Raw genomic sequence first — 113,605 nt, forward strand, 5'->3', positions numbered from 1 at the left:
CTTTACGAACCGCTTTGTCTCGTCGACGGTCGCCCAGTCAACGCATGTTCTGAATAGTCAACGCATGTTCTCAGCGAATGGTGGAGTGTTCATGATTTCCGCGCCCGCGCGGCGGGGAGCCGTCCTGGCGACGGCCTTCGCCTTCCTGGTCACGATGATGGGGACCACCCTTCCCACCCCGCTGTACTCGCTCTATTCGCAGCGGCTCGACTTCACCGAGTTCACGGTGACGATCCTGTTCGCCGTCTACGCCTTCGGCGTGATGTTCGCGCTCATCGTCTTCGGACGGCTGTCCGATCAGATCGGCCGCCGCCCGATCCTGCTGACCGCCCTGGTCCTCGCCGTGATCAGTGCGGTCATGTTCTTGCTGCCGCTGTCGCTTCCGCTGCTGATCGCGGCCCGGATCGTGTCGGGACTGAGTGCCGGACTGATGAGCGGCACCGGCACGGCCGCGGTGATCGATCTGGTCGGTCCCGCAGACAAAGCGCGCGCAGGAATGCTCGCGATCGCCGTCAACACCGGCGGCCTCGGTGTCGGCACCCTCTTCGCCGGGGTCGTCGCCGATCTCTCGTCGGCTCCGCTGACGCTGCCGTACGCGGTGCACCTGGGGCTGTCGGTACTGGCGTTCGTCACACTCCGTGCGTTCACGCCGGCCCCGGCCGACCCCGCGCCGCTGCGACTGCAGGCGCCGCGACTGACCGTTCCCGCACCGATCCGCGGAGCGTTCGTCCGGGGCGTCCTCGCCGCGGGCGCGGGGTTCGCCGTGTGCGGTGTCCTCACCGCGGTGTCGGCCCTGTTCCTGGTGCGCTACCTCGGCATCGGTTCGCACACTGTGGCGGGTCTGGTGGTCTTCCTCGCATTCGCGTTCATGGTCGTCGGTCAGTTCGTCGCGCGCCGGATCTCGTCGCGCGCAGCCATGCAGGCCGGATGCGGCGGACTGGTGGTCGCGGCCGCCGTTCTCGCGGTGGCGCTCTCCGCCGAATCGCTCGCCGCGCTGCTGATCGCGCCGATCGTCCTCGGCGTATCCGCCGGTCTGTGCGTCAACGCCGGGCTCGCGGCGACCGTGGAGCGCGTCGATCCCGCCCAGCGCGGTGCGGTGTCCTCGGCCTTCTTCGCGGGCCTGTACCTCATGCTCGCCGTGCCGGCCATCGGTGTCGGCGCACTGTCGCTCGCCATCGGAATGCGGGAATCGGGCCTGGTGTTCGCGGGACTCGTCGCGCTCCTGGCCGCGGCGGTGGGAGTCGCGGACATCGCCGCGCGGGGCTCCGCCGCACGGGCGACCCCGCTGCCGTGATCCGCCCGCTGATGCTGCTGAGGTCTATGTGGTGCATGTGGTGAGACTTTAGGATCGAGTCATGGCCGACCTCCTCGATCGCTTCGCAGCGCACCTGCGATACGAGTCCGGGCGCAGTGAGCACACCGTTCGTGCCTATCTCGCCGACATCCGCGGCCTCACGGCGTTCGCCGGTGCGCGCGGAGTTCGGCTCACCGACGTCGATCTCGACCTGCTCCGCGCCTGGCTGGCGGAGATCTCGCGCCGCGGCGCCGCGCGGACCACCGTCGCGCGCCGGGTGTCGTCGGTCAAGACGTTCTGCGAATGGGCCACGCGCGAAGGCGAGATGTCCGTCGACCCCGCGGTGCGCCTCCAGGCGCCCAAGGCGCGCCGGGTGCTGCCGGCGGTGCTTGCTCCCGAGGAAGCCGCGGACGCGATCGAGGCGACGGTGCGACGGGTCGACTCCGCCGCGCCGGACGGACCCTCGTCCGACGACCCGGTATCGCTGCGCGACCGTGCGGTTCTCGAACTGCTCTACGGCTGCGGCATCCGTGTCGGAGAACTGTGCGGGCTCGACGTCGGCGATGTCGACGACGATCGCCGCGCGATCCGGGTGATCGGCAAGGGCGACAAGCAGCGGGTGGTGCCGTACGGTGCGCCTGCCGCATCGGCGCTGGACGCCTGGCGCCGCCGTGGGCGCCCGGCGCTCGCGACCGCCGCCTCGGGGGAGGCCCTGTTCGTCGGCGTCAGGGGAGGACGGCTCGATCAGCGGATGGCGCGCACGGTGGTGCATCGGGCCACCGAGGCTGCGGGACGGTCGGTGGGCCCGCACGCACTGCGTCACAGTGCGGCCACCCACCTGCTGGAGGGAGGCGCCGATCTGCGGGTGGTGCAGGAACTGCTGGGGCACTCGTCGTTGTCGACCACGCAGCTGTACACGCACGTCAGCGTGGAACGACTGCGCGCGGTCCACAAACAGGCGCACCCGCGGTCGTGAATGAGACCGGCCGCATCACCGACCCGGCAGCGTCAGCGGGGTGGTTTGAGCCGCACGGTCGACAACCCGAGCAGGCTCAGCGGGTTGAGGTAGCGGACGCTCCGCCCGCTGCCGCGACGAGCGCCCCAATGAAGGCAGGCCGTCGCGGAGCACCCCTCGTGACCGGTTTGCAGCACACCGACCAGCTGACCGGTTCGGATGTGCTCGCCGCGACGCACGCGGGGCACCACCGGCTCATACATGGTGCTGATCCCGTCGGGGTGCAGCACCGTGACGGTGGAACGGCCGGCGACGGGTCCGGCGAAGGTGACCGTTCCGGCGCGGGCCGCGACCACCGCGGACTCGGCGGGTGCTCCCAGGTCGACGCCGCGGTGCCCGGCGAGCCAGCGCTCAGCCGGCGGATCGAATCCGCGGACCACGGGCGGGCGCGGGGCCAGCGGCCAGTGATACGCACGCTGCGCGGACGCCGCGCCGGGGCCGGCAGGCAGCGCGCTCGCGCACACCAGCGCGATGGCGGTGGCGCGACGCCGGGTATTGAGACTCCCCATAGGACCTCCTCATAGGACTTAGACGCACGGCGCGGCGGTTCGGCTCCATCGGCGTGTCGCGCGGCCGTCGTCGCCCGAGACGCTGATTTGGCTGGTGATCGCGCATCGGAGTAGTCTGGCGACGCACCCAGGCATGTCTTGGGTGACTTCGCGCGCCCGCGAGAAGCTACATCGGAACACGCGGTCCCGGATACCTCCGGGTGTGTTCGCCGATGGCGGGCGCCAGGACCGGAGCTCGACCCGAGCGCCGGTGACAACTGCGAGAGAGGACATATTCATGGCTGTCGTGACCATGAAGCAGCTGCTTGACAGCGGCGCACACTTCGGGCATCAGACCCGCCGTTGGAACCCGAAGATGAAGCGTTTCATCTTCACCGACCGCAACGGCATCTACATCATCGACCTGCAGCAGACGCTGTCGTACATCGACCGCGCCTACGAGTTCGTCAAGGAGACCGTCGCCCACGGCGGCACCATCCTGTTCGTCGGCACCAAGAAGCAGGCTCAGGAGTCGGTCGCCGCCGAGGCCACCCGCGTCGGCATGCCGTACGTGAACCAGCGTTGGCTCGGTGGCATGCTCACCAACTTCAACACCGTGCACAAGCGTCTCCAGCGGATGAAGGAGCTGGAGACCATGGAGCAGACCGGTGGCTTCGAGGGTCGCACCAAGAAGGAAATCCTCATGCTCACGCGTGAGAAGAACAAGCTGGAGCGCACGCTCGGCGGTATCCGCGACATGGCCAAGGTTCCCTCGGCCGTGTGGATCGTCGACACCAACAAGGAGCACATCGCCGTCGGTGAGGCTCGCAAGCTGAACATCCCGGTCATCGCGATCCTGGACACCAACTGCGATCCGGACGTCGTCGACTACCCGATCCCGGCGAACGACGATGCGATCCGCAGCGCCGCTCTGCTGACCCGCGTGATCGCCTCGGCCGTCGCCGAGGGCGTTCAGGCGCGTGCCGGCCAGACCGCGGGCGACGCCAAGCCGGAGGCCGGCGAGGGCGAGCCGCTGGCGGAGTGGGAGCAGGAACTCCTGGCTGAGGCGACCGCTCCGGCGGCCGCACCGGCCACCGATGGCGCCACCGAGGCTCCGGCCGCAGAATAAGAACTGCCGAGAAGCAGGAAACGGGCCCCGAGCACGATGAGCCGGGCCCCTTCTCCGGCGGGGTGATCACCCCGCCGGAGAATCTTGTCTCTCGATCACAAATCGACAAAGGAGGGTCGCCACCTATGGCGAACTACACCGCGGCGGACGTCAAGCGTCTGCGCGAAATGACCGGTTCGGGCATGCTCGACTGCAAGAACGCCCTCGCGAACAACGACGGCGACTTCGACAAGGCAGTCGAAGAGCTGCGCATCAAGGGTGCCAAGGACGTCGGCAAGCGTGCCGAGCGCTCCACCGCCGAGGGTCTGGTCGCCGCCCGTGACGGCGTCATGATCGAGCTCAACAGCGAGACCGACTTCGTCGCCAAGAACGACGAGTTCCAGAAGCTCGCCGACGACATCCTGGGTGCGGCCATCGAGCTGCGCAGCAACGACGTCGACGCTCTGCTCGCCGCGAAGCTCGGCGACGGCACCGTCGCCGACGCCGTCGAGGCGCTCTCGGCCAAGATCGGCGAGAAGCTGGTCCTGCGCCGCGTCGCGTCGTACGACGGCCCGGTGGCCGTCTACCTGCACAAGCGTGCCTCGGACCTGCCGCCCGCCGTCGGCGTCCTGGTCTCCTACACTGGCGAGGGCGACACCGCCGCGGAGGCCGCTCGCGGCGCCGCCATGCAGGTCGCCGCGCTGCGCGCCAAGTACGCCAGCCGCGAGGAGGTCCCCGCGGACGTCGTCGAGAACGAGCGTCGTATCGCCGAGGAGACCGCCAAGGCCGAGGGCAAGCCCGAGCAGGCGCTCCCGAAGATCGTCGAGGGCCGCGTCAACGGCTTCTACAAGGACGTCGTCCTGGTCGACCAGCCGTCGGTCACCGACTCGAAGAAGACCGTGAAGGCGATCCTGGACGAGGCCGGCGCCACCGTCGTCGCGTTCACCCGCTTCGAGGTCGGCCAGTCCTAGTCCGCTAGGCCGCATGCGTCTCCGGCCCCGGAATCGACCCGCGAGGGCGACTCCGGGGCCGGAGTGCGTATGCGGGACGATCGACGCCCTAAGATGGAGAGAGTTTGTGCCGACACTCGAGCGAAGGAAGAGATGAGCGAATCGCAGTCGACCGCCGAAGAGGGCAGAGCAGGTTTCTCCCGGGTGCTTCTGAAGCTCGGCGGTGAGATGTTCGGTGGCGGTTCCGTGGGGCTCGACCCGGACGTCGTGGGCACCGTGGCCGACCAGATCGCCGAGGTGGTCTCCTCGGGCGTCCAGATCGGCATCGTGATCGGCGGCGGTAACTTCTTCCGCGGCGCCGAACTGCAGCAGCGCGGTCTGGACCGTTCGCGCTCGGACTACATGGGGATGCTCGGCACCGTCATGAACTGCCTTGCGTTGCAGGACTTCTTGGAGAAGCGGGGGATCACCACCCGCGTGCAGACCGCCATCACCATGGGTCAGGTCGCCGAGCCGTACCTGCCGCTGCGCGCCGTACGTCACCTCGAGAAGGGCCGCGTGGTGATCTTCGGTGCGGGTATGGGCATGCCCTACTTCTCCACCGACACCACCGCTGCGCAGCGCGCGCTCGAGATCAAGGCCGAGGCGGTGCTGATGGCCAAGGCCGTCGACGGCGTGTACTCCGACGACCCGCGCAGCAACCCGGACGCGGAACTGTATCGCGAGATCAGCCACCGCGAGGCGATCGAGAAGCAGCTCAAGGTCGCCGACGCGACCGCGTTCAGCCTGTGCATGGACAACAACATGCCGATCCTGGTGTTCAATCTCCTCGAGCGCGGCAACATCGCCCGCGCGGTCGCGGGTGAACCGATCGGCACGCTGGTGCGCACCCCGCAGGCCTCCTGACCACTGCCGATCCCAGACTTCCACCGCGACGAAAAGAAGGAACGAGACTCATCATGATCGACGAAGCGCTGCTCGACGCCGAGGAGAAGATGGAGAAGGCCGTCGCCCACCTGCGCGACGACATGGCCTCCATCCGCACCGGGCGTGCCAACCCGGCGATGTTCAACAAAGTCGTCATCGACTATTACGGCGCTCCCACTCCGATCACCCAGGTGGCGGGCATCAACACCCCGGAGCCGCGGCTCGTCGTCATCAAGCCGTACGAGCAGTCGACGATGAACGACATCGAGACCGCCATCCGGAACTCCGACCTGGGCGTCAACCCGACCAACGACGGCACGGTGATCCGCGTCGCGATCCCGCAGCTCACCGAGGAGCGCCGCAAGCAGCTCGGCAAGCAGGCGCGCGGCAAGGGCGAGGACGCCAAGGTCGCGATCCGCAACGTGCGACGCAAGGCCGTCGACGAGCTCAAGCGGATCCAGAAGGACGGCGACGCGGGCGAGGACGAGGTGACGCGCGCCGAGAAGGAACTCGACAAGACCACGCACACCTACACCGATGCGGTCGACGAGCTCGTGAAGAACAAAGAAGCTGAGCTGCTCGAGGTATGACGAGTACACCGGAGCAGGCTGAGAAACCCTCCGGGGGGAGTTCCCGGGCCGGCCGGAACCTCCCGGCAGCCATCGGCGTCGGCTGCATCCTGGGCGGTCTGCTCATCGCCGTGCTGCTGCTGGCCCCGGACGGCTGGTACGGCGTCGTCGCTGTCGCACTGGCGATCGCGACCTGGGAGGTCGTCAAGCGGCTGCGGGACGGCGGTTTCGCGGTCCCGGTGATCCCGCTGCTGGCCGGTGGACAGGCGATGATCTGGCTGTCGTGGCCGTTCGGACTGGCCGGGACCTTCGTCGCGATGGCGGCGACGATCCTGGTGATGATGGTCTGGAAGCTGTTCGCACAGGGTCTGTCGAACGCTCCGGTGAACTACATGCGCGATCTGTCGGTCGCGATCCTGGTGCTGGCGTGGCTGCCGATGCTCGCGACCTTCGGCACCTACCTGGTACGCCAGGAGGACGGTGCGCTCCGCGTCTTCACCCTGATGATCGTGGTGGTCTGCTCCGACGTCGGCGGTTATGTGGCGGGCGTGCTGTTCGGCAAGCATCCGATGGCGCCCGCGATCAGTCCCAAGAAGTCGTGGGAGGGACTGGCCGGATCGGTTGTCGTCGGCACCCTCGGCGCACTCGCCTGCGTCGTGTGGATCCTCGACACCTCGCACTGGTGGATCGGTTTCGTGCTCGGTCCGCTGCTGGTGGTGGTCGCCACCACCGGCGACCTCGTCGAGTCCCAGATCAAGCGCGACCTCGGCATCAAAGACATGGGCACGCTGCTGCCCGGTCACGGCGGCATCATGGACCGTCTGGACTCGCTGCTGCCCTCGGCGTTCATCACCTGGGCAGTGCTGGCCTGGCTGCTGTGAGGAGCGGGGCGGCGAGCGCTACCCGTGCTTGCGCGCCTTCTTCAGCGCCCGGTTGAGCTGGAAGATCCTCGCGCCGCCGAGCAGTGCGGTGATCAGGGCGCCCGCGATGGCGGCGATCAGCAGGCTCACGCCGAGTGGCAGGTCGGCCTTGAAGAAGATCAGGTCGATCTCCACCGAGTCGGGGTTCATGACGATGAACACGATCAACAGGATCGTGACCAGCACCCCGAGCACCCATCCGACGTACGTCGCCTGAGTACGTGTGCCGGATGCGGCGGAGGCCGCAGCGGCCACCCGTCGGCGTTCGGCTTTCACCGGATCGACGGTGCCGTACTGCTGCGACCCCTCGACCGGAGCGACCTCGTGTGGCTCCGCGCCGCCGGACGTCTCGTCGAATCGGTCCCCGTGCTTCGGATCAGGTGTGGTCATGCCTCTATCGTCGCATGAGACAATGGTCGGTGTGAGCTCTCTGCCCCTCGTTTTCGACGCACCCAAGCGCGGCCTGCCGCCGAAGCATTTCGCCGACCTCGACGAGCAGGGCCGCATCGAGGCGGCCGCCGAGCTCGGGCTGCCCAAGTTCCGGGCGAATCAGCTGGCCAAACACTATTACGGCCGGCTCACCGCCGACGTTCAGGAGATGACCGACCTGCCCGCGGGCGCACGCGAGGATGTCGCGCGCACGCTCTTCCCGACGCTCATGACACCCGTCCGGCACATCTCCTGCGACGACGACAGCACACGCAAGACGCTGTGGCGCCTGCACGACGGCACGCTGCTGGAATCGGTCCTGATGCGCTATCCCGAGCGGAATACTCTGTGCATCTCCTCACAGGCCGGGTGCGGTATGGCGTGCCCGTTCTGCGCGACCGGTCAGGGCGGACTCGACCGGAACCTGTCGACCGCCGAGATCGTCGACCAGGTCCGGGCCGCCGCCCGAGCACTGCGCGACGGTGAGGTCGGAGAGCCGGGCCGGCTGTCGAACATCGTCTTCATGGGCATGGGGGAGCCGCTCGCGAACTACCGGCGCGTGGTGGACGCGGTCCGCAAGATCACGTCCCCGGCGCCCGACGGCTTCGGCATCTCGGCGCGGTCGGTGACCGTGTCGACGGTGGGTCTCGCGCCGGCGATCCGCCGCCTGGCCGACGAGGGGCTGTCGGTGACCCTCGCGGTGTCGCTGCACACCCCCGACGACGAACTGCGCGACACCCTGGTGCCGGTCAACAACCGGTGGTCGGTCGCCGAGGTGCTCGAGGCCGCGCGCTACTACGCGGACACGACCGGCCGGCGCGTGTCGATCGAGTACGCGCTCATCCGGGATGTGAACGATCAGCCGTGGCGCGCCGACCTGCTGGGACGCAAGCTCCGGTCCGCGCTCGGTTCGCTCGTCCATGTGAATCTCATTCCGCTGAATCCGACGCCCGGATCCGAGTGGGACGCCAGCCCCAAACCGGTGGAGGCCGAGTTCGTCCGCCGGGTGCGCGAACACGGGGTGTCGTGCACGGTCCGCGACACCCGCGGGCAGGAGATCGCCGCGGCGTGCGGTCAGCTCGCCGCCGAAGAGAAGTAGGCGCGTCATACACGGACAGAGACGAGAAAGACCCGGACGACGTGGCGTCCGGGTCTTTCAGGTATTCCGGTGACTGTGCCTGCGCAGCCGGGTCAGCGCTTCCAGACGCCCTTGCGCGGAATCATCTCGTAGACGGTGTAACCGATCAGTGCCACGGCGATGACGATGAGGAAGATGTCCTCGATGTGGCCGACGTGATTACCCTTGAGCATGCCGAGCAGGATGATCGCGGTGACGAAGGAAGCGATCGCGATCGAGCGGCGGGCCACACCGTGCCAGCCGAAACGAGCCGACGGGGCGTCGGCGGGCTCGTGAACCCATCCGGTATCGATGGTTTCGACCTCAGTGCTTGCCACGTTCACTCCTTATGACGACCGGTAGTAGTCCGGCCTACAGCATAACCCGACCCGCGTGCGCGACAATGTCGGGTGTGACGACGCGTGTTTTGATTCTCGGATCCACGGGATCCATTGGCACCCAGGCCCTCGAAGTGGTCGCCGAGCACCCGGACCGGTTCCAGGTGGTCGGCCTCGGGGCCGGCGGGGGGAGCCTCGAACTGCTCCAGCGGCAGGTCGCCGAAACGGGGCTGGCGCCGCAGCGGGTGGCCGTCGCCGACGCCGACGCCGCCGTCGTGCTCGGCGACCGGCTGGGCGGCCCGGTGCTCGGCGGACCCGACGCCATGGTCCGGCTGATCGAGTCGGTGGAGGCCGACGTGATCCTCAACGGAGTGGTCGGAGCGATCGGTCTGCGCCCGAGCCTGGCCGCCCTGGAGTCGGGGGCGCGGCTCGCACTGGCGAACAAGGAGTCGCTGGTGGCCGGCGGCGCCCTGGTGCTCGACGCCGCGGCGCCGGGTCAGATCGTGCCGGTCGACTCCGAGCACTCGGCGATCGCGCAGTGCCTGCGCGGCGGCACCGCGGACGAGGTGGAGCGACTCGTCCTGACGGCGTCCGGGGGGCCGTTCCGCGGGTGGACCGCCGAGCAGGTGCGCGGTGTGACGCCCGAGCAGGCGGGCAGGCATCCCACCTGGTCGATGGGTCCGATGATCACCCTCAACTCGGCGACGCTGGTCAACAAGGCCCTCGAAGTCATCGAGGCGCACCTGCTGTTCGGCGTCGACTACGACCGCATCGACGTCACCGTTCACCCGCAGTCGATCGTGCACTCGATGGTGACCTTCGTCGACGGAGCCACCATCGCGAAGGCGTCGCCGCCGTCGATGAAGCTGCCGATCGCACTGGCCCTCGGCTGGCCCCACCGCGTCCCCGGCTCGTCGTCGGCGTGCGACTGGACCACCGCGTCCACGTGGACCTTCGAGCCGGTGGACGACGAGGTGTTCCCGGCGATCCGTCTCGCACGCAGCGCCGGAAAGGCAGGCGGCAGCCTCACGGCGGTGTACAACGCCGCCAACGAGGTGGCGGCGGAGGGATTCTTCGCCGGCGCCATCGACTTCCCGCGGATCGTCGGCGTCATCGCGGACGTGCTGGCCGACGCCGATCAGTGGTCATCGCGGCCGGGTACCCTGGACGAGGTGCTGGCCGCCGACCAGTGGGCGCGGCGGCGTGCCGCGGAGCACGTCACGGCGCGCTCGTAGTCGGGAAGAACACACTCGGCACGGACGCGGCCGGCACGAACACAGTCAAGCGGGGCCCGGTGCTCCCACGGGTCTGAGGGAGACGATCAGTGAGTCTGGTGCTCGGCGTCGCGCTCTTCGCGCTGGCACTGCTGATCTCGATCGCCTGGCACGAGCTCGGTCACATGTGGGCCGCGCAGGCGACGGGAATGAAGGTGCGCCGCTATTTCGTCGGCTTCGGTCCCACGGTGTGGTCAACCCGGCGCGGGGAGACCGAGTACGGCGTGAAAGCGGTGCCCCTCGGCGGCTTCTGCGACATCGCGGGCATGACGCCCCACGAGGATCTGACCGACGAGGAACGCGAACGCGCGATGTACGCGCAGCCGACCTGGAAACGGCTCGTGGTTCTCGCCGCCGGACCCGTCCAGAACTTCATCCTCGGCTTCGCGCTCGTCGTGGTGCTGGGTCTGGGGTGGGGCCTGCCGATCATCGGCGATCAACCGGTGTACGTGAAGTCGCTGGAGTGCGTGGCCACCACCACCGATGCGCAGGGAGTGCCCGTGGCGTGCACGGGAACGGCCCCGGCTGCGGCAGCCGGACTGCAGGTCGGCGATCAGGTGCTCGCGGTGGACGGCCACACCGTCACCGACCGGTCCGACATGATCCAACGCGTCCAGCAGTCCGCCGGCACCGTCGCCCTCACGGTGGAGCGCGACGGCCACCGGATGGATCTGACGGTGCCGGTGACCCCGGTCCAGCGGATGGTGGAAGGCGACGGCGGCGCGCTGCGCCCCGCACAGGTCGGAGCCATCGGCGTGGGCCTGGACACCGCCTACGTCGAGCACTACGGCGCGGGCAGCATCTGGGGCGGCGCGCTGCGTTTCACCGGCGACATCTTCAGCGAGACCTTCAAGGCGCTGATCTCGCTGCCGTCCAAGGTCACCGGCCTGTGGCACGCGGTCACCGGCGGCGAGCGCGCCGTCGACAGTCCGGTCAGCGTGGTCGGCGCATCGGTCCTCGGCGGACAGGCCGTGGAGCACGGTTACTGGGACATGTTCTTCGGGCTGCTGCTCAGCGTGAACTTCTTCCTGGGCGCCTTCAACCTGATCCCGTTGCTCCCGCTGGACGGCGGACACATGGCGATCGCCCTCTACGAGAAGATCCGCAACACCGTGCGCCGCCGCTTCGGCAAGATCGCGGCGGGTCCGGTCGACTACTACCGGCTGCTGCCGATCACCTACGCGGTGGTGGCCGTGATGGGCGGGTTCATGATCCTCACCGTGACAGCCGACATCGTCAACCCGATCAAGGTGTTCTGACGCCGTCACCGCCAGGCGCCCCGAGCGCGTCCGGGCCGGGGCGCCCGCCGTCACGCCGAGGGACGGATGGTGAAGGCGGTGTCGCCGTCGGTGAACACCAGGCCGGTGTCGGCGGAGGTGCCGGACTTCGCCAGACGGCCGCCGGACAGGCGGCGGTAGGCGCTCACGTGCGAGGTGAGCCCGGTCAGCGAGGCGACGTCGATGACGTAGAGCCACTTCTGGTCCTGGCTGAGGACCACTCGGGCCGGCGGGCTGGTGAGCCCGGTCGGCGTCGACGCGACCGTGTTGAGCGTCCCGTTCCGGCCGATCCGGAACGAGGCCACATTCATGCCCATCGTCATCGGCGCGTAGGCGTACCTGCTGTCGGAGGTCACCGCCATGCCGTGCGGCACGAGCCCGACGAACGGGGCGCCGATGGGCGTCAGCGTGCCGTTCCGGTTGATGCGCCAGCCGTTGATGTTGTGCGACTGCTCGTTGCCGATGTACAGGTATTTGCCGTCGGGCGTGACCTGGCCGAGTGCGGGCATCAGCCCCGCGGCCTGAGTGGTCCCGATGTGGGTGAGCTTGCCCGAGTCGCTGAACGAGTACGCGTCCATGGTGCAGGCCACGAAGCTCGGCACGTAGACGTGCTTGCCGTCCGGTGTGAAGAGCGGATGGCCCAGGGCGCTGACGGGGTTCGGCTGATCGGTCCGGCTGACGGGCGTCAACCCGCCGGTGCTCGAGACCCGGTAGGTCACCAGGGTGGTGCGCACCGAGCCAACGGTCGCGACCAGGTAGCGGCCGTCGGGACTGAAGCCGAGGCCGGTGACGGGACCGCCGGCGTCGGTGATGCCGCCGCCCGCCAACGGGACCAGCCGGCCTGCGGAGGTGAGGTGCCACGCCTGGATGTTCGACGAGGCCACCCCGGCGCTGTAGACCCACTTCCCGTTGGGATGCGGCCGGAGGGAGAGGGAGAACGAGGTCTTCGTCGGAGCGGTGCTCACCTTCGTCAGCCGCGGCCCCTGGGCCTTCAGGACGGTGACGCCGGGCGTGCCGCTCGCGCCGACGACCAGATACTCCGGACTGCCCGACGACGCGGGATCGGCACCCGCTGCCGGCGTCGTCGCCGACTGGGCGGTCATCGCCAGTGCGAGGGCGCCGGCGACGAGCGCCGCCTGTCGGCCGGCGTTCTTCGCGGAGGTGCGGTGCGGGGGCGTCGGGATGGTGATTCTCGGGGTGGTGGTCGTCATGGGCGGTTCCGTTCGGCAGAGGTGGCGGACAGGGACGGGTGATTCGGACGTGCGGACAGGGGCGCAGACAGTGATCTGCAGCACTGATGCTGCCGTGTCCGCAGGCCGCTGAACTGTCCAAATCCCTGGACATCGGCCCGGTCGACGCGGTGCGCACGGTGGCGCCGGGGTCGGTAGACTCGAGGGGTGACCGCGCCGGCGCGCCCGCCGATCACGGTGTCGCCGATCACGGTGCCAAGGAGAGGAAACATGACTCAATCGATCGGTCTCGGGATTCCCGCCGGACCGCCGCCGGTGCTCGCTCCCAGACGCAAGACGCGGCAGATCCACGTCGGCGACGTCGGCGTCGGCAGCGACTTCCCGATCTCCGTGCAGTCCATGTGCACCACCAAGACACACGATGTGAACGCCACGCTGCAGCAGATCGCGCAGCTCACCGCCTCCGGATGCGACATGGTCCGGGTGGCGTGCCCCCGCCAGGAGGACGCGGACGCGTTGCCGGTGATCGCGCGCAAGTCGCAGATCCCGGTGATCGCCGACATCCATTTCCAGCCGAAGTACATCTTCGCCGCGATCGACGCCGGCTGCGCCGCCGTGCGCGTCAATCCGGGGAACATCAAGGAGTTCGACGGCCGCGTCAAGGAGGTCGCCAAGGCGGCAGGCGACGCGGGCATCCCGATCCGGATCGGCGTCAACGCCGGATCCCTCGACAAGCGACTGCTGGAGAAGTACGGGAAGGCGACGCCGGAGGCTCTGGTGGAGTCGGCCCTGTGGGAGGCGAGCCTGTTCGAGGAGCACGGTTTCGGCGACATCAAGATCTCTGTGAAGCACAACGACCCGGTGGTGATGGTCGAGGCCTACCGTCAGCTGGCCGCGCAGTGCGACTACCCGCTGCACCTCGGCGTCACCGAGGCCGGACCGGCGTTCCAGGGCACCATCAAGTCGGCCGTGGCCTTCGGTGCGCTGCTGAGCGAGGGCATCGGCGACACGATCCGCGTCTCACTGTCGGCGCCTCCGGCCGAGGAGATCAAGGTCGGCGACGCGATCCTGCAGTCGCTGAACCTGCGCCCGCGGAAGCTGGAGATCGTCTCGTGCCCGTCGTGTGGCCGCGCGCAGGTCGACGTCTACAAACTGGCCGACGAGGTCAGCGCCGGACTGGAGGGCATGGAGATCCCGCTCCGCGTGGCCGTGATGGGCTGCGTGGTGAACGGGCCGGGCGAGGCCCGCGAAGCCGACCTCGGCGTCGCGTCGGGTAACGGCAAGGGCCAGATCTTCGTCAAGGGCGAGGTCATCAAGACCGTTCCCGAGGCACAGATCGTCGAGACTCTGATCACCGAAGCGCTGCGTATCGCCGAGGAGTCGGGGGAGACTGGAAGCGGCGCCCCGGTCGTGACCGTGACGTAGCGATCCGCTGTCACGTCGGGATGCTGCTGAACTGAAGTGAGCAGGGAGGTGGGCCGTGCTGGGGATCCTCGGTGACCGGCCGCTCGGCGCCAAAGACGCCGACGCGGTGGCCCGCGCACTCGACCTCGACCCGGTGGCGTCGTGCATGGTCGCGGCACGGGTGGAGGCGTACGGGCTCTCGCCCCGCTTCCTCGGAGGCGAGATGTGGACCGCCTCGCAGCCGAGCGAGTCACTCGCCTTCTCGGGTGCGAATCTGATGCCGCTGATCGGCGGCGCGACCGATCTCGACGTCTTCGCCGACCGCGCACTGGCGTCGCCGCGTCTGTGCTCGTCGGTGGTGGGATCGGCCGACCTGGTCCTCGGACTGTGGGACCGCGTCGCGCCGGCATGGGGTCCCCCGCGGGAGATCCGCGACGACCAGCCGTTGCTCGCGCTCACGGGCTACCCCGAGATCGCGCCCGATCCGCAGGTCCGCCTGGTGACGATGGCCGATCTGGACGCCTACTTCCCGGCGGCAGTCGAGATGTTCATCGGCGAGGTCGGCGTCGATCCGCGGGCCGGGGACGAGGGCAGGTCGTACCGGAGGCGGCTCGCGGCCCTGATCTCGGCGCGGCGCGTATTCGCCCGATTCGACGGAGACCGCGTGGTGTTCAAGGCCGAGATCGGTTCCATGTCCCGCAAGGTGGGCCAGATCCAGGGCGTCTGGGTGGATCCTGACTGGCGCGGCAGGGGATACGGCGTGGTGGGCACCGCGGCGGTGGCCGCGGCGATCGCCCGCCAGGGCCGGATCGCGAGCCTGTATGTGAACAGCTTCAACGCCGCCGCCCGGCACACCTACGAACGGGTCGGATTCCAGCAGGTCGGCACCTTCGCGACCGTCCTGGTCGACTGACGGCCACCGCCCGCTCGTCCTCTATGATCGGGCCGATGCCCAGTACACTCCGAGCGCGCGTGCGTCGCCCTCATCGCAGCCGGTCGACGGTGCCGTGCCTCGTCGTGGTGCTGGCGCTGCTGGCGACTCTGACGGCGTGTACGACGCAGGACGACGGTCCCCGGTCGGCTGTTCAGACCTTCCTCGACCGGTTCGCCGACCGCGACTTCTCCGGCGCGGGGGCGGTCACCACCGATCCGGACCGGGCTCGCGATCAGCTCGCGCAGACGTGGACCGGACTGGCGGCGGACTCGATGTCGGCGACCGCCGGGCGGGTGCGGATCGATCAGGACGTCGCGGACGTGCCCGTCACCTACACCTGGACCCTGGCCGGCGGCAGATCGTGGGAGTACTCGGCGAACATCGCGCTCGGCCGCGGCGACACCGGCTGGTCGGTGCGGTGGAAGTCGTCGGCGATCCATCCCAAGCTCGGCGCCGACCAGCGGCTGGCGATGTCGCAGACCAGTCCGCCGCGGGCGGCGGTCAACGAGTCCGACGGTTCGGAGGTGATGGTCGACGGCACCGTGGTCGGGGTGTCGTTCGACGCCGCGAAGGCCGCGGCCGGGGGAGGCGTCAGCGATTCGGCGCACCGTCTGGTGGACGTCCTGGGTCCCCTGATCCCCGGACTCGACCCGCAGGCGATCGCCGAGAAGTCGACGGCGCGGAGCGATCCGCTGCCGATCGGCCGGATCCAGACCGCGGACTTCGACCGGCTGCGCGACCGGCTGGCCGTGCCGGGAATCGTGACCGAGGACCAGGCCGTTCTGGTTCCGCGGGACCCCGGATTCGCACCGTCGGTGCTCGCGAAGGTCAAGGACGAGGTCTCCGGCGGCCTCACCGGGTCCAGCGGGTGGCGGGTCTCGGTGCTCAACCCCAACGGACTGGTCGCCGACGTGGTCGCCGACGAGTCGGGCACGCCCGCGCCCGCGGTCCTGCTGACCCTGTCGCGGTCGGTGCAGGACGCGGCGCAGCGCGCGGTGAACGCCGTCCAGGGGAAGCAGGCGATGCTCGTGGCGTTGCAGGCGTCGACCGGCAAGATCCTCGCGATCGCCCAGAACCGCGATGCCGATCGTGACGGCCTCATCGCCACCTCCGGTCTGTACCCGCCGGGTTCGACCTTCAAGATGGTCACCTCCGCGGCGGCCTTCCACGACAAGATGACCGATCCCGACGCGATCGTGCCGTGTCCCGGCGAGATCCACATCGGTGAGCGTTCCATCCCGAACTACGACGGCTTCTCGCTCGGGGCGGTGCCGCTGCGCTCCGCCTTCGCCCACTCCTGCAACACCACCTTCGCCGACCTGGCCAGCCGGATGGGGCCCACCGATCTCACCCACGCGGCCGCCGCGATGGGGCTGGGAGAGGTGTACCGGGTGCCCGGTCTGGACGTGAAGTCCGGCTCGGTGCCCGTCGAACCCGGGCTGGTGGCCCGCAGCGAAGACGGTTTCGGACAGGGCCGGGTGCTGGCGAGCCCGCTCGGCATGGCGCTCGTGGCCGCGGCCGCGGCCACCGGCAGGGCTCAGGTCCCGCAGCTCATCGACGGACGCGAGACGACGGTGACCGGCCCGCAGGCCGCGCTGTCGGACGAGGTGTACCAGCGGCTGCGGCCGATGATGCGCGCGGTGGTCACCGAGGGAACGGCGACCTCGATCGCCGGATCGGGCGAGGTGTACGGCAAGACGGGCGAGGCGGAGGTCGCGGGCGGATCGCACGCGTGGTTCGCGGGCTATCGCGGCGACATCGCGTTCGCGACTCTCATCGTGCTCGGCGGCGACTCCACCAATTCGGTGAATGTGACGCGCGACTTCCTCGACGCGATCCCCGCGGGCTACCGGCCGTAGCCTGCGGTTCACCGCGCGGGTGTGATGATCCGTTCGCCGGTGTCGGGGTGGTCCCAGATCAGGACCGGATGATCGTAGGTCTCCGACAGCAGGTCGGCGGTCATCACCTCGTCGACGGCGCCGGTCGCGAGCAGCCGTCCGGCCTTCATCACGGCGACGCGGTCGGCGTAGGCGGCCGCGAGCGTCAGATCGTGCACCACGAGGATCACCGTGGCGCCCGCCGCCGCACGGCGCGACAGGATCGTCAGGACCTGTTCGGTGTGCCCGATGTCGAGTGCGGCGGTGGGCTCGTCGAGCAGCAGGACCGGTGTGTCCTGCGCCAGCGCACGGGCCAGCGAGACTCGTGCCTGCTGCCCGCCGGAGAGCTGCGGGAACGGCCGATTCAGTAGATCTTCCAGCCCGCATTCGGCGATCGCGGCGTCGATCAGTTCCTCCGACTGCACCGCCTGCGGGGTGCGGGTCCACGGGAATCGGCCCATCTCGACCACTTCGCGCACCGTGAACGGTGTGTCGGCCCGGTTCTGCTGCGTCACGAGCGCGCGGGCGCGGGCGAGAGTGAGCGAGTCGGCCCGGTGGACGTCGATGTCGCCGATGCGCACGGTCCCGGACTCCGGTGCGCGGACTCCGGAGACCGCGGACAGCAGGGTCGACTTCCCGCATCCGTTCGGGCCCACGAGGGCCAGGATCTCGCCGGGGTGCGCGGCCAGGTCGACGCCGTGGACGATCTCCCGGCGGCCGATCCGGACGGTGACGCCCTCGGCGACGACTCCGCCGTGCACGGCGGTCTGCCCGGTCACCATCGTGCCGCCGCATTCCGCTGGCGCAGCAGGAGGAAGAACACCGGGCCGCCGATCAGCGAGGTGAGCATGCCGAGCGGCAGTTCGCCGCCGGTGAGTGTGCGCGCGGCGAGGTCGGCGGCGGCGATCACCAGTGCGCCGCCCAGGGCGCTCGCCGGAAGCAGCAGGGCGTGCCGCGGGCCCACCAGTAGGCGCATCACGTGCGGGACGATCAGGCCGACGAACATGATGATTCCGGTGAACGCGACGCCCGCCGCGGTGAGCATCGCGACCAGGACGATCACCTGGCGTCGCACGGCCTCCACGTTGACGCCGAGGGCGGCGGCCTGCACTTCGCCGAGGGCGAGCAGGTCGAGCTTCTTGACCAGCACCATTCCGCCCGCGAGGCCGGCGAGGGCGAGCGGTGCGACGATCTTCACCTGAGTCCACGAGACGTTGCCCGCCAGCGAACCGAGCTGCCAGAAGACGATCTGCTCGCGGGCTGCGGTGGAGGCGACGTAGGTCAGATAGGCGATGATCCCGAGCGCGAAGGCATTGACGGCGATACCCGTCAGGACCAGCATGATCGTCGACGACGCACCGTCACGGATGCTCAAGACGTAGACGCCGGCCGTGGTGAGGAGCCCGAAGAGCGCGGCGGCGCCGGCGACGGCCCAGCCGTTGGTTCCGGTGCCGCCGATCACGATCATCAGGCAGGCGCCGACCGCGGCTCCGGACGAGACGCCGATGATGCCCGGCTCGGCGAGGGGATTGGCGAGCACTCCCTGCAGCAGGCAGCCCGCCGTGCCGAGAGCGAGCCCGACCAGCAGCCCGAGCAGGATCCGCGGGAACCGCGAGACCCACAGCGCGTTCTCGCCCTGTGGATGCGTGGGCAGGGGACCGATGTCGAGGTGCCAGTGGTGCGCGATGGAGCCGAGCACCTCCAGAGGCGGAATGTGTACCTGTCCGGTGCCCGCGGAGACGACGACCACCACGCCGAGCAGGACGAGCGTCGCCGCCATCACCCACAGTGCGCGGCCGCGGAAGACCGACAGCGCGGCCGTCAGTCGATACCGCAACCCGGGAGCGCTGTCGGACCGCGGGTCCCGTGGTGCAGTGTTCCCGTGTCCGGCGTCAGTGTGCCGCGGCTCGGCGCGGTCGGCGAGATCAGACATAGATCGCCTTCGCCAGCGCGCTGAGGACCAGACCGGTGTCGGGACCGAACATGAGGATCTGCGTCTCGTCCATCTCGACGATGCGCCGGTTGCGCCCGGCGGAGGTGTCGGCCACGGCCGGCAGCTGAAGGACCTTGTCGAGGCCGCCGACCGAGTCGGCGCCCTGGGTCATCACGAGCAGTACGTCGGGATCGGCCCGGATCATCGATTCGGCGCTGACTTGCGTGAACGGCGCGGTCAGGCCTGCCTTGGTGCCGGCGTCGCGACCGCCGAGCGCTTCGATGAGATCGTCCGCACCGGAACCCGGACCCGCGAGCAGGATCAGATGTTCGCCGCGGATGTACAGAAAGCCGATGGTCGGATCGCCGGTCGGGCGAGGGAGGAGGGCGCGGGCGTCGGCGATCTGCTTCTCGGTGCGCGCCACCAGTTTCTCGCCCTGCGCGGGTACGCCGAGCGCGGCGGCCACATCGCGGATGAGCGCGGGGCTGCCGGCCACCGACCGCTGGCCGGTGAAGACCGACACCGGGATGCCCGCGGCACGGATCTGGTCGACCGCACCCGCGGGTGTGGCGTCGTCGGTGACCAGGACGATGGACGGATTCTGCGCGAGGACGCGTTCGGGGTTGATCGCGTGGCCGGTCTCGGTCACGTACGGCAGCCGCGAGGCCGACGGAAAGGTGGTGGAACGGTCGCGGCCCACGACGTGCGTGCCCAGGCCGAGCGAGAAGACGATGTCGCCCAGCGTGCCGTTCCGATCGAGCGCGATGATCCGGTCGGCGCGGGGGCCCGGCACCACGGCGGAGTCGACCGGGACGACGTCGGCGTCCGGGAGCGCCGCGGTGGCGGGGCCGGAGCGCAGTGTCGCGCTGGTCGCGGTGGCGGTCGCGCCGGTGTCGATGGGCTCGGTGGTGCATCCGGATACGAACAGTCCGACGACCAGCAGCAGGGCCCAGACAGGGGCGATCGACATCGCGGACCGGGTAGGAGCCGTCACCTGAATCCGCCTTGTCATGCTCACAGTTCTGTTAGGCACACCTTACTGGTTGGTACCTCCTCGACGCACATCGGTGCGATTCCGGCCGAGCGGTGTCCGCGGCGGAGGCGTCCGTAGAATTTCCGTCATGACAGTTCGCGCACCACTGGTTCCCGGCGTCGTGGCTCCGACGCTGCCCGTCCCCGACTCGATCGAACGTCCCGAGTACGCGTGGAAGGACTCGGTGAACGAGGGCCACGAACCGTGGGTGCAGACCCCGGAGACGATCGAGAAGATGCGCGTGGCGGGCAGGATCGCGGCCAACGCCCTGGCCGAGGCGGGTCGGGCCGTCGCTCCGGGAGTCACGACAGCCGAACTCGACCGGATCGCCCACGAGTACATGATCGATCACGGCGCCTACCCGTCGACGCTGGGCTACAAGGGATTCCCGAAGTCCTGCTGCACCTCGCTGAACGAGGTGATCTGTCACGGCATCCCCGATTCGACGGTGATCGAGGACGGCGACATCGTCAACATCGATGTGACGGCCTACATCGACGGTGTGCACGGCGACACGAATGCGACGTTCCTCGCCGGCGACGTCTCACCGGAGGCGCGGGATCTGGTGGAGCGGACCAGGATCGCGACCGAGCGCGCGATCAAGGCCGTCAAACCCGGTCGCGCGCTCAACGTGGTGGGCCGGGTGATCGAGGCGTACGCGAACCGCTTCGGGTACTCGGTGGTGCGCGACTTCACCGGCCACGGGATCGGTGAGACCTTTCACAACGGTCTGGTGGTGCTGCACTACGACCAGCCGAGCGTCGACACCGTCCTGGAACCGGGGATGGTCTTCACCATCGAGCCGATGATCAATCTGGGCGGCCTCGACTGGGAGATGTGGGACGACGGCTGGACCGTGGTGACCGCCGACCGCAGGTGGACCGCGCAGTTCGAGCACACCCTCGTCGTCACCGACACCGGTGCCGAGATCCTGACGCTGCCCGACGAGAGCTGACTTCGGGGGTGAGCGGCGCACTTCTGGTCGGTGGCACGAGCAGCGACGCGGGCAAGAGCCTGATCGTCGCCGGACTGTGCCGGGCGCTGGCGCGTGACGGGATCACGGTGGCGCCGTTCAAAGCGCAGAACATGTCGAACAATTCCGCCGTCACCCTCGACGGCGGTGAGATCGGCCGGGCGCAGGCGCTTCAGGCGCAGGCCTGCGGGCTGGAACCGGACACGCGATTCAACCCGGTGCTGCTGAAGCCCGGCGGTGACCGGCGCTCGCACGTGGTGGTGCGCGGACGCACGGTCGGCGAGGTCGGGGCCGCCGACTATCAGCTCTGGCGTACCCGGCTGGCGGGTGTGGTCGCCGACGAACTCGCGTCGTTGCGACGGGACTTCGACGTGGTGATCTGCGAGGGCGCGGGCTCGGTCGCGGAGATCAACCTCCGCGCCACCGACATCGCGAACATGGGATTGGCCCGGGCGGCGAACATGCCGGTGGTGCTGGTCACCGACATCGACCGCGGCGGATCGCTGGCCCATCTGTTCGGCACCACGGCGGTCCTCGACGCGGACGACCAGGCGCTCGTCGCCGGATACATCGTGAACAAGTTCCGCGGCGATCCGGCGATCCTCGCTCCCGGACTGGAGATGGTGCGCGAGCGCACCGGGCGACCGACCTTCGGCGTGATCCCGTTCGCCGACGGTCTCCGGCTCGATGCCGAGGATTCGCTGGCCGCATCGGTCGGCGCCCGCGTGGGCGGACCTCGCGGCGTGGGCGGCGCCGGACGGGAGCGGATGTCGGTGGCCGCGATCCGGTTGCCCCGCATCTCCAACAGCACCGATGTCCTGGCTCTGGCGTGCGAACCCGACGTCGACGTGACGTGGGTCGACGACCCGTCGGCGGTCCGGGCCGCGGATCTGGCGGTGCTGCCCGGAACCCGCGCGACCCTCAGCGACCTCGCGTGGCTGCGGACCACCGGTCTGGCCGATGCGCTGATCGAACGTGCGCAGCGCGGCCGGCCGGTGCTCGGGGTCTGCGGCGGCTTCCAGATGCTGTGCCGGAGCATCGTCGACACGGTGGAGTCCGTCGGCACAGCGACGTCGGGTGTCGCCCGGCCCGTCGAGGGGCTGGGGCTGCTCGACGTCGACATCGAGTTCGCCGAAGACAAGACCCTGCGGACCTTCGACGGTCACGCGGCCGGTGAGCCGGTGCGCGGATACGAGATCCATCACGGGGTCGTGGTGCGCAGCGAGGAGCAGCCCTGGCTCGACTCCGCGGCGACCGGCCCCGAGGGCGCCCGCAGGGGAGCGGTCTACGGCACCCACTGCCACGGCGCGCTGGAGAGCGACGGCTTCCGCCGCGTCTTCCTGGCCGAGATCGCGCGGCGGGCGGGCCGGACGGGCTTCACCGCCGATCCGCGGCTGTGCGTCGCGCAGGTGCGCCGGTCGCAACTGGATCTGATGGCCGATCTGGTGTGCGAGCACCTCGACATGCCGAGTATCCACGGGTTGATCGAGGGCGGCCCGCCCGCGGTGCCCACCGTCCTATCCTGGCTTGGTGAACACCGCGCACCTGACCGTAGAGCATGACGGACTGACCTTCGACGTCGAGGAGAGCGGGCCCGCTCGAGGACCGTGGGTGGTGCTCCTGCACGGGTTCCCGGTGAACTCGCGGTGCTACGACGACGTGGTTCCGCGCGTGCACGAGGCCGGGCTCCGCACCCTGCGCATCGATCAGCGGGGCTACAGTCCCGGCGCCCGGCCCGAGGAGGTCGACGCCTACCGTCTCGACACGCTCGTCGGCGACGTCATCGGGATCCTCAACCACCTCAACATCTCGTACTCGATGGTCGTCGGCCACGATTGGGGCGGGATCGTCGCCTGGCATCTGGCGGCCAAGCATCCCGACCGCTTCACCGGCCTGGTGGCCGTCAGCACCGGACACCCGTCCGCGATGCGCGATGCACTCGCGGCGGGCGGCGATCAGCGTGAGCGGTCGGCCTACATCAAGGATTTCATCGCCGACGGCGCGGAGGAGAGGCTGAGCGCCCGAGACGGCGTCCTGCTCCGGCGTGCCGGCGTGACCGGCGAGGAACTCGCGCCGATCCTCGAGCCGGGTGCGCTGACCGGTCCGCTGAACTGGTATCGCGCCAATTTCACCGGCGACGTCGCGGCCACCCTGGCCTGCCCGCCGGTCGAGATCCCGACCACCATGGTGTGGAGCGACGGCGACGCGGCTCTGGGACGCGAACAGGCCGAGTTCAGCGGCCGATACGTCTACTCCGACTTCCGCTTCTCCGAACTCCACGGCGTCGACCACTGGATTCCCGAGAATGCGGCGGCCGCTCTGGCGAGCGAGATCTCCCTGCGGTCCTCGCGCTTCTGAGAACCCGCTCGGGCCGCCGCCGCCCTCACTCCAGGTCCAGGCCGAGGAGTGCGTTCTCGAGCACCTCCGGCATGGCGGGATGGATCCAGTACTGGCCGCGGGCCATGTCCGGCACCCGGAGACCGAAGCTCATCGCCTGGATGACGGGCTGGATCACGGTGGACGCCTGCGGACCCATCAGATGCGCGCCGAGCAGTTCACCGCTGCGACGATCGGCGATGAGCTTGCAGAATCCGGTCGTGTCCTCCATCGCCCAGCCGTAGGCGACGTCGCCGTACTCCTGCACCTTGACGGCGATGTCGCGCCCGGTCTCGCGGGCCTGCGCCTCGGTGAGTCCGACGGTGGCGATCTGCGGATGGGTGAAGACCGCGGCCGGCACGTACCGGTGGTCGAACGAGGCCAGCTCGTCGGCGTGCCAGCCGAGCAGCAGATTCTCCTGGACCACACGCTGTTCGTGGTTGGCGACGTGCTTGAGCTGGAACGGTGAACTGACATCGCCGAGCGCCCACACCTCGGGAGCCGGTGTGCGGCCGTGTGCGTCCACCGGCACGCGGCCGTCGGCGAGCAGCTCCACACCGATCGTGTCGAGGCCGAGGCGGTCGCCGTTGGGTGTCCGGCCGGTCGCGACGAGCAGGGCGTCGGCATCGACGTGCCGGCCGTCGGTGAACGAGAGCCGGACGCCGTCGTCGCCGAGGTCGATCGCACCCGCGAGCGTGCTGTCGAGCCGGACGTCCCACTGCCGGCGGGCCACCGCGGTGAATCGCTCGCTGACGTCGTCGTCGAGCCGGCGCAGCAGCCGTCCGCTGCGGGCGACGACGGTGACGTCCACGCCGAGAGCGGAGAAGACGTGGGCGAACTCGGCGGCGATGTATCCGCTGCCGAGGATCGCCATCCGCTTCGGCAGGGCGGGCAGGCGCATCACGTCGCTGTTGGTGTAGTGATGAACGCCCGAATCGGCGATCACCTCAGGAATCTCCGACCGCGAGCCCGCGGCGACGACGACCTTGCGGGCCAGCACCAGGTCGCCGTCGTCGGTCACCAGGCGGTATCGGGCCGACTCGTCGTCGCGGCCGTCGAAGCGGACGTGGCTGGAGTAGACGGTGACGTTGTCGCAACGCTCCACCCGGTACTCCTTGCCGCCGGCCGAGATCGGGTCGATGCGGCCGAAGACCCGGTCGACGATGGCGGGCCAGTCGACCGATTCGACGCTCGCCTCGACGCCGTACCGGGCCGCCGACCGGACGGTGTCGGCCACGTCCGCGGCGTAGACGAACATCTTCGTCGGAATGCACCCGACGTTGAGGCAGGTGCCGCCGTAGACGCCCTCCTCGAAGATCGCGATGCTCATCGCGTCGAAGCGTTCGTCCGGGATGGAGTTGCCGCTTCCCGAACCGATGATCGCCAGATCGACCTGCTGAGCGCTCATCGCCGCGCCCCCTCGCCGAAGATCGTGTGCAGCCAGTTCTGCACTTCGTCGTAGGCGATGCGCCGGGGCGTCTCCAGAGAAAGGAAGACGTCGTGGCGGGCGTCGGGGACGGCCACCGCCCACACGCGACGGCCGATCACGCCGGACCACTGCGCGATCTGCTTCACGTCGAGCACGCAGTCAGCGGTGTCGACCGCAGGCTCGTAGGCCCCGGTGAAGCGGGTCTTGTCCGATCGCAGGACCAGGGCGGGCACGCCGATGTCGAGCCCCCGGTGCAGGCGATGCTGTCCCGCGCGGACGGCGGCCAGCCAGCCGAAGGTCACCGGGAAACCGCCGAGCGGCTTGCGCCGCAGATCGTAGGTCCACTCGCCGTGGGCGTCGGCGGACAGGCTCTCGCCGTACGCTGCCGAGAGTTTCTGCGGCAGCACGGCTTTGGCCCGAACTCGGCCGACTCCGCGGATCAGCAGATTGACGGCGTCGGTGCGCAGCAGGGGATCGCCCTGCAAGTCCAGCCAGGGGCTGTTGAGGACCAGCCCCTTGATGCGGCGGTGCCGGTCCGGATCGGTGCGCCGGAGTCGGTCGAGCCAGAGCGGCGTGATCAGTCCTCCGGTGGAGTGGGCGACCACGATCACCCGAGCCGGCTCGTCGCCGGACCCGGATTCCTCGGTCACGACATCGAGTGCCGCGTTCAGCTCCTGGTCGTAGAACTCGAGGTCGGTGGTGAAGTGCGGTTGCTGCCCGTCCAGGAGCGACCGCCCGCACTTGCGCAGATCGAGCGCGTAGAAACCGTAGCCCCGATCGTGGAAGAACTCGGCCAGCTCCTCCTGGAAGAAGTAGTCGGTGAAGCCGTGGACGTACAGGACCGTCCCGGCGGTGGCCGGTTCCGCTCCGGCCTGGCGGATCAGGGTGGCCTCCACGGCGCCCTCGCCGTCCGGGTCGTCGCCGAGGGGGATGGTCAGCACTTCGTATCGGTCGAGGAGTTCGTCGGGACGCCATTGCCGGCTTTTCACGCTGCTCACGCCGACCAGCTTAGGCCGCACCCGTCGGTGCGCGGATCGGGCGTCGGCGTGGCACCCGGTGTCGCACACCCCACACTTGCGCGCACCGATGCTGCCTCAGACAACGCGATGGTGAACAATGATCCGCGATACAGGTCGTGAATGCCCTATGGGTGGAGGAGTTCAGCAGCGTGGCCAAGGTGATTAAGACAGACGTGGCGCTCGTCGGTGCCGGAATCATGAGCGCCACGCTCGGCGCGCTGCTGCGCCGACTGGAGCCCAGCTGGTCGATCAGCCTGTTCGAGCGCCTGGAGGCGGCCGCCGCCGAGAGCAGCGACCCGTGGAACAACGCCGGCACCGGCCACTCGGCGCTCTGCGAGCTCAACTACACGCCGGCCGACGCCAACGGCGACATCGACATCACCAAGGCGCTGAACATCAACGAGCAGTTCCAGGTCTCGCGGCAGTTCTGGGCCTACGGTGTCGACAACGGCCTGCTCGGTGCGCCCGACGAGTTCATCAACCCGATCCCGCACGTGAGCTTCTGCCACGGCGCCGACGGCGTCGAGTACCTGCGCAAGCGCCATGCGGCGCTCTCGAGCCACACCCTCTTCGAGGGCATGGAGTTCATCGACGACGACGCCGAGTTCGCGGCGCGGCTGCCGCTGATGGGCGCCGGCCGCGACTACTCCGATCCGGTGGCCCTGAACTGGTACACCCAGGGAACCGACGTCGATTTCGGCGCGCTCACCCAGCAGCTGCTGAACTTCGTCGGCCGTGACGCCGACCTCTACTTCGGGCACGAGGTCCGCAACCTCACCAAGCAGTCGGACGGCAGCTGGGTGATGAAGATCCGCAACAACCGCACCGGCGAGAAGGTTCGCGTCGAAGCGAAGTTCGTCTTCGTCGGCGCAGGCGGCGGCGCACTGCACCTGCTGCAGAAGTCGGGCATCTCCGAGGCCAAGGGCTTCGGCGGCTTCCCGGTCAGCGGCGAGTTCTTCCGCTGCACCAACCCCGACGTGATCGCACAGCATTCGGCGAAGGTGTACGGCCAGGCCGCGGTGGGCGCCCCGCCGATGTCGGTGCCGCACCTGGACACGCGCGTCATCAATCACGACAAGGGCCTGCTCTTCGGCCCGTACGCGGGCTGGTCGCCGAAGTTCCTCAAGACCGGCGGCGTCATGGACCTGCCGAAGTCGGTGAAGCCGGGCAACCTGCTGCCGATGATGTCGATCGCCCCGCAGGAGTTCGGTCTGCTCAAGTACCTGATCTCCGAGCTCGCCGCGAGCCCCGCCGACCGCGTCAAGACGCTGCAGGACTTCGCGCCGCGCGCCGTCGGCGAGGACTGGGAGCTGATCACCGCCGGTCAGCGCGTCCAGGTGATCCGCAAGACCGGTGTCGGCGGCAGCCTCGAGTTCGGCACCGCGGTGGTCGCGGAGGGCGACGGCACGCTCGCCGGTCTCCTCGGAGCGTCGCCGGGCGCCTCGACCGCGGTTCCCGCGATGATCTCGGTGCTTCAGCAGTGCTTCAGCGGTCGTTTCGAGGGCTGGAAGAGCACCCTGACCGAGATGATCCCGTCGTTCGGCCAGAAGCTCGACGAGAACCCCGCCCTGTACCGCGAGTTGTGGGACTGGACCAACCGCAGCCTCCGGCTCACCGCGCGGCCCGACGCCTGATTCGATGAGTGACGCCGGCGTTCGCTTCCCGTTCAGCGCGGTGGTCGGACAGGATCGCCTCAAGCTCGCACTGATCCTGTCCGCCGTCTCGCCGGGGATCGGCGGTGTCCTGATCCGCGGTGAGAAAGGGACCGCGAAGTCGACCATCGTCCGCGGGCTCGCCCCGCTGCTCGGCGAGGATTCGCGCGTGGTCGACCTGCCGATCGGCGCCACCGAGGACCGGGTGATCGGGTCGCTCGACCTGACTCGGGTGCTGCGCGACGGTGAAGCCCGGTTCACGCCGGGTCTGCTGGCGCAGGCCGACGGCGGCGTCCTGTACATCGACGAGGTCAACCTCCTGTCGGACCATCTCGTCGACGTCCTGCTCGATGCGGCCGCGAGCGGCCGAGTCACCGTTGAGCGTGACGGCGTCTCGCACACCCAGGCGGCGGCATTCGTGCTGGTCGGGACGATGAACCCGGAAGAGGGCGAACTGCGTCCGCAGTTGCTCGACCGGTTCGGGCTGGTGGTCGACGTCGCCGGTGCCCGTGACGTCGACGAGCGCGTCGAGATCGTCACCTCACGGCTGGCCTTCGACGCCGATCCGCAGGGCTATGCGGAGCGGTTCGCCGACGCCGAGGCCGATCTCGCGCAACGGATCGCCGCGGCCCGCGACCGCGTCGCGACCGTCCGGATCCCGCAGCGGGAGCTCCGCCGGATCGCCGGCGTCTGCTCTCACCTCGACGTCGACGGTCTGCGCGCCGACATCGTCGTGGCCCGGACCGCCGCCGCACACGCCGCATGGCGCGGCGCCGACGAGATCGACGCCGACGACGTGCGGGTGGCCGTGGAGCTGGCACTGCCGCATCGACGGCGCCGCAATCCCTTCGACGAGTCGAGCATGACCGACCAGCAGCTCGACGACGCCCTGGACGCCGGTGAGCAGGCCGCGGGCCCGCGGGACGAGTCCGAGTCCGGGCCGCAGCGGCCGGACGGACCCGACGACAGCGGCCCGAACTCAGACGGCCCGAACTCAGACGGCCCAGAGTCAGACGGCCCAGACGCGGGTGGCCCGGAACCGGACGACGATCCGGACGGACCCGACACGGATCCTCCCGACACCGATCCGCCCGGCGGTTCAGGGGCGCCGACCGGCCCGGACTTCGGTTCCGCACCCGGTGGTGCCCGCATCCGCACCTTCCGCGCCGAGGGCGTCGGGGACGGTGATGTGGGCCGCCGTTCGCGGGCCCGGACCAGCCGCGGCATGACCACCCGGGCCGTCGACTTCGGTCCGCGGACCGGGGTGCACCTGTTCGGCACCGTGCTCGCCGCCGCCCACCGCAGCAGCGGCGACGGGCTCCCCGCGCTCATCGCCGACGATCTCCGCGGAGCCGAGCGCATCGGCACCGAAGCCAATCTCGTGGTCTTCGTCGTCGACCTCTCCGGATCGATGACCGCCCGCGCCCGGCTCACCGCGGTGCGCAACGCCTGCGTCGACCTCCTGCGCGACTCGTACACCCGGCGTGATCGGGTGGCGGTGGTCGTGGCCTGCGGAAGGGATGCCTACGTCGCGGTTCCGCCGACCCGGTCGGTGGACCTGGCGGTGGCGCGCCTGGCACAGGTGCGCACCGGCGGACGCACGCCGCTGGCCGAGGGACTGCACCGGGCGCTCGAGGTGATCGAGCGGGCCCGCCGCACCGACCCGGAGCGCAGGCCCCTGCTGGTGGCGCTCACCGACGGCCGAGCCACGGCCGGGGCCGACGCGCCGCGCCGCGCCGACGCCGCCGCGGACGAGGTCGCGCGCAGGGGAGTCTGCACCGTTGTGGTGGACTGTGAGCAGGGCCTGGTCCGTCTCGGTCTGGCCGCCGACCTGGCGCGCCGGCTGGGCGCGCAGTACGCGACGATGGATTCGCTGACCTCGTCCGGACTGGCCGAGCACGTCCGCGGCGTCGCGTGACGCCGGTGGCTGAACTGGAGGATGCACTGTGCCCAAGGGCGTACCCGAGACCGTTCCCGACGACGGACTGACCACCCGGCAGCGACGCCGGCTGCCGGTGCTCGCCGTACACACCGGGGCAGGCAAGGGGAAGTCGACAGCCGCGTTCGGCATGGCGATGCGCGCCTGGAACGCCGGTCTGGACGTCGCCGTCTTCCAGTTCGTCAAGAGCGCGAAGTGGAAGGTCGGTGAGGAGAACTCCATGCTCGCCCTCGGCGGCCTGAATCGGGACACCGGCGCCGGCGGCCCTGTGCAGTGGCACAAGATGGGGCAGGGATGGTCGTGGATTCAGCGCGGTGACGACGCCGTCGAGGACCACGCCGAATCGGCGCGGGCCGGATGGGCGGAGATCACGCGGCGCCTCGCCGCGCAGGAGCACGACTTCTACGTCCTCGACGAGTTCACCTACCCGCTGCACTGGGGCTGGATCGACACCGACGAAGTGGTCGAGACCCTCCGCAACCGCCCCGGGACGCAGCACGTCGTCATCACCGGACGGTATGCGCCCCAGGCGCTGATCGAGGCCGCCGATCTGGTCACCGAGATGACGAAGATCAAGCATCCGATGGATGCGGGCCGCAAAGGCCAGAAGGGCATCGAGTGGTAGTCCCGGCGGTCGTGATCGCCGCGCCGGCGTCCGGCAGCGGAAAGACGACGATCACCACCGGCCTGATCGGCGCGCTCGTCGCCGCCGGGCACCGGGTCGCGCCCTTCAAGGTGGGCCCGGACTACATCGATCCCGGATACCACGCCGTCGCGGCGGGCCGGGTCGGCCGGAACCTCGACCCCAACCTGGTCGGCGCCGACGTCATCGCACCACTGCTGGCCGCGGGCTCCGCCGACGCCGACATCGCCGTGGTGGAGGGCGTGATGGGCCTGTTCGACGGCCGCATCACCGACGATCCCGATCCGCTCGGCGTCGGCTCCACCGCGCACGTCGCCACCCTCATCGGCGCACCGGTGATCCTGGTGGTCGACGCCGGCGGGCACAGCCAGTCGCTCGCCGCACTGCTCCACGGCTTCCTCGGGTACGACGCCCGGGTCCGCGTGGCGGGCGTGATCCTCAACCGCGTCGGCTCACCGCGGCACGAACAGGTCCTCCGACAGGCCTGCGACCGCGTCGGACTGCCGGTGCTAGGCGCGGTGCGGCGCGACGCCGACCTGACCGTGCCGTCGCGGCACCTAGGACTCATCCCGGCCGCCGAGCGCCGGCGGGACGCGCTGGACTCGGTGGCCGCGATAGTCGCCAAGGTGGGGGCGGCGCTCGACCTTCCGGCGATCGTCCAGATCGCACGCCGGGCCCGACCGCCCGCGGCGATCGCCTGGTCGGCGGCCGACGCGATCGCCGCCGCGGACCCGAGCGCGGTGACGGGCCCACACCGGCGGCCGGTGGTGGCCGTCGCGGAGGGCGCCGCCTTCACCTTCGGGTACGCCGAGCACGCCGAACTCCTGCGCGCGGCGGGAGCCGAGGTGGCCGGCTTCGACCCGCTGCACGACCCGCTTCCGGAGCACGCCGCGGCGGTGGTGATCGGCGGCGGCTTCCCCGAGGCCCACGCGGACGAGCTCGCCGCCAACCACTCCCTCCGTGCCGGACTGCGCGATCACGTGGCCGCGGGCCGGCCGGTGCAGGCCGAGTGCGCGGGCCTGCTGTACCTGCTGTCCGCGCTCGACGGCGTCCCGATGGTCGGCGCACTGCCGGGCACCGGGGCCTTCGGGCCGCGGCTCACGCTCGGCTACCGCGACGCCGTCGCCGTGGCCGATTCGGTTCTCTATCGCACCGGTGAACGGGTGACCGGCCACGAATTCCACCGCAGCAGCGTCGATCTCGCCACTGACGTGGTGCCCGCCTGGGGGTGGCCCGGTGGCGACGGACCAGCGACCGACGGCGTGATCCACCGCGGGGTGCACGCGTCGTATCTGCACGTTCACCCGGTGGGACAGCCGGCCGCCGTGGCACGATTCGTGTCGGCGGCCGCAGCCGCCGACATTCCGAGCCCTTCGCCGGAGGAGGCGGTCCGATGACTCGCAGGCGCGATCTGGCGGAGGTCCACGCGGCACTCGACGCGCTCGCCCACGCCAGCGTCGAGGACCCGACCGCGCTCCGCGACCTGCTCGAAGCGGTCCTGCTGGTGGGTCGCGGTCTCGAACTCGACCAGGCGCTGCAGCGGATCGTCGAGGTGGCGGCCGACGTCCTCGACGCCCGGTACTGTGCGCTCGGGGTCCGCGGGCCCGAGCTCGGTCTCCAGGCGTTCGTGTACACGGGCATCGAACCGGAGGTCCGCGCTCGGATGGGGCCGCTGCCGGTGGGCCGCGGCGTCCTCGGCGAACTGCTGCACCGCCCCGAGGTGCTGCGCATACCGAAGCTGTCCGATCATCCGGCCTCGGTGGGTTTCCCGCCCAACCATCCGCCGATGGACACCTTCCTGGGCGCGCCGATCATCGTCCGCGACGAGTTGTTCGGCAGCATCTACCTGACTGAGAAGCAGGGTGCCCCCGAGTTCACGCCGCTCGATGAGAAGATCGTCGCGGTCCTCGCGGTGGCCGCGGGCATCGCCGTCGACAACGCGCGCGCCTTCGAGCGGGCCCAGGCCCGGCTGCGCTGGATGCAGGTGATCGCCGACCGCGGATCCGAACCGCTGGCGGGCACGGCGCTCGAAGACACCCTCGACGGACTGTGCCGCGACGTCTCCGCGCTCACCGGGGCGGTGGACGTGTTCATCGTGACCGGCAGCGTCCTCACCGGACACACCGGTACCGCGCCCTGCACCGAGGACCTGTTCGAGGTCGTCGACCCGGACAACGAGCGCGCCGACGGCAAGCTCCTGGTCCGCGAGGTGCGAACACACACGGTGCCGTGGCTGCGGCACGGAGCGCGGTGGGTCTCGATGCAGCCCCTGCAGCCGACCAACGGCCGGAGCGCGATCGTCCTCACCCACCCCGAGCGACGAGTCTGGACCGGGGAGGAGGTCGCGGGCCTGCAGGGTGTCGCGCGCGTGGCCTCGCTGGCCCTGGCCTACGCCGACCAGCAGGAACTGGCGCGCGATCTGCAGTTGCTCGAAGACCGCCACCGGATCGCCCGCGACCTGCACGATCTGGTGATTCAGCGGCTCTTCGCGATCGGGATGTCGCTGCAGGCCGGGTCCGCCTCGGCCGACGACGCCCGGATGGAGCAGGTCATCACCGACCTCGACGCCACCATCGCGCAGATCCGCACCTCGATCTTCGATCTGCAGGGCCTTCCCGGTCACGGCGAGGCGGCGACGCTGCGCAGGCGCGCGCTCGACGTGGTCGCCGAGTTGGCGACCCATGCGCCGATCGTGCCGAGCGTCGCGTTCATGGGGCCGGTCGACACGCTCGTCCCCGACGCCCTGGCGCCGCACATCGAGGCAGTGCTGCGGGAGGGCATCTCCAACGCGCTCCGGCATTCGGGCGCCGAGCACATCCGGGTGCGCATCGCGGCCGACGACGTCGTGACCGTCGAGATCTCCGACGACGGATGCGGTATTCCGCCGACCGCCCGGCAGTCGGGACTGGCGAACCTGACCCGCCGCGCCGACGACTGCGACGGCAGCTTCACGATCACCTCGAGCGCGGCGTCGGGCACCACGTTGACGTGGACCGCGCCGTTGCGCTGACGCCGACGACTACCGTTCGCGTTCGCGCAGTTCGGTGGCCAGCACCGCCACCTGAGTGCGGCGCTGCATGTCGAGCTTCGAGAGGATGCGCGAGACGTAGTTCTTGATCGTCTTCTCCGCCAAGAACATCCGGTCGGCGATCTGCCGGTTGGTCATGCCCTGGCCGATCAGGGTGAAGACCTCGCGCTCCTGGCCGGTGAGCCGGGCCAGGGGATCGGACGGTTCGCCGTCGCGCAGTCGGGCCAGCAGCGCGGCGGTGCTGCGGTCGTCGAGCAGCGATCCGCCGGCGCCGACCGTCCGCACAGCGGCGATCAGATTGTGGCCGAGGATCTGCTTGAGTACGAAGCCGGAGGCCCCGGCCAGGACGGCGGCGAGCAGGGCGTCGTCGTCGGCGTAGCTCGTCAGCATCAGGCAGTGCACCGACGGCTGCGCGCTCCGCACGCTTCGGCACAGTTCCACGCCGTTGCCGTCGGGCAGCCGCACGTCGAGCACCGCGACGTCGGGTTTCGTCGCAGCGATACCGACTCCGGCTTCGGCGACGGTGGCCGCCTCGCCGACGACCTCGAGATCGTCGGCGGTGCTGAGCAGATCGCGAAGGCCACGGCGGACGAGCTCGTGGTCGTCGACGAGGAACACGCGGTACTTACGAGGCGACTCGACCATGCCTCAACGCTACAACAGGGCGGCGCGCGACTCGGGGCCTAATCGCCACGGGACCTTCGCCCCCTGAAATCGCTGGTCGTGAGCGAGATCGTAGGAATATGACCAGTTTGATCGGCAAGCCCATGAGCGGCTCGGACCTGCTTCGCGAACTCCTGCCCGTCTGCGAGACGGAGGTGGAGCGCCACATGAAGATGACGAGGGACTGGAACCCGCACGACTACGTGCCGTGGGACGACGGCCGGAACTTCGCGGCGCTCGGCGGCGTCGACTGGGATCCGGAGCAGTCGCAGCTGTCGGAGACCGCCAAGGCGGCGATGATCACGAACCTGCTGACCGAGGACAATCTGCCGTCGTACCACCGGGTGATCGCCGAGAACTTCAGCCTCGACGACGCCTGGGGCTTCTGGGTGGGGCGCTGGACGGCCGAGGAGATGCGGCACTCGATCGTGATGCGCGACTACCTCGTCGTGACGCGGGGCGTCGATCCGGTGGAACTCGAGCAGACCCGGATGACGCACATGATCGGCGGGTTCAACCCGCTGCCGGACGACGACGGACAGCGCGACCACAGCTACGACATGCTCTTCGCGGTGGCCTACGTCTCGTTCCAGGAGCTCGCGACGCGCGTCAGCCACCGCAACACCGGCAAGGCCTGCGGCGACCCGATCGCCGACCGGATGCTCCAGCGAGTCGCTGCCGACGAGAACCTGCACATGCTCTTCTACCGGAACGTCGTCGCCGGGGCGCTCGATCTGGTGCCCGACGAGGCGATGGTGGCGATCTACACGATCGTCTCGAACTTCCAGATGCCCGGTGCGACGATGCCGAACTTCCGCAGGAACGCGGTCCTGATCGCCAAGGGCGGCATCTACGACCTGCCGCAGCACATGGCCGATGTCGTGATGCCCGTGCTGCGCAAGTGGCGGATCTTCGATCGCGACGACTTCGGCCCGGTCGGCCAGATGTACCGCGACAAGCTCGCCGCCTTCCTCGCCGAGATGGACATCAAGGTCGCCAAGTTCGAGGACGCCCGCGAGCGCGCGATCGAGCGGGAGCGCAGGCGCGGACTGCACGTCTAGCCGCCGGTGCGGTCCCGGTAGGCTGATCGCTCATGCAAGCGCATTACCTCGCGGGGCTGGATCTGCACGGACGCAAGGTCGTCGTCATCGGCGGCGGGAGCGTCGCGCAACGGCGCCTGCCGAACCTGATCGCCGCCGGCACCGACGTCCACGTCGTCGCGCTCGACCCCACGCCGGCCGTCGAGTCGGAGGTCGCGATCACCGTGCATCGGCGTGCGTACGCCGACGGCGACCTGGAGGGAGCCTGGTATGCGATGGCCTGCACCGACGATCCCGACGTCAACGCGGCGGTGGTGGCGGAGGCCGAGCGCAGGCGAGTGTTCTGCGTGCGCGCCGACGACGCCCGCCGCGGAACCGCCGTCACCCCGGCGTCCGGAGTCCACCGCGATCTGCAGTTCGGGGTGCTGGCGGCCGGCGACCATCGTCGCTCCGCGGCCGTGCGCGCCGCGATCACCGAGGCTCTCGCGGACGGCACCTCGCTGCGCATCGACGACGACCGCAGGCACGCCGCGGGCGTGGCCCTGGTGGGCGGAGGTCCCGGCGACGCCGATCTCATCACGGTGCGCGGCCGCAAACTGCTCGCCGAGGCGGACGTGGTGGTGGCCGACCGGCTCGCGCCCATCGCACTCCTCGACGAGCTCGGTCCGCAGGTGGAGATCATCGACGCGGCCAAGGTGCCCTACGGCCGCGCGATGCGTCAGGAACAGATCAACGATCTCCTCGTCGACCGCGCGCGGGCGGGCAAGTTCGTGGTCCGCCTCAAAGGCGGCGACCCATACGTCTACGGCCGCGGATTCGAAGAACTCCAGGCCTGCGTGGCGGCGGGTGTGCCGGTCACCGTGGTCCCCGGCATCAGCAGCCCGATCGCGGCTCCCGGCCTGGCCGGAATCCCGGTGACTCACCGCGGCGTGACGCACGAGGTGGTCATCGTGTCGGGCCACGTGGCTCCGGGGCACCCCGACTCGCTCACCGATTGGGCGGCGCTCGCGCGGCTGCGGGGCACCATCGTGCTGATGATGGCGGTCAAGCGCATCGACGAGTTCGCGACGGCCCTGCTCGAGGGCGGGCGACCGGCCGACACCCCGGTGGCGTTCATCGAGAACGCCTCGCGGCCGGATCAGCGTCTCCTGCGCACCGACCTCGCGCACGCCGCGCAGACCGCTGTCGACGAGAAGCTGATCGCCCCGGCGATCGCGGTGATCGGTCCGGTCGCCGGTTTCACCGACGCCGACCGGGCTCTGCGGTTCTGAGCGGGTGGTCGAGATGAACGCACGCACAGCCGCAGGACTCTCCGGTCTGATCCTGCTCGTCGCGGCCGTCGCCTCCTGGTTCGTGCCCCCGTCGGTCACGGCGATTCTCGTCGCGCTGGCCGTCGTCGTCATGTCGGCCTGGCAGATCCATCGCCGCCGCGCGGGCATCGCGCCCACACCGCCGAGCACCATGACCACCTTCGTCATCCCGCTCACGTTCGGAGCGCTGGCGGTCGTCGCGCTCAACGGCTGGATCTACCGGATCTCGGCGGAGGCAGGCGATTCCGGCGAGCTGCAGACGATCGGCCTGGTCACCGGCGTCATCGGCATGGCCGCCGCGTACGGGTACGGCCGCCTCCGGGCACAGAAGGCACAGCTCGACGAGGTGGTCGAGGTGAATCCGGCCGACGACACTCCGGAGACCGACGACGACCAGTGGTTCTTCCCTCAGGCCAAGTGACCGGCTCTCGCGCCGTGCGAGTCGCGGTGCGGACCGCCGATCAGGGTTCGGATCAGCCGGTGACGACCGTGATCTGCGACTCAGAGGTGATCTCGACGCGCTGGCCGGCGTCGGACAGGACGGCGGCGAGCGCGTTCACATCCCGGGCGTTCCGCCGGGTCCGGACCAGTTCGCGCGCCACCAGTCCCTTGAAGTGCTTGTTGAAATGGCTCACGACCTTCCGCGAGCCGTCCGCGGCCTCGGTCACCACGGTCGCGGTCACCGCACCGTCGACGGGACCGAGTTTCTGGTAGACGCCCGAGCGCAGATCGACGACGAAGTCGTCGATGCGGTCGAGAGCGGGGGACAGCACCGGCTTCCACAGTGCGCCGAGGGTGCCGAAACCGGGCAGCCGGGACCCGCCGGAGAGCCGGTAGGCCGGGATGCGGTCGTCGGCCCGGACCACGCCGAACAGCGCCGAGCCGATCATCAGTCGGTCGCCGGCCTTGGTCTTGGCCGCGCGGGTCATGCCCGGATAGTCGAGGGCGTCGTACAGGACGCCGGTGTACCGGGTGATCGCGGTGCGCGTCGGCGACTCCCAGAGATCGGCGTTGCGCTCGATCTCGGCGACGGCCGTCGCACCCAGACCCAGCGCTGTGCGGGATGCGTCGAGATCGGCGGAGAGGTCGACGATCGCCTCGGCGAGCTTGCGTCGGACCGGATTGAGCTCCGGCAGAACCAGCGAGTCGAGATCGAGCGGAGCGGCCTCGCCGCCGTCCGACTTGGTCTCCGAGGGAGGCAGGATGACGAGCACGCGACCACCCTAACGAACACGCCGGTGATCCCATTAAGCTGGTACATCGTGATCACACGGATGTCGAACCTGTTCCTCCGCACCCTCCGCGACGACCCGGCCGATGCCGAGGTGCCGAGCCACAAGCTGCTCGTGCGCGCGGGCTACATCCGGCGTGCCGCCCCCGGCGTCTACGAGTGGCTGCCCTTGGGGCTCAAGGTGTTCCGCGCGGTCGAGAACCTCGTTCGCGAGGAGATGGACGCGATGGGCGCGCAGGAGATCCTGTTGCCCGCGCTGCTGCCGCGCGACCCGTACGAGACCACCGGGCGCTGGACCGAGTACGGGCCGGCGTTGTTCCGCGTCAAGGACCGCAAGGGCGCGGACATGATGCTCGGGCCCACGCACGAGGAGATCTTCACGCAGCTGGTCAAGGGCGAGTACAGCTCGTACAAGGATCTGCCGGTCACCCTGTACCAGATCCAGACCAAGTACCGCGATGAGGAGCGCCCGCGGGCCGGGCTGTTGCGTGGCCGCGAGTTCGTGATGAAGGACTCGTACTCGTTCGACCTCGACGAGCGGGGTCTGCAGGCCTCGTACGACGCTCATCGTGCCGCGTACCAGCGCATCTTCGACCGTCTCGGCATCAAGTACGTCATCGTCGCGGCGACCTCCGGCGCCATGGGCGGCAGCGCCTCGGAGGAGTTCCTGGCCGAATGCGAGGTCGGCGAGGACACCTTCGTCCGCAGCACCGAGTCGGGCTACGCGGCCAACGTCGAGGCCGTGGTGACCCCGGTTCCCGAGGCGATCCCGCTCGACGGGCTCCCCGAGGCGGTGGTCCACGACACCGGCGACACCCCGACCATCGAGACCCTGGTCGACTGGGCCAATCGCGAGCTCGACGGTGAGTACACCGCCGCCGACACCCTCAAGAACGTGATGGTCAAGATCCGCAGGCCGGGAGGTGAGTGGGAGATCACCGCGGTGGCGGTGCCGGGTGATCGGGAGGTCGACTTCAAGAGGCTGGAGGCCTCGGTGGAGCCGGCGGAGGTGGAACTGCTCACCGACGCGGACTTCGCGGCCAATCCGCAGCTCGTCAAGGGGTACATCGGACCGAAGGCCGTCCAGGCGGCGGGCTTGGCGTACCTGGTCGACCCGCGTGTGGTCAGCGGCACCGCGTGGATCACCGGGGCCGACGCGCCCGGTAAGCACTACGTCGATCTGGTGTGCGGCCGCGACTTCACTCCCGACGGCGTCATCGAGGCCGCCGAGGTGCGCGCCGGTGATCCGTCCCCGGACGGCAGAGGTGTGCTCGAGGCCGCCAAGGGCATCGAGATCGGTCACATCTTCCAGCTCGGCCGCAAGTACACCGACGCCTTCGAGTTCGACGTGCTCGGCGAGAACGGCAAGCCGGTGCGCCCCACGATGGGCTCGTACGGTCTCGGCGTCTCGCGGATGGTCGCGGTGCTCGCCGAGCAGTGGCACGACGAGAAGGGCCTGCGCTGGCCGCGCGAGGTGGCGCCGTTCGACGTCCACCTGGTGATCGCGAACAAGGACGAGGCCGCGGTGGCCGGTGCGCAACAGTTGGCCGCCGATCTCGACGCCGCCGGACTGTCCGTGCTCTTCGACGACCGCAAGGCTTCGCCCGGCGTCAAGTTCAAGGACGCCGAGCTGCTCGGTATGCCGGTCGTGGTGGTCGTCGGCCGCGGCTGGGCCGACGGCACCGTCGAGATCCGCGACCGGCTCACCGGAGAGACCTCCGCGGCGCCGGTCGACGGAGCCGTCGACGCGGTGGTCACGGCCGCGCGCGGCTGACCGCCGGCTAGAACGGCGCGCGGTCGAGGCAGACGCAGAACGGATGCCCGGCGGGGTCGAAGAGAACTCGGCACAGGTCCGGCGCGGCCTGCTGTGGCGACAGCCGTGCGCCGAGGCGGACCGCCTCGGCCGCACCCTCGTCGAGATCGGCGACCACCAGGTCGAGATGGATCTGCTTCGGCACCGCACCGCCGGGCCATTCCGGAGGCCGGTGGTCGGGCACCCGAAGCGCGGTGATCACGATGGAGCCGGCCCGCACACAGGCATATCTCGTGGACGTGTGCGTCACGGTCCCGTCGAGCATCGCCGACCAGAAGCGGGCGAGCTCGACGGGATCGTCGCAGTCGAGGGTGATCGAACCGATGCGCGCTGTCGCCATGGTGACGACCCTAGGCGGGTGACGCGGGCCAGGCGCCCTCTCCGGTCCTACTGACCGGGAAAGGCCACCGTCAGCGGTTTCTCGCCCGCGATCGAGCGCCAGTACGAGGATCGCAGGGCGCAGTCGGTGAGCCCGTCGACGGCGGTCCGGCGCACCGCCTGCGAATCGGCCTGCTCCAACAGCGCCCGGTAGGCCTTCGCGCAGTCGTTCTCGGCGGCCAGCGCGGCCTTCGCGGCGGTGGCCTGGTCCGTCACGTCGACGGGCAGCAGGTATCCGGCCGCCGGGGTGCGCTCGGGCTGCCCGGCGGCGAGCAGTGCCTCGTTCAGCTGGTCGCGTCGCACCCGGTGCGCGGCGATGTACTCCGCGACGGTGTCGCGCACCTCTCCGGTGGTGAAGGCGGTGAGCACGCCGTAGGTGAAGACGGCGGTGTTCTCCGCGTCCGCGGCGGTGTCGAGAGCGGCGTTCTGGCTCATGCGAGTTGCACTTTCGCGAGGGTCTGGCAGGAGGCGCTGATCGAGCCGAGGAGCCCGGCGCTGAAGCCGGACAGACCCACGCACGCATCCGCTGCGCTGGTGGCCGACCGTTCGATCGAGACGCCGAGGGCCGCCACTGACGCCGTGGGCGCGGCCGGTGGCGAGTCGATCCGGTCGGCAGTCGAGGAGTGCAGCCGGCTGATCTCGTCGCGCAGCGCCTTCAGGTGCGCGCCGCGCTGATCGGCGACGGTCCGCAGGGCCTCGGTGTACGCGGTGTTCCGCGGCGCGAGCGCGGTGGCCGCCCGCTGCTGCCGCAGCGCCGCCTGGGCGTGCGGGAGCAGCGTCTCGGCGTCGAGCTGTCGCTGCGTCGGCCCGGTATCGCATGCGGTCAGCGACCATCCCGCGACTGCGGCGGCACCGGCGAGGACGCCGCCGCGGAGCACACTGCGGCGCGGCACCCCCGTGGCGGGGCGACCGGCTTTCGGAGGCTCGGGGGCGGGGGGATCCTGGATCGGCACTCGTGTCACGGTGGACGATTCTGCCAGTCGGACGAGTCGACTACACTCGAAGCCCGGCCCGGCGGCCGACGGGAACCGCGGCAGCGGTTCCCGATACCGAAACCCAGGAGGACGCGCACGATGACTGCGGAGGCTCTGACCGGCGGCATCAGCGACCTGGTGGCTTCGACCCTCGATCGGCTCGGATTCGATCTGGAGGAGGTCGCGGTGCTGACCCCGCCGGGACGCCGCGAGATCCGGATCGTCGTCGATCGTGACGGCGGAGTGTCGCTCGACGCGGTCGCCGAGCTCAGCCGGAGCCTGGAGGCGGTGTTCGACGAGTCCGACCTGCTCGGCGAGTCCCCGTACGACCTCGAAGTCACGACGCCGGGGATCGGCCGGCCGCTGACGCTGCCGCGCCACTGGCGCCGCAATCAGGGACGCAAGGTCCGCGTCGAGTACACCGACGAGGGTGTGGACCGCACCGTCGAAGCCCGGGTGGGCCCCAGCGACGAGGGCCGCGTCACCCTGGTGACAGTCGACAAGAGCCGGATCCGCTCCTTCGAGGTCGAGCTGGCCGATATCGCGCGCGCGGTGGTCGAGGTCGACTTCGGCAGGCCCGGCGAAGCGGCCCTGCGTGCCTGCGGCCTGGACGACGACGAGATCGCGCGTCGTCGCGAATCGTGACGCCCGCCAACGACATTCACTTCACCCGCCGACAACTCAATCCGAAAAGCGAATAGGAGTCGCCACCATGCACATAGACATCAGCGCGCTGCGTTTGATCGAGGCCGACAAGGGCGTGCCGACCGAGACCGTGCTCTCGGCGATCGAGACAGCTCTGCTCACCGCCTACCGGCACACCGACGGGTTCGCACCGAACGCCCGCATCGACATCGACCGCAAATCGGGTCAGGTCCGCGTGATGGCTCAGGAACTCGACGAGAACCGCACCGTGGTCCACGAGTGGGACGACACGCCGGAGGGATTCGGCCGCATCGCCGCGACCACTGCGCGCCAGGTGATCCTGCAGCGTCTGCGCGACGCCGAGAACGAGAAGACGTACGGCGAACTGGTCGCCCACGAGGGCGAAGTGGTCGGCGGCATCGTGCAGGCCGACGCCAAGGCGAATGCGCGAGGCATGGTGATCGTGCAGATCGGCACCGACTCCAACGCCACCGAGGGCGTGATCCCGCCCGCGGAGCAGGTGCCCGGTGAGAGCTACAAGCACGGCGAGCGGATCAAGTGCTACGTCGTCGGGGTGGCGCGCGGGGCCCGCGGACCTCAGATCACGCTCTCGCGCACGCATCCCAACCTGGTCCGCAAGCTGTTCTCGCTCGAGGTACCCGAGATCGCGGACGGGTCGGTCGAGATCGTCGCCGTGGCCCGCGAGGCCGGTCACCGTTCCAAGATCGCGGTCCACACCGGCGTGGCCGGACTGAACGCCAAGGGCGCGTGCATCGGTCCGATGGGACAGCGGGTGCGCAACGTGATGAGCGAACTGTCCGGCGAGAAGATCGACATCATCGATTACGCCGCGGATCCGGCGGTCTTCGTCGGCAACGCGCTGTCGCCGGCCAAGGTGGTCTCGGTCACCGTGATCGACAAGGAGACCAAGGCCGCGCGCGTCATCGTGCCCGACTACCAGTTGTCGCTGGCGATCGGCAAGGAGGGGCAGAACGCCCGGCTGGCGGCCCGGCTCACCGGGTGGCGGATCGACATCCGGTCGGATGCGGGCGACGGCGGTCCCCGCGACGCCGACGGTGGCGCCGTCGAGTCCTCCGATACGCTAGACTGACCTGTGGCCCTTCGAACGTCGACATCTCCGGTGCGTACCTGTATCGGCTGTCGCCGGCGTGATCAAGCTTCACACCTGGTCAGGCTGGTGGCTGTGCGAGGCGCGGACAGCGCATCGCAGGTGGCGATCGACGAACGGGGGAGACTGCCGGGACGAGGCGCCTGGCTGCACCGCGATGAGAGATGTCTCTCGCTTGCGGTGCGGCGCAACGCCTTCGGCACGGCGCTACGGGATCGCGGCGTCGCCGTGAGACCAGAGGATCTGGCCGAGCACATCGGCGGGATCATCAACAGTGAGGGCTCCGCAGGGAGTCAGGACAGGTAGCAGAAGACATGAGCACACCGTGAAGTCTCCACGATGAGCACGTTTACTGAATAAACCGAGGTCGTTGCGGGCAGCCCGCTCGACCTCCAAGTGAGGAGAGCAGTGGCAGGCAAGGCCCGCGTTCACGAACTGGCCAAGGAATTGGGCGTACCCAGCAAAGCAGTGCTGGAGCGGCTCAAGGAGCAGGGCGAGTTCGTCAAATCCGCATCGTCGACTGTCGAGGCCCCGGTGGCCCGTCGACTGCGTGAGTCTTTCGAATCCGGCTCCGGTTCCGCTTCGGCGAAGCCGGCGGCCAAGGCATCCGGCGCCAAGCCGGGTCCCAAGCCCGGTCCGGCACCCAAGCCGGCAGCGGCGAACTCCGCTCCGGCCGCCGAGGCGGCCCCGGCGGCACGAGCATCCGCCCCGGCTCAGCCGGCGGCGGGCGGCCCCAAGCCGGGCCCCAAGCCCGCACCGAAGGCGGCTCCGGCACCGCAGGCTCCGGCCGCACCGGCGGCCGAGTCTACCGAGCCGGCCGGCAAGCCCTCGGCACCGGCGGCGCAGTCGGGTCAGGCACCGGCGACGCCGGGTCCCCGTCCGGGTCCGCGCCCCGGTCCCCGGCAGCCCCGAGTGGGCAACAATCCGTATTCCTCGGCCCCGGCGCCCGCGCCGCGTCCGATGGGTCCGCGTCCGGGTGCGGCGGGTCCGCGTCCGGGCGGTCGACCCGGTCAGGGCGGTCCGCGTCCCGGCGCCGGTCAGGGCGGTCCCCGTCCGGGTGGCGGTCAGGGCGCACGCCCGGGTGCCGGCGGCCCTCGTCCCGGCGGTCAGGGCGGCGCACGCCCCACGCCGGGCAACATGCCTTCGCGTCCCAGCCCGGGAGCGATGCCGCAGCGTGCGGCGCGTCCCGACGCTCGGCCCGGTGGCCGCGGTGGCCCAGGCGGCCGCAGCGGTGGTCCCGGCGGCGGCGGTGGCTTCCGTAACGGCGGCGGTGGCGGTGCGGCTCCGGGCGGCGGCTTCCGCGGTCGTCCCGGCGGCGGTGGCGGCGGTCGTGGCCGCGGCGGAACCGCGGGAGCGTTCGGTCGCCCCGGCGGCGCACCCCGCAAGGGACGCAAGTCGAAGCGTCAGAAGCGGCAAGAGTACGACTCGATGCGCGCACCCGAGGTCGGCGGCGTCCGGTTGCCTCACGGCAACGGCGAGGTCATCCGCCTCGCTCGCGGCGCCTCGCTCTCGGACTTCGCGGACAAGATCAACGCCAACCCGGCTTCGCTGGTCCAGGCGCTGTTCAACCTCGGCGAGATGGTCACCGCGACCGAGTCGGTCAACGACGAGACGCTGGAGTTGCTCGGCGGCGAGATGAACTACGTCGTCCAGGTCGTGAGCCCGGAGGACGAGGATCGTGAGCTCCTGGAGAGCTTCGACCTGACCTACGGCGAAGACGAGGGCGGCGAAGAGGACCTCGCGCAGCGTCCGCCGGTGGTCACCGTCATGGGTCACGTCGACCACGGCAAGACCCGACTGCTCGACACCATCCGCAAGGAGAACGTCGGCGCGGGCGAGGCCGGCGGCATCACGCAGCACATCGGCGCGTACCAGGTGAACACTCACCTGAACGACGAGGACCGGTTGATCACCTTCATCGACACCCCGGGTCACGAGGCGTTCACCGCCATGCGTGCCCGCGGTGCGAAGGCCACCGACATCGCGATCCTCGTGGTGGCGGCCGACGACGGTGTCATGCCGCAGACGGTGGAAGCCGTCAACCACGCGCAGGCGGCCGACGTGCCGATCGTCGTGGCGGTCAACAAGATCGACAAGGAGGGCGCGGACCCGGCCAAGATCCGCGGACAGCTGACCGAGTACGGCCTGGTTCCCGAGGAGTACGGCGGCGACACCATGTTCGTCGACATCTCGGCCAAGCAGGGGCTGAACATCGACCAGCTGCTGGAGGCGGTCCTGCTGACCGCCGACGCCTCGCTCGATCTGCGGGCGAACCCGGACATGGACGCTCAGGGTGTCGCCATCGAGGCGCACCTCGACCGCGGCCGCGGCCCGGTCGCGACCGTCCTCATCCAGCGCGGCACCCTGCGCGTCGGCGACTCGATCGTCGCCGGCGACGCATACGGCCGCGTCCGTCGGATGGTCGACGAGCACGGCGACGACGTCGAAGAGGCGCTGCCGTCGCGTCCGGTGCAGGTGATCGGCTTCACTTCGGTTCCGGGTGCGGGCGACAACCTCCTGGTGGTGGAAGAAGACCGCATCGCCCGGCAGATCGCCGACCGCCGCAATGCGCGCAAGCGCAATGCGCTGGCGGCACGCAGCCGCAAGCGGATCAGCCTCGAGGATCTGGATTCGGCGCTCAAGGAGACCAGCCAGCTCAACCTGATCCTGAAGGGCGACAACTCGGGTACCGTCGAGGCGCTCGAAGAGGCGCTCCTTCAGATCGAGATCGACGACGAGGTCTCGCTGCGGGTCATCGACCGCGGTGTCGGTGGCATCACCGAGACCAACGTCAACCTGGCCGCGGCGTCGGATGCGATCATCATCGGATTCAATGTCCGCGCGGAGGGCAAGGCCACCGAGCTGGCCAACCGCGAGGGCGTGGAGATCCGGTACTACTCGGTCATCTACAAGGCGATCGAGGAGATCGAGGCCGCGCTCAAGGGCATGCTCAAGCCGATCTACGAGGAGTCCGAGCTGGGCCGGGCGGAGATCCGTGCGATCTTCAAGTCGTCCAAGGTCGGCAACATCGCCGGTTGCCTCGTGCAGTCGGGCATCATGCGGCGCAATGCCAAGGCACGCCTGCTGCGCGACAACGCGGTGGTCGCCGACAACCTCACGATCAGCTCGCTCAAGCGTGAGAAGGACGACGCGACCGAGGTCCGCGAAGGCTACGAATGCGGTCTGACGCTGACCTACGGCGACATCAAGGTCGGCGACGTGATCGAGGCCTTCGAGATGGTCGAGAAGGCACGGGACTAGGTCATGGCAGATCCTGCACGGGCCGCTCGGCTCGCCAAACGGATCACCACCATCGTCGCCTCGGCGATCGGTGGGGAGATCAAGGACCCGCGCCTGGCTCATGTGACGATCACCGATTGCCGGGTCACCGGCGATCTGCACGACGCCACCGTGTTCTACACGGTGCTGGGCGACTCGGTGGATGCCGAGCCGAACGTGGCGGAAGCGGCGGCCGGTCTGGCCGCCGCGACCGGCGTGCTCCGGTCGAAGGTCGGCGCCGGCACCGGAGTCCGGTTCACCCCCACTCTGCGGTTCGAACTCGACACGGTGCCGGACGCGACGCGTGCGATGGACGAGCTCCTCGCCCGCGCACGCGCCCGGGACGAGTCGGTGGCCCGCGCCGCTCGCAATGCGCGGCCGGCGGGCGACGTCGACCCGTATCGGCACGACGAGGAAGAGTCCGCGTCGGACGAATCCGGGGGCGCGCTCGGGTGAATCCCGCTTCGAGCGACTCCGTGGCTGCCACGCTGCTCGGCGCCGATTCGGTGTCGATCATCAGCCACGTCCGTCCGGACGCCGACACCATCGGCAGTGCACTGGGACTCGGGCTGGCGCTCACGGGGCTGGGGAAACGCGTGCACTGCGCGTTCTCCGGTCCCGAGGCGCTGCCCGGTCCGCTGCGCGAACTGCCGGGAGTAGACCTGCTCGTGGACGAGGCGGGGCTGCCCGTCGCCGATGTGACGGTGGCGGTCGACGCGGCCACCGTCGAACGTCTCGGCGGGCTGGAGCAGGTCTTCACCTCCGGAAGCACCACCGTCTGCATCGACCACCACGTCTCCAATCCGGGATTCGCGGATCTGGATCTGGTGGACCCGCAGTCCGATTGCACGGCGTCGATCGTGCTCCGGGTGATCGACCGGCTCGGCGCGAGCCTCACCGCGGACATCGCGACCTGCCTGTACGCGGGCCTGGTGACTGATACGGGCTCGTTCAAATGGGCGCGGCCCGCGTCGTTCGGTGTGGCGGCACGACTCCTCGAGGCCGGTGTCGACGGTCCGCGGTGGAGCCGTCTCCTCCTCGACGCCCACCCGTACTCGTGGCTGCAGATGCTCTCGGAGGTGCTCGCCGATTCCGTGCTCGATGAAGGCGCACTGGACGGGCGCGGACTGGTGTACGCGGTCGTGAACGCCGATCAGATGTCGGATATGAACTGGGACGAGTCGGAGAGCGTCATCGACGTCGTGCGCACTGCGCGGGAGGCCGAGGTGGCAGCCGTCTTCAAAGAGGTGCGGGCGGGCGAATGGACCGTGTCGCTGCGGAGCAAGACCGACGTCGACGTGGTGCCGATCGCGAGGTCGCTCGGCGGTGGCGGCCACGTGCGTGCGGCCGGGTACAGCGACACCGGAGACGCGGCAGAGGTCGTCGGGCATCTGCTCGCCGCCCTGCGCAGGTGATCGGCGGCGTCGAGAGTGCTGAGACTCGCCGGGTCGGCACTGGTGGTGCTCATCGCGCCGCCGCTGTACCTGATGCTCGATCTGGCCGTGGTCGGCCGCCTCGGCGCGACCGAACTCGCGGCCCTGACCGTGGCGACGCTGGTCCTGTCGGTCATCAGCACTCAGCTGACCTTCCTCTCCTATGGAACCACCGCGCGGTCGGCGCGCGCCTTCGGTGCGGGTGATCGACGCCGGGCCGTCGACGAGGGAGTGCAGGCGAGCTGGATCGCGGTGGGCGTGGGGGCGGCGATCGTCGTCGTCGCGTGGCTCCTGGCGCCCGCGGTCACCGGCGCGCTGGTGCCCGACCACCAGGTCGCGGCCGAAGCGGCGTCCTGGTTGCGCATCGCCGTGTTCGGCGTGCCGCTGATCCTTCTGGCGATGGCCGGCAACGGTTGGATGCGCGGAGTGCAGGACACCCGGCGGCCGGTGTATTTCGTGGTCGCGGGACTGGCCGTGGCCGCCGTGCTCTGCGTCGGTCTGGTGCACGGGGTCGGCGGACTCCCGCGACTCGGCCTGCAGGGCAGCGCCTGGGCGAATCTCGTGGGGCAGTCGCTGACGGGGATCGCCTTCGCGGTCCGGCTGATCGGCGAGAGTCGTGGCCGGCTGCGCCCCGACTGGCCGGTGATCCGCGCCCAGCTGACGATGGCCCGCGATCTGGTGCTGCGGAGCCTGTCGTTTCAGGTGTGCTTCATCTCCGCGGCGGCTGTGGCCGCGCGCTTCGGCGTCGCGCAGGTGGCCGCGCATCAGGTGGTACTGCAGCTGTGGGAGTTCAGCTCGCTGCTGCTCGACTCGCTGGCGATCGCGGCTCAGCAACTCGTGGGCGCGGCGCTGGGCGCGGGTGCGTTCCGGGTGGCCCGGCGTGCGGCGACGCGGGCCACCGCCGTGTCGGTGGGGATCTCGGTTCTTCTCGCCGCCGTGCTGGCGGCCGGGGTCGCGGTGATTCCGCGGATCTTCACCGACGATGCGGCGATCCTTGACGCGATGCGCACGCCGTGGTGGTTCTTCGTCGCGATGCTGCCGATCGCTGGCGCGGTGTTCGCGCTCGACGGTGTGCTGCTGGGCAGCGGCGACGCCTCATTCCTCCGGACGGCGACTCTCGCGGGCGCGCTCGGCGCGTTCCTGCCGCTGATCTGGCTGTCGTGGGCCTTCGACTGGGGGCTGGCGGGAATCTGGAGCGGACTGCTCGCGTTCATGTGCACTCGACTCGCCGCGGTGGTGTGGCGGGTGCGCAGCGGCGCGTGGGTGAAGTAGTCGTGTCGGTGGAACCGAGGAGCGTGCCGCTGCGTCCAATAGGACATGGGGGACTCGGGCGCGCTGGCCGCGTTGATCGCTGAACAGGATGGACTCATCACCTCGGCGCAGGCACTCCGGGCCGGTCTCTCCCGCAAGGAGATCCGCGGCCGACTGGACCGGCGGGAGTGGTGCGCGCTCGTCCGCGGAATCTATCGATCGAGTTCGCATCCGCTGACTGAGAGCCTGTTGGTCCGCGCAGCGGTGGCCGCGCACCATGGCGTGGCTGACCGCACCACGGCGGCTTGGTGGCACGGAATGCTCGATGCCCTGGCGTATCCGTTGACCGTCGCGACAGCCAACACGACCACCGCCGACCGGTGGTCGCTCGGCCCGCTGGGCCTCACTCGTCGGCACTACGACGATGCGGACCTGACCACGGTCCGCGGGCTCCGCGTGACCACGCCGCCGGCGACGGTGGTGTTCGGCGCGGCAGCGATGCCGGACGGTGGTCGATTCCTCGACCGGGCGCTGCAGCGCGGTGTCGTCACAGTCACCGAACTCGAGGCCGTCGTCGAGCGCTACGCGGGCAGTCGCGGGATAGGTGAGGCACGCCGGCTCGTGCGCATCGCCTCGCAGGACTCGGAGTCAGAGGCCGAACGGCTCTTCGTACGTCTGCTTCGAGAGGCGGGCGTCACCGGGTGGGTGCAGCAGCTCCGATTCGGACGGTGGCGTATCGACTTCGGCTGGCCCGATCTCCGCGTCGCGATCGAGATCGACGGACTGGCCTTCCACTACCAGCATGACCGGTTCCAGGCGGACCGGGCGAAATACAACGCGCTCGACGCCGCCGGGTGGCGCAAGAAGGTGTACACCTGGCACGACCTGACGGATCGGCCGGGAGAGGTCGTGGACGAAGTGCTCGAGATGCTCAACGCGCGGGTATGACCTCACCGCGATGAATCTGTGCCCGCACCGGGCGCAGATTCATCGCAGCCGGATCACTGCTCGGCGACGACCGGCTGATACTGCGGGAAACGCTCGAGGAACGACTGCACGTACGTGCACACCGGGACGATCTTCGTGCCCTGCGCGGAGAGTTCGTCGAGCACCGAGGCGACGAGCAACCGAGCGAAGCCCGCCCGGCCGTACTTCTCGGTGACGACGGTGTGGAGCAGGACGAGGGTGTGCTCGTCGCGGCGTTCGTAGCCCTCCACTCCGACGAGTTCATCACCCGACCAGAGCTCGTAGCGGTCCCGATCGGGAAAGTTGCGCAGTGTCGGCGCCGGAGTGAGCTCGACCGTCGGCGGCGGAACGGGGACTGATGCGGTCATGTCGTCGACGCTACTACCGGATCGGTGCAGGTCGACGCCGCCACGCCCCAAGCGTGCCACTCCCGGTGACCGCTCAGCGGTGATCACGGAGACGAACTGCGGCACCGTGAATTCGGCGATCACCGCGCCCACCTTCTCGCCGAGGACGTCGTCGCCGGTGTGGAGCCGAAGCCGGGTTCGTCGCCGAGCGGGCTCGTGGCACCATGGTCCCCATGCCAACGCTCTGGGCGGTCAGCGACCTGCACGTCTCACACCGCGGCAACGAGGCGATCCTCGATCGGATCAAGCCGGCCGAACCGGGGGACTGGCTGATCGTCGCGGGCGACGTCGCCGAGCGCACCGACGACATCATCGACACCCTCCGCCGGCTCAAGAACAGATTCCGCACGGTGGTGTGGGTGCCCGGGAACCATGAGCTGTACACCACGGCCAAGGACCCGCTCCAGGTGTTCGGCGTCGCACGGTACGACTACCTCGTGCAGGCCTGCCGTGATCTCGGCGTAGTGACTCCCGAGGACCGGTATCCGCTGTTCGATCCCGGGGACGGGACACCGCCGGTCCGGGTGGTGCCGATGTTCCTGCTCTACGACTACACGTTCCGGCCGGAGGGCACCTCGACGGCGCTGCAGGCGCTCGCCGTCGCACGCGAGGCGAACGTCGTCGCCACAGACGAATTCCTCCTCTCGCCCGAACCGTTCGGCACGCGCGACGCCTGGGGGCGCGCCCGGATCGAGGCCACGCGGTCGCGACTGGAGGCGCTCGACCCCGCCGAGAAGACCGTGCTGATCAACCATTGGCCGCTGCGGCGGGAACCGTGCGATGCGCTGATGTATCCCGAGTTCGCGCTCTGGTGCGGCTCGGAGCTCACCGCGGACTGGCACACCCGATTCAACGCGGCCTGCTGCGTATACGGGCATCTGCACATCCCGAGGACCACGTGGTACGACGACGTGCGCTTCGAGGAGGTGTCGGTGGGATATCCGCGTGAGTGGAGCAGACGCGGGTTGCCGTCGCCGCTGCTGCGGAAGATCGCACCGGACGAGGGACTGCATCCGGCCGATCTCAACGAGTTCGGCGCCCGGTTCGACCTGCCGCCGGACTACCGGGAGCGTGCCGCCGAGTTCCGGGCGCGAGTGGAGCGCACCCGCGCGCGCCGTGCTGAAGCAGAGAAGGACAGGGCCGAGAAGAACAGGAAGGACGGTCGATGATCGACGACCTCATGCCCGCGGGAGTCGGGACCGCCGAGTCGTTCGGCGACCCCGACGGGCTCACCGTGCTTCCCGCCGAGGAGGCGTTGATCGCCAAGGCCGTGGAGAAGCGCCGCCGGGAGTTCACCACCGCCCGGCACTGCGCACGGCAGGCGCTGGGGCAGTTGGGAGTCGCGCCGGTGCCGATCCTGCGCGGTGAACGCGGGATGCCGCTGTGGCCCCGTCAGGTGGTCGGCAGCCTGACGCACTGCGACGGCTACCGTGCGGCCGTCGCGGCATATTCGATGCAGGTTCGCTCGCTGGGTATCGATGCCGAACCGCATCAGGCCCTGCCCGACGGCGTCCTCGACCACACCAGCATCGAGGCCGAACGCGAGGTCCTCGCCGACCGGGACCACGACCTGCACTGGGACCGGCTCCTGTTCTGCGCCAAGGAAGCCACCTACAAGGCCTGGTTTCCGCTCACCGAGCGGTGGCTGGGTTTCGAGGACGCGCACATCACGTTCGAGCGAGACGACTCGATTGGCACCGCGGGCGCGCCTGCGGGTACTTTCACCTCGACCATCCTGATCGACGGAGCGGTGATCGACGGCGGACCGCCGCTGCTGACGCTGCCCGGCCGCTGGCAGATCTCCCGCGGTTTGATCCTCACCACGATTGCACTCACCTGACATGGCAGACGCCTCCATCGAGAACGCCGGACTCCTCGTCGTAGACAAGGCCGCCGGCATCACCAGCCACGACGTGGTGGCCAAGTGCCGCAAGGCGTTCAACACCCGCCGCGTCGGACATGCGGGCACCCTCGACCCGATGGCGACCGGGGTTCTCGTCATCGGCATCGAACGCGCGACCAAGTTGCTCGGGCTGCTCTCGCTGACCACCAAGTCGTACGCTGCGACCATCCGGCTGGGGCAGTCGACGTCGACCGACGACGCCGAGGGCGAGGTCATCGAATCGCGGGACGCCTCGGGGGTCCGCGACGAGGAGATCGCGGCGGTCGTCGCGTCGCTCACCGGCGACATCGAGCAGGTGCCCGCCAAGGTCAGCGCGATCAAGGTCGACGGTCGTCGCGCCCACGCGCTCGTCCGCACCGGGGCCGAGTTCGAACTGCAGGCGCGGCCGGTCACCGTCGACCGTTTCGACGTGCTCGATACTCGCCGGGACGGCGAGTTCATCGACCTCGACGTCGAGGTCGACTGCTCGTCGGGCACTTATATCCGTTCTCTGGCAAGGGATCTCGGTGCCGCGCTCGGCGTCGGCGGGCACCTGACGGCGCTGCGACGCACCGCCGTCGGGCCGTTCACCCTGGAGCACTCGCGAACGATGGCCGATGTCGACGAGAATCCCGGTTTGAGTCTCGGCATCGACGACGCGGCCAAGTTGTGCTTCCCGCATCGCGCGATCTCCGACGACGAGGCCGAGTCGATCAGCCAGGGCCGCTGGCTGGAGCCGGTGGGCATGAAGGGTATCTACACGGTGGTCGATCCGCGCGGGCAGGCCATCGCTCTCGTGCAGGAGAAGGGCAAGCGGGCGAGTTCGGTGATGGTCGTGCGACCGGCGACGCTGCGCTGAGGGCGGCCGAAGGTCTGGTCAGGTCCGCCAGAGGGGGCAGGCAGGCTCATCGAGTAGCGAGCGCATCGGGACTCGAGTCTGAACGTGGTGCAGGTCTCGATAGGCCGCGGCGCTGCGCGCCGGGGCTGCTCGAGGAGCCTGTCGGGAGGGGGTTTCTGGCAGGCTCATCGAGTAGCGAGCGCATCGAGACTCGAGTCTGAACGTGGTGCAGGTCTCGATAGGCCGCGGCGCTGCGCGCCGGGGCTACTCGAGGAGCCTGTCGGGAGGGGGTTCATGCAGGCTCATCGAGTAGCGAGCGCATCGAGACTCGAGTGTGAACGTAGTGCAGGTCTCGATAGGCCGCGGCGCTGCGCGCCGGGGCTACTCGAGGAGCCTGTCGGGAGGGGGTTTCTGGCAGGCTCATCGAGTAGCCGGCGAACGTAGTGAGCGAGCGTATCGAGATTCGAGTGTGAACGTGGTGCAGGTCTCGATAGGCCGCGGCGCTGCGCGCCGGCATCTCAGCCGTCGACGAAAATCGCGCGGGCGGCGATGTCACCGAGATGGATCGGGTCCGAATCGTCGACGCAGACGGTGATGGTGCCGGCGAACGAGCGCTTCTCGGTGACCCGCACCCGGCAGTCGAGATTGACGCCGATCTCCTCGAAGTACCGCAGCATCTCCGGATCCGAGTCGGAGATGCGGGTGATGACCCCGGTCTGGTCCACGTCGAGGTCGGCCAGCTGCACGGCGCCGGCCTCGGGCACGGTGCCGTCGGACGCCGGGATCGGGTCGCCGTGCGGGTCGCGCTTCGGGTGGCCCAGCTTGGCGTCGATGTGCGCCAGCAACTGCTCCGAGACCGCGTGTTCGAGGATCTCGGCCTCGGCGTGCACCTCGTCCCAGCGATAGCCGAGCTCTCGGACGAGGAAGGTCTCGAGCAGGCGGTGCCGCCGGACCATGCCGACGGCGGCCACCCGCCCCGTCTCGGTCAGGGTCACCGCGCCGTAGGGCGCATGGTCCACGAGACCTTGATCGGCCAGTTTCCGAATGCCCTCCGACGCGGTGGACGGTGAGACGCCGAGCTTCTCGGCCAGCAACTTCGTGGTGACCTTCGTGTCCGACCACTCCTGCGAGGTCCAGATCACTTTCAGATAGTCCTGGGTTACCGAGGTGAGTTCGTTCACCGGGCGAGAGTCGGGCATGCGTACGACCTTACCCACCGAACGCGCAGCGGCTGCTGGCGAGTCGTAGGCTTAGCGTGTGTTGCGTTGGCGAGGTTTGGACGACATCCCTGCGGGCTGGGGCCGATGCGTGGTCACGATCGGCGTGTTCGACGGAATCCATCGCGGGCACGCGCAGTTGGTCGCCGCCGCCACGAAGGCGGCGGCCGAGCGCGGTGTGCCCTCGGTGCTGATGACCTTCGACCCGCACCCGTCGTCGGTGGTGCGGTCGGGTGCTTACCCGCCGCAGTTGTCGACGCTGCGGCGGCGTGCCGATCTCGCCGAGGAGATGGGGATCGACGTGTTCTGCGTGATCCCGTTCTCCGCGACCCTCGCGGCCCAGTCGCCGGAGGATTTCGTGCACTCGGTCCTCGTCGAGGAACTGCACGCGGCCGAGGTGGTGGTCGGCGACAACTTCACCTTCGGCCACAAGGCGCTCGGCGACGTTCCCAAACTGCGCGAACTGGGGGAGCGGTTCGGCTTCGAGGTCACCGCGATCTCCCTGTTCGGTGAGCATGCCGTGACCTTCTCGTCCACCTACATCCGGTCGTGCATCGCGGCGGGCGACGTGGAACTGGCCGCCGAGGCGCTCGGCCGGCCGCATCGTGTGGAAGGCGTCGTGGTGCACGGCGAACGCCGGGGCCGCGACCTGGGTTTCCCGACCGCCAACGTCGCGCCGCCCGAGCACACCGCGATCCCCGGCGACGGCGTGTACGCGGCATGGTTCACCGTGCTCGACAGCGCCACGCAGCCCGACGGGGTCACCATCGGCCGGCGGTACCCGGCCGCGGTCTCGGTGGGCACCAACCCGACCTTCTCCGGCAGAGTCCGCACGGTGGAGGCCTACGTGCTGGATGTGGAGGCCGACCTCTACGGTCAGCATGTGGCGGTCGACTTCGTCGCACGGCTGCGCGGCATGGAGCCCTTCGACAGCGTCGACGCACTGATCGCGGAGATGAACAACGACGTCGAGCGCACGCGCACCCTGCTGCGGGCGGAGTGACCCGCCCGAGCGCTCCATGCGCCGGCGCTGATTTCCGGTCGGGGGTCGAGCGCTGGTAGTCTTGGCCGCCGGTGTCAGCTGCGGTCCGTGGCGGCGCACCCCCTGCTGGTTGCAGGGCCTGGAGCACGGAACTGAAAATCAAGGAGATCTCTCATGGCTCTGACCGCCGAAGAGAAGAAGGCCATCCTCAGCGAGTACGGTCTGCACGAGACCGACACCGGTTCGCCGGAGGCGCAGGTCGCACTGCTGACCAAGCGCATCACGGATCTGACCGAGCACCTCAAGTTCCACAAGCACGACCACCACAGCCGTCGTGGTCTGCTGCTGCTCGTCGGTCGCCGTCGCCGCCTGCTCAAGTACGTCGCGAGCGTCGACATCAACCGCTACCGCTCGCTGATCGAGCGCCTGGGTCTGCGTCGCTGACGCCCCCTGATTGCTTCTGTGGCCGTCGTTCCCACGCGGAACGGCGGCCACAGCTGTCTGTCGGGCACGGCGGCATCGGGATTCGTCGGCGAGGACGCCGCGGACACGCCCGACGGTCGCCGCAGACGACAGCCGCCGTCCCAGCAGGGAGAATGTTAGGCTGGTAGCGGACGAAGGCCGCTTGGCGGCAGTTCGGTAGTGATCGTCGGATCGGTCCTCGGTAGTGGCCGCCGGAATCCCCAAGCGATTCCGGCCGCTTCGATCGAAGGCCGTCTGCTCACGGCGCAGGTGCGCCGTCCACTTCCGGCGCGAGACTCGCGCCCATCGTCTGTCGGTTCGCCGCGCCTTGCGCGAACCGACCGCTGAATACAGGCCGCAGGCGCCGTCGTGGTGTCGTCGCGGCTGCCACGAAAGGTAAACACTCTTGACTGACGTCAACGCCGACTTCGATGATTCGATCACCGAAGTCTCCGCCGTCATCGACAACGGAACGTTCGGCAAGCGCACGATCCGCTTCGAGACCGGCCGCCTGGCTCTGCAGGCCGCGGGTTCGGTGACCGCGTACCTCGACGAGGGCACGATGATCCTCTCGACGACCACCGCGTCCAAGTCGCCGAAGGAGCACTTCGACTTCTTCCCGCTCACGGTCGACGTCGAGGAGCGCATGTACGCCGCGGGTCGCATCCCCGGCTCGTTCTTCCGCCGCGAGGGCCGCCCGTCGACCGACGCGATCCTCACCTGCCGCCTCATCGACCGTCCGCTGCGTCCGTCGTTCGTCGACGGCCTGCGCAACGAGATCCAGATCGTCGAGACCGTCCTGTCGCTCGACCCCAAGGACCTCTACGACGTGGTCGCGATCAACGCGGCGTCCGCATCCACGCAGATCTCGGGTCTGCCGTTCTCCGGTCCGGTGGGCGCCGTGCGCGTCGCGCTGATCCCGACCGAGCAGAACAAGGCCGGCCAGTGGGTCGCATTCCCCACCGTCGAGCAGCTCGAGGGCGCGGTCTTCGACATGGTCGTCGCGGGACGCCTGATCGACGGCGGCGACGTCGCGATCATGATGGTCGAGGCCGAGGCCACCGACAACGTCCTCGCGCTGATCGCCGACGGCGCCCAGGCGCCGAGTGAGGCCGTCGTCGCCGAGGGCCTCGAGGCCGCCAAGCCGTTCATCGCCACCCTGTGCGAGGCGCAGAAGCAGCTCGCCGCGGCCGCCGCGAAGGAGACCCGCGAGTTCCCGCTGTTCCCGGCCTACCAGGACGACGCTTACGAGGCGGTCGCCGAGTTCGCCACCACCCGCCTCGGCGAGGCGATGGCGATCGCCGACAAGCAGGAGCGCGACAACGCGACCGACGCACTCAAGGGCGACGTGCTCGAGGCGCTCGGCGAGCGCTTCGAGGGCCGCGAGAGCGAGCTCGGCGCAGCCTACCGGTCGCTGACCAAGAAACTCGTGCGTCAGCGCATCCTCACCGATCACTTCCGCATCGACGGTCGCGGCATCACCGACATCCGTGCGTTGTCCGCCGAGATCGGCGTCGTTCCGCGCGCACACGGCAGCGCGCTGTTCGAGCGTGGCGAGACCCAGATCATGGGCATCACCACCCTGGACATGGTCAAGATGGCCCAGCAGATCGATTCGCTCGGCCCCGAGACCAGCAAGCGGTACATGCACCACTACAACTTCCCGCCGTACTCGACCGGTGAGACCGGCCGCGTGGGTTCGCCCAAGCGCCGTGAGATCGGTCACGGTGCGCTCGCCGAGCGGGCCCTGGTGCCGGTGCTCCCGAGCGTGGAGGAGTTCCCGTACGCGATCCGTCAGGTCTCCGAGGCCCTCGGCTCCAACGGCTCCACCTCGATGGGCTCGGTGTGTGCGTCGACCATCTCGCTGCTGAACGCGGGCGTTCCGCTGAAGGCGCCGGTCGCAGGCATCGCGATGGGCCTCGTCTCCGACGAGGTCACCATCGACGGCAAGACCGAGACCCGCTACGTCGCCCTGACCGACATCCTCGGAGCCGAGGACGCGTTCGGCGACATGGACTTCAAGGTCGCGGGCACCAAGGACTTCGTGACGGCTCTGCAGCTCGACACGAAGCTCGACGGCATCCCCTCCAAGGTCCTGGCCGGTGCGCTGAGCCAGGCCAAGCAGGCCCGTCTCACCATTCTCGACGTGCTGGCCGAGGCCATCGACGAGCCGGACGAGATGAGCCCGTACGCGCCGCGCATCACCACCATCAAGATCCCGATGGACAAGATCGGTGAGCTGATCGGCCCGAAGGGCAAGACGATCAACGGCATCACCGAGGAGACCGGCGCCAATATCTCGATCGAGGACGACGGCACCGTGTTCATCGGCGCCGCAGACGGCCCGTCCGCGCAGGCGGCGATCGACAAGGTCAACGCCATCGCCAACCCGCAGCTGCCGAAGGTCGGCGAGCGCTTCCTGGGCACCGTCGTCAAGACGGCCGCCTTCGGCGCCTTCGTCTCCCTGCTCCCCGGCCGCGACGGACTGGTCCACATCAGCAAGCTGGGCAACGGCAAGCGGATCGGCAAGGTCGAGGACGTGGTCAAGGTCGGCGACAAGCTGCAGGTCGAGATCGCCGACATCGACGAGCGCGGCAAGATCAGCCTCGTTCCGGTGCGCGACGGCGCCGATGCGGCCGAAGCCGCGAAGGACGAGGTCGCGGTCGACGCCTGACGGCGACCGCACCTGTTCGATCTAGACGAGCTCGGCCCGGGACGTGTCATGCGTCCCGGGCCGAGCTCGTCGCGGTAGGCATCCGGTCCGCGCCGGAGTGGGGGTAGTGCGGGCACTACCCCGAAGACTCGCGGCCGCTCCCGTGCCCTGGACCGACGGCGATCGATAGCGTTCTTGCCATGACATCAGACGACGCCTATCGGCTCTCACCCTGGCGAATGCTCTCGGGATCGCCGCTGCGCTTCCTCTTCTCCTCCTACCCGTGGCGCGCGGTGGCGTACACGATCATCTCGCTGGCACTGGGCTGGACGGTGTTCATGGCGTACGTGGTGATCGTGCTGCTCCCGTTCGCTCCCGCCTGGTCGATCCTCTTGGGCCGCATCGAGCGGCAGCGGGTCCGGATGCTCCGGATGGCGGCCATCGCCGACCCGCATCCGGCGGTGACCGGATCGTTCGGCGCCCGCGCGCGAGCCCGACTCGCCGAGCCGGTCACCTGGCGTGAGGTGGTGTACTCGCTGGCGCTGGCGGCCTTCGCTCCGTTGGCGACGCTCGGTCTGCTGATCGCCTGCGTGCTGACCGGCGGATTCGCTGCGGCGCCGCTGGTCGTCGCGGCCGGCGGTCAGATGTCGATCGGGCCGTGGCAGCTGGAGACGCCGCAGGAGGCCTGGCGCGTGGTTCCGGTCGCGCTGCCGTTGTTCATCCTCACCCTGTATCTGTTCGGCGCGGCGGCCGCGATCGTGGCGTCCATCGCGGCCGGGCTGCTCGGTCCGCGAGAAGAGGAACTGGCGGCGCAGGTGGCCGACCTGCGGTCGTCGCGAGGAACGCTCGTCGGATCGTTCGAGGCCGAGCGCCGACGGATCGAGCGCGATCTGCACGACGGTCCGCAGCAGCACCTCGTCGGTGCGGTGATGCACCTCGGCGAGATCGCGCAGGACAGTGACGATCCGGCCACGCGGGCCCATATCGAGACCGCTCAGGCGCGTGTGGAGCGGGCGCTGGCCGAACTGCGCGACACGGTGCGCGGCGTCAATCCACGGGTGCTCGACGACCACGGAGTGGAGGCGGCCTGCGCCGAACTCGGCGGACCGGTCCTGGTCCGGGTGATCCGGGGTCCGGGATGGATACCCGGCCGGCGGCTCCCGGGAGAGACCGAGCGCGCACTGTTCTACACCGCCAGCGAAGCGGTGACGAACGCGGCCAAGCACGGCGGCGCGTCGACGGTGACGATCGAGTTCGCCGAGGCGGCGGGCGTCGTCAGCATGACCGTGACCGACGACGGCTGCGGGGGAGCGGTGCCCGCAGCCGGACGCGGGCTGGCGGGCCTGGTGGAACGGGCGGCGACGATCGGGGGCGAGTCTCACCGTCGTCAGCCCGGTCGGCGGGCCGACCGTCCTTCGCTGGTCCGGGTCGGTCCGCGGGTGACCCCGTCGGCGTGCCCGGCGGGCCGTCGGCCACACTGACAGGCGTGAGCGTGCGAATCGTGGTGGCGGAGGACTCGGTGCTGCTGACCGAAGGTCTCGTGCGGATTCTCGAGGGCGCCGGGCACCAGGTGGTCGGCACCGTCGCCGATGCCCCGGCGCTGCGCGAGATCGACGTGGATTCGATCGACCTGCTGATCACGGACGTACGGATGCCGCCCGGTCACGGGGACGACGGCCTGCGGGCGGCGCTCGATCTGCGTCGCCGCCGGCCCGACCTGCCGGTGCTGGTCCTGTCCCAGTACGTGGCGGCGGCCTATGCGCGGCGACTGCTCGGAACCGAAGGCGGGGGTCGGGTCGGCTACCTGCTCAAGGAGCGTGTGGGGCGGATCGCCGACTTCCTCCGGGCGGTCGAGACGGTGTGCGCGGGCGGCGTGGTGGTCGACCCGGAGGTCGTCTCGGCGCTGTTCGCCACCGCCGCGCTCGACCGGCTCTCCCCGCGGGAGTCCCAGGTGCTGGCACTGATGGCGCGGGGTGCGAGCAACTCGGAGATCGCGGCCGCCCTGGTGGTCTCGGACGCCGCGGTCGCCAAACACGTCGCCAACATCTTCCTCAAACTCGACCTGCCCCCGGAGACCGACAACCGCCGGGTGCGCGCGATCCTGCTGTATCTCGCTCAGAGCTGACTTCGCCCGCGAGCCGACGGATCCGCGTGCTGTCTCAGCCGACTTTGATGCGGCCGGTCGCGCCGCTGATCGGGCGGAGCGCTCCCGAGGCGCTCTTCACATCGCCGTAGTACCGCACCCGGTAGTCGCCCTCCGCGCCCCGCGGCACACGCCACGTGACGGTCACCTTCGACGCCGACGGGCTGCCGCCGGGACGTTCCCACGTCATCTCGGTGGTCTCGTGATCGTCGTCGTAGGCGACGGTCCAGCCGCGGGCGGTGAGCTTCTCGACGGCGAAGTACCCGGTGGTCGATCCGCCACGACGGATCCGGTTGCTCGGGTAGGCGCCGCAGAAGGCCACCCGGAGCGTGGTGCCGGGCTTCGCCGCGGCGGGCACCTTCGAGATCACCTGGCCGAACCGGCGGCCGGGTATCGGGGTGTCGGCGGGCTGTGAGCCCAGCAGATCCGGCTGCAGGCCCGAGGTGTCGGCCGGACGGCGCCCGGCGGCCAGCCGGGTTCCGCGGGCCATCGCCCGCGCCATGGCGTCGAACTCCTGCATGTAGGCGCACAGCGTCCATCGGCCGAACATCGTCTCGCCGCCCTCGTACTGCTGGGCCACGTACTCCTCCGGCGTCACGGTGTACTGGCTGTAGCCGTTCGAGTAGCCCTGCAGCAGGACGTTCTCCAGCGGGACCTTGAGGGCGTCGGCGACGATCCGGCGGATTCGGAGGCCGGCGACGATCGTCGACTCGCTCGGCAATGCGGCGAGCACGAGGTCGCCGATCCGGATCAACTGCACCGGAAGAGTCTGTTCGATCCACGGCCGCGGCGGGAGGATGCCGAGCGGGAACAGAATCGCCTTCGGCGCCTGGTTGTCGACGATCCACGGATCGGGCGTCGGGGCCGTACCGGCGCCGAGCGCCATCGCGAACTCGTTCCGCACGCCCTCGTTGAGGAATCCCAGTTGGCTGCGGGTGTTGTCCTCCTGGCTGGTGGCCGCCGCAGCGGCGCCCATCATGGCGGGTGAGGTGCGAGCCGCCTTGCCGTGCGGTGTGTAGCGGCCGTCGATCGAGACGTTCGCCATGTCGACGTACCGGGTGGCGGAGTCGACACCGCCGGCGGTCATCGGGCGCGCCGCACGGAAGGCCGCCTGCGCGGCCTGATCCTGGCGGCGCCCGATGATGATGCGATTGGCCCGGTGATCGGCGGTCGGACCGCCCGGATGCATCTTGCGCAGCCACAGGTTGGGGCTCATGTCGCCCGCGTTGGTCTGCGCGTGGGCGCTCACGACGTTCGGGTCGCGCTGTTCGGCCAGGTATGCGGCATAGCCCTTGTTGTCGGCACTGATCAGGAAGTTCGCGTCGGTGAGCGAAGTGCCGTGCGTGGCGAACCAGGTGATCTCGCCGATGACGGCTCCGCCGCGGCGCAGGCGGATGGCCGTCACCTGCGGGTCGATGGCGTCGGGGAAGTGCTTGCGGTCGGCGGCGGGATTGAGCTCGAACGCCGGCATCGACCGGTTCGCGCTCGCGTCGTGGAGTTCGGCGTGCCCGAGTTCGATGGTCCCCGGCCCCAGCGAGGCGTGCGCGGCCGCGACGGCGTCGAGCAGCCCGTCGATCTCGGCACGGAAAGAATTGTGCCGATGGCCCCTGGCGGCGAGGACGTAGGCGTAATCCCATGCGGTGCCGCCGCAGGAGTTGTGGTTGTGCGTCGCGTTGATGTTGACGTTCTGCGCGGTGTACGTGGTGCCGTACCGCTTCGCGAGTTCGGCGAGCAAAGTCTGATGGTGTGAGACGAAGACGCACGCGATGTCGGCGGTGATGAACAGGACGCGCTTGCCGGTGGCCGCGTCGGCGATGATGTACGCCCGCGCCCAGGTGCGCTGCAGCAGTCCCTTCGCCACCTGTTCCATGTCGGAGTAGCCCATCATGCCCTGACCGGCGATCGCTCCCGTCATGTCACCCTTGCCCGCGCCGACGAGATAACCCGACGCGGCGGAGGCCGGTCCCGTCTCGCCGAACGATGCGGCGCCGAGCGCCGTCGCCGCGGTGGCCCCTACGGCCGCGGCTTGCAGGAAGGTTCGGCGTGAGACGGAACTCATGGGACTCCTCGTGTGACTGGTGCTTCAGCGCAGATCGGGTGTGACCCTAGCCCGCTGTTGATCGAACGATCAACAGATGGCTCGGGATTGGCGCACGTTACGGCTCGAGCGGCCGGAGCGGTGCGTTCGGGCGCCTTCTAGACTGGGGTGGATTCACGAGACGAAAGGGTCCCTCATGGGCAACGGCATCCGCGTGGGTGTGCTGGGCAGTAACGGCAAGGTCGGCAAGGCGATCGTCGAAGGCGTCGAGGCGTCGGCGGAGACCGTGTTCACCGTGGGCGTCGACAAGGGCGATCCGCTCTCGGCTTTCGTCGACTCGCAGACCCGCGTCGTCGTCGATTTCACGCACCCGGACGTCGTGATGGACAACCTCGAGTTCCTCATCGAGAACGGCATCCACGCCGTCGTCGGCACCACCGGCTTCACCGCCGAGCGGCTCGACACCGTCCGCGGCTGGGTGGAGCAGAACCCCGGCGTCGGCGTGCTCATCGCTCCGAACTTCGCGATCGGTGCGGTGCTCTCGATGCACTTCGCGCAGCAGGCCGCGCGGTTCTTCGAGTCGGCGGAGGTGATCGAACTGCACCACCCGCACAAGGCCGACGCGCCGTCCGGCACCGCCGGGCGCACCGCGCAGCTCATCGCGACGGCGCGCGCGGAAGCCGGGCTCGGCGCGAGTCCGGACGCGACGTCGACCGGACTCGAGGGTGCCCGCGGCGCCGACGTCGACGGGGTCCGCGTGCATTCGGTGCGTCTGGCCGGTCTGGTCGCGCACCAGGAGGTGCTCTTCGGCACCCAGGGTGAGACCCTCACCATCCGTCACGACTCCATCGACCGGAACTCCTTCGTTCCCGGGGTGCTGCTGGGTGTCCGCGAGATCGTCGACCGTCCCGGGCTCACGGTGGGGCTCGAGACCTTCATGGATCTGTAGTCGTCGGTGGCTGCGAAGAAGAAGGCCGACGCCCGGCCGATCGTCGCGCTCATCGCCTTCCTGGTGGTCGCGCTCTGCGTGTACTTCGTCCTGCTGAGCCGGACCGCGATCGGCCTGATCTCCGACGGCGGTGTCGTCGGCATCGGGCTCGGCGTCGGTGTGATCGTGCTGCCGCTGCTCGGCGTCTGGATGGTGGTGTCGACGCTGCGGTCGGGGATCGAGCATCAGCGGATGGTGGCGGCCGCGCAGGATCTGGGGCGCGACCTCGACGTGGACGACCTGCCCCGGCGGCCCTCGGGGCGGATCGAGAAGGACGCCGCCCTGGAACTTTTCGAGCAGGTCAAGGTGGAATGGGAGGCCGACCCGTCCGACTGGGTGAGCACCTATCGCATCGCTCGCGCCTACGACTACGCGGGCGACCGCTCGCGGGCGCGCGAGATGATGCGGCGCGCCGCGGAGCAGTATCGGGCGGCGAAGGCCGAGCAGCGGTCGTGATCGCGCGATCGGGGGCATGATGGCGTCATGGCTCGATTGCTGATCGTTCACCACACGCCCTCGCCGCACTGCCAGGCGATGTTCGAGGCGGTGATCGCCGGCGCCACCGATCCCGAGATCGAGGGGGTCGAGGTGGTGCGCCGCGCGGCGCTGTCGGTATCCACGAGCGACTTCCTCGACGCCGACGGGTACGTGCTCGGCAGCCCGGCGAATCTCGGCTCCATTTCAGGTGCCCTCAAACACGCCTTCGATTGTTCGTACTACCAGATCCTCGACTCGACGCGGGGTCGCCCGTTCGGGCTGTACCTACACGGCAACGAGGGGACCGAAGGCGCGGAGAACATGATCGACCGCATCACCGCCGGACTCGGCTGGGAGAAGTCCGCCGAGTACGTCATCGCCGCGAACAAGCCGGACAAGGCGGTGCTTGAGGCGTGCTGGGAGCTGGGGGCGACGGTCGCCGCCGGACTCATGGGATAGCACCAAGGTTTGCGTGAGGCACAGTCATACACAAGCGTGATGGAGGTTGTCGGACTCACCGCTGACGCCGGTGAACGGCAGGCTCACCTGGGGCTGCGCAGAGACGCCGAGGACCTGCCAGAACGGACTCCGACAGGGCTCGATGCGTAGTCGACCCGGCGGGTGCAGAGGCGGTCCGGTCAGGTGGACGTCTCGTTGATGCGAGTCCACGCTGCCTGCATCTCGGTGGTGACGTCGGTGCCGACCGAACGGACCCAGCGCAGGGTCGGCTTCCGCCCATTGACGTGGGCGACCACTTTGGTCTGCTCGATGTCGGCGGCGTCGACCTCACGCGCTTCGATCAAATGGAAGTCGAGGTCGAACACCAGGAACACGGCGGTGGTGATGTCAGTCGAACGGAACGCGCTGAACTTCGCTGCGGTGCCTGCGGATCGCACACCCATCGCCTTGACCTGGATGCGCTGCCCACCCGGCGCTGTGATGTCGTGGGACTTGGTACTGTTCGGCTCCAGCACACCGCCGCGTGCGGCATGGACCACCGCCTCGGCGACGTCGCCGAGCGGCTTGTTGCTGGTGCGTACGAGGCCGCGTCGACGTAGCTCAGCGATGATGGCGGCGTCGAGCCGGAGCAGGTCTTGCACTCCGAGGGCAGTCAGGTCGACGGGGCGACGATCGGTGTCCTTGCTGCTGGTGTAGTCCGTGAACACGTTGTCGAATCAAGTCCGTTCAGTCGGCAGGCCGAGTTCTGGTCGGCGGTCGCTCGCCGATCGACGACGGACGACCGACGGGCTCTTGCTCGTGCTGCACTTCTGTGCGCCATCCAGTTCTCGGATCAAGAATACGCAGTCGGAGAGTCGGAAGACGGCTCCGTGGATGGGTGAGCCGGAACCGCCGATCTCGCCGCTGCGACCGGGACCGGCGAACGCTCGCTAGACTCGACGGCGTGAGCGCGCCGATCCCGACCCCGTACGAGGACCTGCTGAGACTGGTGCTGGAGACCGGAACCCCGAAGGCCGACCGCACCGGGACCGGAACACGCAGCGTGTTCGGCCACCAGATGCGCTTCGACCTCGCGCAGGGCTTTCCTCTGATCACCACCAAGAAGGTGCATCTCAAGTCGATCATCTACGAACTCCTGTGGTTCCTGCGCGGCGACTCGAACGTCCGGTGGCTGCAGGAGCACGGGGTGAGCATCTGGGACGAGTGGGCGTCGCCGGACGGGGAGCTCGGCCCGGTCTACGGCGTGCAGTGGCGCAACTGGCCCACGCCGTCGGGTGAGCACGTCGACCAGATCGCCCTGGCGCTGGAGACGCTGACCACCGACCCCGACTCGCGGCGCAACATCGTATCCGCGTGGAACGTCGGAGAGATTCCGCAGATGGCGCTGCCGCCGTGCCACGCGTTCTTCCAGTTCTACGTCGCCGACGGGCGGCTGAGCTGCCAGCTGTACCAGCGCAGCGCCGACCTGTTCCTCGGCGTTCCGTTCAACATCGCGTCCTACGCCCTGCTCACGCACATGATGGCGCAGCAGGCCGAGCTGGAGGTCGGCGAGTTCGTGTGGACCGGCGGCGACTGCCACATCTACGACAACCACGTCGACCAGGTGCGCGAGCAGCTCTCGCGCGAACCGCTGCCGTATCCGACGCTCAAGTTGCGCAGGGCCGACTCGATCTTCGACTACCAGTACGACGACTTCGAGGTCGTGGGATACCGGTCGCATCCGGCGATCAAAGCGCCGGTCGCGGTCTGAGCCGGTGGCACCCTCCTCGGGAACGGAGCGGACATGACAATCACCCTGGTGTGGGCGCAGGACCGCGCGGGAGCCATCGGCCGCGCCGGCGCGATCCCGTGGCGCGTCCCGGAGGACATGCGGCGCTTCAAGGAGATCACCGGCGGCTCGACGGTGATCATGGGCCGCAAGACATGGGAGTCGTTGCCGACCGCGGTGCGTCCGCTGCCCGGGCGGCGCAACATCGTGATCACGCGGGCGCGCGACTACCGCGCCGACGGTGCCGAGATCGTCGCCGGCCTCGAGGCGGCGCTGGACGCGGCGGGCGAGGCGGCCGCGGTGATCGGCGGCGGGGAGATCTACGCCGCGGCCATCGACCGGGCCACACACCTGCGGGTCACCGAGATCGACGTGCTGGTGGACGGCGCCGACGCCTTCGCACCCGTCGTGGATCCCGACCGATGGGAGTCGGTGACCGTCGGCGAGTGGCTGTACTCGTCGACCGGCACGCTGTACCGGTTCATCGACTACCGGCGACGGTGAGGTGGTTCAGCGCGGGCGGTGACGACTACGCCCGCTATCGGCCGACGTATCCGGCCGCACTGGTCGACGCCCTCGCCTCGGCGGCGCCGGACACTCGCCGCGCGGTCGACGTCGGCTGCGGAACCGGCCAGCTCACCGCGCTGCTGGCCGAGCGCTTCACCGGCGTCGTCGGACTCGATCCGGCGGGCGAGCAGATAGCTCACGCGGTGACCGCGGGCAACATCGACTACCGCGTCTGTGCGGCCGAGCACCTCGCAGTCGAAGACCACACCGCGGACCTGGTCACGGCCGCGCAGGCCGCGCACTGGTTCGATCTGAGCGCGTTCTACGGCGAGGTGCGCCGGATCGCGGTCGACGACGCAGTGCTGGCCTTGATCACATACGGGGTCCTCGTGCTCGACGACGATCTGGCGGACCGGTTCGGGACGTTCTACCGCGAGGAGATCGGACCCTACTGGCCGTCCGAGCGCCGGCACGTCGACAACGGCTACGCCGAGCTGGAGTTCCCGTTCGAGCGTCTCGACACACCGGCGGTCACCATCGAACGATCGTGGACGCTCGAGGAGTTCGTCGGCTACCTCGGCACCTGGTCCGCGGTCCGCCGCGCCGGCGAGGCCGATGCCGGCGGGCTCGTCGACGCACTCGCCGCCGACCTCGCGCCGCGCTGGGGCGACGACCGCCGCGTCGTGCGATGGCCGGTGACGGTCATCGCCGGGAGGGTGCGCTGACATGCCCGGTCCGTCCACCCCGCAGTCTCCGGAGACGCTCGCCCACCTCCGTCGCGCTCGGGACCTGATGGATCGCGAATACGCCGAACCCCTCGACGTGCCGACGATGGCGCGCCGGGCGCTGATGTCCACGGCGCATTTCAGCCGGGAGTTCAAGATCGCGTACGGCGAGACCCCGTACGGCTACCTGGTCACGAGGCGGGTGGAACGGGCGATGGCGCTGCTCCGGTCCGGTATGAGCGTCACCGATGCGTGCGTCGAGGTCGGGTTCACCTCGCTCGGCTCGTTCAGTTCCACGTTCCGGCGCCTGACGGGGGAGACGCCCAGCGCCTACCGGGCGCGCTCGCACGAGCCTCTCGAGGGGCTGCCGTCGTGTATGACCAAGATCCTCGCGCGTCCGATGCCGTTCGGCTGACGCCCCGAGGAGCACGGCCGTGGGAACCGAGCAGTTTTCGAGAAGCACGGCGACGGCGGGACCTCTAGCGTTGTCCGCATGACGAACATCGAACTGACCTACTGTCCCATCACCGTCGACGACATCGACGCCGCACTCGGCTTCTACCGCGACGCCCTCGGTCTGGAGGTGACGCGCGACGTCGCCAACGGCGACCACCACTGGGTCACCCTGCGCCTGCCCGATCAGCCGTCGGTCGAGGTGGTGCTGTCGCAGCCCGGAGGCGGCCGCTCGCCCGAGGACGCCGAGGCGATCCACCGTCTCGTCGCCAAGGGCATGATGCCGCCGATCGTGTTCCGCTCCGACGATCTCGATGCGATCTTCGAGAAGGTCTCCGCGTCCGGAGCCGAAGTGCTCCAGGAGCCGATCGATCAGCCGTGGGGGCCGCGGGACTGTGCGTTCCGCGACCCCGCCGGGAACATGGTCCGCATCAACGCCGCCGGCTGACGCGCGGGCGCGGCGCGGTTAGGCTCGTCGAGATGAACACGTTTCAGCGAGTCGCGCACGGTGTCAACAGGCTGGTGGCCCCGATTCTGAGGGCGCCCGTGGTCGGTGGGATGCTGTCGAGATCGATGACCGAGATCACCTACACCGGCCGGCGGAGTGGGAAGCAGTTCTCGCTGCCGGTCGCATACCGCCGCCGCGGCGCCGACGAGGTGATCGTCGGCGTCGCGATGCCGGACAAGAAGAACTGGTGGCGCAACTTCGATCCCGGACCGGCGCCGATCGGGATCCGGCTCGAGGGCGTCGACCGCACCGGCACGGCTGTCGCGAAGTCCACGGACGAGGGCACCGCGGTGTACATCACCCTCGACGCCGTACACTGATGACGGCGATGCGCGCCGAACTCTCGGTGGCGCAGGCCCGCCGCATCGCCCTTGCGGCGCAGGGATTCGCGGATCCGCCGCCGGCGGGCGAGCCGACCCGTAGACATCTGCGACGAGTGCTGAGCCGCACACGGCTGCTTCAGCTCGACTCGGTGAACGTCCTCGCGCGAGCGCACTACCTCCCCGCGTTCAGCCGGCTCGGAGCGTATCGTGACGGGCTTCTCGACGGCGCGGCCTGGCGCCCGAGGGCGCGGAGCCCGCGGCTGCTCGCCGAGTACTGGGCACACGAGGCGGCCCTGGTTCCGGTCGACGACTGGCCGCTGTTCGGCTGGCGGATGGACGAGTACCGCGACGGCCGCTACCGCCATACGCGAGAGGTGCTGCAGCGCAACAGGTCCCGTGCGGCCGACGTGCTCGCCGTGATCACCGATCAAGGTGCGATGACCCCGCGCGAGATCGAGGACGCGCTCGGCATCACGCGGGCTCCGGCCGAGCGCGGCTCCTGGTGGATGCGCGGTGAGGTGAAGCATCTGTGCGAGGCGATGTTCGCGGCCGGTTCGCTGTCGGCGGTGCGGAGCCCGCACTTCCACCGGCACTACGACCTCGCCGAGCGCGTCGTCGGCGCCGAGCGCGTCGGTGTCACGGTCGGCCGGCGAGATGCGCACCGCGAGCTGGTGTCCCGCGCCGCGGCCGCGCACGGGGTCGCGACGGCGGCCGACCTGGCCGACTACTACCGCTTGCGGACCGCCGAGGTCCGCGATGTGCTGGGCGACCTCGTCGACGCCGGAGTGGTGGCGCAGGTGCGGGTCGACGGCTGGAGCGAGCCGGCCTATCTGCACCGCGACGCGCGGCTGCCGCGCCGAGTACCGCATTCGACGCTGCTGTCGCCCTTCGATCCGCTGGTGTTCTACCGCCCGCGCACCGAGCGGCTCTTCGGCTTCCGCTACCGGATCGAGATCTACGTACCCGAACACAAACGGGTGCACGGATACTACGTGCTGCCGTATCTTATGGACGAGGAACTGACGGCTCGCGTCGACCTCAAAGCCGACCGCGCCGCGGGAGTCCTCCGGGTGCTCTCGGCACACGCGGAGCCGGGCGCCGACACCGCGCGGGTCGCGCGGTCGCTGGCCGTCGACCTGGCGGCGCTGGCCGACTGGCGCGGCCTCGACCGGGTGGAGGTCACCGGACGCGGCGACCTCGGTCCCGCCTTGCGATCCGAAGCCGCCCCCGGCTAATAGGCTGGCAGGCGTGAACTCTCCACAACACCAGCGGAGGCTGCCGCTCGACGGGGTCCGGGTGCTCGAGCTCGGCAACTACATCGCGGCGCCGACCGCCGGGCGCATGCTGGCCGACTTCGGCGCCGAGGTCATCAAGATCGAACGTGAGACCGGCGACGAACTCCGCAACTGGCGCCTGTACGACGGCGAGACGTCGATGCTGTTCCGGACGATCAACCGGAACAAGAAGTCCGTGGTGCTCGACCTCAAGACCGAACAGGGGCGCGAGGACGTCAAAAGCCTTGCCGCGCACTGCGATGTGGTTCTCGAGAACTTCCGTCCCGGGACTCTGGAGCGATGGGGGCTGGGCCCCGAGGCGCTCAGCGAGGCGAACCCGGACCTGATCTTCGTCCGCATCTCCGCGTTCGGTCAGACCGGCCCCTATTCGGAAAGGCCGGGCTTCGCGGCGGTCGCCGAAGCCTACGGCGGGTTCCGCGAACTGGTCGGCGACCCCGATCGGCCGCCGGTGCGCGTCGGGGTCTCGATCGGGGATTCGATCGCTGGACTCTACGGAGCCTTCGGCGCCGTGATGGCGCTCTACGAGCGTCTGCGCAGGCGCGACGAGAACCGCGGCGGCGACGGTGAGCCCGGACTGCCGTTGGCCGATCGGATCGTCGACGTCGCCCTGAACGAGGCGATCTTCTCGATGATGGAGTCGCTGGTGCCCGACCTCGGGGCGTACGGGGTGAAGCGAGAACGGACCGGCGGACGCATGGAGGGCATCGCACCGTCGAACGGCTATCTCTGCCGGGACGGCAGTTCCGTCGTCATCTCGGGCAACGCGGATGCGATCTTCCCCCGCTACATGAGAGCGATCGGCCGCGACGATCTCGCCGACGACCCCGATCTGGCCACCAACGACGGCCGGTGGCGGCGGCGCGACGAGATCGACGCGGCGATCGGGGAGTGGACCGGCGCGAGGTCGCGCGACGAGGTGCTCGCCGTGCTCGACGACGCGGCCGTCCCCGCGGGCCCGATCTACACCGCCGCCGACATCGTCGCGGACGAGCAGTACCGCGCACGGAACATGATTCAGGAGTTCGACGTCGACGCCGGCGGCCCCGAGCCGCGCCGGGTCGCGTTCCCGGGCATCGTCCCGGTACTCGGCGAGACCTCGCTGCCGATCCGCTCGGTCGGCCCCGACCTGGGTGAGCACACCGACGAGATCCGCGCGCGTTTTCTGGGAGGACGGCGATGAGCGCGCAGTCGGCCTCCGGAGCCACGGACTATTCGCAGGTCGCCCTCCGGGACGTGACCCTGCGTGACGGACTGCAGCTCACGGGCAAGGTGCTCGACGTCGAAGTCCGCGTGGCACTGGCACGCACCCTGTTGGCGGCGGGTGTGCCCGAACTCGAGATCGGTTCGATGGCGCGGCCCGATCTGGTTCCGCCGATGGCGGGCACCCTCGACATCGTCGCGCAACTGACGCCGGACGAACTCGACCGCTGCTGGGTGTGGGTCGCCACCCCGAGACACGTCGAGAAGGCCGCCGCGGCGGGCGTCCGGAACTTTCAGTACTGCCTGTCGGTGTCGGACGCGCACAACAAGGCGAACATCGGCCGGTCCGCCGAGGACAGCGTCGCCGCCATGCCGCGAGCCGTCGCGGCGGCCAAGGAGGCGGGCGGCCGCATCCAACTCTGTCTGGCCACCGCGTTCACCTGCCCGTTCGACGGTCCGGTGGACCCGGATCGTGTCCGCGGCATCGTCGCCGACCCGCGCACGGCGGACGCCGACGACGTGGTGCTCGCCGACACGCTCGGCCAGGCCCACCCCGATCAGGTGCGCGACCTGTTCGCGACCGTCGGCGCGGGCGAACGCAGGCTCGTCTTCCACGGACACGACACCTGGGGGATGGGCGTCGCGAACTCGCTGGCCGCCGCCGACGGCGGCGCCCGATTGGTGGACGGTGCGCTCGGCGGACTCGGCGGCTGCCCGTTCGCTCCCGGCGCCAGCGGCAACACCGCGAGTGAGGACCTCCTCTTCGCCACTCGCCCCGGATACCTGAAGCCGGCCGTGCTCGCGGACCTCGTCCGTGCGGGTGAACGGTTGCTCGCCGAACTCGGTGAACAGACGCGGTCGAAGGCCGCGCAGGGAGCGCGGTCCAAGGCGCAGGCCTTCGACTGGGTCATCGCCGGGGACTGACCCGCACCGGCCCGGGACCGGCGCCCGGCTACACTTCTGCGCGCACACTTAACGGAAGGGTGGACACGTGTCCGTCACGCACAACGGCAAGACCTACCGACTCGTCATGTTCGATCTCGACGACACCCTGGCGCCGTCGAAGACCGCGATGAGCGACGAGATGGTCGGGCTGTTCCGGGAACTGCTCGCCGGAAGCATGGGCTGCATCATCTCCGGCGGTCAGTACGGGCAATTCCAGTCGCAGGTCCTCGACCGGCTCGGCGACTTCGCGGACCGCGGCAACCTGCACCTGATGCCCACCAACGGCACCCGCTACGTCCGGTGGTCCGGCCGGGATTGGGAGACGGTGTACGCCGAGGACCTCTCCGACCACCAGAAGGCCGAGGCCATGCGGGTGGTGGAGGCCGGCGCACGTGAGCTCGGGCTCTGGGAGGAGAAGACCTGGGGCCCGATCCTGGAGGACCGCGGCAGTCAGGTCACCTTTTCCGCGCTCGGCCAGTCCGCGCCGGTCGACGCGAAGGCGGCGTGGGATCCGGACGGGCGCAAGAAGGAGTCGCTGCGTGCGTACGCCGCCGAGCGGCTGCCCGACCTCGAGGTCCGCAGCGGCGGATCGACGTCGGTCGACATCACGGCGAAGGGGATCGACAAGGCCTACGGGGCGCGCCGCCTGATGGAGATCCTCGGCCTGGGCACCGACGACATCCTGTTCTTCGGCGACCGTCTCGACGAGGGCGGCAACGACCGTCCGGTGGCTGAACTCGGCATCGACGCGGTCGCCGTCCACGGCTGGCAGGACACCTACGCGAAGCTGGGCGCCATCGTCCGCGGCTGACGCGCCGCGCCGGCCACCGGGGCCTCAGCTCAGCAGGCTGCTCCGGAGCGAGTCGACGTCCTCACCCGTCAGGCGCAGCCCCTTGCGGAGGTAGCCGTCCATCGAGCCGTAGACGCGATCAGCGGCCGCGAAGGCCGAGTTCAGCATCGAGATGTCCACGCCGTTGATCGGGTCGGTGGCCGATGCACGCCGATAGTGGTTGGACGCGAGATAGTCCGCCTCGATCGTCGCGCGGTCGACACCGAGGACGGTCAGCAGGATGGCCGCCACCCAGCCGGTGCGGTCCTTGCCCGCCGAACAGTGGAAAAGCGTGGTCCGGCCGGTCTTCGCCGTCTTCGCGATCTCGAGGACGGCCGTGCGGAGCTGAGCGCGCGCGTTGGCGTCGGTGACGAATTCCGGATACGCCGACGCGACGTCGATCAGACTCAGTGGCGACACCTGTCCGAGGACGTCCGCACTCACCTGGCGCGTGCCGGGCACGCGACGGTCGGGTTGGACCGCCCGCTCGATACCGGTCCGCAGATCGATCACCGTCGCCAGACCGCGGGCGCGCAGCGCTGAGATGTCGGATGCGGTGAGCCGCGAGAGATTGTCGCTCCGCAGCACGAGTCCGTTGACATGCCGACCGTCGGCGGCGCGATAGCCCTCGAGCGTCCTGGTGTTGCTCGTCCCCTCCAGCCCGATCTCCCGTCCGGGCGTGATCGCCGAGTTCGTGACGGCGGCCGTGGCCACCGGTGATGCGGCGGCAGGTGCGGCCAGGGCCGGAGAGGAGGCCGTCGGAACGACCACGGTGACGGACAGGGCGGTGACGGACAGGGCAGCGGACAGGGCGAGGGCCGCGAGGCGACGGCGGCGGATCGAAGAGCTCACCGGACCGATGATGCACCACCGGCCCGGATGCCGCAGGACGAACCGGATGCGAGACAATCGAGCCTCGAGGCTGTCCGGGTGCCATGACCCGCAGAGCCCGTCATGAGCCGCTGCAGTGCCGAGGAGTTGCGACGTGTCCGAATTAGTGCCGCTGAAGGTCCAGCTGGTCGCGGCAACGCAGTTCATGCCGCCGGAGGTGGACTGGGATACCGACGCCGACGGTGGCGAGGCCCTCATCGAGTTCGCCGGTCGCGCCTGCTACGAGAGCTGGCACAAGCCGAATCCGCGCACCGCCACCAACGCCGGCTATCTGCGCCACGTCCTCGAGGTGGGCCACACGTCGTTGTTCGAGCACGCCACGTGCACCTTCTACATCACCGGGATCTCCCGGTCGTGCACGCACGAACTGATCCGTCATCGCCACTTCTCCTACTCGCAGCTCTCGCAGCGCTTCGTCCCCGAACACGATTCCAACGTGGTCGCGCCGCCGGCGATCCGCGGTGACGAGCGCCTCGAGGAGTTGTTCGTCGAAGCGACCGACGCGGCGCGGCGCGCCTACGCCGACCTCCTGGCCGAGCTCGAGGCCAAGTTCGCCGACGTTCCGAATGCGATCCTGCGGCACAAGCAGGCCCGACAGGCGGCCCGCTCGGTGCTGCCGAACGCGACGGAGACGCGGATCGTCGTGACCGGCAACTACCGGGCCTGGCGCCACTTCATCGGAATGCGGGCGACCGAGCACGCGGACGTCGAGATCCGCCAGCTCGCCGTGGAATGCCTGCGCCGGCTCCGCGAGGTGGCACCGACGGCGTTCGGGGACTTCGAAATCGGCGAACTCGCCGACGGAACCGAAGTCGCGACCTCGCCCTTCGTATTCGAGGGCTGAGCGCGGCGATCGGCCCGTCAGACGGTAGCCTGAGCGGCATGAACTCGGCTGACGCAGGAATTGCGGAACACCCGTTCGGGACGGTTTCGGTGGCAATGGTGACCCCCTTCACTCGGGAGGGGAAGGTCGATCTCGACAAAGCCGCGGAGCTGGCCGCTCACCTGGTCGACGGAGGCTGTGACGCCATCGTCGTGAACGGCACCACCGGTGAGTCGCCGACCACCACGGTGCAGGAGAAGAACGACCTTCTGCGGGTCGCGCTCGAAGCGGTCGGCGACCGCGCGAAGGTCGTCCACGGGGCCGGCAGCTACGACACCGCCGAGTCGGCGCGGCGCGTCCGCGAAGCGGAGGAGATCGGCGCGGACGGCGTGCTGATCGTCACCCCGTATTACAGCAAGCCGCCCCAGTCGGGTGTCCTCGCACACTTCCGCACCATCGCCGACGCGTCGAGTCTGCCGGTGATGCTGTACGACATCCCGCCGCGGTCGGTGATCCCGATCGAGACCGAGACCATCCTGCGCCTCGCCGAGCACCCCAACATCAAAGCCGTCAAAGACGCCAAGGGCGATCTGCATGCGGCGTCGAAGATCCTGGCGGCCACCGACCTGGAGTACCTGTCCGGGGAGGACGCACTGAACCTGCCGTGGCTGTCGATCGGCGCCACCGGTTTCGTCAGCGTGATCGGCCATCTCGTGCCGGGCCGGCTCCGCGATCTGCGGGCCGCCGTGCTCGCCGGCGACCTCGCGCAGGCGCGCCGGCTCGCCGACTCGATGGCACCGCTGGTCGACGCGATGGGTCGGCTCGGCGGAGTGTGCATGGTCAAGACGGCCCTGCGCATCACCGGTCTGGAAGTGGGGGATCCGCGGTTGCCGCAGGTCGCGGCCGAACCCGCCCAGATCGAAGCACTCATCACGGATCTGCGCGCAGCCGAGGTGATCTCCTGATGGCCGACAACAGCAACAACACCGCCGGCGACAACACCGCCGGCGACAACAGCGGTAACGGCAACGCCGACGGGGGCGGCCGCAAGGGCGGCGGTCGTCGGCGGGCCTCACGCAAGGCGGGCCCGCCCGCCGACCACCCGAACAAGGCGCGGGCGGCCGATTCAGGCGCCGCGAAACTGCCTCCGCAGGTGGCCGCGGCCACCGGATCGAGCGTCACGGGCGACGTCATCGACCGGCTGCCCGCCCCGCCGAAGCTGCCCAAGGGCGGACTCCGCGTCGTCGCGCTCGGCGGCATCGGTGAGATCGGCCGCAACATGACCGTCTTCGAGTACGACGGCAAGCTGCTCGTCGTGGACTGCGGCGTGCTCTTCCCCGAGGACCAGCAGCCCGGCGTCGACCTGATCCTGCCCGACTTCGGCTACATCGAAGACCGCGTCGAGGACATCGAAGCAGTGGTCCTGACGCACGGCCACGAAGACCACATCGGCGCAGTGCCCTTCCTGCTCAAGCTCCGCGGCGACATCCCGATCGTCGGTTCCCGGTTCACGCTCGCACTGGTCGCGGCCAAGTGCCGCGAACACCGCCTGCGGCCGAAGCTGGTCCAGGTGGCCGAGGGCGATCGCCTCTCGCACGGCGGATTCGACTGCGAGTACTTCGCGGTGAACCACTCGATCCCCGACGCGCTCGCCGTCGCGATCCGTACTCCGGCCGGTCTGGTCCTGCACACGGGCGACATCAAGCTCGATCAGCTGCCGCTGGACAACCGTCTCACCGACCTGGCCGGCTTCAGCAGACTCGGCGACGAGGGCGTCGACCTGTTCCTGGTGGACTCGACCAACGCCGAGGTCCCCGGTTTCGTCACCCCCGAGCGTGAGATCGGCGGCGTCCTCGACACCGTCATCGGCAAGGCCCGCCAGCGCGTGATCGTCGCCTCCTTCGCGAGCCACGTCCACCGGATCCAGCAGATCGTCGACGTGGCACACCGGCACGGTCGGCGCGTGACCTTCGTCGGCCGGTCGATGGTCCGGAACATGCAGATCGCGCAAGACCTCGGTTACCTCACCGTGCCGGACGGCGTGGTGGTGGACATGGACACCGCGGCCACCCTGCCCGACCACCGGCTGGTGCTCATCTCCACCGGCTCGCAGGGAGAGCCGCTCTCGGCCCTCTCGCGCATGGCCCGCGGTGAGCACCGCCAGATCAACATCCGCGCCGACGACCTCGTGGTCCTCGCGTCGTCGCTGATCCCGGGCAACGAGAACTCCGTGTTCGCCGTGGTGAACGGTCTCGCCAAGCGCGGCGCCACCGTGGTGACCCAGGCCAGCGCCAAGGTCCACGTCTCCGGCCATGCCTCCGCGGGCGAGTTGCTGTACCTCTACAACGCGGTGCGCCCGTCGAATGCCATGCCCGTGCACGGTGAATGGCGCCACCTGCGCGCCAATGCCGCGCTCGCCGAGGCCACAGGGGTTCCCGCCGACCGGATCGTCCTCGCCGAGGACGGAGTGGTCGTCGACCTGGTGGACGGACGCGCCAGGATCACCGGCCGCGTGCCGGTCGGATACGTCTACGTCGACGGACTCTCGGTCGGCGACGTCGGGGAATCGACGCTCTCGGACCGCCTCGTGCTCGGCGAAGGCGGCTTCATCTCCATCTCGGTGGCGGTGGACGCGTCGACGGGTGCCGCGGTGAGCAAGCCGACGGTGTCCGGCCGCGGCTTCTCCGACGATCCCGGCGCCCTGAACGACGCCGCCGAACTGGTGAACAAGGCGCTCGTCGAACTGGCCAACGAAGGGGTCACCGACACCCACCGGATCGCTCAGGGCGTGCGGCGCGCGGTGGGTCGATGGGTGGCTGAGAAGTACCGGCGCCGGCCGATGATCGTCCCGACCGTCATCGCGGTGGGGGAGCGGCGGTGAATCTCGCCCGATCCGAGCGGGCGGCGCTCGTCGAGACGATGCGCCGGACGGGGCCCGACGCCCCCACGCTGTGTGCGGGCTGGGACAACCGTGATCTCGCGATCCACCTGATCCTGCGGGAACGCAGGCTCGATGCGACAGCGGGCATCTTCATCGGCCCGCTGGCCGGACACACCGCTGCCGTCGCCGACAGCTACGCCGACAAGCCCTGGGACGAGCTGCTGGCCATGTTGTCCGACGGGCCGCCCTGGTACTCGCCGTTCCGGGTGGCCGACCGCTTCCTCAACCTCGCCGAGATGTTCGTTCATCACGAGGACGTGCTGCGCGGGGGCGCCGATCCGGCCGGTCCGTTCCTGCCGCGGCAGGTGTCGCCGGATCTCGAGCGGGCTCTAGAGCTTCCGCTGCGGACGGTGGGACGCCGGATCATGGCGGGCTCTCCCGTGCGGGCCACCCTGCGCACCGGGGACGGTCGGGAGGTGATGAGCGTGGGCCGCGGCCAGCCGGTGGGAGTGTCCGGCTCGGTCGGGGAACTGCTGCTCTTCGCGTTCGGCCGTGCACCGGTCGACGTGGAGTTCTCCGGTTCTCCGGCAGCGATAGCGAGCCTGCGCAGTGCCCACCGGACGTTGTGAACCGGTCACGAAATCGACACGACCGTGATCTCTGCGGTGTTGCCAGTGTGACTGATGTGATTGGCGGGCATTAGGCTGGAGGCCATGGCTTCCAATGCATCAACGCGCAGCCGCTCATCCGAGACTTCGGGGAAGCCGAAGTCGTCGGCCGGCGGCCGGTCGCGCAGCGGCGCCTCACGTGGGGGGACTCGGGCCACGGCGACGGCACGGCCCAAGTCCGGACAGGGCGGCCGCGGCGGTGCGCGCAAGCCGCCCGCAGACCGGGCCGGAACCGCGCGCCGCCCGGCGCACTCGCAGGATCTCAAGCGCCGGCCGGCGGAACGGTCGTCGGTGGCGCGGGGGATGGGCCGGGCCGCAGCGGCGACCTGGAACCTCGCCGCACGCGGTCTGGGCGGCGTCGCACGCATCGGTGCTCACCGGGACGAGGCGCCGTCGCAGGGACGCGACAGCGCGGGTCTGGCTCTCACACTCGCCGCAGCGCTGGTCGCGCTCGGCGTCTGGTTCACCGCACTGGGGCCGGTCGGGGCATTCGTCGACACGCTCGTCCGGGCGGGTTTCGGCGCGCTCGCCTACGGCGTCCCCGTGTTCCTGGTCGCCGTCGCGGTGCTGGTGATGCGGTTTCCGGCCAACCCGGAGCGTCGTCTGCGCAATGTCGCGGGGACGTTGCTGATCGCAGTTCCGGTGCTCGCCCTCACGCACCTGATGCACGGCGCACCGACCGGCTACGACGCCCGCGCCCGGTCGGCGGGCTTCGTCGGCTACGTACTGGGTTCGCCGCTGACGAACGCGGTCACGGTCTGGGTCACCGTCCCCCTGTTCCTGCTTCTGGCCGCCTTCGGCGTGCTCGCCCTCAGCGGACGGACACTGGGCGAGGTGGTCGCCGCCACGTCGGACTACCTGGGCCTGGGGGCGGAGTACGACTACGAGTACGACGACTACGAGCAGGACGACTACGGGCCCGACGACTACGGGCCCGACGACGAGTACGACGAGTACGGACCGGACGAGTACGGCGACGAGCCGAAGCCGGATGCGGTGGACGAGCGCCGTGCCGATCCGGACGCGGCGATCGACTACGGCGACCCGTACCGGAACTACCCGCCCGATACGCGGCGCCGTCCCCGCTCCGGCGGTGCGTCGCCGCGCAGGCGCAGGACCGCCGGGCAGGACCGCGACTCGCACATGGCCGATCTCCTGACCGAGCCGTTGATCGACGCGCCGCTGCCGGCGTCCGCACGCCGGTCCGGGCCGGGGGAGCCTCCCTTCGACGTTCCCGTCGACGACAATCCGACCACGCCGCTGGGCGACCTCAGCGATGTCCTCGGCGACGACGGTCTGGACGGCGGCGCTCTCGACTCCGGTGCTCTCGACAGCGATGCCTTCGAGGCCGACGACCACGAGTCGGACGAGCCGACTCCCGCGGCGCGCCCCCGCCGCCGGCCGGCGCCCGCTCCCGCACCGGCGGCCGCTCGCAAGCCGGTCACGACCGCTCCTCCCGCAGCGCCGTCGGGCGGTTCGTTCCTCGATCAGGACCCCGAATCGGGATATCTCCTGCCGCCGGCCGACCTGCTGGTGCAGGGCGAGCCCGCCAAGCTGGGGACCTCTGCCAACGACGAGATGATCGACCGCATCAACAGTGTGCTCGAGCAGTTCAAGGTCGACGCCGCGGTCACCGGATACACCCGGGGCCCGACGGTGACGCGGTACGAGGTGGAGCTGGGCCCGGCCGTCAAGGTCGAGAAGATCACCCAGTTGCAGCGCAATATCGCCTACGCCGTCGCCACCGACAACGTGCGTCTGCTGGCGCCGATCCCGGGCAAGTCGGCGGTCGGCATCGAGGTGCCGAACTCCGACCGTGAGATGGTGCGCCTCTCGGACGTCCTCGCGGCGCCGACGACGCGCAAGGAGAATCATCCGCTCGTCATCGGTCTCGGCAAAGACATCGAGGGCGACTTCGTGAGCGCCAACCTCGCGAAGATGCCGCATCTGCTGGTGGCGGGTTCCACCGGTTCGGGCAAGTCGAGCTTCGTGAACTCGATGCTCGTGTCGCTGCTGACCCGCGCCACACCCGAAGAGGTGCGGATGATCCTCATCGATCCGAAGATGGTGGAACTCACGCCGTACGAGGGCATTCCGCATCTGATCACACCGATCATCACCGAGCCGAAGAAGGCGGCGGCCGCGCTCGCCTGGCTGGTGGAGGAGATGGAGCAGCGCTACCAGGACATGAAGGCGTCCCGGGTGCGGCACATCAATGACTTCAACGCCAAGGTCCGATCGGGTGAGATCACCACTCCGCTCGGATCGGAGCGGGTGTACAAGCCGTACCCGTACATCGTCGCGATCGTCGACGAGCTCGCCGATCTGATGATGACGGCGCCGCGTGACGTGGAGGAGGCGATCGTCCGCATCACGCAGAAGGCGCGTGCCGCGGGCATCCACCTGGTCCTCGCCACGCAGCGACCGTCGGTGGACGTGGTCACCGGCCTGATCAAGACGAACGTCCCGAGCCGACTGGCCTTCGCCACCAGTTCGCTGACCGATTCCCGGGTGATCCTCGACCAGCCGGGGGCGGAGAAGCTGATCGGCATGGGCGACGGTCTGTTCCTCCCGATGGGTGCGAACAAGCCGATCCGCATGCAGGGCGCGTTCATCACCGACGAGGAGATCTCGGCCGTCGTCGAGTTCACCCGCGAGCAGTCCGAACCGGACTACACCGAAGGCGTCACGACGGCCAAGGCCGGCGAGAAGAAGGACATCGACGCCGACATCGGCAACGATCTCGACGATCTGCTGCAGGCCATCGAGCTAGTGGTGTCGAGCCAGTTCGGTTCGACGTCGATGCTCCAGCGGAAGCTGCGCGTCGGATTCGCCAAGGCAGGCCGGTTGATGGACCTGATGGAGACGCGCGGCATCGTCGGCCCCAGCGAGGGATCGAAGGCCCGCGAGGTCCTGGTCAAGCCCGAGGACCTCGCCGGTGTCATCGCCTCGATCACCGGGGGAGGCGGCGAGGACGCCGATCCGTTAAACTGACGGAGATCTTGGAGGGGAGTATCCCCGCTTCGCAGGCGTTCCCGTCAGTACGGAACGGTGGTGCGGCATCCGCGGATCGGATGCCGTGCACCGCTCCCGGGGCCGCCGCCGGCGCCGCCGGTGGGAGAGACCTCCAGCATCGTCGCTTCGTGCTACGTGTTGGAGGAATACATGAATGTCACTGTCGTGACCTGGTTGGTCACCGGGGCGGTGATCCTGGGCCTGTTCGTCTTCGACTTCTTCGCCCACGTCCGTACCCCGCATGAGCCCACGCTCCGCGAGTCCGGATTCTGGTCGGCGGTCTACATCGGCATCGCCGTCCTGTTCGGCGGATTCGTCTGGTGGAAATGGGGCGGAACCTACGGCGGCGAGTACTTCGCCGGTTACGTCACCGAGAAGGCGCTCTCGGTCGACAACCTGTTCGTGTTCGTGGTCATCATGACGTCGTTCGCCGTACCGCGCGTCTACCAGCAGAAGGTGCTGCTCCTCGGCATCGTGATGGCGCTCGTCATGCGCGGCGCTTTCATCGCGGTCGGCGCCGCCGCCATCAACGCCTACAGCTGGGTGTTCTATCTGTTCGGGCTCATCCTGCTCGTGACTGCGGTGAAGCTGCTCAAGGAGAGCGACGAGCCCGCCGTGCACGAACGCGAGCGCGAGAGCCGGCTCGAACGGTTCGTCAAGAAGTGGTTCCGCGCCACCGACGTCTACGACGGTGACCGTCTCACCACCAAGATCGACGGCAAGCGCTACATCACACCGCTGCTGGTGGTGCTGATCATCATCGGTTTCACCGACGTGCTGTTCGCCCTCGACTCCATTCCGGCGATCTACGGACTCACCCAGGAGCCGTACCTGGTGTTCACCGCCAACGCCTTCGCGCTGATGGGTCTGCGGCAGCTCTACTTCCTGCTCGGGGGCATGCTCGACAGGCTGATCTACCTCTCGTACGGTCTGTCGCTGATCCTGGCCTTCATCGGCGTGAAGCTGGTCCTGCACGCGCTCCACGAGAACACGCTGCCGTTCATCAACGGCGGCGAGTCCGTTCCGGTGCCGGAGATCGGCACTCCTCTGTCGCTGGGCATCATCGGCGGCACCCTGCTGGCGACCACGGTGGCCAGCCTGGTGGTCAGCCGCAAGCGCAGTCGCGACGCGGCCGACGTCGGACCCTCGCGTCAGTAGGGGCCGAAGACCTGCGTCAGCTCTTTGACGGAGACGGCGGCGACGGCCGACTCGCGCGCGAACGGGTCCTGCGCAAGCAGGTCGCGAGCGGCGTCGGCGTCGTCGGCCGTGATCATCAGGAGCGCGCCGCTGCCGTCGGAGTACGGACCCACGAACTGGAGACGGCCGGCCTCGTGCTGTGCACTCAGCCAGGTCCGGTGCTCGGGCCGGAACCGGTCCCGCACCGCCGCGGCCTCCGGGGCGTAGGTGTATTCGACGGCGAAGAAGCCGGCCATGTCCGATGTCCTTCCGTGGCGGTCACAGATGCGCGAGCATCCGGGTGTTTCCGAGGGTGTTGGGTTTGACGAAGCTGAGATCGAGGAACTCGGCGACACCTGTGTCGTACGACCGGCACATCTCCTCGAAGACCTCGCGGGAGACCGGGGTGCCGTCGATCTCCACGAAGCCGTGCCGGGAGAAGAACTGCGTCTCGAAGGTGAGGACGAAGACCCGCTCCAATTCGAGTTCGCGGGCCACATCCATCAACCGGTCGACGATCTTGTGCCCGATGCCGCGACCGGCGTGCGCGGTGTCGACGGCGACCGTGCGGACCTCGCCGAGGTCCGACCACATCACGTGCAGGGCGCCGCAACCGACCACCTCTCCGCCGTTTTCGGCGACCCAGAACTCCTGGACCGACTCGTAGAGGGTGACCAGGTTCTTGTCGAGCAGGATCTTGCCGGCGTAGATGTCGATCAGTTCCTTGATGCGGGGAACATCCGATGTCCGGGCACGGCGGACGAGGACCGATGAGGGCTCGCCGGTGCGGGAATCGGGTTGTTCGCTCAGCATGCCATCGAGAGTAGCCGCAGGTCCGAGCGCGCCCTTCGGGAGTCTGAGAAAAGCGTGACGTTAGGCTTGATCACGTGACTGAGCCTGTGCGCCGTGTGTTCGGCGAGGATGCGGCCCCGGTGCCCGTGGTGAACATCGCCAACGCACTGACGGTGTTCCGCATCGTCCTGGTCCCGGTGTTCGTGGTCCTGCTCTTCGTCGACGACGGGGAATCGGTGAGCTGGCGGATCGCGGCCTTCGTGGTCTTCGCGGTCGCCGCGTTCACCGACCAGCTCGACGGCCGCCTGGCGCGCGGCATGAACCTGGTCACCGACTTCGGGAAGATGGCCGATCCGATCGCGGACAAGGCGCTCATCGGCGCGGCACTGATCGGCCTGTCGATCCTGGCGGAGCTGCCCTGGTGGGTCACCGGGGTGATTCTGGCGCGGGAGATCGGAGTGACGCTGCTGCGCTTCTGGGTGCTGCGCCACGGAGTGATCCCGGCCAGCCGGGGCGGCAAGCTCAAGACCCTGCTTCAGTCGGTGGCGATCGGACTGTTCGTGCTGCCGCTCTCGGGAGCGTGGCACACCGCCGCGTGGGCGATCATGGCAGCCGCGCTGGTCGCGACGGTGGTCACCGGACTCGACTACGTCTGGCGGGCCGTCGTGCTGCGCCGCGGCGCGGAATAGACCAGGGGCCCACGGCGTTGAGATCCGAGTGTGCCGGGCGTGCGCGGGAGCGCCGCGGCGTGCGGTATGTCGGCGGCGGTCGGTCGGGAATTCGGCTAGGGTCGACGGCACAGGCTATTGATGGAATCGACGGCCCGACCCCCGGGCTCCTGGAGAATCGTGAGGAGGTCCGCGCGTGACTCTGCTCTTGCGTGAGGCGATCGGCGATGAGCTGCGCCGTGTTCGGAACGGTCAGGGACGCACATTGCGTGAAGTCTCGACCGACGCGAGGGTGTCGCTCGGTTACCTCTCCGAGGTCGAACGCGGGCAGAAGGAGGCCTCCAGCGAGCTGCTGGCGTCGATCTGCGAGGCGCTCGACGTGCCGATCGGCGAGGTGCTCTTCCAGGTCGCGGGCCTGATGCAGCCGGCGGGCCGGCCCGTCGGAGCGTCCGATAGCCTTGTCGAAGTCATTGCCCCCCAGGAAGATTCGGTGGACGACGCGGGTGTGCCCGCGGCACTTGCCGCCGCGTGATCGATCGAACGACGACGCGACCCGCGCAACGAGGAGTTTGGAAGACCGATGGCCAATCCGTTTGTGAAGTTCTGGAACTACATGATGGCGCTGGGCAATTCGAAGATCGACGAGCACGCCGATCCGAAGGTGCAGATCCAGCAGGCGATCGAGGACGCGCAGCGGCAGCACCAGGCGCTCTCCCAGCAGGCGGCGGCGGTCATCGGCAACCAGCGGCAGCTCGAGATGCGGCTCAACCGCCAGCTCGAGGAGATCGAGAAGCTGCAGGGCAATGCGCGCCAGGCGCTCACGCTCGCCGACCAGGCCGCGGCCGCCGGTGACAGTGCGAAGGCGGGCGAGTACACCAACGCCGCCGAGGCCTTCGCGGCGCAGCTGGTGACGGCCGAGCAGAACGTCGAAGACCTCAAGGTGCTGCACGATCAGTCTCTGCAGGCCGCAGCGCAGGCCAAGCAGGCCGTCGAGCGCAACGCCATGGCTCTGCAGCAGAAGCTCGCCGAACGCTCCAAGCTCCTGAGCCAGCTCGAACAGGCGAAGATGCAGGAGCAGGTCAGTGCTTCGCTGAACCAGATGAGCGAGCTCTCGGCTCCCGGCAACACGCCGAACCTCGAGCAGGTGCGCGACAAGATCGAGCGTCGCTACGCCAATGCCCTGGGGTCGGCCGAGCTCGCCAAGGGCACCGTCGCCGGACGCATGCAGGAGGTGGAGGCCGCGGGCGTCCAGCTCGCCGGCCACGCCCGGCTCGAGCAGATCCGGGCCAGCATGAACGGTGGATCGCTCGCGCCGGGGCAGACCGCCGGCGCACAGGGCGCCCCGGCGGGCCAGGTGGAGCAGGGCGGCGCTGCGCCCGCCCCGCAGACCCCGGAACAGAACTGAGCACCCTCGACAGTTCCGGCAGCCGTGACGACGGGTCCGAGACGGGCCCGTTGCGCATCGCGATCGTGGCCGGGTCCGACGCCGGACACGCATTTCCGGCGCTGAGCCTGGCCACATCGCTGCGTACGGCAGGCGACCGCGTGGTCGTCTACACGGGTGAGCGGTGGACCGCGGCGGCAGCGCGCCGGGGCCTCGAGGTGCGTCCGCTGCCGGGACTGGCGGCTCTGCCCGATGAGGACGATGACGATGCCGGAGCCAAACTGAGCGTACGGGCCGCGCGGATGGCGACGGCCCTCGCTCCGGAACTGGCGACCGGCGGATTCGACCTCGTCGTCAGCGACGTCATCACGGTGGCCGGGGCCTGGGCGGCCGAGCTGGTCGGTCTGCCCTGGATCGAGCTCTCGCCGCATCCGCTCTACGAGCAGTCGGCCGGCCTGCCGCCGATCGGCGCGGGACTGGCCGCCGGCGAGGGAATCGGCGGGCGGCTGCGCGACGCGCTCCTGCGTGCGAGCGCCGCACCCGCTGTGGCCAAGGGCCGTCGGCAGCGCCGCGGCGCCCGACGGAGCATCGGCCTCCCGGATGAGTCGACGCCCCTCGCACGATTCGTCGCGACCCTGCCGGGACTGGAGGTTCCGCGCCCGGACTGGCCTGAGCGCACCCACCTGATCGGACCGTTGCTGTTCGAACCGACCGACGACTGTTTCGTTCGGCCCGAGGGCGACGGCCCGCTCGTGGTGGTCGCGCCGTCCACAGCGGCCACGGGGGCGGGCGATCTCGGCGCCGCGGCACTGGCTGCGCTCGCCGACCTGCAGTCCACGCGACCGCTGCGGGTGGTGTACTCCGCCCTGCAGCCACCGCATGCCGAGGTGCTGCCCGACCGGCTGGTCGCGGCGACGGGCCGTCAGGACGAACTCCTCCCGGACGCCGACCTGGTGATCTGTGGAGGCGGTCACGGCATGCTCGCGAAGTCGCTGCTCGCGGGAGTGCCCGTGGTGACCGTGCCCGGCGGCGGTGATCAGTGGGAGCTCGCCAACCGGGTCGCGCGGATCGGCTGCGGACGGCTGGTGCGCCCGGCCACCACCGCCGCACTGGCGGAGGCGATCGCCGGAGTGCTGGACGATCGGCGTCACGCCGACGCCGCCCGGCGCGTCGCCGCCACCGTCTCGGGCGTCGTCGATCCGGTGCGGGTCGCGCACGCCGCGTATCGGCGATGGACCGGGCCGAGGTGAACACCTGCACGTCCGGACCGTCGGTGGCGGCGGTCGGGCGATCGTGGAGAATGGAACCATGCGTCTGACGGAGTTCGCCGAACTCACCGAGGCAGAGTTCGGCAGAAAGCGGGCCGACGGTCTGCTGACCGATCTGGTGCTGATGGAACTGGGCGGCCGCACGGGCCGGGAGGCCATCGAGCAGGGAGTGGATCCGAAGCTGGTGTGGCGGGCACTCTGCCGCGAATTCGACGTACCGCCGGAACGCTGGTGATCGCCGGATCCGGCGTGTCGGATTGCCGTCGAACATCTGTTCGCTATCCTGTAATGGAACCGGAGCGCGCTCTGGTGCGTCCAATTTAATGACCGTACGAACGGGCCCGGGCGGAAATGTCACACCCGTCTCCTACCGTGTGGTCACGAAAGCGGAAGACGTTCGTATCCACAGCAACGTTCCAATACAGCAGAGCACCCGGAGGAGAGACCGATGGCACCCGTGACTGATCGGCAGAAGGCACTGGATCTGGCGCTGGCTCAGATCGACAAGAATTTCGGCAAGGGCTCGGTGATGCGTCTGGGTGAGGACGCCCGCCCGCCGATGGAGGTCATCCCGACCGGCTCGGTGGCCCTCGACATCGCACTCGGCATCGGCGGCCTCCCGCGCGGCCGGATCGTGGAGGTCTACGGCCCGGAGTCCTCGGGTAAGACCACCGTCGCCCTGCACGCCGTCGCGAACGCTCAGGCCGCAGGCGGCATCGCCGCGTTCATCGACGCCGAACATGCACTCGATCCCGAGTATGCGGCGAAGCTGGGTGTCGACATCGACGCGCTGCTGGTCTCGCAGCCGGACACCGGAGAACAGGCACTGGAGATCGCGGATATGCTCATCCGCTCGGGTGCGCTCGACATCCTGGTGATCGACTCGGTGGCGGCGCTCGTGCCCAAGGCGGAGATCGAGGGCGAGATGGGCGACAGCCACGTCGGACTGCAGGCACGGCTCATGAGCCAGGCCCTGCGCAAGATGACCTCCGGTCTCAACAACTCCAACACCACCGCGATCTTCATCAACCAGTTGCGCGAGAAGATCGGTGTGATGTTCGGTTCGCCGGAGACCACGACCGGCGGCAAGGCCCTCAAGTTCTACTCGTCTGTGCGACTGGACGTCCGGCGGATCGAGACGCTCAAGGACGGCACGGACGCGGTCGGCAACCGGACGCGCGTCAAGGTCGTCAAGAACAAGGTGGCGCCGCCGTTCAAGCAGGCGGAGTTCGACATCCTGTACGGGCACGGCATCAGCCGCGAGGGTTCGCTGATCGATCTCGGCGTGGCCGAGGGCTTCATCCGCAAGTCGGGTTCGTGGTTCACCTACGAGGGCGATCAGCTGGGGCAGGGCAAGGAGAACGCCCGTAAGTTCCTCATCGCCAATCCCGATGTCGCGAACGAGATCGAGAGCAAGATCAAGGACAAGCTCGGCATCGGTCGTCCCGCCGCGGACGCCGACGAGATCGCCCCCGAGCCCGTCGACTTCTGATCCACCTATGTCCGACGATACGGCGGCCCGGTCCGGCCCGTCGCCCTGGGATGCTGCGCTGCGGCTCCTGGGGACCCGGGCCCGGAGCCGGGCGGAGATGCGTGACCGTCTGAACGCACGCGGCTTCACCCCGGACGAGGTGGAGCAGACTTTGCGCCGGCTCGACGAGTGGAAGCTGCTCGACGACGCCGACTTCGCCGCCGAATGGGTTCGATCGCGGCACGCGCACTCCGGTCGCGGGCGGCTGGCTCTCAAACGCGAACTGCGGACCAAGGGGATCGACGATGAGACCGCGGCGCAGGCCCTGGACCAGATCGATCCCGAGGACGAGCGGGAGATCGCCGTCCGGCTCGCGGAGAAGAAGCTGAACGTCTCCGGCGAACAACTCGGTGACCGCGAGATCCGGGCCAAGGCGTATCGGCGGCTCGCAGGGGCCCTGGGTCGCCGCGGCTATCCGCCGGAGATGGTCGGATCGGTGGTCAAGGAAGTCCTCGACCGCGCTCGACACTCCGCCTGACTCCCGGCTTCACCGGCCGATACCGGTGAAGCCGGGGATGTTCTCCATCGCTTCCAGATCGGCGACGTCCGGATCGGGAGCCGCGGTCCGGCGCCGGCCGCTGCGCAGACGGCGTTCGAGGTAGTTCGCCAGGCCCGTCAGACAGAAGTTGATCGCGATCATGATCACCGCCACCACGAGCAGTGACGGCAGGTAGTTGCCCCAGTACGACGCCGAGACGATGCCCGACCGCACCACCTCGATGTATCCGAAGGCGTAGCCCAGAGCGCTGTCCTTCAGCGCGATCACCATCTGCGAGATCAACGCGGGCAGCATCGCGGTCACCGCCTGCGGCAGCAGGATCATCCGCATCATCTGCGACTTGCGCATGCCGATCGACAGGGCGGCTTCGGACTGGCCTTTGGGAACCGACTGGATTCCCGCCCGCAGGATCTCCGCGATCACCGAGCCGTTGTACAGGGTGAGACCGAAGACCACGGCGGCGAACGAGAGCTGTGACGACGGCACGACCGCGTACTTGGCGAACAGGTAGTACGCGAAGAACATCAGGATCAGGACCGGGATCGCACGGAAGACCTCGACGATCAGACCGCAGACGGCACGCACCGCCCGGTGGTCCGACAATCGTCCGATGCCGAGCAGCGTACCGACCACCAGCGCCAGGATGATCGAGGCGAACGCCGCCTTGATCGTTCCCCACAGACCCGGCAGCAGCCAGGTGGTCCAGGTCCCGGCGACGGTGAACGGTCGCCACATGTCCGATTCGAATTGGCCATTGTCGGCCAGCACTTTGATGATGTACGCGGCGATCGCGATCAGGATCACGACGAAGACGACCGCGGTGATCAGGTTGCGGCGCCGGGCGTGCGGCCCGGGCGCGTCGTAGAGGACGGTCGACTGATCGCTCATCGCTTGACCGCCCATCGCTTGGCGGCCCATCCGAAGACCGCACCCTCCGCGAGGGTGATGATCATGAATCCGATGGCGATGATGGCGAAGATCAGCAGGATCTGGTCGCCGTGGGTCTCGAGTTCGGACTTCATGAGCAGTGAGGCCTCCGCGACGCCGATCACCGAGGCGATCGTGGTGTTCTTGGTGAGCGCGATCAGCACCGATCCGAGCGGCGCGATGACGGTGCGCAGCGCCTGCGGCAGGATGATCAGTCCGAAAACCTGGGTGAAGGTGAGCCCGAGCGATCGAGCGGCTTCGGCCTGTCCGAGCGGAATGGTGTTGAACCCGGCGCGGAGGGTCTCACAGACGAACGTCGCCGTGTACAGGACGAACGCGAGCACCGCGAGCCGGAAGTTGTTGGTGGCGATGAAGTTCGAGCTCTCCGTCGCCAGCGTGAGACCGAGGTTCTGGTACAGGCCGATGGAGCAGAAGAGCACGATCAGGGTGAGCGGGGTGTTGCGCACGACGTTCACGTACACGGTCGCGAAGCCGCGCATCACCGGAACCGGCGAGACCTTCATGGCGGCCAGCAGGACACCCCAGATCAGTGCGCCGATCGCCGAATAGACAGTGAGTTTGATGGTGATCCAGAACGCGGGCCAGATCTGCGGACCCATGCTCTGCCATAGGTCGGACATCTACGCATCTCCTTCGCAGGGCGTCGACGGGGAGGTGAGGAAGTCGAGATTCCCGACGTCCGGGAAGAGCTTGTACTGCGATCCCGGCGCGTCGGCGCGGGCGATCCACGAATCGATCGTCTCGTTGCCGAGCGCGTCGCGGAGATCCCGGCTCCAGACGGACTGGTCGGAGCCGGGCAGCGGGGCGAGCATCGCTTCGAGCGCCTCGTTGACCTTCGCGACCGAGTCGGGATAGTTCTTCGCCATGCCGATGCCGTAGCGCTCGGTCGAGAACGGCTGGCCCTTCTTCTTCAGCTTTCCGCCGACGCAGGCGTCCTTGGGATAGGTCATCGACACGAGCTTGAACTCGCCGGGGTAACGGTTGGCGTACCCGGCCAGAATCGTCTCGTCGGTGGTGAGCGCGTCGACCTTGTCACGGCGCAGCGCCTCCACGCACGAGGAGTAGGAGTCGTACTCCTGGAGCTGGACGCCCGGCAGCTGAGCCTTCACGTTCTGCGCCGGTGTCGAACCGCTCACCGAGCACAGTTTCTTGCCGTTGTTGAGGTCCATCAGCGAGTTCAGGGACGAGTCATTCTTGCGGACCAGGAGCCCCTGGTAGGTCACGAGGTAGGGGCCCGCGAAGGCCACCTTCTTCGCGCGCGCCTCGTTGATCGAGTACGTCGCGGCGATCATGTCGACCTCACCGTTGCCGATGAGGGTCTCGCGCTGAGCGGAGGGTGTCTCGCGCCAGGTGATCTCCGGATGCGGTACGCCGAGCCGGTCGGCGATGTGGTCGACGACGTACTCGGAGACCGACGGATCGAAACCGACCACCGAACCGTCCGGCTGTTGCACACCGAGCCCGGGCTGGTCGTACTTGGTGCCCAGGACGACCTTGCCGGACTTGATCGACTCGACGAGGTCGCGCGGTTCGGTGCTGCCGCACGCGGCCACGGCCGGCAGTGCCAGGGCGATCGCGAGGATCAGCGCCGGCAGTGCGCGGCGTCGGCGTGACGGGCGTCTGCGGGAAGTGGTCGCCATGTCAGCCTCCCAGGATCTTCGACAGGAAGTCCTTCGCACGGTCGGACTTCGGCGCGGTGAAGAACGTCTCGGGATCGGTGTCCTCGACGATCTGACCGTCGGCCATGAAGATCACGCGGTCGGCGGCCTTGCGGGCGAAGCCCATCTCGTGCGTCACGACCACCATCGTCATGCCCTCCTTGGCGAGGGCGACCATCACGTCGAGGACCTCGCTGACCATCTCCGGGTCCAGGGCCGAGGTCGGCTCGTCGAACAGGATCACCTTCGGATCCATCGCCAACGAGCGGGCGATGGCGACGCGCTGCTGTTGACCGCCCGAGAGCTGAGCCGGGTACTTGTCCTTCTGAGCGGCGATGCCGACGCGGTCGAGCAGTTCCTCCGCACGTTTGCGGGCATCCGCCTTCGAGGCCTTGCGCACCTTGATCGGTCCGAGCGTCACGTTGTCGAGGATCGTCTTGTGCGAGAAGAGGTTGAACGACTGGAAGACCATGCCCACGTCGGCGCGGAGCCGGGCCAGGTCGCGGCCTTCCGCGGGCAGCAGTTCGCCCTCCACCCGGATCTCGCCGCTGTCGATCGGCTCGAGTCGATTGATGGTCCGGCAGAGGGTGGACTTGCCCGAGCCGGAGGGGCCGAGGACGACCACCACCTGACCGCGGGGCACTTCCAGGTCGATGTCGCGGAGCACATGGAGGTCGCCGAAGTGCTTCTGCACGTTCTTCATCGAGATCATCGGTGTGACGTTCGTGTCGGGCATGACTAACAAACTAGTTGTGACGCGCGTCGCCGCAAGGCTTCTTTCGCATGTTCCCGCGTGTCGCCGCGCGGAACCGGACATGCCGGCGATGCGGTACGTGTGACGCGGGCGGATTTGCCCCGCCACGTAACCTTGAGATGTGAGTGTTGAGGCCCTGGGAGAGACGACGACCGAGGATGCGGCGACGGCGCCGCGCTCCTATTCGGTCCGTACCTACGGATGTCAGATGAACGTGCACGACTCCGAACGGATCGCGGGCCTCCTCGAAGACGCGGGCTATGTGGCCGCCGACGACGGCGACGACGCCGATCTGGTGGTCTTCAACACCTGTGCGGTGCGTGAGAACGCCGACAACAAGCTCTACGGCAATCTGTCGCATCTGGCGCCGGTGAAGGCGCGGCGACCCGGGATGCAGATCGCCGTCGGCGGGTGTCTGGCGCAGAAGGACAAGGACACCGTCCGCAGCCGCGCACCCTGGGTGGACGTCGTTTTCGGAACCCACAACATCGGCTCGCTGCCGGTGCTGCTCGAACGGGCCCGCCACAACGACGAGGCGCAGGTCGAGATCCTGGATTCGCTCGAACGATTCCCGTCCACCCTGCCCGCGCGCCGTGATTCGGCGTATTCGGGATGGGTGTCGGTCTCGGTCGGCTGCAACAACACGTGCACCTTCTGCATCGTGCCGTCGCTGCGCGGCAAGGAGGTGGACCGGCGTCCGGGCGACGTTCTCGCCGAGGTGCAGGCACTGGTGGACCAGGGCGTGCTCGAAGTGACCCTGCTGGGCCAGAACGTCAACGCCTACGGGATGTCGTTCGCGGATCCGGACATCCCGCGCAACCGCGGGGCGTTCGCCGATCTGTTGCGCGCGTGCGGCGGCATCGAGGGACTGGAGCGGGTGCGCTTCACCTCGCCGCATCCGGCGGAGTTCACCGACGACGTCATCGCGGCGATGGCCGAGACCCCCAACATCTGCCCGCAGCTGCACATGCCGCTGCAGTCCGGCTCGGACCGAGTCCTCAAGGCCATGCGACGCAGCTACCGCAGAACCAAGTTCCTCGGCATCCTGGACCGCGTCCGCGACGCGATGCCGCACGCCGCCATCACCACCGACATCATCGTCGGTTTCCCCGGCGAGACCGAAGAGGACTTCGCGGAGACGCTCGACGTGGTGGAGCGGGCGCGCTTCTCGAGCGCGTTCACCTTCCAGTACTCGCCGCGACCGGGCACCCCGGCCGCCACCATGCCCGATCAGGTTCCGCCGGAGGTGGTGACCGAGCGGTACCAGCGGCTGATCGCGCTCCAGGAGCGGATCTGTCTGGAGGGCAACACGGCGCTGGTCGGGACCGAGGCGGAACTGCTCGTCGTCGCCGACGAGGGACGCAAGAGCTCCTCGACCGGGCGGATGACCGGACGCGCCCGCGACGGACGTCTGGTGCACTTCCTATCGACCGGCGATGCGGACGGTCGGACCGGCGGCATCCGTCCGGGCGATGTCGTGACCACCGTGATCACCGACGCCGCCCCCCATCATCTGATCGCCGACGCCGGGGTGCTCTCGCACCGTCGTACCCGCGCCGGCGATGCGCACGAGGCGGGCACCCTGCCCACCACACCACCCGTCGGCGTCGGGCTCGGGATGCCGTCGATCGGAGTGCAGTCCGTTCCTGAGCCGACGAGCGCATGCGGAACTGGAGGCTGTTCATGAGTAAGAACGATCTGGATACTTTCACTCGATACGAGCGCGAGCTCCGAAAGACCGAGAAGAAGGTCGCGGGAGAGATCGACCCCGGTGCCCGGGCCGTGGTGGTCGCCGTATGCGTGCTGCTCGCGATGGTCTCGCTGGTGTTGCCGCATGCCGGCGACGCCACGGGTCTCGACGTGCTGATGATGACCGACAAGGCCACCGCCGAGCACATCAAGCTGCCGTCGGAGATCTTCGTCTACATGCTGACGATCTTCGGCATCGGCTTCTCGACGCTGGCGTTGATCACCCGTCGCTGGGTGCTCGCCTGGATCGCGCTGGCCGGAACCGCGGTCGACGCGGTGGCGGGCATGCTCGCGATCTGGACCCGGAACACCGTCGGAGTCGACGAGACGGCGTCGCCGTCGGGTGCCGGCGCGGGTCTGCTGCTGGGTTGGGCCGTCGCGATCGTTCTGGTGTTCCACTGGGCCCGAGTGGTGTGGAATCGCAACTCCTACCACCTCGCGCTGGAGCAGGAACGTCGCGCCGAGGCCGCCAACCGCGAAGCCTTCGGACTGTCGCTCCAGCGACCGGTGGCGCCCAGCGCGAAGGCCGCGAGAGCCGACGAAGCGGATTCTGCGGAAGCGGACTCGGCGGGGACTGCCCAGACGCAGGGCGACCAGACTCGGGGCGACCAGACTCCTGAGGGGACCGCGTCGGACGACTGAGTTCCGGGCCCGGGCTCGGTGCGAACGCACCGCGCCCGGGCCGTCGGGACCTGGTGGGCGTCAGCGATCGGTGAGCGCCGAGTGGGCCGCGCTGGCCCACTCGCGCCACTGCGCGGCCTGTTGCCGCAGCTCCGCGGCCTCACGGTCGCGTCCCGCGGCGGCGGCCTTCTCGGCCTGCTCGTCGAGCTTGTCGGCGCGCTCGGTGAACTGCGCGGCGCGCGCCTGCGCCTCCGGGTCGGTGCGTGCCCAGTCGGCGTCCTCGGCGTCGCGCAGCCGCTTCTCGAGCGCCCGCGCACGGCTCTCGAGTCTGTGCATCTGTTCGCGCGGGACCTTGCCGATCTCGTCCCACTTCTCGCGGAAGGTACGGAACTCGCGCCGCGCGGTCTCCAGATCGGCCGCCGGATCGATCTTCGCCTCGGCCTCGTCGAGCAGTGCGGTCTTGGCCTTCGCGTTCTCCGCGAACTCGGCGTCACGCTCGGAGTTCACCGCGTTGCGGGCCTGGAAGAAGACATCCTGTGCGGCCTTGAACCGGAGCCAGAGCGCCTCGTCGGTGTCGCGCGGCGCGCGACCGGCGGCCTTCCATTCGGCCAGGAGTTCGCGGAACTTGGCCGCCGTGGGGCCCCAGTCGGTGGAGTCCGACAGCGCCTCGGCTTCGGCGATCAGTTCCTCCTTGCGCGCCTTGGCTCCCGCCCGTTCGCGGTCGAGTTCGGCGAAGTGCGCACCGCGACGCCGGTTGAACGCGTCCCGCGCTTTCGAGTAACGCCGCCACAGCGCATCGTCGGTCTTGCGGTCAATGCCCTTGATCGTCTTCCACTCGTCCAGGATCGCCCGGAGCCGGTCGCCGCCCGCCTTCCACGAGGTGCTCTCGCTCCCGATGCGCTCGGCTTCGGCCGCCAGCGCCTCCTTGCGTTCGATCGCCGAGACACGGGCCGACTCGCGCAGGTCCTTGACCTCCTGCGCCACATCGTCGGCGCCGGAGACGATCACCTCCAGACGGGCCGCCAGGCTGTCGACGTCACCGATGACCTGCGCGTCGGGGAGTTCGGCGAGCAGATGCGCCGCCGACGCCTGAGTCTTCCTGGGGTCGCCGGAACGGGCGGTGAGACGCTCCTCGAGGATCTCCACTTCAGTGGCCAGGTCGGCGAACTTCCGGGAGAAGTGCGCAAGGCCCTCTTCGACGGTCCCGGCCTGCCACGAGCCGATCTGGCGCTCGCCGCTCGCAGTCTTGAGCCACACCGCACCGCTCGAATCGATCCGGCCGAACTCGTTCGGATCACCCACCGGCACCGGATGGACCGGCACCGCCGGGGTCGGGCCGCCGACTGCGGGCCGGGGGACCGGACGCGGCCGAGGGCCAGGCTTCGGTCCCGGCTTCGGGCCGGGCTTGGGGGCCGACGGGCCGTTCGAGGCGGGGTTGCTCGAGTCGGGCGAGTTGATCATGCGTGTACCTCTTGAATCGTCTTCGCCGCGCGTCACGGCTGCCAGATCACTGCGTGGTTCATTCACTACGTGGTTCATTCAAGCAGGCACGGCGACGGTTGTGGGCGCGGCCTGCAACATTGCCTCCCACATCGAGGCCGGGACGCCGCCGGTGCCGGGCCCGAACCGATGTGCCGCGCGCGCACCGGTAGCGTCGAGACCGTGCTAGCCCTGGTTGCGATAGTCCCGAGCGCTCCGCTGCTCGTCCCCGAACTGGCCGGTCCGGCCGCCACCGACACCGAACCCGTGCGCGCGGCCGTGCGTTCGGTGGCGAAGCGGCTCGGCAGCGCGGCCGATCGGTGGATCGCACTCGGCGCAGCCGATCGCGCCGGCTCCGCCGGTGCCACGGACTACCGCAGCTGCGGCGACTTCGGCGGATACGGTGTGCCGCACCCGGTACGACTCGGCGGTCCGCCGACCGAGGGCGCGCCGCTGCCCCTGTCGATGCTGATCGCGGGGTGGGTCCGCGGTGAGGCCGACGGCGGCGGAGAGCGGATCACGGTGACGCCGTGGGTGGTGGATCCGGAGTGGTCGCCGGACCAGTGCGCGGCAGCCGGACTGGAACTCGCGCGCGCCCTGTCCGACGGCGGCGATCCCGACAGCGACGATCCCCACGGCGGCGATCCCGACAGCGACGATCCCGACAGCGGCGACCGGGTGGGACTTCTGGTGGTGGCCGACGGCTGCACCGCGTTGTCGCCGGGCGCTCCGGGCGGCGGCGAGCGGCCCTCGGCGATCGGGCTTCAGCGGCGGATCGACGACGCGCTCGCCCGCGCGGACACCGGCGCACTGGCCGCCCTCGACGCGGACGCGTGCGCCGCGGAGGGAGTCGGAGGCAGGGCCGCATGGCAGGTCCTGGCGGCCGCCTGCGGCGGTCCCGCGGCCGATGTCGCTGTGTCTGATGTCGCAGCGGCAGAGGTGTTGTATCGCGATGCCCCGTTCGGGGTCGGTTACACCGTCGCCGTCTGGTCGCCGGGGGCGCCGCGGTGACCCTCGCACCCATCGCCGTCATCGGCCCGACGGCCAGCGGCAAATCAGAACTCGCCCTCGATCTCGCCGAACACTTCGGCGGCGAGATCGTCAACGTCGACGCGATGCAGCAGTACCGCGGGATGGACATCGGCACCGCCAAGCTTCCCGTCGCCGAACGGCGGGGGATACCGCACCACCAGATCGATGTCCTCGACGTCACCGAGACCGCCACCGTCGCCCGCTACAAGTCCGCGGCGACGGCAGACGTCGAAGCGCTCCTCGCATCGGGCCGGCTGCCGGTCATCGTCGGCGGGTCGATGATGTACATCCAGGGCCTGCTCGACGATTGGGAGTTCCCGTCGACCGATCCCGCGGTGCGGGCGAAGTACGAGGCGCTGCTCACCGAGATCGGGCCCTTGGCTCTCCACCGCCGGCTGGCCGAGGTCGACCCGGCCGCCGCGGCCACCATCCTGGACTCGGACGGCAGGCGCATCGTGCGCGCCCTCGAGGTGGTCGAGATCACCGGGGAGCCGTTCGCGGCGTCGGCGCCGTCGATCGGTGAACCGCGGTGGGGGACCCGCATCCTGACCCTCGACCGAGAGAAGGAGGCCCTCGACGAGCGGATCCGGTTGCGCACCGCGGCGATGTTCGACGCCGGCCTGGTCGACGAGGTGCGAGCACTGTGCGAGAGCGGCCTGCGGGAGGGACGGACGGCCTCGCGGGCGATCGGCTATGCACAGGTCATCGAGTATCTCGACGGCGCCTACGACCTCGATCAGGCGCAGGAGCGCACCTTCTTCGGCACGCGACGGTACGTGCGCCGGCAGCGGTCGTGGTTCCGGCGCGACCCGCGCGCGGTGTGGCTCGACGCCGCCGATCCCGCCCTGCTGGAGAATGCGCTCCGCGCGCTCCGCGTAGCCTGATGGGCGTGAAGAACTCTCCGGCGCTGACCTTCGTCAAAGGGCATGGCACCCAGAACGACTTCGTGATCCTGCCCGACCCTCAGGCCCAGATCGAACTGACCGAGGACCTCGTCGTCGCCCTCTGCGACCGCCGGCGGGGACTCGGTGCCGACGGCGTTCTGCGCGTCGCGACCGCCGGATCGCTGGTGGCCGAACAGGTGCTGGAACGGCTACCCGAGGGCGTTTCGGGCGTGGACTGGTTCATGGACTATCGCAACGCCGACGGTTCCATCGCGGAGATGTGCGGCAACGGTGTGCGCGTGTTCGCGCACTACTGCCGGACCGAAGGGCTCGTCGACACCGATGCGTTCACCGTCGGTTCGCGCGCCGGGGCCCGTCCGGTCACCGTGCACTCGGCCGACGACGCCGACGCCGACGTGAGTGTCTCGATGGGACCGGTGGCGCTGCGCGGCCCGAGCGAGGTCCGCATCGCGGGTACGACGCTGACGGGCGAGGCCGTCGACGTCGGCAACCCTCACCTGGCCTGCGTGGTCGACGGACTGACGCCCGAACGGCTCGCGGCACTGGATTTCACCACCGGCGCCGAGCTGGACTCGGCGCTGTTTCCGGACGGGGCGAACGTCGAGATCCTCACCCCGCTGACCCCGGGCGGCCCGACCCCGGCCGACGAGGCCGACTTCCACGCGCACATGCGAGTGTTCGAGCGGGGCGTCGGGGAGACCCGATCGTGCGGTACCGGCCTGGTGGCCGCCGCAGCGGCTGCGCTGTCGGGGGCCGGCAGAGACTCGGGGTCGGTCGCGGTCACAGTGCCGGGCGGCGACGTGCTGGTCACTGTCGGCGACGGCTCGGCCGTCCTGCGCGGCCCGTCTCGGCTGGTGGCCCGCGGCCGGCTCGTCGCGGGCTGGGCCGACTGAGCGGGCACCCGCGGGAAATCCGGATGCGTTCCGGTGCCGGTCGGGGGCACAATGGATGTACATATGACTGAACTGACCAAAGAATCTGCATTGGACGAATCCGCCGACGACCGGTCCGCCGAGGAGGTCCCCGGGCTCTCGGAGCGTGGACGCCCGGGCGAACCCACGGTGGGCGAACTTCAGCTCGACGAGCGTGCCTCGCTGCAACGCGTCGTCGGCCTGTCGACCGAACTCGAGGACGTCACCGAGGTCGAGTACCGCCGCCTCCGGTTGGAGCAGGTCGTCCTCGTGGGCGTCTGGACCACCGGGAGCGTCGCCGCGGCCCGCGCCAGCATGGCCGAACTCGCCGCGCTCGCCGAGACTGCCGGATCGCAGGTGCTCGACGCCCTGATCCAGCGCCGTGGCAAACCTGATCCGGCCACCTATCTCGGCTCCGGCAAGGCCGAGGAACTCCGCGAAGTGGTGGTCGCCAGCGGAGCCGACACCGTGATCTGCGACGGTGAGCTGACGCCCGCCCAGCTGACGGCGCTGGAGAAGGTCGTCAAGGTGAAGGTGATCGACCGCACCGCGCTCATCCTCGACATCTTCGCCCAGCACGCCACCTCGCGTGAGGGCAAGGCGCAGGTGGCGCTGGCGCAGATGGAGTACATGCTTCCCCGGCTGCGCGGCTGGGGCGAGTCGATGTCGCGCCAGGCAGGTGGCCGCGCCGGCAGCAACGGCGGCGTGGGCCTGCGTGGCCCCGGTGAGACGAAGATCGAAACCGACCGCAGGCGGATCCGCGAGCGAATGGCCAAGCTGCGCAAGGAGATTCGCGGGATGAAGACGGCTCGGACGGTGAAGCGCGCGGCGCGCCGCCGGGGCGGTGTACCGGCTCTGACGGTGGTCGGCTACACCAACGCCGGCAAGTCGAGCCTGGTGAACGCGATGACCGGCTCGGGTGTCCTCGTGCAGGACGCACTGTTCGCGACGCTCGATCCGACCACCCGCCGCGCGCAGCTCGCCGACGGGCACGAGGTGGTCTTCACCGACACCGTCGGCTTCGTCCGGCATCTGCCCACCCAGCTGGTCGAGGCGTTCCGGTCGACACTGGAGGAGGCCGTCGACGCCGATCTGCTCGTCCACGTGGTGGATGGGTCAGACCCGTTCCCGGCCAACCAGATCTCGGCCGTCCGCCAGGTGTTGGGGGAGGTGCTCGCCGAAGAGGACCGCCCCGCGCCGCCGGAGATGCTGGTCGTCAACAAGATCGACGCCGTCGACGGCGTGACCATGACGGCGCTGCGGGCCGAGTATCCGGATGCGCAGTTCGTCTCGGCCCGGACCGGTGAGGGGCTCGACGGGCTCTTCGCCGCGATCACCGACTTCCTGCAGCGAGACGATGTGGACGCCGTCCTGCAGGTGCCGTTCGCCCGCGGAGAGGTGATCTCCCGGCTCCACCAGCACGCGCACGTGCTCGACACGGAGCACAACGCCGAAGGCACCCGCCTGCATGTGCGGATGCCTTCTGCGCTCGCGGCCGAGTACAGCGATCTGACCGTCGCCTGACGGTCTCGCCCGGCTACTCGGCGTCGAGATCCTTGGCGACCAGTGCCGCGATCTGATCGACCGCGGCCTGGTCGTCGCTTTCGACGGTGACCGAGGCGCCCTTCTCCGCGCCGAGGGTCATGATCATCAGCGCGCTGCCCGCGTCGACCGGATCACCGCCGGCGGCGAGCGTCACCGGGACGCCGAGAGCGGTGGCCGCGTCGGCGATGATGGCGGCGGGACGAGCGTGCAGACCGACGGCCGATCCGACGGTGACGGTGGTGCTGGGCATGGACGTGCCTTTCTTTCGGTGTGACGGCCCGAGCTGCGTGCTCGGGCCCGGGTGTTTCAGGCGGCCTCGGCGGGGATCGGCGTGCGCTCCCGGCTGGGCTGGTACTGCTTGGCGGCGAGGACGGCGACGGCGGAGACGATCACGCCCGCCACGATAGCGATCAGGAACTTCCACCACGTGCCGTTCATCGCGAAGAGGACGAACACGCCCCCGTGGGGTGCCCGGCACTGGACGCTCAACGCCATCGACAGCGCTCCGGTGACCGCACCGCCCAGCATCATGGACGGGATCACGCGGAACGGATCGGCGGCGGCGAACGGGATCGCGCCCTCGGAGATGAACGACGCGCCCAGCAGCCAGGCGGCCTTGCCGTTCTCGCGCTCCGGTTCGGTGAACGTCGACGGTCGGAGGGTGGTCGCCAGCGCCATCGCCAGCGGCGGAACCATGCCTGCGGCCATCACCGCGGCCATGATCTCCCACTGTGCGACGCCCGCGCCGGCGAGTCCGAGGCCGGCGACGCCGAAGGCGTACGCCGCCTTGTTGACCGGTCCGCCCAGATCGAAGCACATCATCAGGCCGATCACGATGCCGAGGATCACCTTGGAACTGCCGGACATCGAGTTGAGCCAGTCCTCGAGCGAGGTGTTGATCCACGACAGCGGACGGGCCAGCAGAGCGAACATGATGAAGCCGGTGACGAGCGTGCCCACCAGCGGAATGATGACGACCGGTTGCAGTCCGCGCGCCCACTGGGGCAGCGGCAGCCGGGAGAGCCAGAGGGCGACGACGCCGGCCAGCAGACCGCCGACGAGACCGCCGATGAAGCCGGCGTTCACGGCGACGGCGATCAGACCCGCGGTGAATCCGGGAGCGAGACCGGGCCGGTCGGCGATCGCGTAGGCGATGTAGCCGGCCAGGACCGCCACCATGAGCCCGATCGCCAGATTGCCGATCGCGAAACTCACTCCGCCGAGATACTGCATGAGCCCGCCCGGCGGCAGATCCCAGAGACTGTAGTGCAGTGCGTAGTACAGTCCGTCCGAGGTGCCCTCCTGCACCGTCGAACTGCCGATCTCGTAGCCGGCCAGCAGGAAGCCGAGCGCCATCAGCAGACCGCCCGCGGCGACGAACGGGATCATGTAGCTGACACCGGTCAGCAGAGCCTGCTTGAGCTGACCTCCGATGCCCACCCGCGAGGCCGCGGGCGCCTGCGCGCCGGCGTTCGCGTCCCCGGCGACGGTGGCGGCCCGGGGATCTCGCGCCGTGCGGACCGCCTCGGCGATCATCGCATCGGGTTCGTTGATCGCGCGTTTGACGCCGGAGGCGACCACCGGCTTGCCGACGAACCGGTCGCGGCCCTTGACGCCCACATCCGTCGCGAAGACCACCACGTCCGCGGCAGCGATCACATCGGGGGCGAAGGGCGTCGAACCGGTCGACCCCTGGGTCTCCACCGCGAACTCCACGCCGGCGCGTTCGGCGGCGAGCTTGAGGGCGTCGGCGGCCATGTAGGTGTGCGCGATCCCGGTGGGGCACGCGGTGACGGCGACGATCCGAGTGGTCCCGGGCTCGGCCGCTGGGGATTCGGTTGCCGGGGTCTCAGTTGCCGGGGTCGCTGCGGGGGTCGCTGCGGCCGGGGCAGGGGCCGGCTTGCCCTCGACGGCCTCGTTGACCAGATCGACGACGGCGGCGGCGTCGGGCGCCGCGCGCAGGGCGGCGACGAAGTCGGGCCGCACGAGGGCGCGCGCCAGCGAACTGAGCACCTTCATGTGCTCGCCGGCGGCTCCCTCCGGTGCCGCGATCAGGAAGACGATGTCGGCGGGCCCGTCCGGAGCACCGAATTCTGCCTTTCGCGTCAGGCGTGCCATGGCGAGGGTGGCGGTGGTGACGGAGGCGACGCGTGCGTGCGGGATCGCGATGCCTCCGGGAAGCCCGGTCGCGGATTTGCGTTCGCGTGCCATAGCGGCCTCGGCGAGCTCGGCCGGGTCGGTGCAGCGGCCGGCGTTTGCGACCAGACCGGCGAGCGCGGCGATGACACTGTCCGCATCAGCGCCGGCGTCACCGTCGAGCAGGACCAGCTCCGGCGTGATGATCTGTTGGGACATGATGGCTCCCTCGGTGATTCTGGGGGGTCGGGATTCTGGGGGTCGGGGATTCGGGGACTCGGGGATTCTGGGTGTCGGGGTTCTTCGCGGACGGATCAGGACAGCCGGGAGACAGACACACCCGCTTCGTCGAGCAGATCCGGAGTGGGCGGCGTGGTGCCCGGCAGTGCTGCGGCCGCCGAGCCGTGAGCGACGGCACTGCGCAGGAGCCCGGCCTCGTCGGCACCGCGCAGGTGCGCGATCAGATAACCGGCGAGTGAGGCGTCGCCCGCGCCGACGGTGCTGCGGACCGCGACAGCCGGCGCGGTGGCGAACCATATGCCGTCCGGGGTGGTCAGGAGGGCGCCGGCCGCGCCCAGCGTGGTCAGCACCGTCCCTCCGGTCCGGTCGGCGAGTGTTCGGGAGGCGGCCGCTGCGACGCTGGGATCACCCTGCGCCGCAGACCTCTCCATGCCGGCCGGATCGTCGCCGGTGAGTTCGGCGAGCTCATCGGAGTTCGGCTTCAGCAGTGCCGGACGGGCGGCGGCCACCGCGGCCAGGGGTGCACCGGACGTGTCGACGGCCACCCGACAGTGCAGCGACGCCGTCGCGGCGAGTACCTGCGCGTACCAGTCCTCGGGGAGGCCGGGCGGCAGCGAGCCGCACAGAGCGAGCCAGTCCGCTCCCTCGGCACGGGCCAGGATCGTGGTGCGCAGCGCGGCCCCGGCCTCGGCGGAGACGGCCGTTCCGGCGTCGTTGATCTTGGTGGTGGTGCCGTCCGGTTCGGCCACGGTCAGGTTGGTCCGGACCGTCCCGTCCGCCGACACCGCCTGGTGCGGAAGGGCCACGGCGCGCAGGCTGTCGATGAACGGGTCGTCGGCGCGGGCGGGCAGGACGGCCAGTGTGGGAAGGCCGGCAGCCCGCACCACCCGTGCGACGTTGATTCCCTTGCCGCCCGGTTGGTCGACGACGCGGGCCGCACGGTGCACCTCGCCCCGCCGGAGCGGTCCGGCGAGCTCGATCGTACGGTCGGTGCTCGGATTGGCGGTGACGGTGACGATCATGCGATCACCACCTCGATCTCGTGGGCGCGCAGTTCGTCGGCGAAGGCCGAGTCGATCCCGGCGTCGGTCACGAGGACATCGACGTCCTCCAGGGTTCCGAAGCTCATCAGTTCCTCCCGGTTGATCTTGGACGAGTCGGCGAGGACCACCGTCGTCGTGCAGGCCGCGATCATGGCGCGTTTGGTGGCGGCCTCGTCGGCGTCGGGTGTCGACAGACCGTGCTCGAGCGACAGACCGTTGGTGCCGAGGAAGCCGACCGACGCACGGATGCGCGAGAGTCGCTCGATCGCGTCGGCGCCGACGGAGGCACCGGTCTTGGGCCGGAGTCTGCCGCCGGTCAGCAGCACCCCGGAGCCGGGCAACTCCGCCACCACCTCGGCGATCTGCACGCTGTTGGTGACGCAGGTCAAGCGGGCGTCGGCGGGGATGGACAGAGCCAACTGCAGAGTGGTGGTCCCGGCGTCGATCACGATGGAACCGCCGTCGGCGGGCAGGAATGCCAGCGCAGCGGCACCGATGGCGCTCTTCTCGCCTCGGTGGGTCTCCTCCCGAACCACCAGATCGGGTTCGTCGACCACTGCGGCGACGTCGAGGCGTACGGCTCCGCCGTGGACGCGCACCAGATGGCCGCTGCGAGCGAGAATAGCCAGGTCGCGGCGCACGGTCTCGCCGGTCACGGAGAAGCGCGCGGCGAGATCGGCTACGGAGACGCGGCCGCGCAGGCGGACCTCGTTCGCGATCGCCGACTGGCGTTCCTCCGCGTACATCTGCTCTCCCGACTGTCCGATCTCATGCAACGATGGGGATCGTGCAAAGATGTGGATCTGTGTTGATTTGGTTGGTTACACATCTTTGTTTACGTGGGTACGTGTTGACACGTCAAGGACTTTCTGTAATCTCTCTCACATGACCGAGGTGACTTCTCCCGTGCCTGCCGAGAACCCGTTCCGCGCCGACGTCATCGTCTCCGGTACTCCGGTGGTCGGTGGCCTCGCGTACGGACCGATCATCAGACCCGCACCGCGACCCGGCTTCGACGCCATCGATGACTCTCCCGTTCCGGAGGAGCTCCGCGACGCAGAGATGGAGCGTTTCACCGCCGCCGCCGGAGTGGTGGCCGACCGGCTGGCCGACCGGGCCTCCCACAGCACCGGCGTCGCGGCCGAGGTCCTGACTGCCACGGCCGGTCTCGCGCGCGATCGCGGGTGGGCGACGGCCGCGGGCAAGTCGATTGCGCAGGGCGTTCGAGCGCCGCTCGCCGCGATTGCGGCCACCGAGCAGTTCGTGGAGATGTTCACCAAGCTCGGCGGCCTCATGGCTGAACGGGTCACCGATCTGTTGGACGTCCGAGACCGCGTCGTCGCCGAACTCCTCGGGCTCTCGGAGCCGGGCATCCCCGTGCCGGACGTACCGTCGATTCTGCTCGCCGACGACCTCGCGCCCGCCGACACCGCGGGTCTGGACCCGGCACGCGTCATCGGGCTGGGCATGCGGCTCGGCGGCCCCAGCAGCCACACGGCGATCATTGCTCGCCAACTCGGTATTCCGTGCGTGGTCGCCGCCGCTGAACTCGATGAGATCCCCTCCGGAGCCATGGGCTACGTGGACGGGGACGCGGGAACGGTGGGGGCCGCCCCGGACGCCGGACTCATCTCGGACGCCGTGACGGCCGCGGCGACGCGGGCAGCCGAGACGGCGGCCTGGCGTGGGCCGGGCCGCACGGCGGACGGGCACGCGGTCGCGATCCTGGCCAACGTGGCCGACGGCGTGTCCGCTCGGTCGGCGGCGCAGGCGCCGGTGGAGGGCGTCGGACTGTTCCGAACCGAACTGGCCTTCCTGGACCGCGCGGCCGAGCCCACCGTCGCCCAGCAGGTGGAGCTCTACCGGGAGGTGATCGACGCCTTTCCCGGGCGCAAGGTGGTGATCCGCACCCTCGACGCGGGCTCGGACAAGCCACTGAAGTTCGTCGCCCACTCCGACGAGCCGAATCCGGCGATGGGAGTCCGCGGCAACCGCATCGTGCAGACGTATCCGGACATCCGCAACAACCAGCTCGATGCGCTGGCGGAGGCGGCGCGCGGCGACGGCCGTGCGACGCCGTGGGTGATGGCACCGATGATCGCCACGGTCGACGAGGCGCGCGAATTCGCCGCGCGGGTGCGGGAACGCGGTCTGGTGCCGGGGGTGATGATCGAGGTGCCGTCGGCGGCGATCCTCGCCGACGCGATCCTCGCCGAAGTGGACTTCGTCTCGATCGGCACCAACGACCTGACCCAGTACACGATGGCGGCGGACCGGATGTCGCCGGAGTTGGCGGCGCTCACCGACCCGTGGCAGCCGGCGGTACTCGCGCTGATACAGCGGGTCGGGGACGCCGGTCGGGACCAGGGCAAGCCCGTGGGCGTATGCGGCGAGGCGGCTGCCGATCCGTTGCTGGCATGTGTGCTGGTCGGGCTGGGTGTGACGTCGTTGTCGTCCGCGCCTGCGGCGTCGGCCGCGGTGGGACTGAAGCTGGGTACCGTCACCATGGGTCAGTGCCGCGATGCGGCGTCCGCCGCGATCGCCGCGACGAGTCCGTCGCAGGCGCGCGAGGCGGTTCGCGCGGTTCTGGCCGGCGAGGTGTGATGTCCCGCTGAGGCCGGCCGGGCGCCTCAGATACGGCGCATCGCCTCAGATACGGCGCATCACCGTGACGACCTTGCCGAGGATGGCGGCGTCGTCGCCGGGGATGGGCTCGAAATGCTCGTTGTGCGGCATGAGCCAGACGTGACCGTCGGTGCGCTTGAAGGTCTTCACGGTGGCTTCGCCGTCGATCATCGCGGCGACGATGTCACCGTTCTCCGCCACGTTCTGCTGGCGTACGACCACCCAGTCGCCGTCGCAGATCGCCGCGTCGATCATCGATTCGCCGACCACGCGGAGCATGAACAGGGAACCGTCGCCGACCAGTTCGCGCGGCATCGGGAAGACCTCCTCCACGGCCTGTTCGGCGAGAATCGGTCCGCCGGCGGCGATCCGGCCGAGCACCGGAACGAAGGTCGGCGTGGGGAGTGACTCTCCGTCGGCCTCGGCACCGCCCGAGGGCGGTGTCCGCTGATCGTCCCGAACGTTCACCGCACGCGGACGGTGCGGATCGCGCTTGAGAAGGCCGCGGCGCTCGAGCGTGCGGAGCTGATGGGCCACCGACGACGTGGAGGTGAGTCCGACGGCCTCGCCGATCTCACGGATGCTCGGCGGGTAGCCGCGCTCGCGGACCGACTGACGGATGACCTCGAGCACCTCGCGCTGACGCTGGGTCAATGAGGCCTCGAGCGTCGCGGTGGAGAGCATCGGATCGGGCGTGTCGGTCACGGTCGGGCCTTTCGTCAGCTGTGTTCGATCGATGGTCCAAAGGCTAGTTGAGTAGGTCACAAAACTCAAACAATTGTTCGACGCGTGTCGGCGTTTGTCGGACCCCTCGTGTTAACTATCGAACAAGAGTTCTTCGAACACGCGATCGATTGGAGACGAGTCATGAGCACGAGGACGGCACCCGCCCCGACCGGACGCGCCACCGCTGTGCGCTCCACTGCTGTGCACTCCACTGCTGTGCACTCAACCGCGTCGGCGATGACCTGCGACATCCCGGTGGTCCGTGGCTCGCTGGTCCGTGATCGGGGAGTACGCGGAGCGGGGCGAGGCGACTCGAGCGGAACGTGCTTCCCGACCGGCCGCCCCGAGCGGCGTCGCCCGGTCGCGGACCGGCGAGTGATGTTCGATGCGCCGCCGGCCGGCCGGACCGCGCTGTCGCCCGCGGTGTACCGCAGGCGCCGGTGGGCCGGGGCCGCGGTGGTCGGCGGCACCCTCGCCGGCATGGTGTGGCTGCTCGCCCTCGTCGGAGCGGGCTACCAGGATGCGGCGACGCCGGAGTCGCCGGCGGCGACGCACGTGGTGTACGTCCGGTCGGGGGAGTCGCTCACCGCGCTCGCTGAGCGGATCGCTCCGGAGTTGCCGTCCGCGGGCGTCATCGCCCAGCTGCGCGACCTGAACGGCCTCGAGACATCGGGACTGCATGTCGGACAAGCGCTTATCGCCCCGCAGTACGGCTGAGGCGGGCGGGTATTGTCATGGCATGCGCTGCCCGTTCTGCAAGAACGACGACACCCGTGTCGTCGACTCCCGAGTCGCCGACGACGGCCAGGTGATCCGTCGCCGCAGGTCGTGCAATGAATGCGGGCGGCGGTTCAGCACGGTCGAGACGGCTGTGCTGTCCGTGGTGAAGCGCAACGGCATCTCCGAGCCCTTCCTTCGCGAGAAGGTGATGCAGGGCGTGCGCCGCGCCTGCCAGGGCCGTCAGGTGGACGAGGACGCACTGGCGAAGCTTGCGGTGCAGGTGGAGGACACCGTGCGCTCGTCGGGTTCGGCCGAGATACCGAGCAATGAGGTCGGTCTCGCGATCCTCGGTCCGCTGCGCGACCTCGACGAGGTGGCCTATCTGCGGTTCGCCTCGGTCTACCGGTCGTTCGAGTCGGCCGACGACTTCCAGCGCGAGATCGATTCGCTGCGCCGCGACCGTCACTGACACTCACGGCACCGGCGCCGCCGGTCCGAGCAGTCAGCCACCGCCCCGAGCAGTCAGCTGAACTTGTCGATCGCCTTGATTATCCGCTGCTCGGAGACTGGACCGTTGGTGCCGAGCTGCTGAGCGAACAGGCTCACGCGGAGTTCCTCCAGGCGCCACTGCACCAACTCGTTGAGCGCCTCGTGGCGTGCGGCCGGAAGCTGGGCGAGGCGCCTATTCCAGACCGCCACCACCCTGTCGATGGCGCCCATCGCCTCGTTGTCCCGGCCGGCGGCGGTGTTGAGGGACTCGAGGCGCAGCCGCGCGGCGGTCAGATAGCGCGGCAGCGAGCGCAGATGCTCCAATGCCGTCGCGCCGACGAAGCCGTCGAAGATCAGATCGTTGACCTGATCGGAGACGTCGTCGGCGGCGAGAGTCCCGGACCGGGCGTCGACGGCCCGGCGCACCGGGGAGTATTCGGCGAGCGCCGCGACGGCGGCGTCGAAGTACTCGGGTGCGCGCGACCGGATCACCGGCCCCAGCCGCGCCGAGAGCGCGCCGAAGTCACCGGGACTGCGCAGGGCGGCCAACTCCGGCTCCCGTGCCAGGGTGTCGGTGACCGCCCGTGCCGTGCAGTCGGCCAGCAACGCGTCCACGTCCGGATACGGGCTCTGGCTCAGCGCGAGCTTGGCCGGCGGCGGCAGAGTCGACGCCAGCTTGCGGCTGGGCGGCGCGATCGCGAGTCGCAGGAGTTCTCCGGCGGCGGCGGCGATGCCGGCGTCGCGCTCGGTGGAGGTGGCGGCCTTCGCGATGCGTACGCCCTGTCCCGGCACGGTCGCGAGCGTGGGATAGCGGGTGATCGTCTGTCCCGCAACGGTCGCCGTCTCGGAGTCGGCGAGGGTGCCCAGACCGTCGGCGGTCCATTCGCGGTGCAGGGGCGTACGGCGGTCGCGGTCGGCGTCGGCAGACAGGTCGGTGCGAAGCGCGGCGAGCCGGTCGCCGCGCGCGATGATCGCGCCGTCTGTGCCGGTGACTGCGAAGTGCATCCGCAGATGCGGGGGGAGTGCCGACGGATTGAAATCGCGCGGAGCCAGGGTGACCCCGCTGATCGACGACAGCTCGCGAGCCAGGCCGGTGAGCAGTGGCTCGCTGCGCACCGAGAGTCGGCTGAGAGCGAGTTCGGCGTACCGGGACGCCGGGGACATGGACTTGCGCAGGCCCTTGGGTAACGACTTGATCAGCTGCGTCGCGAGTTCGGCGCGCATCCCGGGTACGAGCCAGTCGAATCCGGTGTCTCGCACATGTGCCAGGAGCGGCTCGGGGATGATCGCGGTCACGCCGTCATCGGGTGCGCCGGGATCGAAGTGGTAGCGGAGCTCCAGGCGGGTCTCGCCCTGCTGCCAGGCGGCCGGATAGTCGGCGGCCGTGGGGACGTCGTCTCCGAGCAAGTCCTCGGGCCGGAGGTTGAGCAGCGCCGGATCGGTGCGGCCCGCCTTCTTCCACCACGAGTCGAAATGCCGTGTCGACACCACGGTGGACGGTATGCGCGCCGCGTAGAACTCGAAGAGCTCGTCGTCGGAGATGCGCAGGTCCCTACGCCGCGCGCGATGTTCGGTCTCGGACGCGTCGCGGAGCAACTCGGCGTTGTGGGCGAAGAACGCATGACGGTTACGCCAGCGTCCGGCGACCAGTGCCTCCTGGATGAAGATCTCGCGCGAGGTCTTCGGGTCGATCGACCCGTAGTTCACGCGGCGCTGTGCCACCAGGGGAACTCCGTACAGGCTGACCTTCTCGTACGCCATCACCGCGCCGCGGCGGGTGGACCAGTGCGGCTCGGAGTAGGTGCGCGTCACCAGGTCGCCGGCCAACTCCTCGACCCAGGCCGGATCGATCGAGGCCACGGTGTGTGCGAACAGGCGCGAGGTCTCGACGAGTTCGGCGGCCACGACGAAGGCGGGCGGTTTGTTCGCGAGGAAGGATCCGGGGAAGATCGCGAACTTCGTGCCTCGGGTGCCCAGATAGTCGCGTGAGTCGCCTTGCCGCGCACCGATGTTGGTCAGCAGGCCGGAGAGCACGCTGCGATGAACGGCTGCCGGGTCCACCTCGGTGTCCGGGATCTGCCACTTGAGGTCGCTGACGGTGCGCCGCAGCTGCCGGTGCAGATCGATCCATTCGCGGATCCGCAGGAAGTGCAGGAACTCTCGCTCGCACATCTTGCGGAACTGGCTGCTTGAGAGTTCCGCGCGCCTGGCCGTCAGATACTCCCAGAGCTTGAGGTGCCCGAGGAACTCCGACCCCGGCACCGCGTGCCGGCGATGGGCGGCGGTGGCGGCCTCCCGCTTGTCGCTGGGGAACTCCCGAACGTCGGGCAGGGCCAGCGCCGCAGTGATGACGAGCAGGTGATCGAGGCAGCCGTTGTCGTGTCCGGCAACCAGCATCCGGCCCAACCTCGGGTCGACGGGCAGCCGCGCGAGCTGCTTGCCGATCTTGGTCAGCCGCGCGGACGCGGAATCGGTGCCGGTGACCGCTCCCAGTTCGGACAGCTGTGCCATGCCGTCGCGGACCGCTCGCGGGTCGGGCGCCTGCACGAACGGGAAGTCGTTGATGTCGCCCAGCCGCAGCGACAGCATCGACAGGATGACGGCGGCGAGATTGCTCCGCAGGATCTCCGGGTCGGTGTACTCCGGACGAGCGTCGAAATCGTCTTCCGAGTACAGGCGGATGCAGATGCCCGGCGCCACCCGGCCGCAGCGACCCGCGCGCTGACGGGCGCTGGCCTGTGAGACCCGTTCCACGGGAAGACGAGTCACCTTGGTGCGGGTCGAATAGCGGGAGATGCGAGCCGTACCCGCATCGATCACGTACCGGATGCCGGGAACGGTCAATGACGTCTCGGCGACATTCGTGGCCAGCACGATCCGCCGACCGTTGGACGGGGCGAACACCCGTTGCTGCTCACCGACCGACAGCCGGGCGAACAGCGGAACGATCTCGGCCTCGCTGCGTCGGCGGAGGGCATCGGCCGTGTCCCGGATGTCGCGCTCGGTCGGCAGGAACACCAGGATGTCGCCCGGGGCGTGCGACCACAGCTCGCCGACCGCCGCGTCGATCGCCGCGATCTGATCGAGGTCGTCGTGGTCGGAGTCGTCGCTCTCGCGCGGCCGATACCGAATCTCGACCGGGTACGTCCGCCCCGAGACCTCCAAGATCGGCACCGTGTCCGCGGTGGTGGCGAAATGCCGGGCGAAGCGGTCGGGCTCGATGGTCGCCGAGGTGATGATGAGCTTGAGATCCGGTCTGGTCGGCAGCAACTGCTTGAGATAGCCGAGCAGGAAGTCGATGTTGAGGCTGCGCTCGTGCGCCTCGTCGATGATGATCGTGTCGTAACCGGACAGCCGCGGATCCCGGCCGATCTCGCGCAGCAGGATGCCGTCGGTCATCACCTTGATGCGGGTGTCCTTGCCGACCTTGTCGGAGAAGCGCACCTGATACCCGACGGTCCCGCCGATCTCGGTGCCCAACTCGTCGGCGATCCGCCGGGCCACCGACGTCGCCGCGATCCGCCGAGGCTGCGTATGACCGATCGAGGTGCGGCCGAGTTCGAGGCAGATCTTCGGCAACTGGGTCGTCTTGCCCGAACCGGTCTCGCCCGCGATCACGACCACCTGGTGTGCGGAGACGGCCTCGGCGATCTCGTCGCGGCAGGCGCTGACCGGGAGTTCCGGCGGATAGGAGATCGTCAGGGCGGACAGGTCCGGAGACGGGATCGCGGAAGGCATGATGACATCGATTCTACGGTGGGCCACAATGCGGTGATGACACCCGGAACAGAGTCCTCCGCACGCGTCGTCTCCGCCGAGCGGATCGTCGCCGCACCGCGCAGCCGGATCTTCGAGCTCATCGCGGACCCCGCCCGTCAGCCCGAGTGGGACGGCAACGACAACCTCACCGCGGCCGAGCGAGGCCGGCGGGTGCGCCGCGTCGGCGACGTCTTCACCATGCGGCTCACCAAACCCGGTGCGGTGCGCGAGAATCACGTCGTCGAGTTCGACGAGGGACGTCTCATCGCGTGGCTGCCGTCGGAGGTGGGGAAGAATCCGCCCGGCCACCTCTGGCGTTGGGAACTCTTCGAGCACGCCGACGGCACCCGTGTGGTGCACACGTACGACTGGACGGAACTGCACGACCCCAAGCGCGAAGCCCGCGCCAGGGCGACGACGAGCGAACGGCTGGCGTCGTCGATCGACCGTCTCGCCCGGCTCGCGGAGTACGGCTGAGAGGTGAGCGCAACCCGGGGTGAAGTGCGATATTCAAGGCATGGGTTCTCTCTGGCACGGCTTTGCAGACATGGGTGCGGTGACCGCGGACGGACCGTTCATCGTGACGCGCGGACGCGGGACGCGTGTCTACGACGACAGCGGCAGGGAATACATCGACGCCACCGCGGGTCTGTGGTTCGCCAACATCGGTCACGGTCGCACCGAGGTGGCCGACGCGGTGGCGCGGCAGCTGTCGACGCTCGCGCACTACTCGAACTTCGGCGACGTGGCGTCGGAGATCACCGTCGAACTCGCCGAGCGCATCGCCGCGATCGCGCCGGTACCGGGTTCGAAGGTGCTGTTCACCTCTGGCGGCAGTGATTCGGTCGAGTCGGCGGTCAAACTGGCGCGCCGGTACTGGGTCGAGCAGGGCGCGCCCGACAAGACGATCGTCGTCGGACGCAGCCGGGCGTATCACGGGATGCACGTCGCGGGCACTTCGCTCGCGGGCATAGACGCCAACGGCGAGGGCTACGGCGAGTTGATGTCCGACACCGAGACCGTCGCGTGGGATGACGCGAAGAGTCTCCTGGGGCTGGTCGAGCGGATCGGAGCCGATCGCATCGCGGCCTTCATCGCCGAGCCGATCCTGGGCGCGGGCGGAGTGTATCCGCCGCCGGAGGGCTACCTGCGCGAAGTTCGCGAGATCTGCCGCGACCACGACGTGCTGTTCATCGCCGACGAGGTGGTCACCGGTTTCGGCCGTATCGGGGCCCGGGAGTGGTTCGCCTCCTCCCGATTCGGTCTCGATCCCGACATGATGACCACGGCCAAGGGACTCACCAGCGGGTATGTGCCGATGGGCGCATTGGTGGTGGCGCCGCGGGTGGCGGCGCCGTTCTTCGCCGGCGGCACGTGGTGGCGCCACGGATACACCTACGGCGGCCACGCCGCAGCGGCAGCGGCCGCACTGGTGAACCTCGACATCATCGAGCGCGAGGGACTGCTCGAGACGGCGAGCCGTCTCGAGTCCGACCTCGCCGCGGCGTTCGCGCCGCTCGCGGAGCTGTCTCAGGTCGGCGAGGTCCGCACCGGTCTGGGAGCGGTGACGGCGGTACAGCTCGCCGACCCGTCGAAGGGAGCGGCCGCCGTGACGAAGCTGCGCGAGCACGGTGTCAGCGGCCGGGTGGCCGGTCAGGGCGCACTGCAGATCTCGCCGGCGTTCATCATGACCGCGGACGAGGTGGGGGAGCTCGCCGATCGGGTGGCGAAAGCCGTGCGGGAGCTGTAGCCACCGATATCGACGGCCACCACATCGATACCCCGAAGCCTCCCCGGAAAACCCGTTGCGGCCGCTCCGGGCATCGGCGTAGCGTTCTGCTCGTCAACAGGGAAGGAGGTGGTCCGAGAATATGGTGAATTTCAGGACTGAGGAGGTGGCCGCCGCCTGACCGACTGACTGACGTCAGACGGCGGTTGCCCACCTGAAATGACGGCAGGCCCCGAGCACGTGAAGTTCACGCGCTCGGGGCCTGCCCGCATGTGGCCCGCAGTGGTGCGGGCGGCAGTCCGTCAGACTCCCGCGGCGGCGAGTGCCTCGGCGGAGGTGATCGCCTGGCCGACGCCGGCCACGATCGACGCGACCTTGAGGGCCTCGAACACGACCTCGCGGTCCTGCCCGCCCTCACGGACGACGTTCTCGTGCGCGCCGACGCAGTGCTCGCAGCCGTTGATCGCCGACACCGCCAGCGACCAGAGCTCGAAGTTCACCTTGTCCACGCCCGGGTTGCCGATGATGTTCATCCGCAGACCGGGACGCAGGTCGTCGTACTTGCCGTCGAGGAAGCCGCGGCCGCGGTAGAA

111 protein-coding genes (1 of these 111 cut by a window edge) are annotated in these 113,605 nt (G+C 69.5%); 78 read left to right on the forward strand and 33 right to left on the reverse strand.

Translation table 11 applies throughout. The features are described from left to right. Positions 1-91 precede the first annotated feature (91 nt). Both ABFX36_RS05295 and ABFX36_RS05300 read left to right on the forward strand, forming a co-directional pair. Entirely contained in the window at positions 92-1,294 is a 1,203-nt protein-coding gene (locus ABFX36_RS05295; RefSeq protein WP_062366886.1) for an MFS transporter, read from the forward strand. 61 nt (positions 1,295-1,355) lie between these two features. After that, entirely contained in the window at positions 1,356-2,270 is a 915-nt protein-coding gene (locus ABFX36_RS05300) for a tyrosine recombinase XerC (protein ID WP_006897896.1), read from the forward strand. A gap of 32 nt (positions 2,271-2,302) precedes the next feature. Here the strand turns inward: ABFX36_RS05300 and ABFX36_RS05305 are convergent, their stop codons facing one another. Beyond that, positions 2,303-2,818 carry a M23 family metallopeptidase gene (locus ABFX36_RS05305; protein ID WP_346075269.1) on the reverse strand — a complete coding sequence of 172 codons (516 nt, stop codon included), beginning with the start codon at positions 2,816-2,818 and terminating at the stop codon, positions 2,303-2,305. Between the two features lie 277 nt (positions 2,819-3,095). On the opposite strand from ABFX36_RS05305, the gene rpsB reads away from it, so the two are divergent. The 5 genes from rpsB (at position 3,096) to ABFX36_RS05330 (ending at position 7,232) form a co-directional block, all read left to right on the forward strand. After that, entirely contained in the window at positions 3,096-3,926 is an 831-nt protein-coding gene (gene rpsB, locus ABFX36_RS05310) for a 30S ribosomal protein S2 (protein WP_346075271.1), read from the forward strand. Between the two features lie 125 nt (positions 3,927-4,051). Next, on the forward strand, positions 4,052-4,876 hold the full coding sequence (tsf, locus tag ABFX36_RS05315) for a translation elongation factor Ts (RefSeq protein WP_006897893.1): 825 nt from the start codon (positions 4,052-4,054) through the stop codon (positions 4,874-4,876). A 132-nt stretch (positions 4,877-5,008) separates the two neighbouring features. Continuing rightward, positions 5,009-5,761, forward strand: a complete 753-nt coding sequence (gene pyrH / locus ABFX36_RS05320; RefSeq protein ID WP_006897892.1) for a UMP kinase — start codon at positions 5,009-5,011, stop codon at positions 5,759-5,761. Between the two features lie 53 nt (positions 5,762-5,814). Continuing rightward, a complete protein-coding gene (gene frr, locus ABFX36_RS05325) occupies positions 5,815-6,372 on the forward strand; it encodes a ribosome recycling factor (RefSeq protein WP_006897891.1) in 558 nt (185 codons plus the stop codon). Beyond that, complete coding sequence (locus ABFX36_RS05330) at positions 6,369-7,232, forward strand: phosphatidate cytidylyltransferase (RefSeq protein WP_006897890.1); 864 nt, start codon at positions 6,369-6,371, stop codon at positions 7,230-7,232. Before frr ends, ABFX36_RS05330 begins: the two co-directional genes overlap by 4 nt. 18 nt (positions 7,233-7,250) lie before the next feature. Here the strand turns inward: ABFX36_RS05330 and ABFX36_RS05335 are convergent, their stop codons facing one another. Next, entirely contained in the window at positions 7,251-7,661 is a 411-nt protein-coding gene (locus tag ABFX36_RS05335) for a LapA family protein (protein ID WP_006897889.1), read from the reverse strand. Between the two features lie 31 nt (positions 7,662-7,692). On the opposite strand from ABFX36_RS05335, the gene rlmN reads away from it, so the two are divergent. Continuing rightward, complete coding sequence (rlmN, locus tag ABFX36_RS05340) at positions 7,693-8,799, forward strand: dual-specificity RNA methyltransferase RlmN (RefSeq protein ID WP_039868035.1); 1,107 nt, start codon at positions 7,693-7,695, stop codon at positions 8,797-8,799. Positions 8,800-8,891: 92 nt separating this feature from the next. Here the strand turns inward: rlmN and ABFX36_RS05345 are convergent, their stop codons facing one another. Next, the gene (locus ABFX36_RS05345) at positions 8,892-9,155 is read right to left on the reverse strand and encodes a DUF2631 domain-containing protein (protein ID WP_006897887.1); all 264 of its coding nucleotides are present in this window, start codon (positions 9,153-9,155) and stop codon (positions 8,892-8,894) included. A 65-nt stretch (positions 9,156-9,220) separates the two neighbouring features. On the opposite strand from ABFX36_RS05345, the gene dxr reads away from it, so the two are divergent. Both dxr and ABFX36_RS05355 read left to right on the forward strand, forming a co-directional pair. Then, positions 9,221-10,390: a 1-deoxy-D-xylulose-5-phosphate reductoisomerase gene (dxr, locus tag ABFX36_RS05350; protein WP_062366805.1), complete on the forward strand. Its 1,170-nt coding sequence runs from the start codon at positions 9,221-9,223 to the stop codon at positions 10,388-10,390. An 89-nt stretch (positions 10,391-10,479) separates the two neighbouring features. Then, positions 10,480-11,688: a M50 family metallopeptidase gene (locus ABFX36_RS05355; protein WP_045538417.1), complete on the forward strand. Its 1,209-nt coding sequence runs from the start codon at positions 10,480-10,482 to the stop codon at positions 11,686-11,688. A 50-nt stretch (positions 11,689-11,738) separates the two neighbouring features. Here ABFX36_RS05355 and ABFX36_RS05360 read toward each other — a convergent pair whose 3' ends face one another. Further along, entirely contained in the window at positions 11,739-12,917 is a 1,179-nt protein-coding gene (locus tag ABFX36_RS05360; protein WP_062366807.1) for a lactonase family protein, read from the reverse strand. A 249-nt stretch (positions 12,918-13,166) separates the two neighbouring features. Between ABFX36_RS05360 and ispG the strand changes: the two genes are divergently transcribed. From ispG to ABFX36_RS05375, 3 genes are read left to right on the forward strand one after another with little or no spacing between them, the layout of a single operon-like run. After that, positions 13,167-14,321 carry a flavodoxin-dependent (E)-4-hydroxy-3-methylbut-2-enyl-diphosphate synthase gene (gene ispG / locus ABFX36_RS05365; RefSeq protein WP_006897883.1) on the forward strand — a complete coding sequence of 385 codons (1,155 nt, stop codon included), beginning with the start codon at positions 13,167-13,169 and terminating at the stop codon, positions 14,319-14,321. Between the two features lie 55 nt (positions 14,322-14,376). Continuing rightward, a complete protein-coding gene (locus tag ABFX36_RS05370; RefSeq protein ID WP_346075280.1) occupies positions 14,377-15,213 on the forward strand; it encodes a GNAT family N-acetyltransferase in 837 nt (278 codons plus the stop codon). 35 nt (positions 15,214-15,248) lie between these two features. Beyond that, positions 15,249-17,093: a penicillin-binding transpeptidase domain-containing protein gene (locus tag ABFX36_RS05375; RefSeq protein WP_346075282.1), complete on the forward strand. Its 1,845-nt coding sequence runs from the start codon at positions 15,249-15,251 to the stop codon at positions 17,091-17,093. Between the two features lie 8 nt (positions 17,094-17,101). Here ABFX36_RS05375 and ABFX36_RS05380 read toward each other — a convergent pair whose 3' ends face one another. Genes ABFX36_RS05380 through ABFX36_RS05390 form a run of 3 tightly spaced genes read right to left on the reverse strand, consistent with a single transcriptional unit; the run spans position 17,102 to position 20,038 of the window. After that, positions 17,102-17,893, reverse strand: coding sequence for a heme ABC transporter ATP-binding protein (locus ABFX36_RS05380; RefSeq protein ID WP_006897880.1), 792 nt, complete (start codon positions 17,891-17,893; stop codon positions 17,102-17,104). Next, positions 17,887-19,044, reverse strand: a complete 1,158-nt coding sequence (locus tag ABFX36_RS05385) for a FecCD family ABC transporter permease (RefSeq protein ID WP_428832042.1) — start codon at positions 19,042-19,044, stop codon at positions 17,887-17,889. Before ABFX36_RS05385 ends, ABFX36_RS05380 begins: the two co-directional genes overlap by 7 nt. After that, a complete protein-coding gene (locus ABFX36_RS05390) occupies positions 19,037-20,038 on the reverse strand; it encodes an ABC transporter substrate-binding protein (RefSeq protein ID WP_082781262.1) in 1,002 nt (333 codons plus the stop codon). The genes ABFX36_RS05385 and ABFX36_RS05390 overlap by 8 nt, the downstream gene beginning before the upstream one ends. Positions 20,039-20,165: 127 nt before the next feature. On the opposite strand from ABFX36_RS05390, the gene map reads away from it, so the two are divergent. From map to ABFX36_RS05405, 3 genes are read left to right on the forward strand one after another with little or no spacing between them, the layout of a single operon-like run. Beyond that, positions 20,166-21,032 carry a type I methionyl aminopeptidase gene (map, locus tag ABFX36_RS05395; RefSeq protein WP_062366811.1) on the forward strand — a complete coding sequence of 289 codons (867 nt, stop codon included), beginning with the start codon at positions 20,166-20,168 and terminating at the stop codon, positions 21,030-21,032. 8 nt (positions 21,033-21,040) lie between these two features. Beyond that, positions 21,041-22,612, forward strand: coding sequence for a cobyric acid synthase (locus ABFX36_RS05400; protein WP_156150469.1), 1,572 nt, complete (start codon positions 21,041-21,043; stop codon positions 22,610-22,612). Beyond that, positions 22,581-23,408, forward strand: a complete 828-nt coding sequence (locus ABFX36_RS05405) for an alpha/beta fold hydrolase (RefSeq protein ID WP_006897875.1) — start codon at positions 22,581-22,583, stop codon at positions 23,406-23,408. The genes ABFX36_RS05400 and ABFX36_RS05405 overlap by 32 nt, the downstream gene beginning before the upstream one ends. 25 nt (positions 23,409-23,433) lie before the next feature. On the opposite strand, the gene ABFX36_RS05410 is transcribed toward ABFX36_RS05405, so the two are convergent. After that, positions 23,434-24,834, reverse strand: a complete 1,401-nt coding sequence (locus ABFX36_RS05410) for a mycothione reductase (protein ID WP_006897874.1) — start codon at positions 24,832-24,834, stop codon at positions 23,434-23,436. Further along, the gene (locus ABFX36_RS05415; protein ID WP_039868030.1) at positions 24,831-25,862 is read right to left on the reverse strand and encodes an alpha/beta hydrolase; all 1,032 of its coding nucleotides are present in this window, start codon (positions 25,860-25,862) and stop codon (positions 24,831-24,833) included. Before ABFX36_RS05415 ends, ABFX36_RS05410 begins: the two co-directional genes overlap by 4 nt. A 209-nt stretch (positions 25,863-26,071) precedes the next feature. Between ABFX36_RS05415 and mqo the strand changes: the two genes are divergently transcribed. The 5 genes from mqo to ABFX36_RS05440 are packed head-to-tail and all read left to right on the forward strand — an operon-like array spanning position 26,072 to position 33,118. Next, positions 26,072-27,508 (forward strand): malate dehydrogenase (quinone), encoded by a 1,437-nt coding sequence (mqo, locus tag ABFX36_RS05420; RefSeq protein ID WP_372452493.1) that lies wholly within the window; start codon positions 26,072-26,074, stop codon positions 27,506-27,508. A 4-nt stretch (positions 27,509-27,512) separates the two neighbouring features. Continuing rightward, positions 27,513-29,444: an AAA family ATPase gene (locus tag ABFX36_RS05425; RefSeq protein WP_346075287.1), complete on the forward strand. Its 1,932-nt coding sequence runs from the start codon at positions 27,513-27,515 to the stop codon at positions 29,442-29,444. A 28-nt stretch (positions 29,445-29,472) separates the two neighbouring features. Continuing rightward, entirely contained in the window at positions 29,473-30,090 is a 618-nt protein-coding gene (gene cobO, locus ABFX36_RS05430) for a cob(I)yrinic acid a,c-diamide adenosyltransferase (RefSeq protein ID WP_045541006.1), read from the forward strand. Continuing rightward, a complete protein-coding gene (locus ABFX36_RS05435) occupies positions 30,084-31,505 on the forward strand; it encodes a cobyrinic acid a,c-diamide synthase CobB (RefSeq protein ID WP_278127138.1) in 1,422 nt (473 codons plus the stop codon). The genes cobO and ABFX36_RS05435 overlap by 7 nt, the downstream gene beginning before the upstream one ends. Then, positions 31,502-33,118 carry a GAF domain-containing sensor histidine kinase gene (locus ABFX36_RS05440; protein ID WP_346075290.1) on the forward strand — a complete coding sequence of 539 codons (1,617 nt, stop codon included), beginning with the start codon at positions 31,502-31,504 and terminating at the stop codon, positions 33,116-33,118. The genes ABFX36_RS05435 and ABFX36_RS05440 overlap by 4 nt, the downstream gene beginning before the upstream one ends. Positions 33,119-33,127: 9 nt before the next feature. Here ABFX36_RS05440 and ABFX36_RS05445 read toward each other — a convergent pair whose 3' ends face one another. Beyond that, entirely contained in the window at positions 33,128-33,781 is a 654-nt protein-coding gene (locus ABFX36_RS05445) for a response regulator (RefSeq protein ID WP_006897867.1), read from the reverse strand. Positions 33,782-33,879: 98 nt separating this feature from the next. On the opposite strand from ABFX36_RS05445, the gene ABFX36_RS05450 reads away from it, so the two are divergent. Genes ABFX36_RS05450 through ABFX36_RS05460 form a run of 3 tightly spaced genes read left to right on the forward strand, consistent with a single transcriptional unit; the run spans position 33,880 to position 36,570 of the window. Then, positions 33,880-34,860 (forward strand): acyl-ACP desaturase, encoded by a 981-nt coding sequence (locus ABFX36_RS05450; protein ID WP_039868014.1) that lies wholly within the window; start codon positions 33,880-33,882, stop codon positions 34,858-34,860. A 32-nt stretch (positions 34,861-34,892) separates the two neighbouring features. Then, entirely contained in the window at positions 34,893-36,110 is a 1,218-nt protein-coding gene (gene cobA, locus ABFX36_RS05455; protein ID WP_346075293.1) for a uroporphyrinogen-III C-methyltransferase, read from the forward strand. A 13-nt stretch (positions 36,111-36,123) separates the two neighbouring features. Beyond that, entirely contained in the window at positions 36,124-36,570 is a 447-nt protein-coding gene (locus ABFX36_RS05460) for a hypothetical protein (protein ID WP_006897864.1), read from the forward strand. A gap of 52 nt (positions 36,571-36,622) precedes the next feature. Here the strand turns inward: ABFX36_RS05460 and yaaA are convergent, their stop codons facing one another. Next, the gene (gene yaaA, locus ABFX36_RS05465; RefSeq protein WP_346075296.1) at positions 36,623-37,363 is read right to left on the reverse strand and encodes a peroxide stress protein YaaA; all 741 of its coding nucleotides are present in this window, start codon (positions 37,361-37,363) and stop codon (positions 36,623-36,625) included. Positions 37,364-37,423: 60 nt separating this feature from the next. On the opposite strand from yaaA, the gene ABFX36_RS05470 reads away from it, so the two are divergent. Continuing rightward, the gene (locus ABFX36_RS05470; protein WP_045539951.1) at positions 37,424-39,154 is read left to right on the forward strand and encodes a proline--tRNA ligase; all 1,731 of its coding nucleotides are present in this window, start codon (positions 37,424-37,426) and stop codon (positions 39,152-39,154) included. 7 nt (positions 39,155-39,161) lie between these two features. Here ABFX36_RS05470 and ABFX36_RS05475 read toward each other — a convergent pair whose 3' ends face one another. From ABFX36_RS05475 to ABFX36_RS05485, 3 genes are read right to left on the reverse strand one after another with little or no spacing between them, the layout of a single operon-like run. Beyond that, positions 39,162-39,533: a VOC family protein gene (locus tag ABFX36_RS05475; RefSeq protein ID WP_006897861.1), complete on the reverse strand. Its 372-nt coding sequence runs from the start codon at positions 39,531-39,533 to the stop codon at positions 39,162-39,164. A 47-nt stretch (positions 39,534-39,580) separates the two neighbouring features. Beyond that, entirely contained in the window at positions 39,581-40,006 is a 426-nt protein-coding gene (locus ABFX36_RS05480) for a ferritin-like domain-containing protein (RefSeq protein ID WP_006897860.1), read from the reverse strand. Beyond that, positions 40,003-40,533 carry a hypothetical protein gene (locus ABFX36_RS05485; protein WP_006897859.1) on the reverse strand — a complete coding sequence of 177 codons (531 nt, stop codon included), beginning with the start codon at positions 40,531-40,533 and terminating at the stop codon, positions 40,003-40,005. Before ABFX36_RS05485 ends, ABFX36_RS05480 begins: the two co-directional genes overlap by 4 nt. A 111-nt stretch (positions 40,534-40,644) precedes the next feature. Between ABFX36_RS05485 and rimP the strand changes: the two genes are divergently transcribed. The 8 genes from rimP (at position 40,645) to ABFX36_RS05525 (ending at position 49,230) form a co-directional block, all read left to right on the forward strand. After that, positions 40,645-41,190, forward strand: coding sequence for a ribosome maturation factor RimP (gene rimP, locus ABFX36_RS05490; protein WP_006897858.1), 546 nt, complete (start codon positions 40,645-40,647; stop codon positions 41,188-41,190). Between the two features lie 67 nt (positions 41,191-41,257). Then, entirely contained in the window at positions 41,258-42,301 is a 1,044-nt protein-coding gene (gene nusA, locus ABFX36_RS05495; RefSeq protein WP_006897857.1) for a transcription termination factor NusA, read from the forward strand. A gap of 93 nt (positions 42,302-42,394) precedes the next feature. Further along, positions 42,395-42,625: a YlxR family protein gene (locus ABFX36_RS05500; RefSeq protein ID WP_231650342.1), complete on the forward strand. Its 231-nt coding sequence runs from the start codon at positions 42,395-42,397 to the stop codon at positions 42,623-42,625. 102 nt (positions 42,626-42,727) lie between these two features. Further along, positions 42,728-45,580 carry a translation initiation factor IF-2 gene (gene infB / locus ABFX36_RS05505; protein WP_062366819.1) on the forward strand — a complete coding sequence of 951 codons (2,853 nt, stop codon included), beginning with the start codon at positions 42,728-42,730 and terminating at the stop codon, positions 45,578-45,580. Positions 45,581-45,583: 3 nt separating this feature from the next. Next, the gene (gene rbfA / locus ABFX36_RS05510; protein WP_006896216.1) at positions 45,584-46,054 is read left to right on the forward strand and encodes a 30S ribosome-binding factor RbfA; all 471 of its coding nucleotides are present in this window, start codon (positions 45,584-45,586) and stop codon (positions 46,052-46,054) included. Further along, the gene (locus ABFX36_RS05515; protein WP_006896217.1) at positions 46,051-47,013 is read left to right on the forward strand and encodes a DHH family phosphoesterase; all 963 of its coding nucleotides are present in this window, start codon (positions 46,051-46,053) and stop codon (positions 47,011-47,013) included. The genes rbfA and ABFX36_RS05515 overlap by 4 nt, the downstream gene beginning before the upstream one ends. A gap of 15 nt (positions 47,014-47,028) precedes the next feature. Beyond that, the gene (locus tag ABFX36_RS05520; RefSeq protein ID WP_062366821.1) at positions 47,029-48,303 is read left to right on the forward strand and encodes an MATE family efflux transporter; all 1,275 of its coding nucleotides are present in this window, start codon (positions 47,029-47,031) and stop codon (positions 48,301-48,303) included. 45 nt (positions 48,304-48,348) lie between these two features. Continuing rightward, positions 48,349-49,230 (forward strand): type IV toxin-antitoxin system AbiEi family antitoxin domain-containing protein, encoded by an 882-nt coding sequence (locus tag ABFX36_RS05525; RefSeq protein ID WP_006896219.1) that lies wholly within the window; start codon positions 48,349-48,351, stop codon positions 49,228-49,230. A 53-nt stretch (positions 49,231-49,283) separates the two neighbouring features. Here the strand turns inward: ABFX36_RS05525 and ABFX36_RS05530 are convergent, their stop codons facing one another. Continuing rightward, positions 49,284-49,739, reverse strand: a complete 456-nt coding sequence (locus tag ABFX36_RS05530) for a GNAT family N-acetyltransferase (RefSeq protein ID WP_331436954.1) — start codon at positions 49,737-49,739, stop codon at positions 49,284-49,286. An 89-nt stretch (positions 49,740-49,828) separates the two neighbouring features. Between ABFX36_RS05530 and ABFX36_RS05535 the strand changes: the two genes are divergently transcribed. Genes ABFX36_RS05535 through truB form a run of 3 tightly spaced genes read left to right on the forward strand, consistent with a single transcriptional unit; the run spans position 49,829 to position 52,396 of the window. Continuing rightward, entirely contained in the window at positions 49,829-50,824 is a 996-nt protein-coding gene (locus tag ABFX36_RS05535; protein ID WP_039867345.1) for a metallophosphoesterase family protein, read from the forward strand. After that, on the forward strand, positions 50,821-51,495 hold the full coding sequence (locus ABFX36_RS05540; RefSeq protein ID WP_045538518.1) for a 4'-phosphopantetheinyl transferase family protein: 675 nt from the start codon (positions 50,821-50,823) through the stop codon (positions 51,493-51,495). The genes ABFX36_RS05535 and ABFX36_RS05540 overlap by 4 nt, the downstream gene beginning before the upstream one ends. 1 nt (position 51,496) lies before the next feature. Beyond that, complete coding sequence (gene truB / locus ABFX36_RS05545; protein WP_045538520.1) at positions 51,497-52,396, forward strand: tRNA pseudouridine(55) synthase TruB; 900 nt, start codon at positions 51,497-51,499, stop codon at positions 52,394-52,396. Positions 52,397-52,893: 497 nt separating this feature from the next. Here the strand turns inward: truB and ABFX36_RS05550 are convergent, their stop codons facing one another. Beyond that, positions 52,894-53,574 (reverse strand): metal-dependent transcriptional regulator, encoded by a 681-nt coding sequence (locus ABFX36_RS05550; protein WP_197462915.1) that lies wholly within the window; start codon positions 53,572-53,574, stop codon positions 52,894-52,896. Between the two features lie 58 nt (positions 53,575-53,632). Here ABFX36_RS05550 and ABFX36_RS05555 point away from each other — a divergent pair, with 58 nt between their 5' ends. From ABFX36_RS05555 to ABFX36_RS05575, 5 genes are all read left to right on the forward strand, one after another. Then, positions 53,633-54,595 (forward strand): bifunctional riboflavin kinase/FAD synthetase, encoded by a 963-nt coding sequence (locus ABFX36_RS05555; RefSeq protein ID WP_081598100.1) that lies wholly within the window; start codon positions 53,633-53,635, stop codon positions 54,593-54,595. A 153-nt stretch (positions 54,596-54,748) separates the two neighbouring features. Beyond that, positions 54,749-55,018 carry a 30S ribosomal protein S15 gene (gene rpsO, locus ABFX36_RS05560; protein WP_006896227.1) on the forward strand — a complete coding sequence of 90 codons (270 nt, stop codon included), beginning with the start codon at positions 54,749-54,751 and terminating at the stop codon, positions 55,016-55,018. A 424-nt stretch (positions 55,019-55,442) separates the two neighbouring features. Continuing rightward, positions 55,443-57,710: a polyribonucleotide nucleotidyltransferase gene (locus ABFX36_RS05565; protein WP_062366823.1), complete on the forward strand. Its 2,268-nt coding sequence runs from the start codon at positions 55,443-55,445 to the stop codon at positions 57,708-57,710. A gap of 179 nt (positions 57,711-57,889) precedes the next feature. Beyond that, entirely contained in the window at positions 57,890-59,170 is a 1,281-nt protein-coding gene (locus ABFX36_RS05570; protein ID WP_346075310.1) for a sensor histidine kinase, read from the forward strand. Between the two features lie 5 nt (positions 59,171-59,175). Continuing rightward, complete coding sequence (locus ABFX36_RS05575; protein WP_346075312.1) at positions 59,176-59,814, forward strand: response regulator; 639 nt, start codon at positions 59,176-59,178, stop codon at positions 59,812-59,814. Between the two features lie 34 nt (positions 59,815-59,848). Here ABFX36_RS05575 and ABFX36_RS05580 read toward each other — a convergent pair whose 3' ends face one another. Continuing rightward, positions 59,849-61,891, reverse strand: a complete 2,043-nt coding sequence (locus ABFX36_RS05580) for a neutral/alkaline non-lysosomal ceramidase N-terminal domain-containing protein (RefSeq protein ID WP_346075314.1) — start codon at positions 61,889-61,891, stop codon at positions 59,849-59,851. A gap of 175 nt (positions 61,892-62,066) precedes the next feature. Between ABFX36_RS05580 and dapB the strand changes: the two genes are divergently transcribed. Genes dapB through ABFX36_RS05595 form a run of 3 tightly spaced genes read left to right on the forward strand, consistent with a single transcriptional unit; the run spans position 62,067 to position 63,794 of the window. After that, entirely contained in the window at positions 62,067-62,819 is a 753-nt protein-coding gene (dapB, locus tag ABFX36_RS05585) for a 4-hydroxy-tetrahydrodipicolinate reductase (RefSeq protein WP_006896232.1), read from the forward strand. 6 nt (positions 62,820-62,825) lie between these two features. After that, a complete protein-coding gene (locus tag ABFX36_RS05590; RefSeq protein WP_045538527.1) occupies positions 62,826-63,314 on the forward strand; it encodes a hypothetical protein in 489 nt (162 codons plus the stop codon). A 27-nt stretch (positions 63,315-63,341) separates the two neighbouring features. Continuing rightward, positions 63,342-63,794, forward strand: coding sequence for a flavodoxin family protein (locus ABFX36_RS05595; RefSeq protein WP_346075317.1), 453 nt, complete (start codon positions 63,342-63,344; stop codon positions 63,792-63,794). 179 nt (positions 63,795-63,973) lie between these two features. Here the strand turns inward: ABFX36_RS05595 and ABFX36_RS05600 are convergent, their stop codons facing one another. Continuing rightward, entirely contained in the window at positions 63,974-64,501 is a 528-nt protein-coding gene (locus ABFX36_RS05600; RefSeq protein WP_346075318.1) for a hypothetical protein, read from the reverse strand. A gap of 236 nt (positions 64,502-64,737) precedes the next feature. Here ABFX36_RS05600 and ABFX36_RS05605 point away from each other — a divergent pair, with 236 nt between their 5' ends. The 10 genes from ABFX36_RS05605 (at position 64,738) to ABFX36_RS05650 (ending at position 72,329) form a co-directional block, all read left to right on the forward strand. Next, positions 64,738-65,544, forward strand: a complete 807-nt coding sequence (locus ABFX36_RS05605; RefSeq protein WP_006896236.1) for a thymidylate synthase — start codon at positions 64,738-64,740, stop codon at positions 65,542-65,544. Between the two features lie 33 nt (positions 65,545-65,577). After that, positions 65,578-66,066 (forward strand): dihydrofolate reductase, encoded by a 489-nt coding sequence (locus ABFX36_RS05610; RefSeq protein ID WP_346075320.1) that lies wholly within the window; start codon positions 65,578-65,580, stop codon positions 66,064-66,066. Then, positions 66,063-66,794, forward strand: coding sequence for a class I SAM-dependent methyltransferase (locus ABFX36_RS05615; protein ID WP_346075322.1), 732 nt, complete (start codon positions 66,063-66,065; stop codon positions 66,792-66,794). The genes ABFX36_RS05610 and ABFX36_RS05615 overlap by 4 nt, the downstream gene beginning before the upstream one ends. A gap of 1 nt (position 66,795) precedes the next feature. After that, positions 66,796-67,209, forward strand: a complete 414-nt coding sequence (locus tag ABFX36_RS05620) for a helix-turn-helix domain-containing protein (protein ID WP_006896239.1) — start codon at positions 66,796-66,798, stop codon at positions 67,207-67,209. A gap of 78 nt (positions 67,210-67,287) precedes the next feature. Next, on the forward strand, positions 67,288-67,695 hold the full coding sequence (locus tag ABFX36_RS05625; protein WP_006896240.1) for a VOC family protein: 408 nt from the start codon (positions 67,288-67,290) through the stop codon (positions 67,693-67,695). A gap of 32 nt (positions 67,696-67,727) precedes the next feature. Further along, the gene (locus tag ABFX36_RS05630) at positions 67,728-68,075 is read left to right on the forward strand and encodes a nitroreductase/quinone reductase family protein (RefSeq protein WP_006896241.1); all 348 of its coding nucleotides are present in this window, start codon (positions 67,728-67,730) and stop codon (positions 68,073-68,075) included. Positions 68,076-68,083: 8 nt separating this feature from the next. Beyond that, entirely contained in the window at positions 68,084-69,313 is a 1,230-nt protein-coding gene (locus ABFX36_RS05635) for a winged helix-turn-helix domain-containing protein (protein ID WP_062366889.1), read from the forward strand. Positions 69,314-69,326: 13 nt separating this feature from the next. Further along, a complete protein-coding gene (locus tag ABFX36_RS05640; protein WP_006896243.1) occupies positions 69,327-70,553 on the forward strand; it encodes a CaiB/BaiF CoA transferase family protein in 1,227 nt (408 codons plus the stop codon). After that, the gene (locus tag ABFX36_RS05645) at positions 70,550-71,497 is read left to right on the forward strand and encodes a beta/alpha barrel domain-containing protein (protein ID WP_346075326.1); all 948 of its coding nucleotides are present in this window, start codon (positions 70,550-70,552) and stop codon (positions 71,495-71,497) included. Before ABFX36_RS05640 ends, ABFX36_RS05645 begins: the two co-directional genes overlap by 4 nt. A 67-nt stretch (positions 71,498-71,564) precedes the next feature. Next, on the forward strand, positions 71,565-72,329 hold the full coding sequence (locus tag ABFX36_RS05650) for an HAD-IIB family hydrolase (protein WP_045540388.1): 765 nt from the start codon (positions 71,565-71,567) through the stop codon (positions 72,327-72,329). 24 nt (positions 72,330-72,353) lie between these two features. Here the strand turns inward: ABFX36_RS05650 and ABFX36_RS05655 are convergent, their stop codons facing one another. After that, positions 72,354-73,199, reverse strand: a complete 846-nt coding sequence (locus ABFX36_RS05655; protein WP_346075329.1) for a tyrosine-protein phosphatase — start codon at positions 73,197-73,199, stop codon at positions 72,354-72,356. Positions 73,200-73,332: 133 nt separating this feature from the next. On the opposite strand from ABFX36_RS05655, the gene thyX reads away from it, so the two are divergent. The 6 genes from thyX to ABFX36_RS05685 all read left to right on the forward strand — a co-directional run bounded on the left by thyX (position 73,333) and on the right by ABFX36_RS05685 (position 81,783). Beyond that, the gene (gene thyX / locus ABFX36_RS05660) at positions 73,333-74,082 is read left to right on the forward strand and encodes an FAD-dependent thymidylate synthase (RefSeq protein WP_006896247.1); all 750 of its coding nucleotides are present in this window, start codon (positions 73,333-73,335) and stop codon (positions 74,080-74,082) included. A 38-nt stretch (positions 74,083-74,120) separates the two neighbouring features. Beyond that, positions 74,121-75,026 carry a 4-hydroxy-tetrahydrodipicolinate synthase gene (gene dapA, locus ABFX36_RS05665; RefSeq protein ID WP_346075332.1) on the forward strand — a complete coding sequence of 302 codons (906 nt, stop codon included), beginning with the start codon at positions 74,121-74,123 and terminating at the stop codon, positions 75,024-75,026. Continuing rightward, positions 75,026-76,942, forward strand: a complete 1,917-nt coding sequence (locus tag ABFX36_RS05670; RefSeq protein WP_346075334.1) for a ribonuclease J — start codon at positions 75,026-75,028, stop codon at positions 76,940-76,942. Before dapA ends, ABFX36_RS05670 begins: the two co-directional genes overlap by 1 nt. Further along, a complete protein-coding gene (locus ABFX36_RS05675) occupies positions 76,939-77,571 on the forward strand; it encodes a TIGR03085 family metal-binding protein (protein WP_006896250.1) in 633 nt (210 codons plus the stop codon). Before ABFX36_RS05670 ends, ABFX36_RS05675 begins: the two co-directional genes overlap by 4 nt. Positions 77,572-77,913: 342 nt before the next feature. Further along, a complete protein-coding gene (locus tag ABFX36_RS05680; RefSeq protein WP_346075437.1) occupies positions 77,914-80,604 on the forward strand; it encodes an FtsK/SpoIIIE family DNA translocase in 2,691 nt (896 codons plus the stop codon). A gap of 171 nt (positions 80,605-80,775) precedes the next feature. Next, the gene (locus tag ABFX36_RS05685) at positions 80,776-81,783 is read left to right on the forward strand and encodes a TerC family protein (protein WP_346075335.1); all 1,008 of its coding nucleotides are present in this window, start codon (positions 80,776-80,778) and stop codon (positions 81,781-81,783) included. On the opposite strand, the gene ABFX36_RS05690 is transcribed toward ABFX36_RS05685, so the two are convergent. Beyond that, the gene (locus tag ABFX36_RS05690) at positions 81,777-82,058 is read right to left on the reverse strand and encodes a YciI family protein (RefSeq protein WP_006896254.1); all 282 of its coding nucleotides are present in this window, start codon (positions 82,056-82,058) and stop codon (positions 81,777-81,779) included. The two genes, ABFX36_RS05685 and ABFX36_RS05690, sit on opposite strands and share 7 nt — an antisense overlap. Positions 82,059-82,080: 22 nt before the next feature. Next, complete coding sequence (locus ABFX36_RS05695) at positions 82,081-82,614, reverse strand: amino-acid N-acetyltransferase (RefSeq protein ID WP_006896255.1); 534 nt, start codon at positions 82,612-82,614, stop codon at positions 82,081-82,083. Positions 82,615-82,688: 74 nt separating this feature from the next. On the opposite strand from ABFX36_RS05695, the gene pgsA reads away from it, so the two are divergent. The 7 genes from pgsA (at position 82,689) to ABFX36_RS05730 (ending at position 87,922) form a co-directional block, all read left to right on the forward strand. Beyond that, a complete protein-coding gene (gene pgsA / locus ABFX36_RS05700) occupies positions 82,689-83,282 on the forward strand; it encodes a CDP-diacylglycerol--glycerol-3-phosphate 3-phosphatidyltransferase (RefSeq protein ID WP_006896256.1) in 594 nt (197 codons plus the stop codon). Between the two features lie 175 nt (positions 83,283-83,457). Continuing rightward, positions 83,458-83,793, forward strand: a complete 336-nt coding sequence (locus ABFX36_RS05705) for a helix-turn-helix domain-containing protein (protein ID WP_006896257.1) — start codon at positions 83,458-83,460, stop codon at positions 83,791-83,793. A 48-nt stretch (positions 83,794-83,841) separates the two neighbouring features. Then, positions 83,842-84,666 carry a PspA/IM30 family protein gene (locus ABFX36_RS05710; protein ID WP_346075339.1) on the forward strand — a complete coding sequence of 275 codons (825 nt, stop codon included), beginning with the start codon at positions 83,842-83,844 and terminating at the stop codon, positions 84,664-84,666. 50 nt (positions 84,667-84,716) lie between these two features. Continuing rightward, entirely contained in the window at positions 84,717-85,895 is a 1,179-nt protein-coding gene (locus ABFX36_RS05715) for a glycosyltransferase (RefSeq protein ID WP_346075341.1), read from the forward strand. A 58-nt stretch (positions 85,896-85,953) separates the two neighbouring features. Further along, positions 85,954-86,148 (forward strand): DUF3046 domain-containing protein, encoded by a 195-nt coding sequence (locus ABFX36_RS05720; protein WP_006896260.1) that lies wholly within the window; start codon positions 85,954-85,956, stop codon positions 86,146-86,148. A gap of 213 nt (positions 86,149-86,361) precedes the next feature. Further along, on the forward strand, positions 86,362-87,405 hold the full coding sequence (gene recA, locus ABFX36_RS05725) for a recombinase RecA (RefSeq protein WP_006896261.1): 1,044 nt from the start codon (positions 86,362-86,364) through the stop codon (positions 87,403-87,405). Between the two features lie 7 nt (positions 87,406-87,412). After that, the gene (locus ABFX36_RS05730) at positions 87,413-87,922 is read left to right on the forward strand and encodes a regulatory protein RecX (protein WP_006896262.1); all 510 of its coding nucleotides are present in this window, start codon (positions 87,413-87,415) and stop codon (positions 87,920-87,922) included. 9 nt (positions 87,923-87,931) lie between these two features. On the opposite strand, the gene ABFX36_RS05735 is transcribed toward ABFX36_RS05730, so the two are convergent. The 4 genes from ABFX36_RS05735 to ABFX36_RS05750 are packed head-to-tail and all read right to left on the reverse strand — an operon-like array spanning position 87,932 to position 91,261. Beyond that, positions 87,932-88,831, reverse strand: a complete 900-nt coding sequence (locus tag ABFX36_RS05735; protein WP_006896263.1) for an amino acid ABC transporter permease — start codon at positions 88,829-88,831, stop codon at positions 87,932-87,934. Next, a complete protein-coding gene (locus ABFX36_RS05740) occupies positions 88,828-89,511 on the reverse strand; it encodes an amino acid ABC transporter permease (RefSeq protein WP_346075345.1) in 684 nt (227 codons plus the stop codon). The genes ABFX36_RS05735 and ABFX36_RS05740 overlap by 4 nt, the downstream gene beginning before the upstream one ends. Further along, positions 89,512-90,531: a glutamate ABC transporter substrate-binding protein gene (locus ABFX36_RS05745; RefSeq protein WP_278127193.1), complete on the reverse strand. Its 1,020-nt coding sequence runs from the start codon at positions 90,529-90,531 to the stop codon at positions 89,512-89,514. A 1-nt stretch (position 90,532) separates the two neighbouring features. After that, complete coding sequence (locus tag ABFX36_RS05750) at positions 90,533-91,261, reverse strand: amino acid ABC transporter ATP-binding protein (RefSeq protein ID WP_045540090.1); 729 nt, start codon at positions 91,259-91,261, stop codon at positions 90,533-90,535. A 163-nt stretch (positions 91,262-91,424) separates the two neighbouring features. Here ABFX36_RS05750 and miaB point away from each other — a divergent pair, with 163 nt between their 5' ends. Both miaB and ABFX36_RS05760 read left to right on the forward strand, forming a co-directional pair. Next, positions 91,425-92,990 (forward strand): tRNA (N6-isopentenyl adenosine(37)-C2)-methylthiotransferase MiaB, encoded by a 1,566-nt coding sequence (gene miaB / locus ABFX36_RS05755; protein WP_006896267.1) that lies wholly within the window; start codon positions 91,425-91,427, stop codon positions 92,988-92,990. After that, entirely contained in the window at positions 92,987-93,694 is a 708-nt protein-coding gene (locus ABFX36_RS05760) for an Rv2732c family membrane protein (protein ID WP_346075348.1), read from the forward strand. Before miaB ends, ABFX36_RS05760 begins: the two co-directional genes overlap by 4 nt. Before the next feature lie 60 nt (positions 93,695-93,754). On the opposite strand, the gene ABFX36_RS05765 is transcribed toward ABFX36_RS05760, so the two are convergent. Further along, complete coding sequence (locus ABFX36_RS05765; protein WP_346075350.1) at positions 93,755-95,134, reverse strand: DUF349 domain-containing protein; 1,380 nt, start codon at positions 95,132-95,134, stop codon at positions 93,755-93,757. 201 nt (positions 95,135-95,335) lie between these two features. Between ABFX36_RS05765 and ABFX36_RS05770 the strand changes: the two genes are divergently transcribed. The 4 genes from ABFX36_RS05770 (at position 95,336) to hflX (ending at position 99,524) form a co-directional block, all read left to right on the forward strand. Next, positions 95,336-96,163, forward strand: coding sequence for a class III extradiol ring-cleavage dioxygenase family protein (locus ABFX36_RS05770; protein ID WP_346075352.1), 828 nt, complete (start codon positions 95,336-95,338; stop codon positions 96,161-96,163). Continuing rightward, positions 96,160-97,068 (forward strand): tRNA (adenosine(37)-N6)-dimethylallyltransferase MiaA, encoded by a 909-nt coding sequence (gene miaA, locus ABFX36_RS05775; protein WP_346075354.1) that lies wholly within the window; start codon positions 96,160-96,162, stop codon positions 97,066-97,068. Before ABFX36_RS05770 ends, miaA begins: the two co-directional genes overlap by 4 nt. Beyond that, on the forward strand, positions 97,068-97,982 hold the full coding sequence (gene dapF / locus ABFX36_RS05780) for a diaminopimelate epimerase (RefSeq protein ID WP_346075356.1): 915 nt from the start codon (positions 97,068-97,070) through the stop codon (positions 97,980-97,982). Before miaA ends, dapF begins: the two co-directional genes overlap by 1 nt. Positions 97,983-98,045: 63 nt before the next feature. Next, positions 98,046-99,524: a GTPase HflX gene (gene hflX, locus ABFX36_RS05785; protein WP_045540414.1), complete on the forward strand. Its 1,479-nt coding sequence runs from the start codon at positions 98,046-98,048 to the stop codon at positions 99,522-99,524. Between the two features lie 13 nt (positions 99,525-99,537). Here the strand turns inward: hflX and ABFX36_RS05790 are convergent, their stop codons facing one another. From ABFX36_RS05790 to ABFX36_RS05805, 4 genes are all read right to left on the reverse strand, one after another. Further along, entirely contained in the window at positions 99,538-99,795 is a 258-nt protein-coding gene (locus ABFX36_RS05790; RefSeq protein ID WP_006896274.1) for an HPr family phosphocarrier protein, read from the reverse strand. 56 nt (positions 99,796-99,851) lie between these two features. Continuing rightward, positions 99,852-101,900 carry a PTS fructose transporter subunit IIABC gene (locus tag ABFX36_RS05795; RefSeq protein WP_222111117.1) on the reverse strand — a complete coding sequence of 683 codons (2,049 nt, stop codon included), beginning with the start codon at positions 101,898-101,900 and terminating at the stop codon, positions 99,852-99,854. A gap of 95 nt (positions 101,901-101,995) precedes the next feature. After that, positions 101,996-102,943 carry a 1-phosphofructokinase family hexose kinase gene (locus ABFX36_RS05800; RefSeq protein WP_222111116.1) on the reverse strand — a complete coding sequence of 316 codons (948 nt, stop codon included), beginning with the start codon at positions 102,941-102,943 and terminating at the stop codon, positions 101,996-101,998. Then, positions 102,940-103,710, reverse strand: a complete 771-nt coding sequence (locus ABFX36_RS05805; RefSeq protein WP_045540810.1) for a DeoR/GlpR family DNA-binding transcription regulator — start codon at positions 103,708-103,710, stop codon at positions 102,940-102,942. Before ABFX36_RS05805 ends, ABFX36_RS05800 begins: the two co-directional genes overlap by 4 nt. Positions 103,711-103,849: 139 nt before the next feature. On the opposite strand from ABFX36_RS05805, the gene ABFX36_RS05810 reads away from it, so the two are divergent. Next, complete coding sequence (locus tag ABFX36_RS05810; RefSeq protein WP_222111115.1) at positions 103,850-105,568, forward strand: putative PEP-binding protein; 1,719 nt, start codon at positions 103,850-103,852, stop codon at positions 105,566-105,568. A 45-nt stretch (positions 105,569-105,613) separates the two neighbouring features. Here ABFX36_RS05810 and lexA read toward each other — a convergent pair whose 3' ends face one another. Next, the gene (gene lexA / locus ABFX36_RS05815) at positions 105,614-106,273 is read right to left on the reverse strand and encodes a transcriptional repressor LexA (protein ID WP_231650344.1); all 660 of its coding nucleotides are present in this window, start codon (positions 106,271-106,273) and stop codon (positions 105,614-105,616) included. A 183-nt stretch (positions 106,274-106,456) separates the two neighbouring features. Between lexA and ABFX36_RS05820 the strand changes: the two genes are divergently transcribed. After that, positions 106,457-107,032, forward strand: coding sequence for a LysM peptidoglycan-binding domain-containing protein (locus ABFX36_RS05820; RefSeq protein WP_346075361.1), 576 nt, complete (start codon positions 106,457-106,459; stop codon positions 107,030-107,032). Between the two features lie 22 nt (positions 107,033-107,054). Then, positions 107,055-107,504, forward strand: a complete 450-nt coding sequence (gene nrdR, locus ABFX36_RS05825; RefSeq protein WP_346075363.1) for a transcriptional regulator NrdR — start codon at positions 107,055-107,057, stop codon at positions 107,502-107,504. Between the two features lie 53 nt (positions 107,505-107,557). On the opposite strand, the gene hrpA is transcribed toward nrdR, so the two are convergent. After that, positions 107,558-111,262, reverse strand: a complete 3,705-nt coding sequence (hrpA, locus tag ABFX36_RS05830; RefSeq protein ID WP_346075366.1) for an ATP-dependent RNA helicase HrpA — start codon at positions 111,260-111,262, stop codon at positions 107,558-107,560. A 36-nt stretch (positions 111,263-111,298) separates the two neighbouring features. Between hrpA and ABFX36_RS05835 the strand changes: the two genes are divergently transcribed. After that, positions 111,299-111,760, forward strand: a complete 462-nt coding sequence (locus ABFX36_RS05835) for an SRPBCC family protein (RefSeq protein WP_222111113.1) — start codon at positions 111,299-111,301, stop codon at positions 111,758-111,760. Between the two features lie 40 nt (positions 111,761-111,800). After that, positions 111,801-113,033, forward strand: coding sequence for an aminotransferase family protein (locus ABFX36_RS05840; RefSeq protein WP_006896286.1), 1,233 nt, complete (start codon positions 111,801-111,803; stop codon positions 113,031-113,033). A gap of 281 nt (positions 113,034-113,314) precedes the next feature. On the opposite strand, the gene ABFX36_RS05845 is transcribed toward ABFX36_RS05840, so the two are convergent. Beyond that, on the reverse strand, positions 113,315-113,605 hold the 3' portion of the coding sequence (locus tag ABFX36_RS05845; protein ID WP_222111112.1) for an alkyl hydroperoxide reductase. 249 nt of this gene lie beyond the right edge of the window; the window shows 291 of its 540 coding nt (coding positions 250-540); its start codon lies beyond the right edge, outside the window; it ends in the stop codon at positions 113,315-113,317.

The sequence above is a fragment of the Gordonia cholesterolivorans genome, from assembly GCF_039531975.1.
Lineage (GTDB): Bacteria > Actinomycetota > Actinomycetes > Mycobacteriales > Mycobacteriaceae > Gordonia > Gordonia sihwensis.

Bases quoted from the DNA above. Each gene is read 5' to 3' on its own strand.
- ABFX36_RS05295 (WP_062366886.1), top strand. From the start codon at position 92: ATGATTTCCGCGCCCGCGCGGCGGGGAGCCGTCCTGGCGACGGCCTTC.
- ABFX36_RS05300 (WP_006897896.1), top strand. From the start codon at position 1,356: ATGGCCGACCTCCTCGATCGCTTCGCAGCGCACCTGCGATACGAGTCC.
- ABFX36_RS05305 (WP_346075269.1), bottom strand. From the start codon at position 2,818: ATGGGGAGTCTCAATACCCGGCGTCGCGCCACCGCCATCGCGCTGGTG.
- rpsB (WP_346075271.1), top strand. From the start codon at position 3,096: ATGGCTGTCGTGACCATGAAGCAGCTGCTTGACAGCGGCGCACACTTC.
- tsf (WP_006897893.1), top strand. From the start codon at position 4,052: ATGGCGAACTACACCGCGGCGGACGTCAAGCGTCTGCGCGAAATGACC.
- pyrH (WP_006897892.1), top strand. From the start codon at position 5,009: ATGAGCGAATCGCAGTCGACCGCCGAAGAGGGCAGAGCAGGTTTCTCC.
- frr (WP_006897891.1), top strand. From the start codon at position 5,815: ATGATCGACGAAGCGCTGCTCGACGCCGAGGAGAAGATGGAGAAGGCC.
- ABFX36_RS05330 (WP_006897890.1), top strand. From the start codon at position 6,369: ATGACGAGTACACCGGAGCAGGCTGAGAAACCCTCCGGGGGGAGTTCC.
- ABFX36_RS05335 (WP_006897889.1), bottom strand. From the start codon at position 7,661: ATGACCACACCTGATCCGAAGCACGGGGACCGATTCGACGAGACGTCC.
- dxr (WP_062366805.1), top strand. From the start codon at position 9,221: ATGTCGGGTGTGACGACGCGTGTTTTGATTCTCGGATCCACGGGATCC.
- ABFX36_RS05360 (WP_062366807.1), bottom strand. From the start codon at position 12,917: ATGACGACCACCACCCCGAGAATCACCATCCCGACGCCCCCGCACCGC.
- ispG (WP_006897883.1), top strand. From the start codon at position 13,167: ATGACTCAATCGATCGGTCTCGGGATTCCCGCCGGACCGCCGCCGGTG.
- ABFX36_RS05375 (WP_346075282.1), top strand. From the start codon at position 15,249: ATGCCCAGTACACTCCGAGCGCGCGTGCGTCGCCCTCATCGCAGCCGG.
- ABFX36_RS05380 (WP_006897880.1), bottom strand. From the start codon at position 17,893: ATGGTGACCGGGCAGACCGCCGTGCACGGCGGAGTCGTCGCCGAGGGC.
- ABFX36_RS05385 (WP_428832042.1), bottom strand. From the start codon at position 19,044: ATGTCTGATCTCGCCGACCGCGCCGAGCCGCGGCACACTGACGCCGGA.
- map (WP_062366811.1), top strand. From the start codon at position 20,166: ATGACAGTTCGCGCACCACTGGTTCCCGGCGTCGTGGCTCCGACGCTG.
- ABFX36_RS05410 (WP_006897874.1), bottom strand. From the start codon at position 24,834: ATGAGCGCTCAGCAGGTCGATCTGGCGATCATCGGTTCGGGAAGCGGC.
- mqo (WP_372452493.1), top strand. From the start codon at position 26,072: ATGAGCGCCACGCTCGGCGCGCTGCTGCGCCGACTGGAGCCCAGCTGG.
- ABFX36_RS05425 (WP_346075287.1), top strand. From the start codon at position 27,513: ATGAGTGACGCCGGCGTTCGCTTCCCGTTCAGCGCGGTGGTCGGACAG.
- ABFX36_RS05440 (WP_346075290.1), top strand. From the start codon at position 31,502: ATGACTCGCAGGCGCGATCTGGCGGAGGTCCACGCGGCACTCGACGCG.
- ABFX36_RS05445 (WP_006897867.1), bottom strand. From the start codon at position 33,781: ATGGTCGAGTCGCCTCGTAAGTACCGCGTGTTCCTCGTCGACGACCAC.
- ABFX36_RS05450 (WP_039868014.1), top strand. From the start codon at position 33,880: ATGACCAGTTTGATCGGCAAGCCCATGAGCGGCTCGGACCTGCTTCGC.
- cobA (WP_346075293.1), top strand. From the start codon at position 34,893: ATGCAAGCGCATTACCTCGCGGGGCTGGATCTGCACGGACGCAAGGTC.
- ABFX36_RS05460 (WP_006897864.1), top strand. From the start codon at position 36,124: ATGAACGCACGCACAGCCGCAGGACTCTCCGGTCTGATCCTGCTCGTC.
- ABFX36_RS05470 (WP_045539951.1), top strand. From the start codon at position 37,424: ATGTCGAACCTGTTCCTCCGCACCCTCCGCGACGACCCGGCCGATGCC.
- ABFX36_RS05475 (WP_006897861.1), bottom strand. From the start codon at position 39,533: ATGGCGACAGCGCGCATCGGTTCGATCACCCTCGACTGCGACGATCCC.
- ABFX36_RS05480 (WP_006897860.1), bottom strand. From the start codon at position 40,006: ATGAGCCAGAACGCCGCTCTCGACACCGCCGCGGACGCGGAGAACACC.
- rimP (WP_006897858.1), top strand. From the start codon at position 40,645: ATGACTGCGGAGGCTCTGACCGGCGGCATCAGCGACCTGGTGGCTTCG.
- nusA (WP_006897857.1), top strand. From the start codon at position 41,258: ATGCACATAGACATCAGCGCGCTGCGTTTGATCGAGGCCGACAAGGGC.
- rbfA (WP_006896216.1), top strand. From the start codon at position 45,584: ATGGCAGATCCTGCACGGGCCGCTCGGCTCGCCAAACGGATCACCACC.
- ABFX36_RS05525 (WP_006896219.1), top strand. From the start codon at position 48,349: ATGGGGGACTCGGGCGCGCTGGCCGCGTTGATCGCTGAACAGGATGGA.
- ABFX36_RS05535 (WP_039867345.1), top strand. From the start codon at position 49,829: ATGCCAACGCTCTGGGCGGTCAGCGACCTGCACGTCTCACACCGCGGC.
- ABFX36_RS05540 (WP_045538518.1), top strand. From the start codon at position 50,821: ATGATCGACGACCTCATGCCCGCGGGAGTCGGGACCGCCGAGTCGTTC.
- truB (WP_045538520.1), top strand. From the start codon at position 51,497: ATGGCAGACGCCTCCATCGAGAACGCCGGACTCCTCGTCGTAGACAAG.
- ABFX36_RS05550 (WP_197462915.1), bottom strand. From the start codon at position 53,574: ATGCCCGACTCTCGCCCGGTGAACGAACTCACCTCGGTAACCCAGGAC.
- rpsO (WP_006896227.1), top strand. From the start codon at position 54,749: ATGGCTCTGACCGCCGAAGAGAAGAAGGCCATCCTCAGCGAGTACGGT.
- ABFX36_RS05570 (WP_346075310.1), top strand. From the start codon at position 57,890: ATGACATCAGACGACGCCTATCGGCTCTCACCCTGGCGAATGCTCTCG.
- ABFX36_RS05580 (WP_346075314.1), bottom strand. From the start codon at position 61,891: ATGAGTTCCGTCTCACGCCGAACCTTCCTGCAAGCCGCGGCCGTAGGG.
- dapB (WP_006896232.1), top strand. From the start codon at position 62,067: ATGGGCAACGGCATCCGCGTGGGTGTGCTGGGCAGTAACGGCAAGGTC.
- ABFX36_RS05595 (WP_346075317.1), top strand. From the start codon at position 63,342: ATGGCTCGATTGCTGATCGTTCACCACACGCCCTCGCCGCACTGCCAG.
- ABFX36_RS05610 (WP_346075320.1), top strand. From the start codon at position 65,578: ATGACAATCACCCTGGTGTGGGCGCAGGACCGCGCGGGAGCCATCGGC.
- ABFX36_RS05620 (WP_006896239.1), top strand. From the start codon at position 66,796: ATGCCCGGTCCGTCCACCCCGCAGTCTCCGGAGACGCTCGCCCACCTC.
- ABFX36_RS05625 (WP_006896240.1), top strand. From the start codon at position 67,288: ATGACGAACATCGAACTGACCTACTGTCCCATCACCGTCGACGACATC.
- ABFX36_RS05630 (WP_006896241.1), top strand. From the start codon at position 67,728: ATGAACACGTTTCAGCGAGTCGCGCACGGTGTCAACAGGCTGGTGGCC.
- ABFX36_RS05635 (WP_062366889.1), top strand. From the start codon at position 68,084: ATGCGCGCCGAACTCTCGGTGGCGCAGGCCCGCCGCATCGCCCTTGCG.
- ABFX36_RS05645 (WP_346075326.1), top strand. From the start codon at position 70,550: ATGAGCGCGCAGTCGGCCTCCGGAGCCACGGACTATTCGCAGGTCGCC.
- dapA (WP_346075332.1), top strand. From the start codon at position 74,121: ATGAACTCGGCTGACGCAGGAATTGCGGAACACCCGTTCGGGACGGTT.
- ABFX36_RS05670 (WP_346075334.1), top strand. From the start codon at position 75,026: ATGGCCGACAACAGCAACAACACCGCCGGCGACAACACCGCCGGCGAC.
- ABFX36_RS05680 (WP_346075437.1), top strand. From the start codon at position 77,914: ATGGGCCGGGCCGCAGCGGCGACCTGGAACCTCGCCGCACGCGGTCTG.
- ABFX36_RS05685 (WP_346075335.1), top strand. From the start codon at position 80,776: ATGAATGTCACTGTCGTGACCTGGTTGGTCACCGGGGCGGTGATCCTG.
- ABFX36_RS05690 (WP_006896254.1), bottom strand. From the start codon at position 82,058: ATGGCCGGCTTCTTCGCCGTCGAATACACCTACGCCCCGGAGGCCGCG.
- ABFX36_RS05695 (WP_006896255.1), bottom strand. From the start codon at position 82,614: ATGCTGAGCGAACAACCCGATTCCCGCACCGGCGAGCCCTCATCGGTC.
- ABFX36_RS05710 (WP_346075339.1), top strand. From the start codon at position 83,842: ATGGCCAATCCGTTTGTGAAGTTCTGGAACTACATGATGGCGCTGGGC.
- ABFX36_RS05720 (WP_006896260.1), top strand. From the start codon at position 85,954: ATGCGTCTGACGGAGTTCGCCGAACTCACCGAGGCAGAGTTCGGCAGA.
- recA (WP_006896261.1), top strand. From the start codon at position 86,362: ATGGCACCCGTGACTGATCGGCAGAAGGCACTGGATCTGGCGCTGGCT.
- ABFX36_RS05730 (WP_006896262.1), top strand. From the start codon at position 87,413: ATGTCCGACGATACGGCGGCCCGGTCCGGCCCGTCGCCCTGGGATGCT.
- ABFX36_RS05735 (WP_006896263.1), bottom strand. From the start codon at position 88,831: ATGAGCGATCAGTCGACCGTCCTCTACGACGCGCCCGGGCCGCACGCC.
- ABFX36_RS05740 (WP_346075345.1), bottom strand. From the start codon at position 89,511: ATGTCCGACCTATGGCAGAGCATGGGTCCGCAGATCTGGCCCGCGTTC.
- ABFX36_RS05745 (WP_278127193.1), bottom strand. From the start codon at position 90,531: ATGGCGACCACTTCCCGCAGACGCCCGTCACGCCGACGCCGCGCACTG.
- ABFX36_RS05750 (WP_045540090.1), bottom strand. From the start codon at position 91,261: ATGATCTCGATGAAGAACGTGCAGAAGCACTTCGGCGACCTCCATGTG.
- ABFX36_RS05760 (WP_346075348.1), top strand. From the start codon at position 92,987: ATGAGTAAGAACGATCTGGATACTTTCACTCGATACGAGCGCGAGCTC.
- ABFX36_RS05765 (WP_346075350.1), bottom strand. From the start codon at position 95,134: ATGATCAACTCGCCCGACTCGAGCAACCCCGCCTCGAACGGCCCGTCG.
- dapF (WP_346075356.1), top strand. From the start codon at position 97,068: ATGGGCGTGAAGAACTCTCCGGCGCTGACCTTCGTCAAAGGGCATGGC.
- hflX (WP_045540414.1), top strand. From the start codon at position 98,046: ATGACTGAACTGACCAAAGAATCTGCATTGGACGAATCCGCCGACGAC.
- ABFX36_RS05790 (WP_006896274.1), bottom strand. From the start codon at position 99,795: ATGCCCAGCACCACCGTCACCGTCGGATCGGCCGTCGGTCTGCACGCT.
- ABFX36_RS05795 (WP_222111117.1), bottom strand. From the start codon at position 101,900: ATGTCCCAACAGATCATCACGCCGGAGCTGGTCCTGCTCGACGGTGAC.
- ABFX36_RS05800 (WP_222111116.1), bottom strand. From the start codon at position 102,943: ATGATCGTCACCGTCACCGCCAATCCGAGCACCGACCGTACGATCGAG.
- ABFX36_RS05805 (WP_045540810.1), bottom strand. From the start codon at position 103,710: ATGTACGCGGAGGAACGCCAGTCGGCGATCGCGAACGAGGTCCGCCTG.
- ABFX36_RS05810 (WP_222111115.1), top strand. From the start codon at position 103,850: ATGACCGAGGTGACTTCTCCCGTGCCTGCCGAGAACCCGTTCCGCGCC.
- lexA (WP_231650344.1), bottom strand. From the start codon at position 106,273: ATGCTCTCCACCGCGACGCTCGAGGCCTCATTGACCCAGCGTCAGCGC.
- ABFX36_RS05820 (WP_346075361.1), top strand. From the start codon at position 106,457: ATGAGCACGAGGACGGCACCCGCCCCGACCGGACGCGCCACCGCTGTG.
- nrdR (WP_346075363.1), top strand. From the start codon at position 107,055: ATGCGCTGCCCGTTCTGCAAGAACGACGACACCCGTGTCGTCGACTCC.
- hrpA (WP_346075366.1), bottom strand. From the start codon at position 111,262: ATGCCTTCCGCGATCCCGTCTCCGGACCTGTCCGCCCTGACGATCTCC.
- ABFX36_RS05835 (WP_222111113.1), top strand. From the start codon at position 111,299: ATGACACCCGGAACAGAGTCCTCCGCACGCGTCGTCTCCGCCGAGCGG.
- ABFX36_RS05840 (WP_006896286.1), top strand. From the start codon at position 111,801: ATGGGTTCTCTCTGGCACGGCTTTGCAGACATGGGTGCGGTGACCGCG.